Source organism: Mammaliicoccus sp. RAM2, from assembly GCF_045897195.1.
In the GTDB taxonomy this organism is placed as follows: Bacteria; Bacillota; Bacilli; order Staphylococcales; family Staphylococcaceae; genus Mammaliicoccus; species Mammaliicoccus sciuri.
Genome location: NZ_JBJNWI010000003.1, coordinates 230,686 through 346,028 on the forward strand (window position 1 = coordinate 230,686; position 115,343 = coordinate 346,028).

The window sequence follows — 115,343 nt, forward strand, 5'->3', positions numbered from 1 at the left end:
ATCAACCGAGTAGCTATTGAAGAACTAAATACTTTTAAAAAAAGATATTATTTTTATGTCAACCGGTTGACATACTAAAAGTTTAGCTATAGAATCACATTAAGAAAGCCCTTACATCAAGGAGGTTATTTAATTGGAATTCGGAAATTCATTTAAAACATTTAAAAATCAGTCATACTTGCAGTCATCATTTACATTACTGTTATTCTTTGCGTCATGGTCAATTTGGTGGTCTTTCTTCCAAATTTGGTTAACGTCTGAGAAAAATGGTTTAGGCTTAACGGGAAGTGAAGTTGGTACGATTTATTCTGCCAATTCTCTAACTACTTTAATATTGATGTTTTTATATGGCATTATACAAGATAAACTCGCTATTAAAAGAACGTTATTAATTTTTTGTGCCTCATTGTCTACACTAGTTGGTCCATTTTTCATTTGGATCTATGCACCATTAATTCAAAATAATTTTATGGTTGGCATTTTTGTAGGTTCTATCTTTTTATCAGCTGGATTCTTAGCAGCTGCTGGTATTTATGAAGCTGTGTCAGAAAGATTTAGTCGATATTTTGACTTTAAATACGGACAGGCTCGTGCTTGGGGATCATTTGGTTATGCTGTGTCAGCTCTAATAGCAGGATTCTTATTCGTTAAAAATCCTGAATATAATTTTTGGGTTGGTTCAGTGATTGGCTTATTACTATTATTAAATCTTATTTTTATAAAACCTAAAGTTGAAGACAAAGCAAAACATGAAATTACGTATGATGATACAGATGCTTCAATTCCTAGTTTCAAAGAAATGATCGCATTATTAAAATTACCACACCTATGGGTAATTGTTATCTTTATTATGTTTTCATGGTCATTCTACACAATTTATGATCAACAAATGTTTCCAGACTTTTATACTAAATTATTCGAAACACCTGAAGCTGGTCAACAAATGTACGGTACGTTAAATTCCATACAAGTATTTTTTGAAGCATTAATGATGAGTATTATACCTATTGTCATGTATAAACTTGGTGTCAAAAACACTTTAATGTTAGGTATTTGTTTCATGGTAGCAAGAATCGGTCTTAGTGGTTTACTAGAACACCCTATTTCAGTTTCAATGATAAAAATGATGCATGCAATTGAGGTGCCATTATTTATGCTACCTATGTTTAGATATATCACGTTACACTTTAATCCGAAATTATCAGCAACTCTATATATGATAGGCTTCCAAATTGCAGCACAGATTGGACAAGTTATTTTATCAACACCACTTGGAAATTTACGAGATCATATCGGGTATGGTGATACATTCCTAATTATTTCAGGAATTGCACTGCTAGCTGGTATATTTGCGATATTCACATTCAAAAAAGACGATGAAGATGTAAACGGTGATCCTTTCATTCGTCAAAAAGATATAAAAGAAAAAGGAGCATAATATTATGACTAATCATCAAATTGAAGTTACTAATGAACGATATAGACTAGGTTATCACGTAATGGCAAAGTCAGGTTGGATTAATGATCCAAATGGATTTTGTTACTTTAAAGGATATTATCATATTTTCTATCAGCATCATCCATACAGTGCAGACTGGGGACCAATGCATTGGGGGCATGCAAGAAGTAAAGATTTAGTACACTGGGAAGATTTACCTATCGCTTTAACACCTGGCTCAAAAGAAGATAAGGACGGTTGTTTCTCTGGTAGTGCAATCGTTAAAGACGATACTTTATATTTATTCTATACCGGTCACCACTATTATGGTGATAATGATCCAGAACACTTTTGGCAAAATCAAAACATGGCATATAGTATAGATGGTGTAAATTTCACTAAATACGAACATAACCCTGTCATCGCTTCTGAACCTGAAGATAACACGCATCACTTTAGAGACCCTAAAGTTTGGGAGGATAACGGCAAATATTATATGATACTCGGTAGTCAAGAAAAGGATGGTTTAGGAAGAGTTATATTATATCAATCATCAAATTTAAAAGATTGGGATTATATAGGTGCTATAGCTAAGTCGGAATCATTAGAAGATGAAGGTTTTATGTGGGAATGCCCTGACCTATTTTCATTGAACCAAAAAGACGTCCTTCTCTGTTCACCTCAAGGTATAAAAGAAACAGATAAGAAATATTTAAATCTATTTCAGACTGGATATTTTATAGGAAATTTAAATGATGATAAAAATCTTTTCACACGTGACCATTTTAAAGAATTAGATTACGGGCATGATTTTTACGCTGCTCAAACTACTTTGGCACCAGATGGCAGACGTATATTAATCGGTTGGATGGCAATGTGGGAAAGTCCTATGCCTGAGAAAGAAGACGGTTGGGCAGGCGCTTTAACGATACCTAGAGAGCTAACATTAGAAAATAATCACTTATATATGAAACCAATTGAGGAATTAAAAGATTTAAGAACACATTCAATAGATGCTGCAAATATCACTTTGAAAGAACCTGAATTAATTGTCAGCAAGTCATCTCATATAGAAGTGAATATCGAGCATCAATTTGAACATACACAAGAAACAATCACTAAATTCGAATTAAAAGACGCTCATAATAAAATATTATCTCTTGAATATAACGCAAATAATAATGAATTATCATTGTATAGAACAGATAAAGATGACTATAGGTATGCCACAATTCAAAGTCATCAAGACTTAAAACTACAAATATTTATTGATAAAAGTTCTATCGAAATATTTATTAATGATGGTGAAGCAGTATTTACTGAACGTTACTACACTGAAGATGATATACAAGTATGGATTAGTTCTACTGAAGATGTTCCAACAAACTATCAAATTTATCAATTAAATAATCAAGCTATTCAATATTAAAATGACTGAGGGACTGAAATAAACAATTATGTTTCAGCCCCTCTTTTACATTAGTGATAACAAATATTTATTCATACTATCTATGTTTGCTATAATTATTGCTAAGGTTAAATATTGGATTGAGAGGGATTATAAATGAAACCTAAATTAGATGATGTTGCAAAATTGGCAAATGTATCAAAAACAACTGTTTCAAGAGTACTAAACAAGCGTGGCTATTTAAGCCAAGAAACAATCGATAAAGTGTATGACGCAATGGCAAAATTAAATTATCAGCCAAATACTGTAGCTCGCCAACTTTATAACAAGAAAACTCAAATTATAGGTTTGATATTCCCTACTGTCACTAATCCTTTTTTCGGAGAACTCGTTGAAGAATTAGAAAAGAAACTTTATTTGCAAGGTTATAAAGTCATTATCGGGAATTCAATGAACGATCCTGAAAAAGAAACTAATTATTTAAACCAACTTTTATCTAATCAAGTAGATGGTCTTATTGTCGGTACGCACAATCACGACATTGAACAGTATAAAAATGACAACTTACCTATTGTTGCAATTGACCAAATTATGAATGAAGATATTCCGATAATAGAATCTGATAACTATTTGGGCGGACAACTTGCAACAGAAAGATTAATTAATAAAGGTGCAAAAAAAATAATCCATACATCTGGTCCAGATTATCTCAATTCACCAACCCATAGACGTCGATTAGCCTATGAAGATAAGATGAGAGAACATGGTTTAAATCCAATAAGTTATTCAGTGGATTTCAATATACCTTACGAAGATAAAATTCAAATTTTCAATCGTATATTTAAGGAACACCCTGATGTCGAAGGTATCTTTGCATCAAACGACCTAGATGCTGCACTTATTATGAACATAGCAAAAAATTATAATAAAAAAATACCCGAAAATTTATTACTCGTTGGTTACGATGGGACAAAAATCATGCGTACTGTATTCTCAGAACTTACAACGATTATTCAACCAATTGATGAAATATCAACGAAAGCAATAGAAGTATTAAATGACAGAATGGAAAACAAAGACACTTTAAAAGAATATATCTTCCCCGTTACAGTTTGGGAAGGCGGTACATGTTAAGTTTAACCAAGATAATTTATATAATTAAAAAACCAGTATAAATCCATTTTATAATGGATTTATACTGGTTTATTTTGTTATTTTATTATGTTAGATGTGTTTCATTGAGCTGGCTTAATTCGGAAATAATTTTCCTGCTATCTGTATTTAATTGTTTAACAAATACTGTATTGTTTTTATCTTCGAATTTTTTCACCATTGAATCGATTGCATTGACTGCTGAGTCATCCCATAAATGTGCGTGTGTAAAGTCTAATTCAATCTGACTATTCTCAATAGAAAAGTCTAGCTGATTCATCATTGAATCGATTGAAACAAAGAATATTTGTCCGGTGAATAAATATTTATAATAATGATTTTCTATCGTTTGAATAACATGAACATTCGATATTTTAGTAGCAAAGAATAACGAACTAAATATTACGCCGACAATAACGCCTATAGCTAAGTTATGTGTAAACAACACGATTATCACTGTCAAAATCATAACGACAGCATCTGTTCTTGGAGCTTGCTTAACGTACTTAAATGATTTCCAATCAAATGTACTTATTGATACCATCACCATAATACCCGCTAAAATCGGCATAGGAATTTGTACAACTACATCTCCTAATAATAGGATGAGAATGATTAAGAAGACACCCGCCGTAAATGTTGATAATCTACTTGTTGCACCTGATTTTACATTGATGACAGATTGACCAATCATAGCACAGCCACCCATTCCTCCAAATAGCCCAGTGATAATATTGGCAATACCTTGACCTCTAGATTCTTTATTTTTATTACTATGAGAATCTGTTGCTTCATCAACAATTTTAGCAGTTAATAAACTTTCTACTAATCCTACAATTGCCATTGATAAAGCATACGGCAAAATGATGGTTAATGTCTCTAAGTTAAAAGGAACTTGTGGTATTAAGAAATTCGGAAATGCTCTTGTTATCGTACCTAAATCGCCAACTGTTCTTACATTAGAACCTGTTACCATATATAGCGTTGTTAATAAAATAATTGCGATAAGTGGTGCAGGAATGGCTTTGAAATATTTTGGTACAATATAAATAATAAGTAATGTAACAACTATATAAATATATGTACTTATTGAAATACCGAATATATGCTCAAGTTGAGACATAAAAATCATAATCGCTAAGGCATTTACAAATCCAATCATGACTGACCTTGGTATAAACTTCATGAGTCTACCAATTTTGAGAATTCCTAATAATAACTGTATAATACCCATGAGTATCGTTGCTGCAAATAAATAATCGACACCATGTTCTTTTACTAAAGGTGTTACAATAAGCGCAACAGCTCCAGCAGCTCCAGATATCATAGCAGGTCTACCGCCTACTATTGAAGTTGTCGTAGCAATAATAAAAGCAGCGTACAATCCTACCATTGGATCTACACCTGCAATTATAGAAAACGCAATGGCTTCAGGTATAAGTGCTAGCGCTACAACAATACCAGCTAGTAAATTTTTCCCTGGATTAGAAAGCCATTCTTCTATATAAGATTTAAACATTATACATACTCCTATTTTATATATTTTCAATAGTGCTATTATAAACAAAAGAGTTTCATATGTATACATTTATGAAACTATTGAGGTGAAATTTATGAATTATGGTTATATTAGACCAATCGAATTATATGATACAGTCGCTGAACAACATTCAAAGTTAAGCAAATTTTCGTTAACAATTATTGAAGAATCTCATGCACAAACTGACATCAGAAAAGAATTAAATACTTTATTTTATAGTAAATTACAAAGCGGGGATAAATTATACATAACTGATTTATGTATACTTGCAGATACCTCATATCAGTTAGAAGAACTCATTGCAATTGCCCAGGAAATCAATGTGGATATTCACATTATTAATGCTCAAATAATAATTAGCCGACATGAACAAATGAATTTTAATAAATTTTTAAATCTACTTAATCAGTTTCAAAGCGATATGATTAAATTCAGAACTAAGTCTGGTATTGCAAAAGCCAAAACAGAAGGTAAGACTATCGGAAGACCAAAACGAAATGATCTTAATTTAAAAAATGCCATCGAAATGTACCATTCTAAGAAATATACTTTAGAAGAAATTAAAGAAGCGACAAACATTAGCAGAGCAACATTGTATAGACACTTAAATAAATAATAATTAGGGACACAATTCTGGGAAATGTCTCTTAGACATACTGTTGGAGACACAATTCTGCAAAATGTCCCTTAAACATGCTGTTAGAGACACAATTCTGCAAAATGTCCCTTAAACATACTGTTAGAGACACAATTTGGAATTATGTCCCTTAGACACTCTGTTAGGGACACAATTCTGGGAAATGTCTCTTAGACATACTGTTGGAGACACAATTCTGCAAAATGTCCCTTAAACATGCTGTTAGAGACACAATTTGGAATTATGTCCCTTAGACACTCTGTTAGAGACACAATCCGGAATTATGTCCCTTAGACACTCTGTTAGGGACACAATTCGGAGTAATGTCCCTTAGACACTCTGTTAGGGACACAATTTAGAATTATGTCCCTTAGATACTCTGTTAGAGACACAATCCGGAATTATGTCCCTTAGACACTCTGTTAGGGACACAATTCGGAGTAATGTCCCTTAGACATACTGTTAGAGACACAATTCGGAATTATGTCCCTTAGACATGCTGTTAGAGACACAATTCGGAATTATGTACCTTAGACATGCTGTTAGAGACAGAATTCTGGGAAATGTCCCTTAGAAAAACCCTCTCTTATTACCATTATTCAGAATTATGATAGTTAGCGCGTTCTTATTACCACTTTTCGGAATTATGGTAGTTAGCGCGTTCCCATATAACAACTAAAGGCTGAGACAATTTCTGTCTCAGCCTTCTTACTTCTCCTATTATTTCATAACGCCTGCGTCTTTAGGGTGGACGCCATGTTTATAGTAATCTATTTCTTCTGGTTCTAATGGTTTTTTACCACGAATGATGTCTGCTGCTTTTTCTGCTAGCATCAATACTGGTGCGTGGATATTACCATTTGTTGTACGTGGCATTGCTGATGCATCGACTACTCTCAAGTTCTCCATACCGTGTACTTTCATTGTTAATGGGTCAACTACAGCCATTGGATCTGATGCTGGTCCCATTTTTGCACTACATGATGGGTGAAGTGCTGTTTCTGCATCTTTTTTAACCCAATCTAAAATTTCTTCATCTGTTTGTACTGAAGGTCCTGGAGATATTTCACCATCATTATATGGTGCTAAAGCTGGTTGTTTCAAGATGTTTCTTGCAACTCTAATTGCTTCTATCCATTCTTGTTCGTCTTCTTTTGTAGATAAGTAATTAAAGACAAATTTAGGTTTTTCAAATGGATCTTTAGATTTAATCTTCAAGCTACCTCTAGAGTTAGAATACATTGGTCCAATATGTACTTGGAAACCATGTTTCGTATCTGCTTTTTGTCCATCATAACGTACTGCTAATGGTAAGAAGTGGAACATTAAGTTTGGATAATCAACTGTATCATTAGATCTTACAAATCCTCCACCTTCAAAGTGGTTACTTGCTGCTGGTCCTTTTCTACCGAAAATCCATTGTAATCCGATAAATGGCATTTTAAATTTATTTAAACTTGGTTGTTCAGATACTGGTTTAGAAGATGCGTGTTGTACATATACTTCTAAGTGGTCTTCAAAGTTTTCACCTACACCTGGCAAGTGTACACGTGTCTCTATACCTAATGAGTTTAAATGTTCAGAGTCACCAATTCCAGAAAGTTGAAGTAATTGTGGTGTATTGAATGCTCCACCTGATAGAATGACTTCTCCTGCAGCAACTGTATGTGTCTTACCATTTTTCTTGAATGTTACACCAGTTGCTCGTCTACCTTCATAATTGATTTCTGTAACAAAAGCTCTTGTTTGAACAGTTAAATTCTTACGTTTCATAGCTGGTCTTAAATAAGCAAGTGATGCTGAAACGCGTCGACCATTATGAATTTGGCTATCAAATGGTCCAAATCCTTCTTGTCTAAATCCATTTACATCAGGTGTCTTATTGTATCCAGCTTGAACGCCCGCTTCAAAGAAAGCTTGGAATAATGGATTTGTTGCTGGTCCTCTTCTTAATTTAATTGGACCATGGTGACCACGATATTGATCTGATTTATCTGCTCCAAAAGCTTTTTCTAATCGTTTAAAATATGGTAAACAATTCGCAAACTTCCATGTTTCCATACCTTCAGGTTCTCCCCAACCTTCATAGTCCATTGGGTTTCCTCGTTGATAAATCATACCGTTGATTGAACTTGAACCACCGAGTACTTTACCTCTTGTATGTGCTACTTTTCTACCGCCCATGTGAGGTTCGCCATCTGTTTCATATTTCCAGTCATAGAAACGATTACCTGATGGATACATAAGTGCTGCTGGCATTTGAATCAATAAATCCCATGGATAGTCACTTCTACCCGCTTCTAATACTAATACGGTCTTATCTTTATCTTCACTTAAACGATTACCTAATACAGATCCGGCACTTCCGCCTCCAATAATTATATAATCATAAGATTGCTTCATCTCAAAATCCTCCTATATACTCGTTCTTCTTTGTTGTATTTATTTACTAAACCAATTCACCGGCTCAGGTTGAATATTTGTATAAATGTGTTTAGAAATTAAATATTCTTCTAAACCTTCTTTACCTAACTCTCTACCAATACCAGATTGTTTATATCCACCCCATGGTGCTTGTGCAAAGTATGGATGGAAGTCATTAATCCAAACAGTACCCATTTTCAATTTATTGGCTACACGATTTGCTTTAGCGATATCTTGCGTAAATACGCCGCCTGCGAGTCCATAAATAGAATCATTCGCTAATTCAATCGCTTCTTGTTCATTAGAGAATCCTTCAATTGTTACGACAGGTCCAAATACTTCTTCTTGGACAATTCTCATAGATGTATCACAGTTTGTAATAACAGTTGGTTCAAAGAAGAAACCATCTTGTAAGTCTGCCCTGTCTGGTCGTTTACCACCAGCAGCAATTGTCGTACCTTCTTTTTTCGCAACTTCTATATATTTTTCAACTTTATCGCGGTGTTCTCCTGAAATTAATGGTCCCATCTCAGTTGTTTCATCAAAGCCATTACCGATTTTAATTTTATTAACACGTTCGACTAAAGCTGCTTCGAATTTATCTTTAATATCGTTATGTACGATAATTCGTGACCCTGCTGAACAAACTTGACCGGCATGGAAGTAGCCACCATTTAATGCTTGATCAATTGCTAAATCAAAATCTGCATCATCGAATATAATATTCGGATTCTTACCACCTAGTTCTAGTGCAATATTCGTTACATGGTCTGCTGCACGTTTCATAATATGCTTACCTGTTTGAATACCACCTGTAAATGAAACTAGATCGACTTCTTTATGAGATGCTAATACTTCACCAACTTCAGAACCTTTTCCTAGTACAAGGTTGATGACCCCGTTAGGAAATCCAACTTGTTCCATTAATTCAAATACACGAATTGTTGTTAATGGGGTAATTTCACTTGGTTTCATAACTAACGAACAACCTGTTACAAGAGCAGGTGCTATTTTCCATGAAGCTTGAAGTAACGGATAATTCCAAGGCGTAATTTGCGTTACAACGCCTACAGGTTCTTTTACTAATTTACTTTCTGAATGAGGTATTGGAGAATCAATAATTTCACCACCATCATGTCCTGCTAAACCTGCAAAATACATAAATACATTATGAATATCATCCATATCTGCATATGATTCTTCTAATGTCTTACCAGTATCTAATGTTTCAAGTTCTGCTAGTTCTTCTTTATGTTCTTTAATTAAATCTGCAATGGCTCTAACTTTACGACTTCTATTCTCAGTCGTTTCACCTGACCATTCACCAGTTTCAAATGACTGCCTAGCTGCTAAAATTGCTTTTTCAGCATCTTCTCCTGTACCTTCTGCTACTGAAATCACAACTTCTTGATTATATGGATTCACAATGTCGCGAGTCGCTTTATTAGAAGCTTCTACCCACTCACCATTTATAAATTGTCGTCTAGATAAATGCTCTATATATCCCATTCAAAATACCTCCGTTAACTTTGTTAAATTTTTATTTAACGAACTTTACAGATTTTATGTTAGCATAGAATTATGAAAGACGTCAAATTTCCAAAGTTCATTTATGGTTTGTTTTTAATAGGTATTTCAAATAGACAAGTAATGGAAAAGCAACTACAATGTATAAGGATTCATGGTACAATTAAGGTAACTATTGGAGGTGTATGTAGTGGTACGTTCAGATAACTACGAAAAACAATTAGACCAAGCTAAAGACATCGTGATTAACGGTATTGGAGAAACGATGGATTTATATGGTATTAATCGAAGTGTTGGAAATTTATATGGGACGATGGTTTTTGAAGGTAGTATGACACTAGATGAAATGCGCGAACAACTTCAAATGAGCAAACCAAGCATGAGTGCTGGTGTTAAGAAACTACAAGAATTTGATATCGTCAAACAACAATTTACAAGAGGAAGTAGAAAACAACATTTCATCGCTGAAAAAGACTTCTTTATCTTCTTTAATAACTTTTTCTCTAGAAAATGGGATCGAGAAATTTCTATTAATATGGATTCTGTTAAAGACGCAGAAATCTTGCTACAAAAAATCATAGATGCAGATGATGTCGATGAAGAAACTAAAGAAGAAGCAATCACCATTCATACACAATTAGAAGAATCAAAAGTATATTATGAATGGTTAGCAAATATCAGTAATGCTATTAAAACTGGAGAGATATATAAGTATTTCCCAATACCAAGTCATGATGACAAATAAGTAAAAGCGCGAGGTAGCAATGCATACCCCGCGCTTTTGTTATTTTTAGTGATATTAGTATTTGCACCTTTGGCCAGAACTGCTTGTAACGGCTACTTTATTTACAAAACTCGTAAAAATTGTAAATACTGACAGCCTTATGAACACTTCTTGCCAAACTTGTTCATAACGACACCCTTATGAACACTTCTCACTAAACTTGTTCATAAGCACTCCACCACAAATCAAAAAGCTCACAACACTAGCTAGCGTTGTGAGCTTCTTCATTATAAATATTGATTTTCTTTTAAGTATGCAACGATTTTCTCTACAGATTCTTCTACACTTTCGTTTTCTGTATCAATGACTATTTCAGGGTTTGATGGTTCTTCATATGGTGCATTAATGCCAGTGAATTCTTTAATTTCACCGCTTCTTGCTTTCTTATACAGTCCTTTTGGATCTCTTGATTCACACTCGTCTAAACTACATTTAGTGAAGACTTCGATGAATTCACCGTCTTCAAGGATATCTCTAACTGTATTACGGTCTTCTTCATATGGTGAGATGAATGCTGTCATTGTGACAACACCTGCATCTACCATTAATTTACCGACTTCGCCGATACGACGGATATTTTCTTTTCGATCTTCTGGACTGAATCCAAGGTTTTGGTTTAATCCATGACGAATATTATCTCCATCTAAACGATATGAAGTGATATTTTGTTCAAATAATGCTTTTTCTAATGCTACAGATATTGTTGATTTACCTGATCCTGATAAACCAGTAAACCAAATCACAACACTTTTATGACCGTTACGTTCTTGTCTTTGTGCTTTTGTTACTTCAGAATCATGCCATGTAATATTTGTTGACGCGCTCATTATTCCACTCCTAAAGAAATTAATTTTGTCTTAAACCTTTGATTAATACATCTGCTACTTCTGGTCTTGAGAATTCTTTTGGTAATTGTTCACCGTTACGAAGTTTCTCTCTTACTTTTGTTCCACTTAAATGAACATGATTTGATTTGTCATGAGGACATGTCTTTGCTGTTGTCATGTTGTCACAAACTGTACAGAAGAATGCATGTTCAAATTTAAAGATTTGAATGCCAATTTCATTTTCATATTGTGAAATTAATTCTTGGGCGTCATATGTACCATAGTAGTCACCTACACCTGCATGGTCACGACCGACGATAAAGTGCGTACAGCCATAATTCTTACGTACTAATGCATGTAAAATGGCTTCACGTGGACCAGCATATCTCATTGCTGCTGGATAAATAACAAGACGTGTTCTTTCTTTAGGATAATAATGTTTCAAGATAACTTGATAACTTTCCATTCTTATTTCAGCTGAAATATCATCAGACTTCGTTTCACCAACTAAAGGATTTAATAATAATCCATCAACTGATTCAAGTGCTATTTTTTGAATATATTCATGCGCACGATGAACTGGGTTTCTCGTTTGGAAACCTACAACTGTTTTCCATCCTAATTCTTTAAATAATTCACGTGTTTCATTTGGGTCTAAATGGAAATCACTAAATTCATCATGCTTTGGTCGATCAACCAATTGGATTGGACCAGCTAAATAAACATTACCTTTTTCATATACACGTTTCACACCTGGGTGATCCACATCTGTTGTGCCGTATACATTTTGAGCTTCTTTAGCTTTATCATACGTGTATTTCTCTTCAAGTTTTAACACACCATATAAATGATTGTCTTCTCCATATAAAGTGATGTCTGAACCTATTTCATATTTGTTTGCTTCTTCTTCAGTAACGGGTAATGTAATTGGAATACTCCATACAAGTCCGTTTTCTAGACGTAGATTTTCAACGACACTGATATAATCTTTCTCGCTTAAAAATCCTGTCAGTGGACTGAAACCACCAATTGCGATTAATTCTAAATCTGATAGACTCCAAGGATTTAATGTTAATTTAGGATATGATTGTGCCGCTTCAATAAGTTCTGCTCTTTCTTGACCTGTTACTTGGCGATTAATTAATTCTCCACCATGAGCTTCGATTGTTTCTTTAGTCTTTTGAGTTGCTGATACCATCAATATTCACTCCTATTAATTAATTTGATCTACTTCTTTTGATTTTTGATTTTGAATATTAAAAGGAAATTTATTATGTTGGTAAAGTGTGAATAGTACTAGACCTAACCAAGCAAGGATAATAACACCTTTTATAATATTGACTGTTGCTTCACTGCTAATTAAAGTACCTAATAAAACACTACTATTTGTAAATATGATTAGACCACCGACAAGTACTGCTAAAACATACACCGGTAAAGTCTTCACTAGCCATGCTGAGAACGGTGCTGCTACGACGCCACCAAATGCTAACGCAACGACGAGTAAAATATTTATTTGACTCCAACCTAAGAAGATAATAAATCCTAATGAAGTTGAAATTGTCACAAAGAACTCACTCGCTGAAACTGTTCCGATAACATATCTTGGTTCAATTTTATTTCTTGATAGTAATAATGGTGTGTTGACTGGACCCCAACCACCACCACCAATTGCGTCTAAGAATCCTGCAATTGCACCTTGTGGAACAAGTAATAAAGCTGAAAATCTGCCATCTTTCACTTGTTGGTTTTGCTGTTTTTTAAATACAAATTGATAAATAATATAAATTCCCATTGATAATAAGAATAAGGCGATGAATGGTTTAATAAAATCACTGTGCAAGTTGCTCAATACACCCGCACCGATAAACCCAGTTATCGCGCCTGGTAAAGCAAGTTTTAGAATAATAGACTTGTCAACATTTTTAAACTTTAAGTGTGAAAGTCCTGATGCTGCTGTTGTTGCCACTTCTGAAAAATGAATGGTTGCAGATGCGATTGCTGGTGCCACTCCAAAAGTTAATAGTAATGATGAAGAGGTTGCACCAAATCCCATCCCAAGAGAACCGTCTATAAGTTGTGCTAAAAAACCTACTAATGCAAATATCGTTAACTTTCGCATAAGCTACTCCTCTCTGGCTTTCTATTTAAGTTGTCGTTTCAACCAATTGATTAATTTATTTTGCTCATCCGTATCAAAATATTGATGAGACAAAATGTTCTCTAATAATTGATTTTTTTCTGTTTGCTCTATTTCTAGTGATTTAATGATTGTGCGACATTCATATAAAAAATCTACATATTCTGTATAATCTACTGAATATTGTTGTTCTAAATCTTTCAAAATATTACGCACTAACTTTGGGCTTGCACCATTTGATGTGACGCTTATCTGCAACTTACCTCTATTTAATGTCCCAGGAAATATCACATTGCCATCTTGTGCATCACCGACCATGTTGATTAGACAATGTTTAGGGGTGTTATCTTTAATGACATCGGTTATTTCTGGTGAGTTCGTGGCATTTATAATAAAATCAACATGTTCTATATCAGATATTTCAAAGTCCTTTTTGTGCCATTTCAATTTCCCTTCAATTTCATATTGCTTTAAATGGTCTGTAAGTTCTGGTGAAATAACATGAATCAACGCTCCACTATCTATCAGTGCGTTCACTCTACGTTCAGCAATTTTACCGCCACCAATAACTTTGACGATTTTATCTTGTAAATCTAAATTGATTGGAATGTATGCCACAATAAATCATCCTTTAATCTGATATTTAAACTGTTTGAGTCGTCAGTGTTTCTAATACGCGATCTTTCAATGCTTCTTGTATGGATGGATGATGACCTAAATGTTCGCATACAATGATGTCGCTTTTCGTATTATGTTCTGCTGCTGTTTGCTCTATGTGACGCTCCAAGACACCTGTAAACCAAAGATACGGTGCAATGAATACTTGTGAATATTCTTCATGTAATGCATCTTGCAAAGCTTCTTCAAAAGATGGCTCACAGGCAGCTAAGTAACACACTTCTACATTTTTAAATGCTGTCGATTCATATAAAGCTTGACCTATAGCTGTTATATCTATCTTCGTTTGCGGATTGTAACTGCCTCTTCCAACAACAAGTAATTTAGCATCTTCTTGAATCGCAACTTTCGTTTCTTCAATACGTTCTTTAAGAATGGCTGTTAATCTTGATTGAACACCTAAAGGCTCTCCATAAGTGAAAGTTACTTCTGGATATTGTGTCTTAATTTCATCTATCTCTTTCGGTATATCTTTAAAATAGTGACCTGCACTTAGTAATAATACGGGTATAACGGATATTTCGGTTGCACCTTTTGCTATTAACTTTTCGACACCTTGCTGAATATCCGGTTGTGCTAATTCTAAGAAACAAATTTCTTGTAAAGGTATATCAATAGACTGTTTCACTGATTCTATAAAAGAAATTGCCTCATCTGTCGCTTCTTTAATTCTGCTACCGTGACTGACATATAACACGCCTATCATTGTATCCCTCCAGTATTAATAAATAAGTTGTGGAACGTTCTGTTCTGATGCCACTTCTTCAAACCAGCTCATGCGTTCTCTTAGTTTGACGACTTCTCCAATAACAATCATTGCAGGGTTTGTGATTTGTTCTGATTTCTCTACGATGTCTTCTAAAGTCCCTGTCACTGTTACTTGTTTCTGTGTAGTTCCACAATGAATTAATGCTACTGGTGTTTGAATATCTTTACCATGTTTCACTAATAATTTTTGGATGTCAGGCAACTTCTTTACACCCATATAAATACAAAGTGTCTCAGGTCCTAGTGCTAAGTGTTTCCAATATTCATCTTCATCAACACTGTCTTTCATAACACCTGTTATAAAGGCAACAGATGAACTATAATCTCTATGTGTTACTGGAATACCAGCATAAGCTGGTGCTGCAACACCAGCAGTAATACCTGGAACCACTTCGAACGGAATATCATAGCTATTTAATGTTTCTGCTTCCTCGCCACCACGACCAAAGATAAATGGATCGCCACCTTTAAGTCTTGTTACGGTATAACCTTCTAGAGAAAGTTTTACGAGCAATTCATTAATTTCTTCTTGAGTTAAAGAGTGCTTATTTGGACTTTTACCGCAATAAATCATTCTCGTGTCTTCAGTTGCATAATCTAATAATGCTTTATTAACGAGTCGGTCATATAATATGACATTAGACTGTTTAATGGCTTTAATACCTTTAACCGTTATTAAATCTGGATCGCCCGGTCCTGCACCAACCAAAAATACTTTCCCCATTCTTACACCCCATTTTCTGATTAACTGTGGAAGTCTTGTCCTGAATGCACTTCTTTAATAATGCCTTTACGGATAACAAAGTCTCCAAAGTGTTCTCCATCATTTTTTTCTTTACCGTATTGAATCAGAATTGGTTTTAAGCTTTCTAAAATCTCATCTTCACCAATATTTTCTTTAAATAGTTTATTTAAACGATCTCCAGTGAATCCACCGCCAAGATACATATTATATTTACCTGGCGCTTTACCAATAAATGCAATTTCAGCTAATGCTGGTCTTGCACATCCATTTGGACACCCTGTCATACGAATCGTTATTTCTTCTTCATTTAATCCTGCTTCATCTAAAAGTCCTTCTATTTTATTAATAAGTGTTGGTAGATAACGTTCTGATTCAGCCATCGCTAAACCACACGTTGGAAACGCAACACATGCCATTGAATTTCTTCTAAGTCCTGTGTAATGTTCACCATCTGTAATTCCGTATTTATCAATAATTTTTTGAATTTGTTGTTTTTTACTTTTAGCTACATTGGCAATGATTAAGTTCTGGTTTGGTGTTAGACGGAAGTCTCCAGTATGAATTTCAGCAATTTCTCTAAGTGCTGTCTTCAATTTGTAGTCAGATGTATCTTTGACACGTCCATTTTGAATAAATAATGTAAAGTGCCATTTTCCGCTTCCTTCAGTCCAGCCATATCGATCACCATTATGTTTAAATTCAAATGGTTTCGCTTCTTCAATTTCCCAACCTAAACGTTTATTCAATTCTTCACGAATAAAATCAACACCAAGACGGTCAACAGTATATTTAAATCGTGCATTCTTTCTGTTTTCTCTATTACCATGATCACGTTGGATAGTTAAAATTTTCTCACAAACATCTACCGCTTCTTCTTTAGGGAAGTAGCCTAATAAACGTCCTACTTGAGGGTATGTCTTCGTATCACCGTGTGTCATACCCATACCGCCACCGACTGTCACATTAAATCCGACTAATTGCTCATCTTCAATAACTGCAATCAATCCGATATCTTGTGAATAAACATCAATATCATTTGATGGTGGTACGGCGATACCTATTTTGAATTTTCTTGGTAAGTATGTCTTACCGTACATTGGTTCAACTTCTTTTTTTGTATCGATAATTTTTTCATCGTCTAACCAAATCTCGTGATACGCACCAGTTTGAGGTGATAAGTGATCACTTATTTGTGTAGCAAGTGTATCTACTTCTTTGTGCACGCCTGACTGATATGGATTTGGATTACACATGACGTTTCTGTTAACGTCACCACATGCTGCTAATGAATCCATGACTGCATGATGGATACTTTGCATTGAATTTTTTAAATTTCTTTTCAAGATGCCATGGAATTGAAACGCTTGTCTTGTTGTAAGTTTGATTGTGTTATTAGCGTATTCTGTTGAAATATCATCCATCGCAACCCATTGATCAGCAGTAGCCGTACCACCTGGAACTCTAACTCTAATCATGAAACTATATGCTGGTTCTAACTTTTGTTTACGACGCTCATCACGAATATCCCTATCATCTTGCATATAACTACCATGGAATTTAAGTAATTTAGTATCGTCTTCAGCTATTGCGCCAGTTATTTCATCTGCTAAACCTTCTTTAATTGTTCCTCTTAAATAATTACTTCTATTCTTAATGTGTTCCATTTCATCTAATTTGTCGGATAAATTAGTTTGAGTGCTCACAATATTGCCCCCTCTTAATAAATATCTCTTTGATATCTTCTCTCTTTTTTCAATTCAGTTAAAAATTCTTCTGCTTCTTCTTCGTTATAATGTCCTTCTTTTTGAATGACATTTAAAATGGATTGATGCACATCTTTAGCCATATGTTTTTCATCTCCACATACATAGATTGCTGCACCTTCTTGAATCCATTGATAAAATTCTTTACTGTTTTCTTCAATTCTATGTTGTACGTATACTTTTTCTTCTGAATCTCTTGAGAACGCGACACTTAATTTATCAAGTACGCCATCTTTCAACCAACCTTGCCATTCCGTTTGGTATAAGAAGTCTGTCGTAAAGTGTTGTTCACCGAAGAATAACCAAGCTTTATTAGTAAGTTCTAATTCTTCTTTTTCTTGAATATATGATCTAAATGGCGCAACACCTGTACCTGGTCCTATCATAATGACAGGCGTTTCACTTGTTTTAGGGAACTTAAAGTTAGGATTCTTCTTCAAATAAATCGGTACTGTATCACCTGGTTGTAATCGTTCTGCAAATTGTACTGAGCAAACACCTTTTCTATCTCTATCATGAGAGTGATAACGAACTGCTCCTATAGTAAGATGTACTTCATCAGGTGCTGCTTGATGACTACTTGCGATTGAATATTCACGAGCTGGTAATTTTCTCAATATTTGATGCAAAGCATCTGGTTGCAAATCTTCAGGTGGAAAATCATTTAATAAGTCTATTAAATCGCGACCTTCAACGTATCCGTAAATCCATCGATCTTTTTTAACTTTTTCAGATAACACACCATTCCCGAAGATATTCGCAGCCTTTGTGACGATTGGTTTAGTTAATTTTGTAATTTCGAAATGATTAGTTAATGCATCACGTAAACTTAATGTATCGCCTGAATCATTAATTGGCACAATTTCTTCTGGATCCCAAACGAGTGTTTCAATTAACTCTGAGACAATTTCGGGATCATTTTTAGGGAATATGCCGATACAATCGCCTGGTTCAAATGAATCATTGAAACCTTCTAAAGAAAGTTCGATATGTCTAACTTCTTTATTTGAACCTCTACCGTTTAAATTAATATTCTCTAAAATTTCAGCTTCATACGGATTAGAGCGTGAATATGTTTGAGTAGCTGATAAATCTTCAGCATCTAATTTAACGGGTTCCTCTGCCGTTTGACCTGATACTTGTCCGATTGAATTTAAAATGTCTTCCATCCATTTCTCAGCAGGTTCATCAAAGTCTAGATCACAATCTACTCTTGGATGTATTCTCTCTGCACCTAACTCTTCTAATCTCTTATCAAAATCTTTACCAGTCTGACAGAAGAATTCATATGATTCGTCACCAAGTGCTAACACTGAGAATCTAACATCATTCAACTTAGGTGCCTTACGACTATGTAAAAACTCATGGAATGTAATTGCATTATCTGGAGGATCTCCTTCTCCATGAGTCGCTGTGATAATAAATAAATCTTCTACTTTCTTTAAATCTTTAGTCTTAAAATCTTCCATACATGCAAGATTGACATTGAATGATTTTTCTTTTAATTTACTTTCTAACGTTTCAGCTAAACCTTGAGCATTACCTGTTTCAGAACCAAACAATACCGTAATATCTCGCTTCTTAAACTTAGGTTCACTGCTTATTGCTGTAGATTGTTCAACAACAGGTGCACTTGCTTGACCACCTTGCACGACTGACGCCGATAAGTAACCACTCAACCAAATCTTTTGTTCAGTTGTAAGTGTTGCAAATACTTGATTTAACTTTTCTGACTGCTCTTGATTAAAAGGGCTATTTGTTACTGATAATTCCAAAGATGTCACCTCATCCTGTCCAATTATTTAAGTTTTAAATACTATTCTTATGGGAATAGTCTGATTTATGCTAAAAAAAGATTAATAAATCTCTTAATTAGATTACTTAGGTTTATTATTTACTGTATGCAAACCACATTCAGTTTTGTTGAAATTCGTCCATCTTCCTTCACGTGAATCACCTGAAGAAGATACTTGAGCTGTACAAGGAATACATCCAATACTTGGATAATTAAAGTCATGAAGTTCATTGTAGGTTAAATCGTGGCGTTCAATATATGCCCATACATCGTCCCAAGTCCAATAAATTAAAGGACAAACTTTTATAGATTTAAATCTTTCATCTTTATTAATAAAATCGGTATTTTGTCTGCTTGGAGATTGTTCTCTTCTTAATCCTGAGACCCAAGCAGTAGCGCCCGATAATACTTCTTCTAACGGTTTAATCTTTCTGATATAACAACATTGATTCGGGTCACTTGTCCATAGTGCCGGTTCATATTGATCTGCTTGTTGCTCTAGCGTTAAATCTGGCTTTTTAAGTTCAATATTTAATGTTGGATATCTTTCTTTCACACGGTCAATCAAATCGTACGTTTCTTGAAAATGTAAATCAGTATCTAAGAAGACAATTTTGGCATCTGGTTTAACTTTTGATATTAAATCTATCAAAATCATACCCTCTGCCCCAAAACTACAAGAATACACGATAGAATCTCCATAATGTTCATACGCCCATTTAATTATTTGATATGCACCTTTAGTTTCATCGTCAATATCAATATCTTTAAAAGGATCAGTGTCAAAACGTTCATAAGTTAACACTTCGGCCATGATATATAACGTCCTCCTTATACTTATTTCTACAAGCTTTTATGTTTAAAATCAATGTTTTTAGCAGAAATTATTTTAAACAGATAAGTTTACTAAGAAATAATAAATTATGATGATTAGCATACCCGATACATCATATGATGTCAACTATTCTTTTTAAATTTTCAGTCTATTTAATGAAGAAATTATTCACTGAAAATGTTAGGTATTGTGAACACTTCAGTGTTAGTTTGTTTTTAACTGGGGGCTTAGTTACAAAACTCCCTGGAGTTGTTTCTAACAGCACCCTTATTTACAAAACTACTCAAATTTGTAACTACTCCTATCGTTATTCACACTTCTCATCAAAAATGCTTCTAACAAAATTAAGAAATAAAAATTCCAACAAAACTATAAGATTTTGTTGGAATTTTTATTATAAGTTATCGTCTTCTTTTTCTGCCCGTACTTGAACGATTCTTAATGATCGTCGTTCAACTGCTTTTAATTTTTCAGCTCGTTCTTCTAATTTTATTCGATCTCCGCCTAGTGTCCGGATAAATGAAACCATCATCATCACAAATATAACGGTTAGTGGCACACTCGCTAATATGGATGCGGTCTTCAAGACGTCTAACGCGCGTTCTCCACCTACTAACATTAATGAAAATGGCAATAAGCATAATGCAAACGCCCAGAATAATCGATTTGCTTTTAATGGTTCGTCTATGACTTCTTTTTGAGTTGCTGCTGCTAATATATATGACCCTGAATCAAATGTCGTTGCTAAATATAAGAATGCTGAGATTAAGAATAGAACAATCATTACTTTTGGAAATGGTAATTGATGCATCACTTCTATTATAGTGGCTTCAGCGCTATGTTGATTCAAGAATTGAATGACATCAAATTGTCCTGAAATTTGTAAGAACACTGCATAGTTACCAAAGATACCAAAGAATAATACACATCCTAAAGTTCCATAAATAATTGTACCTAATACGACTTCTTTTAACGTACGGCCTTTGGAAATTCTGGCAATAAATAAGCCAATAAATGGCGCATATACTAACCACCAAGACCAATAGAATATCGTCCAATCTTGAGGAAAGTTTGTTTCTTTTCTATCTCCTACACCACCAAATGGTTCTAACCATGTTGCCATTCTAAAGAAATTCTTCAACATATTTCCTAATCCTGACACAGTCGTTTCCATAATAAATATCGTTGGCCCAACAATCAGTACGATTCCTAAAATTAAGAACGTTAGCCAAACGTTAATATCACTTAATTTTTGTATACCCTTTTTCAAGCCAGTATAAGAACTAAATGCAAAGATGACTGTAATGATGAGTAAGATAATGCTTCTCATAACCATATTCTCACCGTCAAGCCCTGTAAGTCGCTCTATCCCAGCAGAAATCATTGGTACACCCAATGCTAATGATGTCGCTGCACCGCCTAATAATCCAAAAATAAATAAAATATCTACAATTTTACCGAGTAATTTATCCGTTTGACCTTTTAAAATTGGTCTACATGCTTGGCTGATTTTATAAATTGGTTTCTTCTTAACAAATACTAAATAACCAATTGGCAAAGCAGGTAACACATAAATCGCCCAAGCTATTGGTCCCCAATGAAACATGCCATACATTGTTGCGTATTCGAGTGCTTCATCCGTCATACTACCTGCCCCATACGGCGGCACTTGATAATAGTATGCCCATTCGATGACACCCCAGTATAGAATATCAGAACCGATACCCGCACAAAACAGCATCGAAATCCAACTAAAATTATTAAATTCAGGTTTATCACTTGCTTTACCTAAAGTGACATTCCCGTATTTCCCAAACGCTATGTATAATACAAATGCAAAAACAATCAATCCAAGTAATAGATACCATGATCCTAATGAGTCTGAAATAACATCATTAATACTTGTGATGACTTCTTGACTAGCTTTAGGGAATACCATCATCGGTATAACAGCGATAAGTAATACTGCAACCGTCCCATAAAATGTCCACCAGTCCATTACTTTATGTTTCTTCACTTCTGAACACTCCTCGTTGTCGATTAATGTACATCGTTAAATAATCATTATTAATGAACACGATGATTTAAATCACAATGAAGACACTATAGAACTTTAAATAAAAATGCAAATTACATACAATGAAAAGCATCATTACTTATGAATAAATATATATAATATACTTTTTATAATCATTATAAATATTGCTACAACGGTTGTGTTAAGTTAAAATTTAACGAACGTAACAAATCTAACGTTCTTTTATTATGAATTTTTATACATATTCAATGAATATAAATTTATATAAAAAAGAAGGAGATATGACATGAATTTTGCCATATCTCCTTCTATATCTCATTAAATATAAGTGGTCATTAAATAAAGTACTGGTAACATAATCGCACTGAGTACAGCTGTTAAAATCATACCAATTGTACTAAATGCACCTGCTTCAATATTGGATTCTAAAGCTTTTGCTGTACCAAAAGCATGTGAAGCATTACCATACGTTAAACCTTTCGCTAAATCACTTTTAAACTTCGCTTTACTAATATAAAAATTACCTAAAATACTACCAATTAAGCCTGTCGCTATAATAAACATAACCGTTATCGTATCTGTTCCACCCATTTGATGAGACACTTCAATGCCTACTGCTGCTGTCATCGATCTAGGTAAAATTGTTACAATCGTTGAACTCGGATATCCCATTATATATAGGACACCATAAATAAGGACAAAGTTAACCATGATACCTGCCAATACACTTGAAATAATAATTTTGAAGTTCGCGACAATCAACTTTCTGTATTTATATAACGGATACGCTAAACTCACAACTGAACAATCTAAAAATTGATGAATCCATGAACCACCTACCATGTAGTCTTTGTAATTCATACCTAAGACTAATAAAATTGCGACAATCATAATTGAAGCAATCAGTGCTGGATTAAGAATAGGATGTTTATATTTAATTTGTAGTTTCTTAGCGATGATAAAACAAGCTAATGTTAAAAGTACCATCAATAAAGACTGTATAATCATGATGCATTCTCCTTATCCGTTTTATTAATATTTAAAAACTTCTCACAAACATAACCAGATGACAGTGCTACTAAACTTGTACTCACAATGAGTAACACGACCATAATGATATAACCTGGTCCAATCTGATCTGCAATATCCATAATACCTACAATTGAAGGCACGAAAAACAAAATCATAACATTAATTAATTTATTAGCACCCACTTCTATCCATCGTTCAGGTAAAATACCTGTTAGAAGTAATAAAAATAATAATGCTAGTCCAACAATACTACCTGCAATTGGTATATGTAATATTTCTTGAAGCCATTTACCAATTTGAGTAATCATATATATGAGAGATACTTGAAATAGTATCTTTATAAACGTTTTAATCATCTAAACTCATCCTTTTAATAAGACCTTATAGACAATATTATAGGACGGTTCAAAGTATTAATAAAATACATATTATCGATTACAACTATTCCACTTTGGAATAGTTCAATTATATTTTTATTGTTCAAAGCAAAAAACAGGCTAGAACATTATGTTCCAGCCTGTTTCTTGATTAATGATTCTTTTAGAAATAATATCCATTCTTTTGTAACGCGATTCACATAGGCACCTTTTTTCCAAATTAATCCGAGATGCCAATATATCTTTTCACCTTCAAGTTCAATCATTGTCACATCATCACTCATTTGTTCAGCAATACTTCGTGGCACAATAGATAGACCAAGTCCTCTTTCTATCATATTGCTAATAAAGGTAAGCTGTGATATTTTAGCAACTGTCTTTGGATAGAAGCCTTCTTTCCGGCAGTTCTCAATAATCATATCTCTTAAATAATAGTCATCGTGAAATAAGACAAATTCTTCATCTTTTAATTCACTGATTGATACTTGATGTCTCTTGGCAAGTTTATGTGACTTATTCACTACTAAAAACAATTCCTCTTTATAAAGTGGCACGCTGTTATATTTAGATGAATCTACAGGTAATGTCGTCACACCAATATCTACTTCATCTTTATTAATATAATGTTCTACCGCCTTACCGCCACCTTCAGTAACTTCGTATGTGACGTTAGAATATTTACCATGAAAATTCTCAAGACTGTCTGTTATAAGATCCACTTTAATCATAGGCGACAACCCTAATCTAATATGTCCACGTTGCACTTCAAAGATATCATTCAATTCGAGCGTCAAATGATCAAATAGCGTTAAGAATTCTACTGCTTTATCGTAAAATACTTCGCCAGTATCTGTTAGTTTAATGTGTTTTTGTGAACGATCAAATAGCGTGACATCAAATTCATTTTCAAGATTTTTTACAGCTTTACTAATTGTAGATTGCGCTACAAATAAATGTTCTGCAGCTTGTGTCATACCACCATTTCTAACAATTTCCACAAAATATTTTAACTGTTTAAACTCCATTTGCTATACCTCATTTCATGGATTTCATGACAGAATTAAAGCGAACATATAAATACGATAAGTATAATAATCGGAATGATATATCTCATTAAGAATTTCCATAATTTAAACCATTTTAAAGAAAGTTGATTCCCCATTTGGAATTCTCTTTTTACAATAGCTTGATCCATTCTAAACGAAATAAATATTGCGATTAGTAAACAGCCAATTGGCAATAATATGTTGCTCACTAAATAATCTGTAGCATCAAATATAGACTTCCCAAAAATCGAAACATCTGCAAGAACACCATATGACAGTGATGATGGAATACAAGCGATAAATGTCAGTAATCCTAATACCCATACTATTTTTGAACGCGATCTTTTGCCTTCTTTTTCAAAAGCTGAAATGATAATTTCAAATTGACTAAATGAAGAAGTCAATGTCGCAAATAAGAATAACAGTAAAAATAACGTTAAGAATACTGAACCAAATGCCATTTGGGCAAATACATTAGGTAATACGATAAATAATAATCCAGGACCTTCAGTAGGTTCTAATGAAAAAGCAAATACAACTGGGAATATCGCCATTCCCGCTAATATAGACACGATAATATTCATAATCGATACCGACATAGCTGACGTTGGTAAACTTTCTTTTTTACTTAAATACGAACTATAAGTAACCATACATGAGAATCCCACAGCTAACGCGAAGAATGACTGACCTAACGCATATAACACGCCTTCAGCTGAGAAGTCTTCAAAGTTGAAACTAAAGAAGAACGATAATCCTTCAGATGCGCCTTCTAAAGTTACTGCTCTCACAACAAGAATAATAAAGAATATAAATAATAAAGGCATTAATACATTATTTGCACGTTCAATACCTTTTTTAATACCGAAGTTTAACACAACAACATTCATTAAAATAAAGACAAACACACCGATTAATACAGTAAATGGCTCTCCTATAATTTGTTCAAAGACTTTACTGTAATTTGTATCATCAGATATAAGATTGCCTGTTAATCCCAATGCTGTATAAATTGTAATCCAACCACCTACAACACTGTAAAAGGATAATAATAAGAAACATCCAATAACACCAAGTCTTCCCGTTATTCTCCATGGTGATTTGGGTGCTAGCGTATCATAGGCAGCAACAGCTTCTTTGTTTGTTGCACGTCCAATGATAAATTCAGAAATCAACATCGGTAATCCGATAAATAATGTAAATATAATAAATAACAATAAGAAGGCGCCACCACCGAATTGACCTGCAACATAAGGAAACTTCCATATTGCGCCAATACCGATTGCAGCACCTGCTGATGCCATAATAAATCCTATCTTAGATGACCATTGATCTCTTTGATTGACCATGTTATCACTCCATTCAGTTCTTCCTTAATTGAAGTATAACGTAAATTAATCATCTACACAGTAAGAATTTTTATGACATTTGTTCTACATCTGTAAATATACTGCCCATTTTTCAGCAGCATTATTTGAAAACATTAAATCTAAATTATCTTGAGATTCTTGTGCGTGCTCTTCAGAAGCTTTGTACATTTCATCTTCGTATGCTGTTATCACATCTTCTAAATTGTCATGATTTTTAAATGCACGTGCTAATAAATACGCATCATATAAAGCTGTATTAACACCTTCACCAGCGAATGGACTCATAACGTGAGCAGCGTCACCTAACAATGTCAAATTCGATTGACGTTCCCATTTAAAACCAATTGGCAATTTATAAATTCTTCTAAACAGAACTTTATCATCGGCATATGAAATGTATTTTAACAGCTCTTTATCCCAATCTTTAAAATCTTGTAATAAACGTGATTTTAGTTGGTCAGGTGACAAAGCTTTATACGTATCTAAATCTTTATATGGCATGCGATAAGTGACATAAACTTTAATCGATCCATCACCGTTTAATTGTCCAAGTATAGCTTGATCCCCGCCAAGCGCCATTATTTTACCATTCTTATTAAAAGCAGCTAAATCTGGAAATTGTTGTTTCACATCAGAAATGTTTAGTTCGACCATTGATATGCCTGTGTAGCTGATTTCTTGCTCTGTAATAAATGGTCTCACTTTAGAAAAGGATCCGTCTGCACCTACTACAACATCAAAGATTTCACTCACATTATGATTAAAAGTAACTTTCACTTTATGATTATCTAACGTTTCGATTGCTTTAAATTCATAATGATAACGGATGTTTTCTGGATTAATTTCGTTAAGAATCATATCGCAAAGTTCGCCACGATCAATCTCTGGTCTTCCGCCTTCACCTTCAGCATCATCTTCAAAATACAATGTGCCATCTGGTCCAAGAATTTTTGTATCTTCGCCTTCAAATCTTGCCATACTTTTAAATGTTTCAATAAGACCAGCTTCTTTAATCGGCAATTGTCCTGATTCTTCGTGAATATCTAATGAACCACCTCTGTTGCCGTTAATATCACGTTCACCTTTTTCAAATATAGTAAATGGAATTCCTTGTTTTTGTAGTAACAAACCGAGCATTAAGCCACCAGGACCGCCACCTATAATTGCGACTTTATTATTTTTATTGCTTTTCAACATTTTTACCTTCTTTTTAATTTTTATATAAGTTTTTTGCTTTTTCTTTTGTTTCATTTATAAATGATTCGAATTTCGCTTTTTTCTCATCATCTTCCACTGCTTCTCTTCCTGCTAACATAATTTCTTTAAATAAATCTCTAAGTTGATTTCGTGCATCTTCCATTGCTTTAATATCAACATTTTGGAATCCTTCTAATCGTTTCGTAAATTCATCTTGATTGATGTTTTCATTTAAAAATACTTCGCCTTCATCTGTAATTGTATAAACTTTTTTACTACCATCTTTAGAAATTGATACAAAATCTCTATCTTCTAACATTTGTAAAATTGGATAAACAGAACCAGGACTTGGTGCATAGAATCCTTTAAATCTTTCTTCTAAATCTTTAATGACTTGATAACCATGTTTCGGTTCTTCTTTTAACATTTTTAAGATAATAAATTGTAAGTTCCCTTTCTTAAAGAAACGATCTTTTCCCGGATGACCGCCAAAACCTTTTCCAAAATCAAAGCCATCACGATTCATCATATGGCCTCTGTGATTGTTAAATCTTCCCTCAAAATTTCTTCTAAACATATAATCACCTTTCTCCTTTTCGATATATCGTTATATTATCCGATATATCGAAAAGAGTCAAGCGATATATCGAAATAAATTTTATCGACATCTTTTCATACAATATTTTTACAATTTTATGTTATTTTCATGGAATTCCCTAATACTGAGAATGCTTCTCATATAATATAATTGAGATATATAGAAGGTAACTATTTTAAAGGAGGTCATTACATGATTACTAAAGAGCGTCATGTTGCTGATGTCGTAACAGATATTCCAAAGTCTGCTGATATTTTCCGTAAATACGGTATCGACTTTTGTTGTGGAGGTGATGTATCCATTGATCAAGCTGTGTCTAATAATAAAAAGGTCGATTTAGAAACATTGTTAAATCAACTCAATAGCATACCTGTCGATCAACAAAATGGTGGAATTGATATTAAATATTTAGATGCTGCTTCACTTATTCAGTACATTCAATCTCGATATCATGAAGCATTGAGAACTGAGTTCCAAAACTTAACACCTTATGTTACAAAGTTGGCTAAAGTTCACGGTCCAAGTCATCCATATTTATTAGAACTAAAGGACTTATATACTAAATTGAAGTCTGCATTATTAGAACATATTGACGAAGAAGATCATCAGTCGTTCCCTAAACTTTTAGATGTATCAGCAGGTAAACAAGTTAATCAATTAAACGAAACCATTAAATCCCTAGTTGATGACCATGACGAAGCAGGACAATTATTGCGAGAGATACGTGCCATCACAAATGATTACCAACCACCTCTAGAAGCATGTGGAACATGGAGACTTGTCTATCAACGTTTAGAACAATTAGAACACGACACACATGAACATGTTCATTTAGAAAACCACGTATTATTCAAGAAATACAAACATCTACTTTAAAAACTTTTTAAAGGAATGATTCATTATGAAAAAAGAAGCTGGACATACATTTTTAGCAAAGTTAGGTAAGAAACGATTAAGACCTGGTGGAAAAATTGCGACAGATTGGCTCATTAAAAAAGGCCATTTTACGAGAGATAAATATGTATTAGAAGTTGGATGCAATATGTGTACGACAGCTATGCAAATTGCGAAAACTTACGGTTGCAGAATTGAAGGTGTCGACTTAAATGCTAAAGCTCTAGAAAAAGGCATTAAAAATGTATCATCTGCAAACTTATCTCATTTAATTAATGTTCAAAAAGCTAATGCGATGAACTTACCATTTGAAGATGAACAATTTGATATCGTATTAAATGAAGCGATGCTTACAATGTTGCCAATCAAAGCGAAAGAACAAGCATTAAAAGAATATTATCGTGTCTTGAAACCTGGCGGCATCGTATTAACACATGATATCGCAATTATTAATGTTAAATCTAAAGATGAAATCATCTATCATTTAAGTGATGCCATTAACGTGAAAGTAACCCCACTACCAACAGCAGAGTGGTACAAACTTTATCAAGATGCTGGTTTCAAACAAATAGAATCGCACATCGGCACATTAACACTTATGACACCTGCTGGCATGATACGAGATGAAGGTGTTCTAGGTACATTTAAAATTATTAAAAATGCCTTAAAGAAAGAAAATCGATCTATGTTCTTTAATATGTTTAAAACAATGAAACGATATAAAAAAGATATGAATTATATTGTTCATGCTGTTAGGAAATAACCGTCTCAACAGATATAATAGTTATAATATAACTATTAACTGAATTGGAGATGTAAACATGAAATTAAATAAAATGGACCATGTAGGTATTATCGTTGAAGATTTAGAATCTGTTAAAGCATTTTTTACTACGTTAGGATTGGAACTGATCGGAGAACAAAATATTAACGGTGAATGGATCGACAATATTTATGGTGTAGATGCTTTAGAAGCAAGTATTGCTATGATGAAAGTTCCTCACGATGAAACAGCTATAGAACTCATACAATTTCGTGACCAATCATCAACGACCAACAAATCTATACATTTCCCAAGAAATGTAGGCGCTAGTCATTTTGCATTTTCAGTTCAAAATATTGAACAAGTTGTAGAACAATTGGCCGCAACATCTTCCAATGTGATTGGAGAAATTACGCAATTCGAAGACATGTATAAATTGTGTTATATCAAGGGTCCAGAAGGCATATATATCGAATTAGCTGAAAAACTCAAATAAGTTATGGTAAAAACATTTTGGAAATCAGGATAAATGGTTTCTAAAATGTTTTTATTTGTATTTTAGTGGAATATTATATATAATAAATGTAAAAAAATAGGAGGTTGATAGATGGAACTCACACGCTATAATAAGGCAATCTTTGGTCGAATAGATGCCAATCAAGACACCCAAGAAATTTATCGACAAATCCAAGGTGAAGAAGGTGAACAAATTGTACAACAAATGTTAGAACAAGAACTTAAGTTAAATTATGTACATAACATTGAATTAAATATAAAGAACAAAATTCAACTCGATTTCCTCATTGTAGATGATGATATGATAATCAATTTAGAAGTCAAACACTATAAAGGCGACTACTATATCATCGATAATCAAATGAAAAATAGTTACGGGAATATATTCCAAACCCCTTTTTTACAAATGAAAAGAGCCGAATATGAACTCGAACTGATTAAATCACATCTCAATATTAAACGAGATATAATATCTTATCTCGTCTTTACAAACCCCACATTTACACTTCACTCTGACATACCTAATCGTAAACAGGTACTGTTACCAACAGAGTTACACAAAATTCCAAAGCTATTTAATAATTTTAAAGTAGACGAAAATAGAGCCATCCTCAATAAAATCAAAACACTTAAACAAGATTTTTCGAAGACCTACCCTAGACATATAATTCCATTCGAACAAATCAAACCAGGCTTAAGATGCCCACATTGCCGTAAAATCAACCAAATACAATTAGAAAAACGGATGAGATTCGGTCATTGCATGTATTGCTCAAGACAGATACAGAGACAGTTACTCTACTTAGAAAATTTAAAAGAATTATACGTATTAAAAAATGGGCCGTTTACATTGAAAGAAGCAGAACTGTGGTGTGGTGCGGATGCGCATGCTATCAGAAGAGTATGTAAACGTCATTTTAAAAAGAAGGGGAAACATAAAAGTTATTTTTATTTATAGAATAGTACCTTCTTAATCAAAGAATTTGGGCTCTTCTTGGCTTTACTCCTACTTTAAGCCAAGACTTAGGCGATCTCTTGGCTTTACTACCTCTTTAAGCCAAGACTTGGGGGATCTCTTGGCTTTACTACCTCCTTAAGCCAAGACTTAGGCAACCTCTTGGCTTTAATCCTGCTTTAATCCAAGACTTAAGCGATCTCTTGGCTTTACTCCTGCTTTAAGCCAAGACTTAGGCAATCTCTTGGCTTTACTACCTCTTTAAGCCAAGACTTAGGCGATCTCTTGGCTTTACTACCTCTTTAAGCCAAGACTTAGGCGATCTCTTGGCTTTACTACCTCTTTAAGCCAAGACTTAGGCGATCTCTTGGCTTTACTACCTCTTTAAGCCAAGACTTAGGCAATCTCTTGGCTTTACTCCTACTTTAAGCCAAGACTTGGGCAATCTCTTGGCTTTACTCCTGCTTTAAGCCAAGACTTGGGGGATCTCTTGGCTTTACTACCTCTTTAAGCCAAGACTTAAGCGATCTCTTGGCTTTACTACCTCTTTAAGCCAAGACTTGAGCCCAAATTTATAAAATGACTATATGTTTTCCTATATTTCTAATTTTGAAAAGTGAATCTACTGATCCCCCATCCCCCATAGATTCACCCCCTCTCAAAAATAAAAACCATGGTATCAGCACCCAAGCTGAAACCATGGTTTTCTTCATGCCCACCATATATTATCTAACGATTCGTTTATATTCACTGTTTGTAAATTATGTGCTGCTTTTTGGAATCCTTCTTCTACTGACATGATTGGGTCTTCATGTTCTATACTCACGACATAATCATATCCATTGATTCTCAATGCACTAATAATATCTCCCCATACTTGTGGGCTATGTCCATAACCGACTGTTCTGAATGTCCAAGCTCTTGATTGAACTGAACTATACGGTTGCATATCTGTTAATCCGTACATATTGACATTTTCTTGGTCGATATAAGTATCTTTTGCATGAAAATGATGAATCGCACCAGCTTTACCTAAAATTTTAATAGCTGCTATCGGATCAATGCCTTGCCACCATAAATGACTTGGATCTAAGTTCGCACCAATAGCATCGTTTGTCGCTTCTCTAAGTTTTAAAAGTGTATGTGGTGTATGTACTGAGAATCCAGCATGTAGTTCAATCCCTATTTTAACGTTGTGGTCCTTAGCAAACTGCGCCGCTTCTTTCCAGTAAGGTATCAACTTCTTCTCCCATTGCCACTCTAATATTTCTGAGTATGCTTTTGGCCATGGTGTTACTGGCCAGTTTGGATGTTTAGCGTCTTCATCTGATCCTGGTATACCTGAAAATGTATTAACAACTGGGACACCTAGGATTGAAGCTAATTTTACCGATTTAATAAATGTCTCATGTGCTTGTTTAGCATGTTCTTCATCTGGTGAAACAGGATTATCATGACAACTGAATGCACTGATTTCTAATCCACGTTTCTTTATAGCGTCCATAAATGCTTGTCTCTTACTTTCATCTTCTAACAATTCATCTACATTACAAAAATGGTTACCCGGATTCCCACCTGTACCGATTTCGACCATTTTCAATCCAGATTCTGCAACATGATCTAACATTTCTTCAAACGTTTTATCTTGAAAAAGTACTGTAAATACACCAATTTTCATATGTAACACCCCTTATTTTATTTTAACACTCGTTACTTGTTCACTACTTTCATAAATTGCATCTATTAATGCACTCACGCGTCTAGCTTCTTCAGGTTTCACGACCAACGACTCTAGTCCTAAACAACTGTTCACAAAGTTTAAAGTCTGACGTTCTGCAGCAATATTTTCATTATGATCAGCATATGCTTGTTCGTTGAAAAATGTACCAAATCGAGGTTGATAAATTTCAAATGGATAAAGGTTAATGCCTCCATCTACACCAGACATACTTAAGTGCATTTTATCTTCTTTAATATTCGCAGACCATGAGCATTCAAACTGCATCGTTGAACCATCTTCAAATGTTATAAATGATGAAACATGGTCATCTACTTCAAATGTTTCATGATCAAATGTTCCCCAATCATTGATTTGATTAGGTGTCTTACTCAAACGGTTGTATGTCTTACCTAATACTTCGACTGGTTTCGCATCTGTTTGTAACCATAAAGCAAGGTCTAATAAATGGCATCCATAATCAATTAGACTGCCTCCACCTTGAAGTTGTTTATTTGTAAACACACCCCAGCCCGGCACTTTTCTTCGACGCAATGCTTGTACTCTCGTTACAAGCGCATCACCTACAACACCTTCATCAATTGCACGACGGGCTGTTATTGCCGCATCTGTAAACCGATAATGATAGCCTATTGCGAGCTCTTTACCGGATTGATTTGCCGCTTCAATCATTGCATCACATTCTTCGCGATTCATAGCCATTGGTTTCTCACAAAATACATGTACACCTGCATTTAACGCTGAAACTGTTATTTCTGCATGAAATTTATTCGGAGTACATATGACGACCGCATCTACACTTTTAAACATCTCCCCATATTCAGAAAAGACATTTGGAATTTGAAATTGTGATGATACTTTTTTAGCGAGCTCTTGATTGATATCTTGTACACCAACAATTTCAACTAAGTGATTTAATTTTTGTAAAGCTGGTATATGTCTGTTTTGTGCGATACCGCCGACACCTATAACACCTAGTTTAAGTTTATCCATAAATATAATCTCCTATTTTATTTCTTGCTAATTTCTTCTAAAGGTTGTGCATTACCATATTGATGTTTTGGTGTGCGATCATTTTTCGCCCACTTAACAGCATTTTTAATAACTTGTTGAATTTCTTCATTATAATAAGTAGGGTAACTTTCGTGTCCCGGTCTAAAATAAAAAATCTTTCCGTTTCCGCGCTTAAATGTCGCACCACTTCTAAACACTTCTCCACCTTCAAACCAACTGATAAATACTGTTTCATCTGGTGCCGGTATATCAAAGTGTTCGCCGTACATTTCTTCTTTTTCTAATTCAATATATTGCCCTAATCCATCTGTAATTGGATGCGTTGGGTCAACTACCCAAAGTCGCTCTCTATCATCTGCTTCGCGCCATTTTAAGTCACATGTCGTACCCATCAAACTTTTGAATATTTTAGAGAAATGTCCAGAATGTAACACGATAAGACCCATACCATCTAGTACACGTGCTTTTACTTTTTCGACGATTTCATCTTTCACTTCATCATGTGCTTTATGACCCCACCATAACAAGACATCAGTCTCAGCTAATACTTCATCCGTTAATCCGTGTTCTGCTTCATCTAATGTTGCTGTTTTAACGTCGTGCTCTTCACCTAAAAATTCAGCAATTACATTGTGAATACCATTAGGATAAACTGCTTTAATTTCTTCACTTTCTACTTCGTGTCTATATTCATTCCATACTGTTATGTTCATTAATAAAACCCCTTTTTAGTCAAAATATACTGCTTTACCAGTCTTAGCTGATTCATAAAGTGCTTCTAATATTTGTGTAATCACAATTGCTTGTTCTGGTTTCACAACAGGCTCTGTATCATTAAGAATACTGTCAATCCAACTACGTGCCTCTACTTCAGCTTCATCTACTTTTTCGCCTTCATAAAAATCAACGCCTTTATTCTCAAGTTCTACTTGCGTTGTATATAAAGAACCAAAGTCTTCTCCGTGGATTCTTAAGCCATCTTTCATATCGGCACCACCTTCAGTACCAGATAATGAACATTTTGCTTCATCTACTTCTAAAGAGTTTAACGCCCAACTTGATTCAAGCATGATTGTCGCACCATTTTTCATCTTAATAAAACCGAAAGCTGAGTCCTCTACTTTGAACTTTTCAGGATCCCATGGTCCCCATGCATTAGCTGCATTTTCTTTCTTACCTAACTTATGGAAAGTTGAACCCATTACTGATTCTGGTTCGTAATTATCCATCATCCATAATGTTAAATCGAGTGCATGTGTCCCTATATCAATTAAAGGACCACCACCTTGTTGTTCTTCGTCTAAGAAGACACCCCAAGTCGGTACTGCTCTTCGACGAATAGCATGCGCTTTTCCAAAATAAATATCGCCTAAGTCGCCACGCTCTGTCGCTTTATGTAAATATTGACTGTCAGGTCTAAATCTATTTTGATAACCAATCGTAAGTTTCTTGCCATTACGTTTAGCCGCTTCAATCATTTCTTGCGCTTCTTCTGTCGTCTTAGCCATAGGTTTTTCACACATAACATGTTTACCTGCATCTAATGACGCAACCGTTAATTCCTTATGAGAACTGTTCGGTGTACATACATGAATGACATCAATAGCATCATCCTTTAAGAGTGATTGGTAATCTTCGTAAACTTTCGCATTATCTGTACCATATTCCTTAGCTGCTACTTGTGCTTTTTCAATATCGATATCACAAAAAGCAACAATGTTCACTTCGTTTATTTTTTGTAAACTCGGTAAATGCTTACCATTCGCAATACCACCACAACCAATAATTCCTACATTCAAACTCATATGTACAACCCCTTTTATGTATTTATGCTCAATTTAATAACATTAAGCAATCGCTTACATTTTTGTTTATATAACTATGTTAAAATAAAAAACAATAAACACCAACGAATAACACTTGCAAAGACACTTATATTTTACATCTGAATATATTTTCATAAGTTAAAAATATTTTCAGTATGATAAATAGAAAAAGCAAGTGAATTATTTGAAATAAAAGACCAAGACCAAAATCGCAAATTATAAAAATACCACCTCATTTATAACTGATTAAATCAGTGAAATGAGGTGGTATTTATTTTTATTTTATTTATATCTTCACTTCAGTTGTTTGTGTGTATGAATGTTCTCCGAGGTTAATCATGGATTCTGATATATTTCGTGAATGGTAACCAATTCTTTCAAGAATTGATATCATGTCGATATATACAAGGCTACCTTCTGGTGAACATTCGCCAGAGCTTAATCTTTTGATATGTTTTTTACGTAAGTCATGCTCTAGTACATATGAATCTTGGCTTCGCTTAACAACTTCGTCTTTTTTAAGATTGTCATAAACATCAAATACTTCAAACGTTTTTTCATATGAAATTTTTACATGATCATATAATCGTTCAATGCTTTCTTCTGCTTTTGATGAAATTTGAATATCAGCTGATTGTTTCTTCTGCAATTCTTCTAAGTATGATTCTGTTAAAGTTGATACTTTCAATATTGTTCTATTAACATCATATAAAACAGATAGCCTTTCAGCATCTTTAGCTGATAGTTTTTTCTCAGATAATTTATTTAAATATTGACGAACATTATCATACATATTATCTACTGCAAGGTGTTTATCTTTATGCTTTTTAATTGCTTTTTCATCAATATTTTCAACATTATTCAACATTGAAACAGTCATTTTACCGATATTTTGAATTTCATCTTGAGCCTCTTGAAGTGCGATACTAGGCGCTCGATTAATTAAATTATTATCAAGATATTTCGGTTTATATTTTTCATTTACATCTTCACCAGGAATGATTTTCGTTACAATCCAAGCTAGTGCGAAGATGAATGGTAACTGTATAATTGTATTTGTTACATTGAATGTTCCGTGTGCAAATGCTATAACCATTTTTGGATTTAAATTCATAGCGTGTTGAATCCATTCCATTGTCATTTCGTAGAATGGTAATATTAATAGAAATACTGCTGCACCGATAACATTAAACATAACATGCGCCATCGCAACACGCTTAGCAGCGATAGAGCCAGCTAAACTTGCTAATACAGCTGTAATCGTCGTTCCAATATTGTCACCTAATAAGATTGGTAATGCACCATGCAATGAAACTAAATCATTGGCATAGAACCCTTGTAAAATACCAATCGTTGCACTTGAACTTTGAACGATTAACGTCACAAATGTACCTGCAAGTACACCTAATATCGGAGTAGAAGACATATCTAACATAATTTGTTTAAAGCCTTCTAAATTAGCAAGTGGTTTCACTGCACCACTCATTAATTCTAGACCATAGAATAGTGATCCAAATCCGAAGAAAATCATACCGATATTTTTAACTTTTCTTTTTTGAATGAAGAAAATTAAAAACGCACCTAATGCTAGTATTGGTAAAGCATACTCACCAATGTTAATCCCAATAATAAACGCTGTGACCGTCGTACCGATATTGGCACCCATGACAACACCTATTGCTTGTCGCATCGTCATAAATCCAGCACTTACGAGTCCAATTGTGATAACCGTTGTTCCTGAACTACTTTGTATTAAAATTGTCACGATCATACCTGCAAGTACACCCATAATAGGATTACTTGTAAATCTATTTAATATACTTCTTAATCTATCGCCTGCTGCTGCTTGTAATCCATCCCCCATTTGTTTAATCCCGTATAGGAAGATACCTAATCCACCGATGAATGTAAAAATCATTTGTAAAGCCGAGAGTTCCATAACACACCTCTTTAAAGTTATTGTAACCATTGTGAATAATAAACTATAATTGTTAAGCTAATGTAAATTTTTAATTAACTTTTATTAAAATTATGATTATTCTTTGCTACTTAATTTTTAAAAGGTTTTCATTATAGATATCTGGCAATTATTTATTAAATTGTTCTTCTATATTATGATGCATTTTAAAAATCATCATACGTTCACCTGTTCGTGAACTTAAATCTGTATGGAAACTTTTGACGTCTTGTTGTGTAATTTCAAATATCATTTGATATAAATGATCCATATCTGATTCTACTAATTTTGAACGTGTACGTTTTATACTCAGTAAACCTTCTTGCGTTTCACAAACGCTATACTCTGCAGGTGTAAGCACACCTTGTAAATCAACAATAATCATATCTCTAATAATATCTGTCTTTACAGATAGAGATCCTCTACCTAAATATTCTTTTTCCCATTGTGTAATGGCTTTACTAATTTTTGATTCACATGCTCCTTTTGTCATTTCCATATTTGTCTCTCCTTAATGCTTATTTTGCTTTATGTTAAATATTCAGCAATTGTTTCAATATTGCTTTGATTAATGGTCATACCGTTTATTGTAATACCAGATGGTATAAGTGGATGATTAGAAACTTGATGAATACTTTGTTTAATACTTTGGTGAATATCACTTTCACCATTTAACCATTCATGAATATTGTCACTACTAAACTCAGGCTTACAGTTATTAAACAAGTAATCGAGTGTTTTAATTTTTTCTGTATGACTTTTAACACTTTCAGGTAATGCGATAACCTGTTTATCGTCTGACTTTCTAATGATATAAATATTCTCTATATCATATTCATAAATCGCGATAATAATAGATCGCATCACATCACCATATGCATGCGAAATTTCTGCTTGATAGCTTTGTATCGACATAACATGATTAGGGTTGAAATTTAAAGATTCAACAAGTTGGCTTTCTAGATGTGTATTTAAATCAGATAGTATGAGTATATTTTTTTCATCATTCATATTATACATCCTCTCGAGTCTAGGACATAAATTGTTGTCCTGCTCATTTATTTACCATTTATTTACCATTTATGCCATTCACCATTTTCATCTATACTTGATAGCAATAACCAATCATTTTTAACTTTTGTGTTAAGCGCGGTATTTTCATTGAGTAATTTACGAATATAATCATTCGGCGCTTGTATTACAACTAATAATCGAATCGGTGCATGATAATATTCTCCATCAGCTTTCATGACTGATTGCCAAGGAAGACCTGTCAGTAAATCACTACCATTTCCTTGCATAACACCAATACCACTCGTCACCGTTTGTGTGATTTTATTGCCGCTTCCGTAATAGTAAGGTGCTACCGTTGAAGCATAATATTGTAAGTTAATCCATTGTGCAACTGTCGCTGGACCACTTAAAATTGTATTTAAAATTTCACCGTCATGATCTTTCATCCAGTCATAATTATGCAGAAATGCACGACCATTTAATTGAGATTGCTCTGTTAATGTTCTCTTACCAATAACAAACGTTGCATTTCTAGCTAATCCCCATTCTGGTCGGATTTCACTCCAGTCACTTGCTAACTGTTCTGCTTTAGTTGTGGATTGTGCATTTGAATGTTCCATGCCCGGAATATCTTCAAGTCTTAAACGATTTGCTTCTTGACTAGCTTTAGGCAAAGCTGATTTTAATTTTTCTAAAGCACGCTCAGCTTGATTCGAGAGTTCGGGTACATAAAGCCATTCTAATTGATCTGTTGTCGTGCTATGTTCAGCAGCAACAAAAACTGTATCTTCCGGAATTATAATGTTATTGCTTTTGAGTCCTTCTCTAACTTCAGGCAAATTACATAAAGTCGCTAATACTTTTCCATTAAAACCACTCGCTGATCCACCACACGCGCCACAATCTAATGAAGCTGCATAAGGGTTGTTTGCACTATGACTACCATGTCCGCAAATGACAACTAATGGCGCAAAATCTTCCGTTAAATCCATTAATTTCAATGCTTCTCGTGCGTAAGTAAGCTGTTCTTGTTTCGTAAACCCAATAGGTAAATCACCAAACCGATTTGACGCATAATCTATAGAAAGTTTCGTTTCCGGTTTATTCATAAGATTTTTATTAAATCGATTGACCAAATCTCCCGTACGTTTAGGCATAAAGCTTCTCGCTATCGTTTGTACACTTAGCCATGAACCTGTTAGTTCTGGAAGCAATAGACTTGGTAATACATTTTGTTTCATTTTTTTAAATGTATAAAATATTGACGAAATACTTTTTTTCTTTTCAACGTAATGATTGGATTGATGTGCATCTTCGTATTCATAAATCTTATGTTGCGGTTTATTCATTACTGGTAAAGCATTGTGTGTATGTTGATGTCCGAGTTCACACTTTTCAATTGGTAGTCCAAAGAATCCTGCAATACCAATCGTTTCGAAAGGACCTTCCATTTCTAATTGTTTTCTAAAAGGTTCCGACCGTGTATCAATACAAAAAGCGAGCTGTGCCTCGACAAATGCTTTATCATCTTCATGATGGAAATGAGATTGAATTTCACTTTGTAATTGTGACCCATACGTATCTTCCCAAGCTTCTAGCAATAATTTATGTTGTGTAATGCGATCAAATTGATGCGCAAATGTTACATAATCTTCTCGTTCACCTTGAGATAATGCGAACCAATTTTCCAACGTTAAGATTCCACTTTCAAACCAAGATAGCACTTGAGACATATCTTCTTCAGTATGTTGTTGCTCTTGAGCATGTTCACTCATCAATGTCCATTCCAAAGCCAATCTTATGGCTAAATAATCCGTCAGCAAGTTTAAACGTTCGTCTTTCCAAAGCATCATACCTGCCCATCCTGGTAAAGCCAACAAGTGTATTTCAAGATATGATTGTACTTGTGCTTCTGATATACCAAGTTTGTCTAAACAACTTTCAATTGTTTCAATAGATGTTGATGGTAGCATTTTTATTTTATGCCTTTCTGCCTTCGATAAAGATGGATCCAAATGAGCTAACCTTTTCCAATTTTTGAAGAAACCTTTACCATCTTTATGGATTGCCCATCCTGATTGATTATCATCAAGATATAATTTACTCCACTTAATCATTTGTGCATCCAACTTATCTAAATATGCCTGTCCAGAATATTGTTCAATACGCGTACTTAAAATAATGTCATCCTCTTTTTGTTTACTCAGTTCAACATTTTCTAATGATGTTCTTAATTGCTTTTGATCTTGTTCAGTAAGATTTACTTTGTGAGTTCTATTAAACAAGATACTTTCAGCGTATTCTCTTAACATCACTTTATTTAATGGCGTATTATCATTCGATAGCCATGCTGATAACCGTTCTTCTATATATTCCTGTTTAATTTCTCCTTTTTCAATTGCAGCAAATAATAAACTTTCATTCGGATACAAATCGACATTCTGTACCTTTTGAAACCATCTCGCGACATTTTCAAAAGTACAATCTTCTAGGCTTGCCCAAGGATGTCTTGCTGCAAATATATTAATAGGAGAAAGTGGTGTTATGACACGACTCGCCTCTTTAATTGAATATGTGATGTCATTTTGTGATTCAATTGTTTGCGTCATGCTGATAACCTCCTTTAAACTCATGATTTTTCAAATAGCGTGGATGTGTTTCAATATTTTGCACTTTCGATTCACCTAAATGCACAATCCATAAATATATAATCGTGACAATTTTAGATGAATGATTTCTTGCAACCCACAAGTTCAGTGCACTTCCTATTAAAAGCAATACAATCATGATAATGACTGCAAATATAGGTGTATGATTCACACTTGTAGCGTATTGATGTAACAAATCATGGAATAAATGATGTACACCAAAGTAAGATAAACCAACAATTAATAGTGCTAATAATCCAATGATTCTACCTAACTTGCCCTCACCATATGCGACAAGTTGCGTCCATGAAACAGACAATGACCAAGCTAATATAAGTGCACTAATGATTTGGTAACTACTTGTTGGATCCATAAGCCAAAAGATAATACCAATCATAATTGATAATAATCGACCAACTAGAACCCATATATAAGACACACTTTCATTTATTCTTGAAGGCATATCAAAAGTTCTTACAGCAGAACCAGAACGTAAAAATAGCGTCGCTTTAAATAATCCATGTAACATAAGATGAACGATAGCTGCTGAATAAACACCTAAAGCACATTGGATAAGCATAAAGCCCATCTGTCCAATCGTTGAACCTACTAACTGCCTTTTGTAATCCACATGTACTAAACTAATGCCCGCTCCCATCAATACTGAAATCGTTGCGATAATGATAAGTAACCCAATTATCCATTCATTTGTAAAAATCGGTGCAAATCTCGTTAAAATAACACCACCTACATTTACAATACCAGCATGCATAATCGCTGAAACAGGAGTTGGTGCCGCTACAGATTCTATTAGCCATCTATGAAATGGCCACTGAGCTGCTGGAATGATGACCGATATCACTAACATCAACTGAATAACCACACCTTGCCACGAATCAAATTGGTCAAGTTGGCTTTCACTAAATATAGTAGACTGTTGCCATTCACCCGTTACATTGTATATCAGTATAATCGCGATTACTAAAGCAACCCAACTAACGATAAAGATCATGCTAGTACTTTTCGCTAAACGTTTCGTAATGTGCCATTGTTTGTTTAAACCGATTAAACGCGTTAAACAAAATAATGTTAACCCCCATAATATCGCCATTAATCTTAAATCATTACTTAACCATGCAATCGAAGCAAACACTGTCATAAAAGTAAATAATGAAAAATATTTACGATACTGTGCATCTCCATCTAAATAACGTACGGAAAACCTTTGAATAATAAGACCAATACTCAAAATAAAGAGTGAGAGCAACCATGACAATTTATCTAAATGCCAAAATCCTATATATGTATTTCCGCTTGTCATACACAAGCCTATTAATGCGATAATCACTGGTATAAATGCGATTACTAAGTGAACATTAATATATGACTTTGCCACTTTTGGCAGTAAATATATGATGCTACTTATAAGCGCTAATCCAATTGAAATAAAAAATAATACTAATAAACCTGTCATGTCGGTCGCTCCTTTTCTGTTAAAAGCAATAAAAAAAGCCGACAATTTAAAACAAACCTCTCGTGCAGATTTGCTTTAATTGTCGGCTTCAATCAAACTAACGCTTACCGTTATTTTAATTGCTTCCTTATTATTTATATGTAATCTTTTTGAAATTTTTAATCGTGAGTCATTGCAACGTTTTTACTTTTTCAATTAGCCAATATCGATTAGCCACTTGCTAAAGTTTAGATGCTATGAAATTTTATATACTTTTATAACATATATTTATTTTCAACAAATGTCAATAGTTTGACTATTTAAAATATTCTATAGTTTCATTTATTCGTATTAATGATTATTCACTGTTAAAATAAAACAATATCTTAAACAAACGAGGAGATTAACATGAATAGATCAGACTTAATAGCACCAGAAACATACAATATTGTTAATGAAATCGAAAGACATGCAGTAGATGAAACGAAAGAAGCCATTATATTCGAAGATGTCGATGGCAACGTAGAAACGATTACGTACGCTAAACTTCTACAAAATTCAAATAAAGTGGGCAACATCTTTAAAGCACAAGGTCTTCAAAAAGGCGACAAAGTACTTATTATGATGCCACGCTCAATAAAAACATATGAAGTATACATTGCTGCACTTAAACTTGGGCTTATTATCATTCCAAGTTCAGAAATGTTAAGAACTAAAGACTTACAACATCGCATTACGCATGGTGAAGTCAATGCAGTCGTAGTAATCGATCAATGTACAGGCGAATTTGAAAATATTCAAGAATATGATCAACTCACTAAATTTATTGTAGGCTCTAAACAACAAGATTGGATTTCTATCGATGAAGCAATACAAACTGCAAGCTTAGAACTTACAGTTGATGAAACAAAACGTGATGATATCGCAATTTTATCATATACATCTGGTACAACTGGATTACCAAAAGCTGTTATACATACACATGGATGGGGATTTGCACACATCCAAACAGCGCCAAAACATTGGTTAAGTATTACAGACAAAGATACTGTATGGGCAACTGCAGCACCAGGTTGGCAAAAATGGATTTGGAGTCCATTTCTATCAATATTAGGTTCTGGCGCCATCGCATTTGTTTATAATGGTAAATTTAATGCAGCTAAATATTTGGACTTACTCGAAAAACATCAAATTAACGCATTATGCTGTACACCTACTGAATACCGATTAATGGCTAAACTGCCAAATCTTTCAGACTATACATTGAAACATTTACACAGTGCAGTATCAGCTGGCGAACCATTAAATAAAGAAGTCATCGAACAATTCAATCATAACTTCAACATTAAAGTAAGAGATGGATATGGCCAAACTGAGAATACATTACTTATCGCATTTTTAAAAGATACAGAAAGCAGACCAGGTGCTATGGGTAAAGCAATACCAGGTAGTTATGTAACCGTAATAGACGAAGATGGCGACCCAATAACTAACGGTGCCACAGGAGACATTGCCGTATCATTAGATTCACCATCATTATTCCAAGGCTATTTTAAAGACGAAGAACGTACCGAAAAATCAAAACGTGGAAACTATTATGTAACTGGAGACCGCGCAAGATTAGACGAAGATGGGTACTTCTGGTTTAAAGGAAGAGAAGATGACATTATCATTAGTTCAGGTTATACAATCGGACCATTCGAAGTAGAAGATTCACTTACTAAACATCCGAAAGTACAAGAATGTGCAGTCGTCGCAAGCCCAGACGAAATCAGAGGCAATATCGTCAAAGCATTTGTCATTTTACAAAATGATATCGTAGGCGACGAAGCACTCGTCAAAGAACTACAAACTTACGTAAAAAGTGACGTCGCCCCATATAAATATCCAAGAGCAATCGAATTTGTATCCGAACTACCAAAAACTAATTCAGGCAAAATACGCCGCGTTGAATTAAGAGAAGCAGAAAAAGAAAAATATAATAAACAATCATAGGAAAAGAAGTATTGAAAAGTAGTGACTGGAGGACGAGACAAAATGTATGTCTCGTCTTTTTTTGTTTGAGATGAGATATGTAGAGATGTCTTGGCTTTACTCATCCATTAAGCCACGACTTCATACATCTCTTGGCTTTATTCACACGTTAAGCCATGACTTCATCCATCTCTTGGCTTTACTCATCCATTAAGCCAAGAATCCCCCACCTCTCCCACCAAATCTCCAACACACCCACCTTATACCATCAAAAAAGCATTCGACCGTATTATCGAATGCTTTATAAATATTATCTAACATATTCAAATATGCCAGCTGCTCCCATTCCGACGCCGATACACATTGTTACCATACCGTATTTGGAGTCTGGGCGTTTACTCATTTCTGACAATAGCTTACCTGTTAACATAGCACCTGTAGCACCGAGTGGGTGTCCGAGTGCTATTGCACCACCGTTAACGTTTGTCTTATTAATATCTAACCCTGCTTCGTTTATAGATGCTACTGTTTGTGAAGCGAATGCTTCATTGAGTTCTACTAAATCGATATCATCTACTGATAAATTTGTTAATTCTAATACTTCTGGTATTGCATAAGCTGGTCCTATGCCCATTAATTTAGGGTCTACACCTACTGCTTTAAATCCTACAAATTTAGCAATTGGTTTAACACCTAATTCTTTTACTTTGTCGCCTGACATCAATACAACAAATCCTGCTCCGTCTGTAAGTGGAGCCGATGTACCTGCTGTAACTGTGCCGTCAGCTTTAAATACTGTTCTTAATTTAGATAATGTTTCTAAATCTGTTTCTGGACGAATGAGTTCATCTTGTTTAAATATTTCTTTCGTCACATTTGGACCATTCTCATCGTATTTAACTTTATGCACTTCAATTGGTATAATTTCATCTTCAAACTTACCTGATTTTTGTGCTTCTGATGCTCTTTTATGACTTTCAACTGCATAAGCATCTTGTTCTTCTCTTGAAACTTTATATTCTTCAGCAACCATTTCTGCCGTTAGTCCCATAGGATAAGAAACACCTGTATCCGCTTCTTGTAACTCCGGATTATTTGTTGGCTCATTACCCCCCATTGGTACGGCACTCATTAATTCAACGCCACCTGCTACAAGCACATCTGCCTGCTTAGACATAATTTCATTTGCTGCTATCGCAATGGTTTGCAAGCCTGAAGAACAATAACGATTAACCGTTTGTCCAGGAACTTCATTTGGTAATCCAGCAAGTAATGCTATTGAACGTGCAATATTTTGACCTTGTAATCCTTCTGGAAAAGAGTTCCCCACGATAACATCTTGAACCATACTTCCATCAAATGTACCACCCACACGATTGAGTACACCTTTTAATACTTGAGCTGCAACTTCATCAGGTCTTTCATGAAATAATGCACCACCTGGTTTAGCTTTACCTGCTGCAGAACGTCCGTATGCTACTATATATGCCTCTTGCATTGATATCCATCCTCTCTTATTCAACACTTCATTAGTTACGTAATGGTTTACCTTTTTCTAACATATGCGTGATACGATCATATGTTTTTTCATTTTTGAGTAGAGATAAAAAGCCTTCTCGTTCAAGCTTTTGAATATATCGTTGATTAATATACGTATTACGAGGTAAATCTCCACCTGCAAGTATATGTGCAACTTTTAAAGTAATTTCGTAATCATAATCACTAATGAAGTGACCAATTCTTTGCGCATCTAGTTCAGCTTGTGCTAAAGCTTTAAAATCTCTGCCTAGCGCTGGATATTGAGCTTTAGGTTTAGGAATATAGTTTGTTTCAGATTCATATCTCGCTTTATTTAAAGCAACTTCAACACGTCTTTCTTTGTTGAAAATGATTGTATCGATATCTCTTAAATAACCATATCTCTTAGCTTCGTATGCATTTGTAGATACTTTAGCTAAACCGACATTCATTAATACTTTCGTAATCGATGCTTGTTTATCATCATTTTTATGATTTGTTCTAAGTACTCTATCTGCAAACTCTGCTAATCCACCACCTGAAGGTAATAGACCTACACCAGTTTCAACTAATCCAATGTATGTTTCACTCGCAGCAACGATAAATGGTGAGTGTAAGACAACTTCACAACCGCCACCTAAAGCTCTACCATGAACTGCAGTTACGATAGGTTTTAGTGAATATTTCATTCTTCCGAAACTTTCATGTAATTTATCAATTGCCGGACCTACTAATTCATCTACTTTCTGACTTTCATGTGCTTGTTTCATTAAGAACAAGTTTGCACCGACACTGAAATTATTGCCATCTGCATATATAACCATGCTTGTATAATCTTCTTGTTCTAATAAATCAATCGATTCTATTAAGTCGTTCGCAAAGCCATCAGATATAATATTATTTTTACTTTGAATTTTAAGTAATAATTGATCTTTATTTGCTACTGATAAATTAGAATCTTCTCTATTCCAAACTTCACGGTCAATAAAAGCTGATGTCGGTGTGACACGTTCGATTGATTCGCCTTCTTTATAGAAGTCACCGCTTTGTTGTTCGATCCATTCAGGTAATTCACCGAGTTCTTGTTTCATTCTATCTTTAACACGGTCAAAGCCCATTAAGTCCCAAAGTTGGAATGGTCCTTTTTTCCAGTTAAATCCCCATACAAGCGCACGGTCTACATCTTTAAAGTCAGTTGCAGCTTTAGGAACATTAATCGCTGAATAATAGAAATTATTCCTTAATGTTTCCCATAAGAATTTACCTGCATCATCTTCAGCATTAAAAATGACATCTAAATTGGATTTTAAGTCTTTACTAAATCTAGTAAGAATTTCGAATTTAGGCGGTTCAGGTTGTACGTACGAATCACTTTCTATATCGTAAACAAGTCTTGTCTTTTTATCTTTTTTATAGAAACCTTGTTTCGTTTTTCTACCTAACGAGCCATTTTTGACAAGTGTATCGGCAACTTTAGTATCTTTGAAATACGGTTGCTCTTCAGGCACTTGTTGGAGTCCTCTCGTAACAGTAACGGCTATATCTAAACCAACTAAGTCAGATAAACCATATGTTCCGGTACTCGGTCTACCAATTGCTCTACCCGTTAAAGCATCTACTTCAATAATTGAAAATCCTTGTTCTTCGCCACGATACATAATGTCATTCATCGTTTGTGTACCGACTCTGTTCGCTACAAATCCAGGCACGTCATTCGCAACGACAACACCTTTACCAAGTACTTCTTCAGCAAATACTTGTGTTCTTTCAACAATCGCATCTGACGTATTACGATTCGGAATGACCTCTACAAGTTTCATAATGCGAGGTGGATTAAAGAAATGTAATCCTAAAAATCTTTCTTTATCTTGATCACTAAATGCTTTAGATATTGCTTCAATTGGAATACCTGAAGTATTCGTCGCAAATATCGCATTATCTTTCGCAACTTGAGTAACTTGTTTCCATACTTGATGTTTAATATCTAATTCTTCTTTAACCGCTTCAATATAAATATCTGCATCATCTTCACCTATTAAATCATCTTGAAAATTACCGTAAGATAAATTAGATGCAAATTCTAAATCGAATAATAAAGGTCTTTTAGCGTCTGTAATTACATCATATGCTTTTTTAGAAATTTTATTCGGGTCTTTTTCATCGATTACTATATCTAATAATTTTACTTTTAAACCTGCATTCACTAATAGTGCAGCAATTTGGCTACCCATTGTACCTGCACCTAGAATGGTCGCTTTACTTATCGTCATAAAAAGTCCTCCAAATTCATATATTCTGAGTGTGTTTCATCTTGCTCAGTTAGCTTAAATAAATGCTGAATCTCCAGTTAATGCACGTCCAATTAACAGTGCATTGATTTCGTGTGTACCTTCGTATGTGTATACTGCTTCTGCATCTGAGAAGAATCTCGCAATATCATATTCAGCTAAAATACCGTTACCGCCTGTGATACCTCGACCCATTGCGACAGATTCTCTTAATCTAAGTGAATTCATCATCTTAGCAGTTGAAGTGGCAACTTCGTCGTATTCACCATTTTCTTGCATTCTAGCAAGTTGAGCACATATAGACATTGAATGTGCTAAATTCCCTTGCATCATTGCTAATTTCTCTTGGATTAATTGATATTTACTAATTTCTTTACCGAACTGTTTACGTTCTGTTACATAATCAAGAGTTGCGCGTAAAGCACCTGCTAAAGCACCCGTTGCCATATATGCAACACCTGCACGTGTAGAATAAAGTACTTTCGCAATATCTTTAAAACCATTTATATTTTGAAGTCTTTGATCTTCTTCAACTTCTACATTGTCTAATTTAATAATTGTATTTGGAATGATTCTTAAAGCAATTTTATTTTCAATCACTTCAATATCCACACCTGCTTGTTCTGGTCTAACAATAAAGCCTTTAGGTTTACCTGTTTCAACATCTACAGCATACACCGGAATAACATCCGCTAAATTTGCACCGCCAATCCATTTCTTTTCACCATTTAAAATCCATTTATCGCCTTCACGTTTTGCAGTTGTTTCTAACCCACCTGCAACATCTGATCCGTGTTCTGGTTCAGTTAACGCAAAGCATGTTCTTAGTTCATGTGATTGTAATTTAGGGATGTAGTATGCAACTTGTTCTTTACTACCACCGAATAAGAATGAATTATGTCCTAATCCTTGATGGACACCTAATAATGTTACTAAAGATACATCGAATCGTGCTACGACATAAGACATGAAAAATTGGAATAATTGACTAGGTGTCTTAGCACCTTCACGCCCTTCAAATAATAATGGATTTTGGAAATAGTTGAGTTTCCCCATATCATCGAAGAAGTCTTCTGGCACTGTCGCATTCACCCAATGTTCGTTGATTGTTGGACGATATTTTTCTTCTAATAAATCATCAAGTTGTTTTAAGAACTTGACTTCACCATCTGTTAATTGTTTCGAAATATTCAATACATCCTCTGGAAATAATGCTTTTAATGTTTCTAATTTTGTTGACATATATATGACCTCCAAACGTTATTAAAGCGCTTACATAATTCTCTAAAAAAATTTAGTATTCATGTTAGCGTCATCTTTGTTTATTGTTGAAACTTTCTCTTCATCATAGCTTTCACTTCTAACTTGTCTGGTTTAGCAGTTGAAGTTAATGGCATTTTCGTAACGGTTAGATAATTTTTAGGCACTTTGTAACTTGCCAAGTTTTCACGCATATAAGCATCTAATTTCTCTACGAAATCTGGATCTTGTTCATTAAGTAACACAGCAGCCGCTACAGTTTCACCAAATTTTTCATTTTCGTAACCTACGACAACACATTGTGCGACGAGTGGATGACCAGCTAGAACGATTTCAACTTCAGATGGTAAGACGTTCTCTCCACCTGTAATAATCAGTTCTTTTCTTCTATCTACAATAAATATATCGCCATCCTCATCTATACGTGCTAAATCACCTGTTAAGAAAAAGCCATCATGGAAAGATTCTTCCGTTTCTTTTGGTTTTTGCCAATAACCTGGTGTAACTTGTTTACCTTTAATCGCTAATTCACCAATTTCACCTACAGGTACGTCATTGAAATCTTCATCAAATAATCTTGATTCTACATACATAACTGGCTTCCCTATACTCATTGGCTTTTCAAGTGAGTTAGTAGGTGTATTAATCATCGCTAATGGTGCTTCTGTTAAGCCATAACCATTAATAATATTTAACCCCATGCTTGCAAATTTTTTCTGAACACCAGGCAATGGTGCTGAACCACCTTGAATAAGAAAATCAATATTGTCAAAGTTCTTCACATCAAAGTTAGGTGCTACTAACATGGCATAATACATTGTTGGAATAAGCGATAAGTAATTCGGTTTATATTTAGCCATTAAATCGTTGAGTTGTTCACCTTCGAAGTAACGATGTAATACGAGTGAACCACCCGCCATCAACAATGGAATCACTAAATCATTAAATCCAAATACATGGAACATCGGTAACGAAATAATAGATGAAAATCCTGAATTCACTTTATAAGTGAGTATCGTATTAATCGCATTTGATGTGAATGAATCATAAGTAAACATGACACCTTTTGGTAATCCTGTTGTTCCACTTGTGTACATTAATGCCGCTAAATCATCACGACCTACATCTACTGTCTTGAATGGTTTATGATTTTTAGGATTTACAAGTTCATCATATTCAGGTGAATCGATATCCATGTGTAAATAGTCATCTGCAATCCCTTGTAAACTACTTAAATGACGATTCGCATAGAATATAAACTTCACACCTGAATCTTCTATGACACTTTCAATTTCGTTCGGTTTGAGTCTCCAGTTCATTGGGAAGTATACTGCGCCAATCTTAAATGAAGCGAATAGTAAGTCAAGAACCGCTACATCATTTGGTGCAAATATCCCAACGACATCTCCCTTTTTAATACCTTGTTCTTCAAGATGGTTGGCTAAGTTCTCAGCACGAATATTTAAATCTTGATAAGTCCATTCTGTTCCTTTTAGTGGATCGGTAACTGCTGCCTTTTCTTCGTCATATTGCGCTCTTGTTTTAATCCAATCGTAATTCATATTAAACTACCCCCTTAATAGTTTGAACCATTGTCTTTAATACATTGTTGCAATCCTCCCCAATTTTCTTGATAAATTTGCTGATCCGTTACTTTAAGTTCTTCATCAATTATCGGTTGAAATGCTATATTGGCTAGAATATCTTTCTCTAAATCTAATCCAGCTGCAATTTCAATCAATTTCACACCTTCATCGGTTAATTGAAATACAGCGCGTTCCGTTACATAATAGATCTCTTGATTTAATGACTTAGCATAAGATGCATTGAAGTCCATATTATGCACTTGTTCAACAAATTTCTTTGCATGACCTTCTGTTTCAATAACTAAACCTTTATCATTCCAAGTAGCCTTACTTCCTACTACCATTGTTCCTGAGAAAATAATTTTTTGGACCGTTTGGCTAATATCTATGAATCCCCCACAACCATTCATTCTATCGCCATATTTTGAAACATTGACATTACCAAACTGATCCACTTCAGCAAAGCTTAAATAAGCTACATCTATGCCTCCGCTATAAATAAAGTCCCATGTCATTTCATGTCGCATCTTCGCATCTAAATTGTAATTTAATCCGAAGTTTTGACCACTTCCAATCATCCCACCAAACACTCCTGTATCTATATTCAGTTGAACTAAGTCTTCAGCTTTTTCCTCAACCAATAAATTCGATAATTCATTGTTAATACCAAACCCTATACTCACAACATTATCTACATTTAAAAATTGGGCAGCACGTCGTAAAATCACTTTACGTGTACTCAATTCATTAATTGGTTCAGGCATACTAAGTACTTTATATTCACCCGAAATAGCTGGGTCATAATAATCTTGAATGGTTTGTCTATGATGTTTTGGGTCATCATTTACACATACATAATCCACAAGCTCTCCAGGAATAAAGACTTCAGTTGGTTTGAAGCTACCATGTTGTACAATTTCTTTAACTTGTACAATAACTTTCCCACCATTTTGATGCGCCGCTAGAGCAGCACCATAGCCTTCTCCTAAGTGTGCTTCATGATGCATATAAATGTTCCCCTCGCTATCAGCGTATGTACCACGAAGCAATGCAATATCAACTTTAGGAAATTTATATTGTAAATATTCCTCATTATTAATTTCTAATAAAGAAACGATATCTTCCTTAGTCACATCATTGACTTTTCCGCCATCAAATCTAGGATCCACGGAAGTGTGTAAACCTATTTTAGAAATCATATCTGGAAATTTGGCTAACGAATTCCGATAATGTGTAGCTAACAATCCTTGCGGTACAAAATATGCTTCTACATCATTATTCTTTATCGCTTCTATCGTTTTAGGTGAACCAATGATAATACTCATAATGAGCCTTTTAACCATACCTCTACTCACAAATGAATCTAAATCATAACCATCACCACGATAATCACTAATATCATTCGCAACCATAAAAGTTAAATCATTAAGATTTCCATATTCATCATGAGCTTTAATCAAATGTTTTAAGACACTCACTGGTAAATTACTCACTGATAAAGCTGCCAGTGAAATAACATCTCCACTTTTTACAATGTCTTTCAAATCTTCGAACGAAATAATTTGCATACGATTATCCCCTATCTTTCATAATTACAATCATTCCATAAAAGACCTCCCCAATAAAATGTAAGCCCTTACATTAGTAAATATAACATAGTGTAAATATGAAAGAAAAGTAAAAAGGTATACGACAATATCTTTTTAATTACAAATTAGAAATAATTACAACTAACACTTAGTACCTCCTCACATACCGTAGTTGTAATATTTTTTAAAATAATTACTGCTCGTTCAGAACATACGTATACCCTGAAAATTATCACAAACATAAAAAACTTCATTATATCAATAAAATATTACGGTCATTAAATTACTCATGCATCGTATAATCAACAACATTGAAATACCAATCACCAAGCGAAAATATCACTTCTCACTCTAAAATAATTTGAAATTTTATTATTTGATAAATGAAACATTAACACACAAGTAAATAATTAGAAGAAATAGGTGGAGTGAACAATTCTAAAAGTAGGATTTCTTAAAAATTGAACGATTCATTTATACGCGCACGATATCTCTCAGTCTTCGTGCGATATGCCCTGATTCTGTACCTCAGCGCACGATATCTCCCAGTCTTCGTGCGTTACACCCTGATTTTATACCTCAGCGCACGATATCTCGAAGTCTTCGTGCGTTTAAACATAAAAAAGTCATTCCGACTTACCGGAATGACTTCTTTTTTCAAAATTATTTATTTAATTCTAAAGCTTCTGCTGTTTGTTTACGTGTTTTCTTCAATAATGCTGAGTCTTCAATTAAAGATTCTCCATACGAAGGGATGATTTCTTTAATTTTAGATTCCCATTTTTCCATATATTGAGGGAAGTTTTTCTCAATTACTTCTAAAGCTACAGATACTGATGTTGATGCTCCTGGTGATTCACCTAATAAAGCAATTACAGTATGGTCTTCTGAATTTACAACTTCTGTACCGAATTGAATAAATCCACGGCCATGTTCTTCTGTATCTTTAATAACTTGTACACGTTTACCAGCGATATGAATATCCCAATCTTCGTCTTTTGCATCTGGTACAAATCGACGCAATTCTTTCATACGATCTTCTTTACGTTGTAATACTTGTTGAATTGAATATTTTACAAGTGATAAGTTTTTAACACCTGAAGATAACATTGTCACAACATTACTTGTATTAATAGATTTAAATAAATCTAAGTTAGATCCATTTTTCAAGAATTTTGGACCGATTGCTGCGAATGGACCAAATAGCAAACTTTCTCTTCCTTGAATATAACGTCTGTCTAAGTGAGGTACAGTCATTGGTGGTGTGCCAGGTGGCTCTTTACCATAAACTTTGGCATTATGCTCACTTACTACTTTAGGGTTGTTACATACTAAGAATGCACCACTAATTGGGAATCCTCCAAGATGTCTACTTTCAGGAATTTTTGTTTTTTGTAGTAATGGAATGGCATGTCCGCCTGCACCGATAAAGATATAATCAGCAACATGCGTTTCTACTTTACCAGTTTCTAAGTTACGAACTTTAACTTCCCATTTACTATTAGAAAGTTGTTTAAAGTCTACTACTTCATGACGGAAATGAACTTGTGCATTTTCGTGTTTTTCGATATTTTTAACTAATTTACGCGTTAATTCACCGAAGTTAACATCTGTACCTTCGTCAATTTTACTTGCTGCAAGTGGTTCGTTTGAATTACGACCTTGCATCATCAAAGGCATCCATTCAGCTAATACTTTATGATCTTCTGTATAAGTTAAGCCTTCAAACATAGGTAGAGATTTTAATGCATCATAACGACGTTTTAAGAAATCTACATTTCGAATACCCATTACGAAACTGATGTGTGGTAATGGTCTAATGAATTCTTGTGGATTCTCGATAGCTTTGCTCTTAACTAAGTATGACCAAAATTGCTTAGAAATTTCGAATTGCTCGTTGATTTCTTTCGCTCTTTCAACATCAATTGAACCGTCCTCTTGCTCAACTGTGTAGTTTAATTCGCATAGCGCAGCATGACCTGTACCAGCATTATTTTTTTCATTTGAACTTTCAATAGCTGGTTGTTCTAATCTTTCGAATAACTTAATATTCCAATCTGGTTCAATATTTTTCAAAAAAGAACCAAATGTCGTACTTAAAATACCAGCACCAATAAGAATAACGTCTTTTGGTTGGTTATTATCCATTTTGATCACCTTTCTAAAATTTAAGATGTATTATATTCATGAATTGGGTATACATAAATATAATAGTCTGAAAGAATTGCAACTTTCTTTAAGAGATATCTTAATTCTTTATATACCAATTCTAAATCAATATTGTGTAAAAGTAAATCATAAGGTGTGCAGGTCATATGATGTGTTGTAAAAATACATTAAAAATTTTATTTGAGCAATCTAGTTGTAATTTCTACCGTGTAATAATACACTGATATTAAATAGATATTTGTCTCTTGCTTTGAATTTTGGATATTCATTATGCGTAATCAAGGAGGTTTTTCAAATGACTGTTGAAGGTAAAAATCTTATAAAAGTGAACCGACAGAATGAACAAAGATCTTCAGAGATTTCAGTTATGATTGAAGAAGGTGGATTAGGCGCTGATAATTACTATCAAATTATTAAGCCAAACGCGAGCCATAGGGAAACAGAAGAAAACATTTTCCAATTCGAAGATGAAGTTAATCAAAAAAGTGATTCTGATTTAATCGACTTACTTATTGTCAATGCACAGGAACATACTGCAGAAAATTACAAAGAAGCACAAAATATTATTAAAGCTGAGTTATTGAAACGAATGTGTTAAGTAGATTTATATTATGAGGCTGGACCATGATTGATTTGGTCCAGTTTTTTTATTTTACCGCCTAACACATCTTGTTTTACTTTTTTTAATGTTACCATTGCCTCTCTTATTGAATTAACCTCCTAATCATCATCCTTTTTTGTAAATATTTTGTAAAACATGATAGAATAGACTTCACCAAAGATTTTATAATATATTGAGGAGTTATTGAGTAATGATTGAACGACAAAGAAAAAGTACGAATTCAAACTCAATTCGTTATTTATATGGTTTAGATGGCTTACGCGCAATTGCTGTTATAGCTATCATCATTTATCACCTTAATCCTAAGTGGTTATCGGGTGGTTTTTTAGGTGTGGATACTTTTTTTGTTATTTCTGGCTATTTAATTACAAGCTTATTAATCTATGAATATCAACATACTGGCACGATTGACCTCTTACACTTTTGGAAGAAACGTATTAAAAGGTTACTCCCAGCAGTCTTATGTTTATTATGTATTGTTTTAATATATACCTTATTATTTGAACCGAGCATTATTAAAAATGTAAAACAAGACACATTTGCAGCTTTATTTTATGTATCTAATTGGTGGTATATTTTTCATCATGTTAGTTATTTTGATAGCTTTAAAGTGATGCCACTTAAACATTTATGGAGTTTAGCGATTGAGGAGCAATTTTATGTATTTTGGCCAATTTTATTAATGATGTTACTTCGCATAAAAAAATTAAAAAGACATTTCTTTTTAATTGTGTTTATAACTTCTCTTATTTCATTATTGTTAATGATCTTAATTGCTGAACCGAACGTTGATAATTCGAGAGTATATTTCGGCACTGACACTAGGTTACAAACTTTGCTATTAGGTGTTTTACTGGCATACATATGGCCGCCTTTTAGATTGAAGCAGCAAATTATAACACCGTTAAAAATAGGTATTGAAACAATAGGTTGTATTTCATTAGCGCTATTAATTTACTTTATGTGGACTGTCTCATCCAATAACAATTGGTTATACTTTGGTGGCATTTATCTTATATCTTTAAGTTCTTTACCTATCATTGCGAGCGCCGTTCACCCTAGTACGTTATTATCAAAAATATTAGGTAATCGATTATTGGTATGGATTGGACAAAGATCATATAGTTTATATTTATGGCATTATCCTGTCATAACATTTATCAATAAACATTTTGTTCAAGGGCAAATACCTATATATATTGTATTAGTTGAAATCATCCTAACGTTATTGCTAGCTGAAAGCTCTTATCGATATGTTGAAGTACCTATTCGAGTAAATGGGTTAGCATACTTCAAGCCTGGAAAATCACAATTAAAATCACTCATTGCTAAGAGTAGCATTACTTTAGTATTAGTTGGTCTTACGTTAACAATACTTTCAGGGCATTTTGATTATTTACAACAAACGCAACATCATCATGCTAAGACGACTTTTAAAGTTTCAAATCACGACCATAAGAATAGTTTGATATTACCTATTCCTAAAATAAATGTTAATAGCGAACAAACCATTAATCATAAAGGAAAGCATCAAGATAAAATGTTATTTATCGGTGATTCCGTCATGGTTGATATCGGGGAAGAAATACATAAGACATATCCAGGTGCAATTATTGATGGAAAAATAGGTCGCAATTTAAATGACGCTATTCCACTCGTTCAAGAAAAATACAATAACTTTAAAAAAGACAATCAAAAAGTAGTGCTCGAGCTTGGTACGAATGGTGATTTTTCATACGATGATTTGACAAAGCTCATTAAAATGTTTGGCAATGCGCATGTATATGTCGTTAATACACACGTACCAAGAGATTGGGAACAAAGTGTAAATGAGAAACTTTCGAAAGCAGCAGATTCACATAAGAATGTTCAATTAATCAATTGGTATCAAAAAGCTAAAGGCAATCCTGGATACTTTGCATATGACGGCGTTCATTTAGAATACAAAGGTGTACAAGCACTCGTGTCCGAAATAAATAAACATGTAAAATCATGATATTTGAAATTAACAAAAAACAGTCTAGAACCCTATTTTGTTCTAGACTGTTTTTTTCGTTTAGCTCGTATTGTTTCTTCTATAATTGAACCGACTATGAGACCGACTGAGATGATGATTTTTCCTATTAATAAAATCATACGAAATCATCCTTTAATATCATATTTGAGTTCTGAAACAAATATTTATATTTGTGCTAATAATCTATAAGATTGCATTCTATCCTCATGCGTTATTGTATTTGTACTTACCATGATTTCATCACATAGATATTCTGCTTGAATCGCTTGAAGTCTTGATTGAACGGTTTCGACATCACCTATGATCATATTGTCTTTCATGTCATAAACCATTTCTTTTTCTCGTTCACTTAACGCATCAAATGTCAGTACTTTTTCTTTTTTATCTTCACCTTGTGCTTTAGTTATTAAACTTTCTATAGCAAGTGCTTCCGCTTCTTCTTTAGTCTCAGCACATATGACAGATACCGTAACAATCACTTTAGGTGTTTCTTGATTTCTTTGCTCAAAATGTTCACGGTAACGATCCACAATTGCACGGCCATCTTGATCACTCATAAAAGCACCGTACACATAAGGCATACCATTTTTAGCTGCAAGTAAAGCACTTTTCTCACTTGTTCCCAATAACCATGGTGTTGGTGATACATCAGGTTGCGGTAACACATTTACTTTATGATATTCGTGTTCTAAAGGGAATTGCCCTTTCAAGAACATTAATAATTCTTCTAACAGTTCTGGTAAAGCCCACACCTGCTTTAAAAACTGCGTCGATAATGCATTAGTAGCTTCCGCTGAGCCACCTGGTGCTCTACCTATACCTAAATCAACTCTATTTGCAAACAAAGTAGCCAATGTATTAAACTGTTCTGCAACTTTATAAGGTCTATAATGTGGTAACAATATGGCACCTGCGCCAATTCTAATATGATTCGTATGTGCACCAATATATGAAAGTAATACTTCTGGCGCTGAACTTGCAAGGTTAGACAAACCGTGATGTTCAGTTAGCCAATACCTTTCATAACCTAAATCCTCTCCTAACTGTGCTAATGCCAACGAATCTTTAAAAGCATCACTGGCTGTTTGACCAGGCACAATCAGTGATTGGTCAAGTATACTCAATTTCATATTGCTCATCCCTTTTGGTCCTCTCGTATTTCTTTAAGCACAAGACGGTACACCGCAACTTGATTGTCTTTATATAAATTTGTTAAAGATGTTGAATAATTATAAATTTCACCTTTAAATTTCTTATCTTTATCCGGAATTTCTACATCAAAACGCCCTCTATATAATAAAACAGCAATATCGTGATACGCTTTACTCGTTACATTAAATTCAATTGTTACTTTATATAAACCATCTACAGTTTCATCTTCAAAATGTGTTAATGGAATTTGCGTTTTATCTAAATATATATTTTCAACCAATTATGTCACCTTCAAAGTTTATATTTATTATCTAACTTCAGTATAATATGTTGAAAGATATAATACATGCATTCTGTTTATAGCGCATGAATACTTGAATGAGTGTCTAATCATTTATTTGTCACCCATTCTTTAAACGCTTACAATATAATATGAATCTAAATGTGGACTTGAAATGTGGTGGGATTATTGTTAAAAAGACATGTGAAATTAATGAGACTATTACTTTTAAATCGTGATAGTTATTTAAACGGGACTGAAATAGCTGACTATTTGAATGTTTCAAATAGAACTGTAAGAAGCGATATTAAATATATTAATAGTGAAATTAAAGATGTCATTATTAGTACTAAAGGGCGTGGTTATCAACTAAATCACGAGTTGTATCAAGCTGAAGAGATAGAGTCTATTCTGAATCAATATACGGAAAAGAATGGTCAGACGCTCATCAAGATGGCTTATCAATTATTAATGTATAAGCAATCTGTTACCCTTGAGCAATTATCTGATGACTTTGCTTTAACGAAGAATGAACTTATCGATCATTTAAACCAAATTCAAGCTTGGTGTGAATCTTATGATGTTGTGATTAATCTTGTTAAAAGAAAAGGTATTACGGTAAGTGGTAATGAAATGGATATTCGCAACGCCATTCTTCATTTAAACCAACTCTCTACAAACAATGTTAAAGTAGAAGACTTTATTATGAATGAAATACCAAAAGCACATAGAGAATTAATGATGCAAATTATGGAACAACATTTAGAACATTACCATATTCAAACTTCAAAAGTGCATATTAAACAGTTGCTCGTACACCTTATTATCATTTTCAAAAGAATCCACGATACGACAGAGCAATGGGATATTAATCAAGAAGCTTTAGTCATTTCCCGAGCAATAATAGAAGACATCAACCGAAAGCTTAAATACACCTTAAGCGATGAAACAGCAAAGCTATTTTCATTTTTTATTAGCTATTATTTTGATAAATATGACCTCGGCTTTAAACAAATATTTATTCAAAGTTATATTGAACGCTTAATTTATCAAATGAACTCGAAAGTCGGTATAGATTTTATGCAAGATGCTGTACTTCGTGAAAATGTTTATTCGCATTTTAGTAGAACATATTTGCGTATCGTTAAGAATGTTTATATTAACAACCCGCTTACAGAGGATATTAAACAGCAATACCCTTTTGTGTTCAACGCATTATATGAAACGGTTCATTTACTTGAAGAAGATGCACAACTCAATTTAAGTGAAGATGAGATAGCCTTTTTAGCATTGCATTTTCAATCATCAATAGATCGTAATGTACAAGATCAATTTAATGTTGTCATTACTTGTTATTATGGACTGGGCATTTCAAGCTTGTTAGAAGCAAAAATTCAAAAGTTAAACCATAAAATTAATATTATCGATACGATTAAACTTGAAGATGTTTCAACATACCCATTCACTAACACAGATATACTTGTTACAACACACGACATTGATATGACACATCTACCTAGTAACGTACAAGTTGTTAAAGTATCGCCGTTATTTTCAGAAGAAGATGCACATAAATTTCAAACCATTTTAAATCAGAAGCAAAACCCTGTTTTAAACAACGACGCATTATTGCCTATCGATTTTCTATCAGTACCGATCGAAACAGACATACATTCTACTGTTGATATATTCCAACATGCAGAACGTTTGCTTAATCAACAACATGCTATATCAAGTGGGTATATTGAAAGTGCATTAGAAAGGGAGAAGTTCTCATCGACTTATATTGGAAACGGCATTGCTATTCCACATGGCGATCCTACTAAAGTCTTTAAGTCACATGTATTAATGTTTAGACTCCGCCAAGATATAGCATGGAAGCAGCATAAAGTTCATTTAGTATTTTTCTTATCTATTGCAGACAAAGATAAACAAGTAATGAAGAAAATCATGCACAGTATTGCTAAATTAACAGAACAAGATGTTACGCATTTACTAAAAATAGAAGATGAACCATTCAAACAATATATCATTGAACGTTTTAAAGAATAATTGCCACTACTAACGGCAATTATTCTTTTTTATGTTTTAGTGAATGCGTTTACAATTGAATTAAGAAGGAGCTGACGTTATGAAAATTTTAGCAATTACATCATGTCCAAACGGGATTGCACACACTTATATGGCTCAAGAAAAATTAGAACAAGCCGCAAAAGAGATGGGCATAGATATTAAAGTAGAAACACAAGGTGGTGTCGGTGCAGAAAATGTTCTGACATCAAAAGAAATTAGAGAAGCGGATGGTATTATTATCACTGCTGACAGACAAGTCGATTTATCAAGATTTGACGGGAAACGATTAATTAACGAAAGTGTTAGAGAAGGTATTCACAACCCTAAATTATTAATCCAACGCATCATCGATCAAGATGCACATATTCATCATGAAAAAGGTGGCAACAAACAAACTCATGATGACGAAGAACAAAAAAGTGGTCTACAAATGGTCTACCAACATTTAATGAATGGTGTTTCATTCATGGTGCCATTTATCGTAGTTGGTGGTTTATTAATGGCCATTGCTTTAACTTTAGGTGGAGATACAACACCAGAAGGTCTTAAAATTCCTGATGATTCATTCTGGAAATCTATTGAAAATATTGGTAGTTTAGCATTTAGCTTTATGGTTCCAATCCTAGCTGGTTACATTGCAGTCAGTATTGCTGATAAACCAGGTTTAGTACCAGGTATGATTGGTGGCGCAATTGCTGCTGATGGTAGCTTTTACGGAAGTGAAGCTGGTGCAGGATTCCTAGGTGGTATTGTCGCTGGTTTCTTAGCAGGTTATATTGCTAAATGGATTAAAAACATTAAAATTCCTAAAGCAATGGCACCTATTATGCCAATTATCATTATTCCTATTATTTCTTCAATTATTGTAGGACTTATTTTCATATTTGTTATCGGTGCGCCGATTGCAAGTATTTTTGAAGGTTTAACAACATGGTTAAAAGGTATGCAAGGTACAAATAGCATTATCTTAGCACTTATTATCGGAGCTATGATTGCATTCGATATGGGTGGCCCAGTTAACAAAGTTGCGTTCTTATTCGGATCAGCTTTAATTGCTGAAGGAAACTATGCCGTTATGGGTATGGTTGCAGTAGCTGTATGTACACCACCAATTGGTTTAGGTCTTGCTACTTTTATCAATAAACGTAAATTTAATAAAGGTGAAATTGAAATGGGTAAAGCATCATTTACGATGGGATTATTCGGTATTACTGAAGGTGCTATTCCATTTGCCGCACAAGACCCATTACGTATTATTCCTGCAAATATGATTGGTGCAATGGTCGCAGCAGCCATCGCAGCTATAGGTGGCGTTGGAGATAGAGTTGCACATGGTGGTCCAATTGTAGCCGTACTTGGTGGTATCGATAAAATACTATGGTTCTTTATTGCTGTCATTATCGGAAGTAGTGTTACAATGCTTGTTACACTTTTATTGAAGAAAAAAGAAGCAACAGTTGCATCACCTGAAATGGAATCATCTAATAGTGGTATGACAACATCATTTATGGGATTAGATGAAGATGATAACGATCAAAAAGAAATATCCACTTCAAATGATGAAACTAAACCAGATTCAGAACAAGTCTTTCATGAAAAAGTCATTATGATAGAAGATGCTGAAATGTCACGAGATGATGCAATAGATAAACTGATTCACAATTTAAAATATCACAACTTTATAGACGATGAAGAAATGTTAAAAGAAGCTGTATTGAAACGCGAATCAGAATCAACAACAGCAATCGGTATGAATGTAGCCATCCCGCATGCTAAATCAAATGTTGTCAAACAGCCTGTCGTAGCTGTTCTGAAAAACAAACATGGTGTTGAATGGGAAAGTTTAGATGAAACACAACCTAAAATCATCTTCTTAATTGCTGTACCAAATGATAGTAGTGATACACACTTGAAGTTATTACAAAGACTGTCACGTACACTTATGGATGATGAAACAAGAGAAAAATTAATCAACGCTGAAAGCACAGAAGCTATTTATCATATTTTGAAAGAAATTTAATTTAAAAAGCCTGGAACGAATTTGTTCCAGGCTTTTCTATGTCTTATAAATCTAACTGCATTGCTCTATTTCGTGATACTTTTCACCTATCTTACGTGCTGCTTCTCTTCCACCCATAATATTTCTAGCGAAAGGTCCCAATTCTAAATCAGCTAATCCACCTGATACGAATAAATTCGGCAGCCATTCCAAATGTTTGCTAATTTCAGGATAACCACATTTATTGAGTGGTGCTTCATACTCATGAATTAAACGATTTAATATCGGTTGTGTTAATAAAGTATTATCAAATCCTGTTGCCAACAATATATGATCATAATCAATATGTTTCCCATCTACTGTTATGATTTGATGATTGTTAATATAGTCTAGTTCATTGAGATGTATCGTTAGTCTGCCCTTTTTCACATATTTCTTTAATCTAATGAACAACTCCTGAGGCATAGAACCTTTATGACGTTCTTTTAAAACAATATCCATCTTTTCTTCTGGATCTATCACTTTTGAAAAGCTTGCCATATTTTTAGGTCCTAACCATCCTGGATCAGCATCAAAATCATGAATTTCTAACGGCTTATTCGTCCATAAATGTACATGTTTTTCATCATCATGATAAATTAATTTTAAAGCTAAATGTGCAGCTGATATCCCACTTCCAACAACATGAGAACTTTCATTAAATTGAATATTTGCATCTTCAAAAATATGTTGTACATCTGGTGCATGCTCATATATTTCTGGAACCTTTGGCTTATGATTACAACCTGATGCGATGATGACATTCTGTGTATATATCATCTCCCCTGATTCCAATACGATACACCAATTATCTCGATATTTCTTTATATCTATTGCAGTATCTTTAACATGACATTCATGTAATCGGTAATATTCAACTTGTTCCGCTGTATGGTCCATAAACATATCTCTTTTCGGCCTTTTATACTTACCATAAATACCACCTGCATAATCCATTTTCTTAAAATATTGTTTTAAATGAAAAGGATTTGGGTGAACATGGTGTACGATTGGAGACCTTAAATAAGGCATACTAATATTCTGTGTTCGATGGTCAAATTGATGACAGAACACATCGTGCGGGTCAATAATTGTTAAGTCTTTATTTTTTAATCCTTTAACTTTTAATTCTAATGCTATCGTTATAGCGTGGATGCCACCACCTACTATCGTCCACTTCATCTTATCACCTTCATTTTATAAATCGTAATCAATACGTTTTATATCATAACCGATTTTACCTATCATTTGCAACTGACATTTAAACAAACTTGACATCGATTATTAAAAACTATACATTGATAGTAATTAAATAGATGCACTAGGGGTGTTTTTTAACTGAGATGAGGATGAACTCGAACCCTTTGAACCTGAACTAGATCGTACTAGCGTAGGAAAGTGTTTGTGAAATGAATTTATAGGGATGACTATGCCCTTTTTATAAATATCTTTGTTTTTACACAACTTTCTTACGAGAAGGTTGTGTATTTTTTTATTTAAAATTCTATATGGGAGTGTTACATATGACAAAGACTATATTAGTAACAGGTAGTAGTAGAGGATTAGGCGCAACAATCGCACGTACATTAGCATCTGAAGGACATCAAGTCATCATTAATTATCATAATAGTAAAGCGTTAGCAGAACAGTTAGTTGCTGAAATTGGAGCAGAACAAGCGATTGCTATTCAAGCGGATGTGACGAATCGCGCTGAAGTTGATCAGTTAATTGATGAAGGTACGAAACATTTTGGAAAAATTGATGTCGTCGTCAACAATGCCTTAGTTAACTTTAAATTTGACCCAGTAAAACAAAAAGCATTCGTCGACCTTGCATGGGAAGACTATCAACAACAAATTGATGGCACATTAAAAGCAGCATTTAATATTGTGCAAAGTGTTGCACCTCAATTCATTGAAAGAAAACAAGGTGCGGTTATTAGCATCGGTACGAATTTATTCCAAAATCCTGTCGTACCTTATCACGAATATACAACTGCGAAAGCTGGTTTAATTGGCTTCACGCGTAATATCGCTGCTGAATTAGGTCAACATGGCATTACAGCCAATGTTGTTTCTGGTGGCCTACTCAAAACGACCGATGCCAGCTCTGTGACAACATCTGAAGTGTTTGACTTAATTGCTCAATCAACACCTCTTAAAAAAGTCACTTCACCACAAGATGTCGCAAATATGGTGAGCTTCCTTGCTTCTGATAAAGCAAGTGGTATAACTGGACAAAATTATACTGTAGATGGCGGCTTAACAATGAACTAGAATTCCAAAAGAGAGATAAGGAGAATAGAAATGCGTAATTTAAGAAGCGATCAACTCAATATTGGTGTCTTATTATATGGATGTGGCCATCATCAAGCAGCATGGCTTATGGAAGACTCCTCTATTGAACAGATTGGTGATATCTCTTATTATCAATCATTAGCACAACTATCAGAAAGAGGTTTATTAGATGCTGTGTTCTTTGCAGATAATCAATCATTCCCAGCAAAATCAGATAGTGAATTACCAGCATTCTGGTTGGATCCAATTGTGAACTTGACTGCTATATCACAAGTTACAAAACATATTGGTTTAGTTTCAACAATATCAAGTTCATTTTCAAACCCTTATACTGCGGCTAGACAAATTTTAACCCTCGATCATGCAACGAATGGTCGTGTCGGTTGGAACTTAGTAACATCCATGACAGATATAGAAGCCCAAAATCATAGTATGAAAGCTTTACCTCAACATGATGATAGATATCATAAAGCACAAGAATTTGCTGAGTTGATGGACAAATTATTTACATCTTGGCATAAAGAAGACTTCGTTCATGACCGTCATAACAATAAAGTGATTAACCATGAGCATGTGCATGCTTTTCATCATTCTGGCAATTATTTCCAAGTAAATGGACCGTTATCCACACCGAGTAGCCCACAAGGCAAACCGGTCGCTATGCAAGCTGGTGCATCCAAACAAGGTATTGCATTAGCCGTCAAACATGCTGATGCTGTTTATTCAGTATCATGGAATTTGAAACAAGCGAAAGCTTATAGAAATAAATTAAATAAGGCCATTAGCGAAAGCGATACACCCGAGAAATATATTAAAGTCTTTCCAGGATTGGTTACTTATGTTGGAGAAACACGTGAAGAAGCACTACTTAAAAAAGAAAAATTAGATAAAGCTTTACCAATTGAAAATGCCATCAAACAATTAAGTACATTTGTTAGGCAAGATTGTTCGAAATGGTCATTGGATGAACCTGTCCCAGAATTGCCACCTGTAGATGCATTCGATGGTCCAGTAGGCAGATATGAAACGATTTTAGAAATTATAGAAGATACCAAACCTACAGTGAGAGAATTATTAGGTTATCTCAATGCAGGTGGTGGGCATCTCACATTAATAGGTACATCTGAAGAAATAGTAGATGAAATGGAACTTTGGTTTAAGTCTGGTGTTGCTGATGGTTTTAATCTAATGCCACCTACTTTACCACATAGTCTCGAAGATTTTGTAACATATATTGTTCCAGAATTACAACGACGCGGACTCTATAGAGAAGCATATTCAAGTCAGACATTTAAAGAACTTTTAAATGTAAATTAAAAAATTAAATAAGATAAATAAATGACAATAACAACAGAAATAGAACTAAACAACGTCGACATGAAGACTAATTCTGCAGCTAAAGCAGGATAATTATCATATTCTTGTGCAATAACTGAGCTGTTCACGGATGTCGGCATCGCTGAAGCAATAAATAATGTTTGAGCGATAATGCCGTCTAAAACCATGCATTTTATAATGACAAATGCGATAGCTGGTCCAACTACTAATCTTATAAAGATATAAATATAAGAAGATGACCATTTAAAATTAAGTTTAATATTAGCAATTTGTGCACCGAGAAGAATTAAAGCAATCGCAATCATAGCATCAGACAAATAACTGACAGTCGTCCACATGAATTCAGGAATTGGAATATGATTATAGTTTAAAATAATAGCAAGAACGAGTGCATAAATAATGGGCATCTTAAAGTAATTGAGTAATGCTTTAAGTTTACCTAATTGAACGGATTGAATTGCGAAGACACCATAAGTAAACGTGAAGACATTTTGTAGCGTTAATACAATAACTTGTGCAGACATTGCAAGTGGATCACTTTTAAATACAATATCATTTAACGGCGCACCGTAGTTACCAGAGTTAAAGAAGAGCACACTATTTGTTAAAGTCGTCTCTTTACCCTTATCTAAATTTTGCATTTTGGCGATAGCAAATGCGACGATATATAATGCAATTATGTATATAACGAAGAATACGATGATTAATAATAATAAATTTACTGCTAACTCAGCTTTGTAAAACTTCGCAAAAATAAATCCAGGCACAAACACATTGATATTTAATTTTGCGAGCGTACGTAAATCAAGTTTCACACGCTTTTGAAGAACATAACCTAACGCTGTCATTAGAAAAATCGGTACAACAACCGTTAGTAAAATATTGAGCATTTCAGACAAAAAGACACCCCCACGATGTATAAGATAAGTTTTTGATAGTAATATCATAACATTCTTAGATAATTGTTGGGGGCGTCTTTTTAGTATTGCAAATAATCGTGTGCTATATGTGAGAAAATACCAAAAAAATTTGTACCGTAATATGGGTTGAGATATGGGAAAGCATGGCGTTTTCTAGAGAGTGTTTATAATACATGAGTCCATATATGGTACCCGCAAATGTATTTAATACCATAATTTTCAAAATTTCTATAACAACATCTTTTTCTATTGTATTAACCAATGTAGGTATATGACCAGCTGCAAATATTAATGATGAAATACAAATCGAAAGAATATACACATACTTAGATTTACTTTTTGTAAGTTTTATCAATAGAAAAACTATAATATTCATAGAGCCAAATCTGATGATAATTTCTTCAATAACTCCACCATAACTAATACCACCTAACAATTGTATAGTTGAAGCTTTTTCATTAAATTCATTATTTCCGATAATAGCAAATAATAAATCTCCAAAAAAAAGTACTACACCAACTATCGCACCACTCATTATGCTCTTCAAGATTGTACTTTTAAAATCACTTTTATGATATAAAATTGACTTTAATCCGGTCTTATATTGCAAAAAATGACCAATCGTCAAACATATTAGACTTAAAACCAATGGATTAATCATTGATAATAATGTTAATTGAAAACTTGTAAAATCAGAACGAATATCAAGTAATTCCACTTGTTGTGCAACCAATTGATTGAACATGGGTATACTTAATAATAAACAAAACAAAATTACTAATAGATAAATAAAATAAGCTTTACCTTTACTCATAACAAACAACCCCTATGTAGATTATGAGTACACTATAGAATATGACGTTACGTAACAATCAAGCATAAAATAGAAAATACTATATTAGAACTTTAACTCACATCTTTTACAATATCGTGAGTTTACTGCCTCTTTAACTCACATCTCACCCAATATTCTCATTCCACTCATCACTCAATTTATAAAATATACATTATGGCTTCATGAACCTCTTTTTCTACACCTCATCATTTACATAAAAAAGAAGAATCTGGGACAAAAATTCATTTGCCCCAGATTCATTCACACTAGTAAATATAATGGTTTCATTATATTTGTATATGCTCGTAATTGAATTATATCATGCCTTCCAATTACTACCAACTACTTGCACTTATTACATTAAAATGCAGAAAAATTTATTATTATACATAATAGAATTTTTAGTAAATTCAGTTTATTTTATTGAAAACCATTTTCATTTGTATTATGATTTTATTTAATATGTTTTTTTTAGACATTATTTTATCCAACAAAGGAGCGTCAATCATGAGTGAAAATAGCAATCTTGTAACTTCTACACAAAATATAATTGAACAAGCTTTATATAAATTAGGATACGACGAAGGTCTTTTTGAATTGATTAAAGAACCTGCTAGATTTTTAAGAGTTCGTATTCCAGTTAAAATGGATGATGGATCTGTAAAAACTTTTACAGGATATCGATCTCAACATAACAGTTCAGTAGGACCTACTAAAGGTGGCGTCCGCTTCCACCCTGATGTAGATGAAAATGAAGTAAAAGCATTATCTATGTGGATGACTTTAAAATGTGGTCTCGTTAACTTACCTTATGGTGGTGGTAAAGGTGCAATTCAATGTGACCCTCATAGCATGAGTCAAAATGAACTAGAAAGATTGTCACGTGGATATGTTAGAGCAATTGCTCAAATCGTCGGACCAACTAAGGATATTCCTGCACCAGATGTATATACAGATGCTCAAATCATGTCTTGGATGATGGATGAATATAGTATTATGCATAAAGTTAACGCGCCAAATTTCATTACAGGTAAACCCATTTCTTTAGGTGGTTCACTTGGTCGTGAACAAGCAACAGCATTAGGTGCTGTGATTACGATTGAAGAAGCGGCTAAACGTAAGCATATTAATATCGAAGGTTCAAAAGTTGTTATACAAGGGTTTGGTAATGCAGGTAGCTTTATCGCTAAAATCCTACATGATAAAGGTGCAAAAATCGTATGTATCTCAGAAAGTCGTGGTGCTATATATGATCCAGAAGGTTTAGATATTGATCATTTATTAGAGCTTCGTAAAGAACACGGTAGAATCACACCTTTATTTGATAACATTATTCCGAACGAAGATATATTTGGAATTGATTGTGACATTTTAGTACCAGCAGCTTTAGCAAACCAAATCACCGCACAAAATGCAGGAGACATAAAAGCGAGTATAGTAGCAGAAGCGGCTAACGGTCCTACAACACAAGAAGCAACTCGCATACTAACAGAAAATGATGTACTTTTAATTCCAGATGTACTTGCCAGTGCCGGTGGTGTAACTGTTTCATACTTTGAATGGGTACAGAACAATCAAGGACTTTATTGGTCAGAAGAAGAAATAATTCAGTTATTAAGAACTAAAATTGTAGAAGCTTTTGACAAAGTATATGACATTTCACAAAAAAGAAAATTAGACATGAGATTATCAGCTTACGTTGTAGGTGTTAGACGTACAGCAGAAGCAACACGTTTCAGAGGATGGGCTTAATAAATAGAAAATTAAAGAAAATAATCTAAGTCGTGGCTTTACTCGGTACTTAAGCCATGACTTGGACGTTCTCTTGGCTTTATTCATCACTTAAGCCACGACTTCGTCTATCTCTTGGCTTAACGTCCCTATTAAGCCTTGAATCTCCTATTCCCCTTATATTTCATCCTGAATAGGTATCAAAAAAGCAGGAACCGCACTTGTGGTTCCTGCTTTTTACTATATTAACTATTCAAAGTAGCGATGTTCTTTAAGAAATTTTTCTGCGATTATAGCTGGCTCTTCTTTTTGACCGTCTGCTCTATAATTCAATTCTTGCATTTTTTTAGTAGATACTTTCCCAACCAATTTTTCTATAGATTTTTTAGCTGTTGGATTATTTTTTAAATAATCATTTGTTGCTAATGGGCTGGCGTCATAAGGTGGGAAGAAGTGACGATCATCTTCTAGTGTCACCAAATCATACGCAGCAATTCTACCATCTGTTGTATATCCAAGTGCTGCATCGATGCTCTTATTCTTCAATGCATCATATACGAGTCCTATTTGCATTGTTCTAATATCCTTAAATTCAAATCCGTATGCTTTTGAAAAAGCTGGATAGCCGTCCCCTTTTCTCTTAATCCATGTAGGATCACTTGCTACTCTTAGTTCATCTTTATGTTTAGCTAGATCCGAAACTTTTTTTAAATTGTACTTTTTAGCTGTTTCTTTAGTGACTGTAAATGCAAAGGTATTTTCAAATCCATATGAGTCAAAAAATGTTTGATCAAATTTCTTTTGGAAACCTGTTTTGACAGCTTTCTCAGCTTTTTTAGTATTTGTAATGGGTTCAGAGTTTAAAGCACCTACTAAATCAGTACCTGTATATCTTGTAGCAGATATTTGCGCATTATCATTTAATATCGCGTTATGTTCAATTACCGCAGAACCAAGATTATTTACAATTATCGGTTTTACTTGCCCTTTTGTATCATGCTCGATTTGCAAGCGAATCATATGCGCCATGATTTGAGACTCGCTTGTAGCAAGCGCCGTAATTTTCACTGTATCAGAAGATGCGCCACCTAAGCCTGGTAAAGTACAACCGCTTAATAATAATGTACAAATTAAAATTAAAGTAAGTTTTTTAAATTTAATAACGATTCTCCTCCATTTTATGTATATTTGTATAGTATTAATATTAGCATAAATTGTTTGATTGATTTTTCAGGTATTGGGAAAAAGATTTTGAAGCGGATTGTATAACAATGTTTAGTTTATATTCAATTATACAACTGCTATAATGTGTATTAAGATAAAATATATCATTAAACATAAAGACGCACGGAGGATAAATGAATGGACGACTCATTAAGAAGCAAAAGGAAGAATGAACATATTCAGCTGGCATTAGATACGTATTCACCAGTTAGTACTGATTTTGATAAAGTACAGCTTATACATCAATCCATTCCTTCTATTAATAAAAATCAAATTGATTTATCAGTAAAGTTTCCGCATTTCACTTTTAAATACCCTATTTATATCAATGCGATGACGGGTGGAAGTGAAAGAGCAGCAACTATTAACAAAGAGTTAGCTCAAATAGCTAAAGCTTGTAACATACCTATGGCAGTTGGATCTACACATTCAGCACTAAAAGACCCTAACGCTGAATCAAGTTTCACAGTAGTACGTGACGAAAATCCTGAAGGTCTAATATTTAGTAATGTTGGAGCAGATATTGAATATGCAAAAGCTAAGAAATCAATAGAACTTTTAAATGCTGATGCCTTACAAATTCACGTCAATGCACCTCAAGAACTTATAATGCCTGAAGGTGATACTGAATTTGAAAATTGGTTAACGAACATTCAAGAAATTCAAGATAATATTGATATACCAGTGATCATCAAAGAAGTTGGTTTCGGTATGAGTTCTGAAACGATTCAAAAAGTTAAAGATATTGGCATTCAATATGTAGATGTCAGTGGTAGAGGCGGTACGAATTTTGCGGACATTGAAAATCAAAGAAGACCATTAAAAGATATGGCATTCTTAAATCAATGGGGACAAAGTACTGTTCAAAGCTTATTAGAAGCACAATTATTAAATGCAGATATTCACATATTAGCTAGTGGTGGCGTTAAAAACCCACTCGATGCCATTAAGTCTCTTGTACTAGGCGCAGAAGCTGTTGGCTTATCTGGATATGTTCTCAAATATTTAGATGCTTATGGCGTAGAAGATACAATTGAACATATGAAACAATTTATAGAACAAATGCATGTCATTGCTAATTTATTGAATGCATCAAACGTATCTGATTTAAAATCAGTCAGCTATGTATTGTCTCCAGAATTACAGACATATCTAGAACAACGCGCGAAATCAATTAAAGCTTAATCATAAAAAACAGCTTTTCTTCTTGTCGAAAAGCTGTTTTTTATATGACTATAATATCTCAAACATCATTCATATTTTTCGCAATTTAATATTCATTTTCATTGTAAGTTAAAAGTGATAATATTAAACATATATATTAAACATATCTTTAAAGTACATGTGTACTTTTCTATATTGTACAACTTAAAGGAGAGATTATCATGTCTGATCAACATATACCATCTTTATATTATACGGAAGCTTCAAAAAGTGCTGTACCGCTACTTGCGCATGAACAGCACTTGCAAACTGTAACAGCTGAACCTTGGATCAAAATTTCTGATGAAGGTCTTCAATTAGAAGGTTTATGCTTTGATAGAAATCATAATCTTTTCTTATGTGAAGTATTTGGCGGAACTATTTTCCGCATAGATTTACCTGAGAAAAAAGTTAATACAGTATTTAAATCTGAGAAAACTAACCCGGCTTCTGTTAAAATACATAAAGACGGACGATTATATATGTCTTATTTAGGTGACTTTAAAAGTTCTGGTGGTATTTTTGCTACTGATGCAGACGGCAGAAATCCACAAAGTATCGTTTCTGATATCGATACAGAATATTGCGTTGATGATTTAGTATTCGATAGTAAAGGTGGATTCTACTTTACTGATTTTAGAGGATATTCTACAAATCCACTTGGTGGCGTATATTATGTCTCACCTGATCATCAAACGATTACACCTATTATTCAAAATATCGCAGTAGCAAATGGTATTGCATTAAGTACTGATGAACGTGTACTATGGGTGACTGAAACAAATGCGAATAGATTACATCGTATTTCATTGGAAGAAGATGGTGTAACAATCGAACCTTTTGGTGCATCTATTCCATATCATTTTACAGGTCATGAAGGTCCAGATTCTTGTTGTATTGATAGTGACGATAATCTGTATGTTGCTATGTATGGTCAAGGTAGAGTACTTGTCTTTAACAAAAGTGGTTACCCTATCGGTCAAATATTAATGCCAGGTCGTGACCAAGGGCATATGTTAAGATCGACACATCCTGCATTTATACCAGGTACAAATCAATTAATTATTTGCGCCAATGATATAGAACGTGGTGGCGATTCTTGGTTATTTATAGCAAAAGGCTTTGCAAAAGGTCATAATAGCTATCAATTTCATTAAAAATTGTAATTATTGCACATTAATTAGTTAAAGTTTTTGAATATATGGTGACAGAGCTTTATAATAATAAAGTGTTTAACAAAAATAAAATAAGAAATACTAAAGGTGATTGAAAATATGGCACAAATAGGATACGGGGAAGCAAATGGGAAAGTTATTTTAATAGGAGAGCATGCTGTTACTTTTGGGCAACCAGCAATAGCGATTCCATTTACAACAGGTAAAGTGAACGTAACTATCCAGTCACTTAACGCTGGTGATACTTCATATATTAATAGTGATGTATTTGAAGGAACGTTACAAACAGCTCCTGAACATATTAAATCTGTTATCTCAAGATTTATCGATAAACATCATATCAAAGAGCCTATAAATGTTAAATTCGAAACAAATCTCCCCCCTTCAAGAGGATTAGGTTCCAGTGCTGCTATGGCTATCGCCTTTGTAAGAGCAAGTTATGATTATATAGGAGAGCCTCTTTCTGACGAATTATTAATAGAAGAAGCAAATTGGGCAGAACAAATCGCGCATGGCAAACCTAGTGGCATCGATACACAAACGATTGTCTCTAATAAACCAGTATGGTTCCACCAAGGAAAAGTAACTACTTTAAAACCATTATCCATAAACGGCTATATGGTGGTGATAGATACAGGTGTTCAAGGTTCTACTAAACAAGCAGTCGAAGATGTCCACCAATTATGTGATCATAACGAACAATATATGCAGTACATAGAGCATATTGGTACGCTCGTATATGATGCTAATGAAGCAATCGAACATCATGATTTCACACAATTAGCACACGTATTTGAACGTGCACAAGAAAATTTACGCAAGTTAACAGTTAGTCATGACAATATTGAAGCATTACTTGAAATAAGTAAATTACAAGGTGCAACTGCGGGCAAGCTTACAGGCGGCGGCCGTGGTGGCAGTATGATTGTACTCGCTCAAAATCTCGACATTGCTGAAAAAATTGCAACAAGTGCTGAAAAATTCGGTGCTCATCATACTTGGATTGAAAATTTAGGAGGTTAACGAGATTGAATATGAGTGGTAAAGTCCGTGCGCACACAAATATTGCTTTAATTAAATATTGGGGAAAAGCCGATGAATCACTTATCATCCCCATGAATAATAGCTTATCCGTTACGCTTGATAAATTTTATACAGAAACAAAAGTAACATTTAGTCCTGAATACACGAAAGATATACTCGTTCTAAATGGTGAAGAAGTAAACGAAGAACAATCGAAGAAAATTTATCAGTTTATGAATCTTGTAAGAGAACGTAGTCATACTTCACACTATGCTTATATTGAAAGTGTCAATTATGTTCCTACAGCAGCAGGTCTTGCTTCATCATCAAGTGCATTTGCAGCCCTTGCTGGAGCTTGTAACGAAGCACTTAACTTAAATATGTCAGATAAAGATTTATCAAGACTAGCTAGAAGAGGTTCTGGCTCAGCTTCTAGAAGTATTTTTGGTGGATTTGCTGAATGGGATAAAGGTCACGACGACGAAACCTCATATGCACACGCAATCGATGCACAAGGTTGGGAAGAAGATTTATCAATGGTATTTGTTGTCATCAATAACCAATCTAAAAAAGTATCTAGTCGTTCAGGCATGTCACATACAAGAGACACATCTCGTTTCTACCAATATTGGTTAGATCATGTTGATGAAGATATTGCATCAGTTAAAGAAGCGATACGTAACAAAAACTTCAAACATTTAGGTGAAGTCATCGAAGAAAATGGCTTACGCATGCACGCTACTAATTTAGGTGCACAGCCACCTTTCACATACTTAGTACCAGAAAGTTATGAAGTTATGGATATTGTACATCAATGTAGAAAAGCTGGATATCCATGCTATTTCACAATGGATGCAGGTCCAAATGTTAAAATATTAGTCGAAAAGAAAAACCAGCAATTTATAATAGACGCTTTACTTAAATCTTTTAATAAAGAACAAGTTATTGCGAGTGATATTACAAACACAGGAATTGAAATTATTGAGTAAGGAAGAGATATAATGATTCAAGTCAAAGCGCCAGGAAAGCTGTATATTGCTGGAGAATATGCAGTAACAGAGCCCGGATATAAATCTGTCTTAATTGCAGTTGATCGATTTGTGACGGCCACAATTGAAGATACGAATTCTTCATCAGGATTTATCCATTCTAAGACTTTACATCATGAGCCGATTACATTTACAAGAGAACAAGACAAAATCATCATTTCTGATAATGATGCTGCAGATCAGCTTAAATATATTACACAAGCTATAGAAGTCTTTGAACAATTTGCTAAAAGTTCCAATGTCACATTAAGACATTATAACTTAACAATTGATAGTAACCTAGATGATGCATCCGGTCATAAATATGGTTTAGGTTCTAGTGCAGCAGTATTAGTATCTGTTATCAAAGCTCTAAATGAATTCTATAACTTACAATTATCAAATTTATTTATTTATAAATTAGCTGTTATCGCTAATATGAAATTACAAAGTTTAAGTTCTTGCGGTGATATCGCAGTAAGTGTTTATACAGGTTGGTTAGTCTATAGTACTTTTGATCACGTTTGGGTAAAACAACAAATAGAAGAAACATCTGTAATGGACGTACTATATAAAAACTGGCCAGGCTTACACATAGAACCACTTCAAGCACCAGAGCATATGGAAGTATTAATCGGTTGGACAGGCTCACCCGCTTCTTCACATCATTTAGTTAGTGAAGTAAAACGTTTAAAAGCAGACCCAACAATATATACACAATTTTTAGATCAATCACAGAAATATGTTGAACAACTAATTAAAGCATTTAAGACAAATAATATACAAGGTGTTCAAGATACAATTAGAAAGAATCGTACCGTTATACAATATTTAGATTCATTCGCTACAATAGATATCGAAACACCACACCTTAAAAAATTATGCGATATCGGAGAATCATACGGTGGCGCAAGTAAAACATCAGGAGCTGGCGGTGGCGACTGCGGTATCACAATTGTAGAAAACGATAGAAATAAACAAAAAATATACAATGAATGGTCGAGCAATGGCATTAAGCCACTTAACTTTAGTATTTATCACGGACAATAATATAAGTAAAGCTAGGACTTTGAACAAGTCCTAGCTTTTTTGTGGAAAAATATATGGTGAATGTTGCTAGTTAGAGCTATCTTGCAATATTCGGTCGCTCTATGTTGCTAGTCAGAGCTATCTTACAATATTCGACGGTTCTATGTTGCTAGTCAGAGTCGTCTTGATAAATACAAAGCTCCTATTTATCTTGTTTCACCTGTCTTGATAAATACAGTACCTCTGAACACATCTCTCATATTTCTTTTATTTATATTTATTCATCATTTCTTGGGAAATGTGACAATAATCGTCTGGGCATTTTTCTAAACGGTCTTGGTGTTCTTCTGCGCTTCGTACATAATTCTCTAAAGGTTTAACCTCAACTGCAATTCGGTCTGCATCACTTCTATTTGCTATAAATTGGTGTGCTGCTTCTAAATGATACTCTTCTTCACTATAGACACCTGTTCGATATTTTAACCCGACGTCTTCACCTTGTTTGTTCACACTATATGGGTCTATGATTTCAAACAAGTATGTCATCAAATCTTCTACTTGAACGATTGCAGGATCAAATACAGTCTTTACACATTCTGCATAACCATCGTATTCACCTTCAAGTGTACAACTACTTCCATTCGCCCTACCCGCTTCTGTCTCAACTACACCGGGTAACGTCTTTACAAAAGCTTGTACGCCCCATAAACAACCACCCGCTAAATATATCGTTTCCATAGCCAACTCCCACTACACTTTTATATTAAGTGTTTTTGATTAATACAATTTTATTATTAAATCGATTTTTAAGAAAGACTATATACTTAAACCATTTCAAATGTCGCCATCTATGTGAATATCTATCAAAATAATTATATTCTTTAACAACTTTCCAATTTCCTGGCAAAATATTTTTTAGTTCCACCACATTATTATAACCAAACTTAAATAATGGTTTACTAGAAAGCTTAGAGACAGACGGATGATGATTTGTATGTTTAGTCATAAACTTTGAACAAAATTCTGAAGCAATTACTAATTGATGCTTGTCAAATGACCGAGCAATTTCTTTATACAAAGCTTCAATTTCTTCTTTCTCAAAATACATTAACACACCTTCAAATATTATTAAAATTTCACTATCTTCTTTAATATGTACATTACGTTTAACTTCATCAATCCAAGTATAATCAAACATAGACTTATTAATCATTTTATAAAAATATGTTTCATTAAAAAATTGTTTTCTAAGATTTATACTTCCGGGCAGATCAATATCAATCCATGGAATATTGGTCAATTTCAATCGACTGAAACGCGTATCTAACCCACATCCAATATTGATAATAAATGGATGATTAGACTGTTTAATAAAGTTTATAACAATTTCGTCTAAAATTTCTGTCCTAATACTAATACCAAGCTGCGATCGCCAGTCCACATATGTATCAAGTACAAGATTATCTATTTCTTTTATTATTTTAACAGATAACGGATCATTGATTATTGGCATATCACTTAAAGTCTCTCTCGCCTTAGCAGCAAGTGGTATTAACATAGATTCAGGTATTCCTTTTAATTCTGACATACCATAGCCCCCCACTAGAATTTTAAATTTATTATTGCACATTGTTAAAAAATGTCAATTTAAACTTTTTATTCTTTTTAAGGAAGGATATTCAAATTATGATAAAATACAATAAACTAAAATCTAAAAAAAAATTGGAGGACTACTATGAAATTAATTGCATATAACGACAATTATTATGATAAAGTGCAGTCATATCAAATGGATGATTCACAACTTCAGTTTACAAAGTCTCCACAAGAAAATATTGAAGTGGCAGCACAAAATAAAAATAGACATTGCATATTAGGATTAACAGAAGATGATAATCTGGCTGTATTCTTCGTCTTGCATGAACATAGCGAGTTTACAAAGTACTTTTCAACACCTGACGAATCCACAATTTTTGTAAGATCATTATCAACAGATAAACGATACTTAAGACAAGGTTACGCAAAACAAAGCTTACAACAACTCAATCATTACTTATCAGAACATATGCCACATATAAATCACATTGCACTCTTAGTTGATATTCCAAATCGAATTGCATATGAGCTATATATTAAATTAGGCTTTGTAGATACCGGCGTAGAAATAAATAATGATGGTGATTTAACAATATTAATGGAGAAGCATTTATGAGAAGTTGATTAGCAACTTTTTCTACTTGAAGAAACTATATCCTCAACATAATTTATAAATTTTTCTTTTTCTTCAAAGAAAGGATAATGATTACTTTCATTAAATATTTCTAATTTTGCATTAGGCATGTTAAGTGACACTTCTTTACTAAACTCATATGGACATTGTGCATCATAAATTCCACAATATATATAAGCTCGAGTTTCTGTATCTCTTAATTGATTAGTAATATTATAGTAAGGTAGTTCTTCACTAAAATAATTCAGTCTATCTGACAATACTTTTCCACTTTGTTTTATATTAATCATTTCATAGTAAGCATCCTTTTGATGTAAAGACATCATAACCCATTCTTTATTTAATGCTCTTTTTTCTTCAATAGTTAATTCTTGGTTTTCTAGCAACTTGAATATTTCCATCAATCGATTATGACTCGGATTACCTTCATTATATATACTTTTTGCATGATTCATATACTCACCAGAAGCTGCGATTCCACCAGCAATAATTTCCTTTAAAGATTTAGGATATAAAATCGCATAATAGAGTGCTAAAAAACCTCCAGTAGAATGACCTGCCATAGTCCATTTCTTAATACCCAACTTTTCTTTGATACTTTCCAAATCTCGAACAGTATCTTCCATACTATATGTGCACTCTTTTGTACTGCCGTCTGAGCTACCAGCACCTCTAAGGTTAATTATATACACTGTATAATACTTACTTAATAATTGTGAAAAGTAATCACCATTTTCATTAAATTGACTATAATGGTGCGTATATATTAATGGTTCTCCATTGCCCTTTTTAAAGACTTCAAACTTACCCCTTTTAGCATCCACATATAATTTTTCAAACATTTTCTTCTCCCCCTTTAGTTATTTCTCCCCTATTTCTTAACTCATTCTTAACTATTATTAAATAACTTTTAACTGCCTATTTTTTTGGAATTTTTATATTATAATCAACTCATCAAATGATTGGAGATGGTTATATATGAAATTCAAAAAATTAATTCCTGTTACTTTATCTGCTGTTATTTTAGGTTTTGGTGCGATTAGTATTACTGATTCTCATCATGCTGATGCTAGAACGTATTCTCAAAATGGATTAACGCTTCATGATGATACGCGCTTACCTTTCCATACTGATCAAGATTTAGCTACTCTATTAAGTAAAGATACTGATGCATTAACTAAAAAGCAACTTATTGATTATTTTAAATTATTAGGCTTTAAAAATGTAGGACAAGTTATTAAAACTGCTGAAAAGCAAAACATTGATGTTTCTGTTTTTTATAAATATAGAAATCATAAAGGCTGGAAATAGGAAATAAAGAGTTGAATGGCATAATTCATGTCATTCAACTCTTTATGTGAATTTACATATTATGATTCACATACATTTAATTGTGCTTAACAACTAAACTTTTTTATACTATTTAAGAAATTTTACTTTTTTTATAATTGAAAGTTTGGTAAAATCTTAATGCATTAATTAATTTAATGGAGGAATACAATATGGAAAATATAGAGAAAGAAGAGTTATTACAAGATTTTAAAACTAAGCTTTTACGATTGAATACTAATTTTAAATTTCTATGTGGACATGTTGCTAATAGTAATGGTTATTCATTAAATTACCTGAACTTATTGTATTTTATTAGTGAAAATGAAGGTATGACTTTAGCTGGACTTGCCGAATCCTTAGACATGGATAAAGGAAATTTAAGTCGATTATTAAATGAACAAATTAGAGAAGGCTATGTAGAAAAGAAAATGGATTGTCAAGATAATAGAAAAATTCATGTCTTTATAACAGAAGTTGGTAGTGAAAAAATTAAAGAATTAAATAAAATATGTATCACAAATCTAGATCACTTGTTAAAAATATTACCTAATGAAGAATTTACGAACTTCATTTCCACTTTAGATAAATTAGACAATCATTTTAGTAATTATGCAAAAGTAATTAAAGACGGGGAACTCCAAGTTTAACTTCATAAAAAATAGTCAATATTACTCCAATTCGACCTCAAACTCACTTTTAAGAAAGATAAAAACGATTTCATATTATTTTACAAAATCAAACAATTGAAAAATGCAACTTTTTTGATACAATATAATGAGGATAAAAATGTGCATTCATATAAAAATTGTTCCATATCAACTAGATACTTTCAAATTGACATATCATATAAATAAAAAAAGAGAATTAGAGGAGATAAGAAAATGGATTATAGAGTACTATTGTTTTATAAATATACAACAATTACTGACCCCGAAACTTTTGCAGCAGAACATTTAGAATTTTGTAAAGAGCTTGATCTTAAAGGACGTATTTTAGTAGCAACTGAAGGTATCAACGGGACACTTTCAGGTACGAAAGCTGACACGGATAAATACATGGAACAAATGAAAGCAGACGAAAGATTTGAAGGTATTACATTCAAAATCGATGAAGCAGAAGGACATACTTTCAAGAAAATGCACGTGCGTCCAAGACCAGAAATCGTAGCATTAGACTTAGAAGATGATGTAGACCCTAGAGAATTAACTGGTAACTACTTATCACCAAAAGAATTTAAAGAAGCTTTATTAGAAGAAGATACAATCGTAATTGATGCAAGAAATGATTACGAATACGACTTAGGACACTTCCGCGGTGCAATTCGTCCAGATATAACAAGATTCAGAGATTTACCAGACTGGATTAAAGAAAATAAAGAACAATTTATGGATAAGAAAATCGTCACTTATTGTACAGGTGGTATCCGTTGTGAAAAATTCTCAGGCTTCTTATTAAAAGAAGGTTTCGAAGACGTAAGCCAATTAGAAGGCGGAATCGCAACATATGGTAAAGATCCAGAAACTAAAGGTGAATTCTGGGACGGTAAAATGTACGTATTCGATGAAAGAATTAGCGTAGACGTAAACCAAGTTGAAAAAACAGTAGTCGGTAAAGAATGGTTCGACGGCACACCATGTGAAAGATACATTAACTGTAGTAACCCAGAATGTAACCGTCAATTCTTAGTTACAGAAGAGAACGAACACAAATATCTTGGTGCATGCTCCCACGAATGTGCATCACACGAAAGAAACCGTTACGTAAAAGCACACAACATTAGCGAAGAAGAAAAAGCAAACCGCTTAGAAAACTTTAAATCATTAGTATAAAAAATATCACTAAATAACCCCCTTACTACGCAACTAGTAAGGGGGTTTGGTGATGCCTATGGAAATTATGTTATGTATTCATTATATGAAATATTCCATAATTTGTAAATGAGTAGTTTTTTAACTTCTATTTATTATTTAAATAAATGCGAGATGACATTACGTTCTTTATCTGATTCTACGTCCATATATTTATCAATGAGTCGTGTATCTATATTTGCGATTTCATTTAAAAATTTTGGACTTACTTTTAAGTCATTTAATAAAAATTCTGGTGTCATAACCTTCTCTTTAAAGTAAAAATCTAATAAACTATTTATTTTAACTGGTTTTGATAACTTGATTTCCTCATCAAGTGGCTCTTTTCGTCTATAACCCTTTTTATTTACAGATTCCCAAAAATATCTATTTTGAGTTTCAGTCAATAATCCTAAATAATAAGCTCTCAATTCTATAGATTGTATCGAAACAAACCACTTTTCTTTTAATATTTTCATATGATCTGGATTAGATTTTTTAGTAAGCTTATTAAAATCTTCTATAAACTCAGCTTCTGGTAATAAAAACTCAGCTGCAAAAATATTAGCTTCATTTTCTAATTGTTTATACTCCGCTTGTGACAAATTATCAAACTGAATGTGTCTGTGTAAAAGTATATGGCATAGTTCATGCGCTATATCAAAATTCCTTCTTACAGCTATGCCTTTGTTATTACCTAATATAATATATGGTATTTCACGATTTGACCAAAAACTAAATGCATCAGCATCATTATCAATATTTTTTTCAAATATCATGATGCCTGATTTTTCTAAATTAAACAATAAATGATTATTACTACAGTTTCCTAATAATTTTTTCCTACTTATACTTGCACATTTTTTTATAATTTTAATGCGATCTAAATCCTCTAAAGATTCTATCAAGTCATCCAACTCATCAATCAAAGCTTTTATTTCCATTAATGGTGATTTAACATATGCTAGTAAATAATTGGTTAAATTCGACACATAATTAGCCTGATAATGTTGTTTGTTTAATAACTTAGTAGATACCTTATAGCTCACAGCTCTGAACGCGATTGTTTGTTTTTCAACAGATTTTTCCTTAAGTATCTTAGGTTGATCACTTATAAAATAACTTGTTTGCACATTAAATAAGTTTGACAATTCATATATCTTATTAATTTCAGGCATCATATTTTTCACTTCATACTGCCATATAGCTTGCTCACTTACACTAACCTTTTCAGCAAGTTCTTTCCGGCTATATCCATTAAGTGTTCTCACACACTCAAGATTGCTACCTATAAACATTCTTTTCACCTATTCCTTAATCTTTATTAGATTCATCTTCATCTTCTTCTGTAAGACTATATCTAAATTCTTTTTCAATATCTACAATTCCTTCTTCTAACTCTCTATCAGATTTAAGCACTTCTAAATCTTTATAATCAATAAAATATTGTTCCTCATTTTTAATTAAATTCAATAAATAGTCAGTTAAATCCTGAAATAATACTGCAGTATTATCTTCCGGATTTGGGATCCATAATTTCACAGAATTTAACTGTCTCGTTATAACATCAATACCATATGTAACAATAGTAAATATATGACCATCACTATTATCTTCATTTCTAATATCATCAAAAAGTACTCTATCAGCATCAAGTTGATAAGGTTCTTCACTTATTGTTTTAATTTTTTCAAAATTTAATCCATAATTGTCATTCATTAAATCTTTTAAATATTTTTTCTCCTTAGTCTCTTTATCATTTAATGCATTCTTACCATAAGTGACATTCTTCTCATCAAAATACCTTTCATTCTTAAAGATAAAACTCACTTTCCTGTTACCCTGATTCTCAATTGTGTTGAATTTTAAAAATTTCCAAGCTGGCCCAGCATTTTGTTTAATAAATCCACAATATTCATCTATATGTCTATATACTTGATTCTCAATATGATTAGACTTTACGTGAGCATAAGCATCACTAATATACATTTCATTTTCTTTCTCTTTTCTAACCTCAATATAATCCTTATATCCTGCAACAATACCTTTTACAATTGAATCCAATAAATTAGAATTAATAGAAATCATATTATCACCTCTTGAAGTTTAAAATAATTATCTTCAATATACACTATAAAAACTGTAAATTCAAAGATTTTTTTAAAGTTATATAAGGTATTTTATTTTAAAATTAAAGTAATTATGTATTGATTCATGTTATTCTAAACAAACACTATTCGTCATTATCGACTTGGTAATCATTGTAACTTTTGATAACTGCTATATCTTGTATCGTCAACTTTCCCCTGTGTTATCCTATTGGAATACCGATACTTTATTCCACTAAAAAAACTCAGAAATCCTATTTATTAGATTTCTGAGTTTAATATATAATGAATCTTTAATTAAAACGAAATAACGCCTATTATTCCAGCAACAAATATCATAAACACTGAGGAACCTATTGCCCACTTCATAACAACTTTTTGGTTTGTACCATAATCTATGCCTAACATACCGACTAATAAATAACCGGCGGCGTAAAGCGGACTTAATACGTGTAATGGTTGTCCGAGTATCGATGCTCTTGCCATTTCAGCTTTTGCTACACCGAATTGTTGGGCAGACTCTGCTAAGATTGGCAATATACCATAATAAAATGGATCATTGGCCATAAAATATGTGAATGGCATACTTAAGATTGCTGTGATGAGTGCAAAGTGATTCCCCATTGATTCAGGAATAACATTTACTAATGCTTTTGCCATCTCATCTACCATTTCTGTACCATTCATAACCCCTGTGAAAATTCCAGAAGCAAACACTAACCCTACAACTGCTAATACATTGCCTGCATGACGTTTAATCAATTCAGATTGCACTTCAAGGCTTGGATAATTGATTAGTAATGCAATTGCAAAACCAATCATGAATAATACTGGAATTGGTAAGAAACTTGTAATCAATGCGATTAATAATAATATTGTTAAAAGTGCATTAACAATCACAATTTTTGGTCTTAATAATGCTTTTTCATCTTCATCTGTACCATTAGAATTATGCATTTCATCAAGTGTTAAACTTAAATGATTTTTAATACCGACTCTTTTTCTTTCTTTAACACCTAATACATAAGCTGAAAATACGGAAAATAGTATACCAGCTATCATTACTGGAATAATCGGTGTGAATACTTCTTCAGTCGTTAACTGTAGCGAAGAAATCGCTCTAGCAGTTGGTCCACCCCATGGTGTCATATTCATAACGCCAATAGATAGTAATGCTAACGTTGATAATATGTATAAGTTCATGCCCATTTTCTTATATAAAGGAAGCATAGCCGTAACGGTAATTATAAATGTTGTCGTGCCATCTCCATCTAACGCAACTAATGATGCTAAAGCAACTGTTCCAATAGTAATCTTAACTGGATCTCCTTTAACAGCTTTCATAATTGCTTCAATAACAGGATTAAATAATCCTGCGTCAATCATAACCCCAAAGTATAAAATTGCGAATACGAGCATAATACCCGTTGGTGCCACTGTTAATAGTCCATCCACCATATATTCGCCTAATTTTGAATAAAATCCTCCAATCAGTCCGAAAACTGTTGGCACTATAATTAATGCTGCTAAAGCTGACATCTTTTTGCTCATAATGAGAATCATAAAAATGATTACCATTATGAATCCAAGTATTGCCAAATTCATGATGTTGTACCCCCTCTATTGTATTTTATTATTGTAAGCGTTTTTATAAATATTCGCAATAGACTATTTTAAAAATTTTCAGAATATTAATTAACATTTTTTAATATAAAAAATACCATCCAAATATAATTTGGACGGTATTATGATTAATTACTTAAAGCTAATTTAATATGTGCTAAATGATGTTCTTCGTGCCATGATAATTTTGCGATTTTAAAGGCTACTGTTGTTTCACCATTATCTTCATGAATGAATGCGCGTTTCAGTTGTTCTTCAGATAAACTTCGTCCAACTGCAACTATCCGTTCATTAATACCTTCTAACATTCTAAGTGAACATTCGATAGGTAATTCATTATCTGGTAATTCAATCCATTTTTCTTGATCAAAACCAACTATTGTCGGCTTTCTATCATCAGTCAAAGCAATCTTCAAACGTTGATACATATTAAGTTGAGAATCAGCTATATGATGGACAAGCTGTCTAACTGTCCAACTACCTTCTCTGTACTTTTTCTTTAATGCTTCGTCGTTTAATCCATCAACAACTTTTCTTAATCGATTTGCGTAATTACCAATCTCATCTAACCACTGATTAATATCATTCATTGTTACTTTTTCAGGTAATTCTAATTCTCCAATTGGAAATCTTACATCCACAATAATCACCCTTTTCATTAGATTAAATTCACCTTTATTATAGGTTATATTTATGATTAATGAAAATTAAACATATCGTGTCGTGCGGTAAATTATTAATTTCCAAAAACAGGAACACCCATTGGCGTTCCTGTTTTTTTATTTATTTTGTAATTTTTACTTTACCGACTGAGTTGTCTTTACTTTTTGCTGATACTTCAAATTTCAAGCCATTATTCGGTAATAATACGCCTGCATCTTTTTGTCCTTGGTTTGAGTAATCTTGACTATCATCGAATACAGGGTTTTTCTTCGTTTTATTATCGTGTAGTTTATAGCCCTCTTCGTTTTTCAATTTTAATTTTGGTTGATGATCTAAACTAAATGCTGCGTCTCTAATTTGGAATTGTGTTGTTGCTGGATCATCAGCTACACCTTTCTTCTTCCAATTCAATGCATTTTGGTCAGCATCTACAACGCTTATGAAACCTTGTCCTTGATGAGAACTTACGTTGTTATCTGAGAAACTCTTATCAACGTACCAAACTGTTAAACCTTTGTTGTAAGACATCGTTCCGCCACCGCGTTTAATGTGTTGTAATCCTTTATCTGGTCCTGTAAAGTTTCTCCATTGTAATAAATAGTAGTTCTCATCATATCTATTACCATCACTTTGTTCGAAGCCTTGTAAATCAAATTTCGCTTTACCTTCTGCATTATCACTGAAGATGTTTTGTCCATCTTCTGAAGTTACTTTAACTTTATCGACAAACCAACCTGGGTTTGTTTCAAATTTATCTGTTACATATAAGAATCTTAATTTTACTTTTTTACCATCATATTTTGATAAATCAAATTTAGCATTAACATATCCTTCAGACTGACCATCAATACCATTACCTTGGTTCTGTCCACTCTCTGATGGGTCATCATTGTTCGTAATATTACCTGCTACGTTTTCCCAATTTTGACCATCGTCAGTAGATACTTGAACATAACCATAGTCAAATCCTTGTTCTATATCATACCAAGTCTTAAATTTTAGCGTACTTGATTTAGCAGAACTTAAATCTAATGCAGTTTCCATAGAATATTGAGAATCATCATCTGCACCACTCCAGTATGCTTTCTTACCTTGAATTGGCTTTTGAATTAAAGTCGATTTGTCAGGGAGCTTAACTTTTATCGCATCATTGTTTGTGCCTTTAGTAGAGGCTTCATCTATAAGTTCTGACGTTTCACCTTTAAATTCAGATGCATTGATTTCATTACCTGTTTGCCAATTACCACCATGTAATTGTTGAAGCATTTCTTTCATGTATGGATCAAATCCAGTCGGTTCAGTACCTGGAACAGTACCTGCCCAACTACCTGATGACATAATAGACCAGAATGAAACGGGTTCACCTTTACCTGAATACTCAGTATCATATTCATCTGGTAATCCTAAGTCGTGTCCAAATTCATGAGAGAACACACCTGCTGCACCATCTTCAGGTTGAACGGTGTAATCAATTGCTGCTAATTTCCCATCAAATTGATCAAGCCCTGAATCAGTACCAGGAATTGTGTAAGGTTCACCTTTATCATCAAAATCAAGTGACCATCTATGTGACCAAATGGCATCTGTTCCTAATTTACCGCCACCCGCTTCTTCACCAGGACCAGAGTGTACAATCATAATGTGATCAATGATACCATCTTTCTCATCATAAACACCATCACCATCAATATCATCACGATCCCATTGGTCATAATCACTTAAATTAATATCTGGATCTTTCGCTGCTTGTTCTAGCGCTTCTTTAATCAATTCTTTCGGTTTACCATCGCTGCCACTTTCGTCTGGCACATTCCCACCATAATAACTTGCAGGATGTTTAGCTTTATACCAACCATGCACTTTTCCATCTATATCATAACTACCACCAGATTGGTTTTTGTAATACTGTTTCATACTCATTAAATTCTCGCCATTTGGACCTTTATAGCCATTTTCTCCAAATACCATATCTTGAAAATGAGAAACTGGGTAATCATCATAGTACATATCCGTTTCATCTTTTGTAATCGAACTATGAGGATAATCTGGAAATTCCATCGCTAATACTAACACTTTATCTTGTCGTACTTTACCTTTATATTTTTCTTCTTCAACATTATCAACACGTTTACCGTTGTTTTTCTTTTTATACATTTCTTTTTGATTCTTATTTAATGGTTCTAAACGCTTACCATTGTTCCCCTTGTTGTATTTCTTATCAAAAAGCCCTTTATTCGGTATGTATTTTTGATGATATTGCTCACCTTTACCATCCATATACTCTCTGATTTTCTTGTTTTTCTGTTCAGGTGTTTCAGTTGATTCAATGACACCTTCTTTTTCTAATGTTTCGAGTAACCTGTCTTCATTTGGTGCGACACTATTTGCAGATGCTTGAGTAGCAAATGCAGGTAGTACAATCAGAGCACTTAATGAAGCAACTGATAACTTTTTCATAAATAAATTCACTTTAAAAAATCCCCCTTATTTATATAATCTATATACATTATATACATATTCCCATAAAATAGTAGTAAGAATTCTAAAAATTCTAATTTTTCTTTTTAATATATCTAAATAATATACCTCCGTATAATTTTACATTAAGCAAATTATACGGAGGTATATTGTTGGTTATTCTACAATAAATTGGTGTTCTTTTAAATCTCTTACAGCATTGTCTAAAATCTTTTCAGTATGTGCAGAAATCGTATGTAAATGAAGGTTATCTGTTAAGTGCGCTAACATTTGTCCTTCAAACTTTTCCATTTCACTAATGAATTTTGATAAATCTTCATACGTTTCAATCATTAAATCTGCTTTAATACTACCATATACAGGATGATCAATTGCAACATCATCAATCATTGCCCCATTATCCAATATAAGCTTTAACTCTTCTTCCATTCTGTCATTATCATGTTGGCAAACAATGACACGTTTATATCTTTTACCACATTGTACATTATTAACAACATAACCACGACTTGTTGAATCAATATTATAATTTTGTGATTTCAATATAGAAATATCTTTCACAATAATTTGTCTCGAAACATCAAATTGTTGACTCAATTGTTTACCGCTGATTGGTTCATCTGAAGATTCGAGTAATTGTAAAATTTGCTCTCTTCTTTTAAAAGGGTTATTCATTTCACTAATCTCCTCTTATAGCTGTTTTTAAATGGTGCAAACAAGTATCTATGTCATTTCTAGTCGTAAATTTCCCAATAGACAAACGTATATATTGGTCATACGTTTTCTCAGGTATTGAATCTATTTTAACTTGTAGACCACTACTTAACAATGCGCCATGACCACATGCAGTGCCTGTCGAAACACATATATTTCTATTCGACAAATATTGCATAATATATTGCCCTTCATATATCGGTGTTAATACTGCAATAATATGTGGTGCTTGCGCTTTGTAAACAATAGGTGTAAATGACAAGTCACTTAATTGTTCGATGAAGTATTGTTGTAAATTTTGCATATGTTCAATACTTGGTGATATTGATAATGCTTTTGTCATCGCGATAATACTTGGTGAATCTATTGTACCATTTTGTGTATACATTTCATGAAAGTAATGTTGATTTAAAGGCTTTACATACTCATGATTAATCATTAACACACCTGAACCTTTAGTACCGTGAAACTTATGACCTGAAAATGCATATGAACTGAACCATTTTACATTAATATCCTTTAATTTATGAACTGCTTGTACGCCATCAACATGCATTGAAATATTGTTATCCTGTGCCATTTGACTCAATTCTTCAACAGGTAATATATATCCAGTCTCAGAATTAACATGTTGAGCAATGATGAGCACAACATCATCCGTCATTAAGTCAGTCGTCTGTTCTAAATCTATTTCGCCATTGTTGTCTAAAGGCAACATAATGATATCAAAATCATCTTGATAAATTTCTAAAGCAGCATGTATAGAGGGGTGTTCATAAGGTGAAACGAGTACTTTACCGCCCTCCTTCTCTTTCAAAAAACTATGTATCGCAATTTCATTTGCATGAGAACCACTTCTTGTATAAATCACTTCTTTATCTGTTGAGAAGTAATCCTTTATAAATTGTTTACACTCATTCAACAACTGTCTAGTATGTACACCACCTATATGTAAACTTTCGCTATTGTAATATGCTTCACGCTGTATATCTTGATAGACATCCATCACTTGGCCATCAACCATTGTAGTTGATGCGTTATCTAAATAAATCAATTATAATCCCCCTCTTGTTATTTACGTTTCTTTGTGTCAATATATTGTATATAAAATGATAACATATATGTAAAGTAAGGTGTAAACTTTGAGAAAAGTCATTGTAGTAGGTTCTGGCATCGCTGCATTAGCAGCTATACAATCATTTAATGAGCAAACTGAAATTCATTGCATTACGAAAGATAAACTAAATAAACATAATAGTTCACTAGCTCAAGGCGGAATTTGTTGTTCTCAATACGAACATGACAATGGTCATGCGCATATTGTAGATACGTATAAAGCTGGCAATGAACTTGGAGATATTGATGTCATACAATCCATCATCCAACATAGTCATCTTTACATTGAGCAACTCATTCAAAATGGATTGAATTTTGATACGATTACAAATCAACATGATTTGGATTTTGCGATGGAAGGTGCGCACACTCGCCCTCGGATTTTACATATTGGTGGTGATCAAACGGGTAAATATTTAACGCACCATTTGATGAATGAATTATCATCCAAGCATATTAAGATTTATGAAGAAACTGAAGTAATCGATTTGTTGAAAGATACAGAACATGCTGTTTGTGGTGTACGTGCACTTAATAAACATGGACAACAACTTGATATCATAGCCCATGATGTCATTTTGGCTACAGGTGGTTACAGCAATTTATTCCCTACTCATTCAGGCGCATCCAGTTCAATAAGTTCAGGGCATGTTATCGCGCATCATCACGGCATTCCATTAAGGCATATGGAAATGATTCAATTTCATCCGACTTTACTCGGTAAGCCTGGACAAACATACGGTTTAGTTTCTGAAGCAGTAAGGGGGCATGGTGGTATTTTAGTCAGTAGCCTTGGGGATCACTTTATGGAAGATAAACATCCTTTAGGCAGTCTCGCTCCTAGAGATGTGACAAGTAGAGCCATCTTTCAGCAACAGCAACTTGGTCATCAATGCTTTATTAATATCGAACAAGTTGAAGCATTTTCTAATAGATTTCCAACGATTTATCAAAACGTCATTGAACATTTTCCAGATGAATATGCGAACCATCTCATTCCTATTACACCTGGTGCACACTATACAATGGGTGGCGTAAAAACAGATATTTATGGTCGAACGAACTTGAGCCACTTTTACGTTATAGGGGAAGCGAGTAATACAAATTTTCATGGTGCAAATCGTTTAGCAAGTAATTCCTTACTTGAAGCACTTGTTATGGGACATCTTTGTGGGGAAGCTATTTATCAATCTGAAATAAGAGATATTCATATTAGCGAATCTGAGCAACGACATATTCCTAAAATAATTGATGAAGACATACAATATTTTCGTCAACAAACTTTTAAAGTGTTAGGTATAGAGCGTAATGGTACAGACATTACAGCTTACTTAAATTCAATAAAAGATTGTCTTAGCAATGCGATGACTTTAGCTGAATGGACTCAATCAGATTGGCAGAAATATATAGAAGTAAAGACTTTAGAAATGATCTCTATATCAGCTTTAAGTCGTTTAGAATCACGCGGTGTCCACTATAGATTAGATTATCCGAATACTGAATCAACACTACAACATACTGATATCGAAATACTAATGGAGGATTCAATTCATGCTAAACAAGTTATACGTCCAAGAAAAACTCAAACAATTTTACCTTGAAGATAACCATTATGGTGATTTGTCTTCAAGCTTATTCGACGCCACTCAACAAGGTACATTAACAATTTTAAGTAAATCAGAAGGCATATTTTGTGGTGAAATGATCATTCAAGAAAGTTTTAAACTGCTTGATGATGCTATTACGACCACTTTGTTCGTTCAAGACGGTACGTTCTTAGAGAAAGGTCAGAAGCTCGCTGTTATTAAAGGTAGCATTTCGACACTCTTGACGATGGAACGCATCACTTTAAATTTAATTCAAAGAATGTCAGGTATCGCTACAGCTACACATGAAATCGTCCAAAAGGTTCAGCATACAAACGTCAAAATTGTAGATACGAGAAAGACAACGCCAGGATTAGGTATGTTTGAGAAACATTCAGTATTTATTGGTGGTGGCTATAATCACCGTCGAACGCTGAATGATGGATTAATGTTAAAGGACAACCATATCAGTTTCAGTCCATCGATTCGTGAACTTGTTTCTAAAGCTAAGCAACATATCGGACCAATGGATAAAATCGAAATAGAAATTGAAGATGAACATACTTTAGATGAAGCCATTTTATCCAATGTGAATATCATCATGTTTGATAATTGCAAACCAGATTGGATTAAAGCACATATCACGAAAGTGCCTGAACATATACAAACTGAAGCATCGGGTAACATCAATATTAATAATGTTGTTGATTACGCTGAAACGGGTGTCGATTATATTTCTATAGGTTCGTTATTTTATGAGCAACATGCATTAGATATCTCTGCAAAGGTGGTTATATAAATGTTTAATCTCACAATTGAGAATGCGCAATCTATCCCTGAAAAGTACATAAAAATGTCTCATAAAGAACTGGAAGACAAAATTAAATCTATTAAAGCTTCACTAGGTGATCGTTTGTTTATGCCAACGCATCACTATCAAAAAAATGAAGTTGCGCAATTTGCTGACATTATGGGTGACTCTCTTGAACTCGCACGTATTTGTAAAGAGAATACAAAGGCTCAATATTTCGTCTTTAATGGTGTTCATTTTATGGCTGAAACTGCTGACATCTTGACTGACGATAATCAAGATATTTACTTACCTGATTTATCTGCTGGTTGCTCTATGGCAGATATGGCAAATATCGAACAAGCACTTCATGGTTATGACATATTAACGAATCGTTTAGGTGATAATATTCTACCGCTTACTTATGTGAATTCGACTGCTGCAATCAAGAAATTCGTCGGAGCAAATGGTGGTTCTTGTGTAACAAGTGGTAATGCTGACAGTGTGATTCAATGGGCTTTAGATCAAGATAAACGTATATTATTTTTGCCTGATCAACATTTAGGTCGTAATACCGCTTATAAATTAGGTATCAAACTTGAGGAAATGGCTGTCTGGGATCCAATACAAAAGAAACTAGACTTCGATGGTCGTGATGAAGATATTAGAATCATCTTATGGAAGGGACATTGCTCTGTTCATGAAAAGTTCTATCCCATTCATATAGATCAAGCGAGAAAAAAAGACCCAGACGTGAATGTTATTGTACATCCAGAATGCCAATTTGATATCGTACAAATGGCAGACTATGCAGGTTCAACTAAATATATTATCGACACAATAAAAAATGCGCCAAAAGGTTCTCATTGGGTGATTGGTACTGAGATGAACCTCGTACAACGTTTAAAGGAGACCTATACGGATATTACGATTGAATCACTTAATCCACTTATGTGTTCTTGCTTAACAATGAATAGAATTGACTTACCTCATCTCGCATGGTGTTTAGATAAAATTATTGCCGGAGAGCGATCAAACATTATTAAAGTAGATAAAGAAACATCTCATTTCGCGAAACAATCATTAGAACGTATGTTAAGTATCGTATAAAAAATAACCTTTCACCTTCAATACAATCGAGGTGAAAGGTTATTTAATATTAAAATGGATTTCGATTTAACCACTGACCGCCATCCATTGTGATACAATCGCCATTGATATAAGCCGCTTCATCCGAGAATAAAAATCTTGCTAATCCTGCAATTTCTTCAGGTTGGCCCATTCTACCTACAGGAACACTATCTAACGTTTGTTGTCTGGCATCTTCAGATAACGTTAACTTCTTAGCACCACCTGTATTATCAATCGGTCCAGGTGCAATGGCATTAACTGTAATACCGTATTTACTTCCCCATTCAACTGCTAATGTTCTCGTCATAGCAAGCACACCTGCTTTGGCACTTGCTGAATGTATAACTCCTGCACCAGCTGTCCATGAATATGTTGCTACAATATTCAATATACGACCTTTATGACCACCCTTAATCCATTCTTTACCTACTGCTTGCGAACAATAAAAAGTCCCATTTAATACAATATCAATAACTGAATTCCAACCGTTATAAGATAAATCTTCAGCTGCACAAATAAAATTTCCTGCTGCATTATTGACTAATCCGTCTATTTTACCAAATGTTTTAATCGTTTCATCTACTGTATACTGAACGCGTTCTGGATCACGTACGTCCATATCAATACATAATACTTGTCCTTCTTCTTGTTCTATATCCTTTTTCGCTTCTTCAAGCCTTTCAAGTGAGCGTCCAGTTATGACAACTTTTGCACCATCTGCTGCAAATCTCGTTGCCATCGCTTTACCCATACCACTGCTACCACCCGTTACAATGATCACTTTATCCTTCATATATATTCTCCTCATATTTACTATATTAAAATACTTGTATTTAGTAAGCGCTTACATATAGTCTACAATAAGTTGCAATAAAGGACAATTAAACAGAAGTTACACATCACATAAAGCTTTAAAAAAATATTTATTAGTATAATAAAAAGACCTTTGAACGTTACGCTCAAAGGTCTTTCAATATATTAATATCCTGATCCGACTTCTTCTCCATCTTCATCATACTCAGTCACTTTACCGTCATCGTCTATAATATAAGAACCTGCTAAATTGCCATCTTTATCTTCAAATGAGAAGCCCCACTTACCTTCATCTGTCTTCTCAGGTTCTTTAAACGTATATTTATCTGTATCTAACGTTTCATCTTCATACGATTCTACTTTATCAATAACATTCTCTCGTGTTACTTTTTCAGAATTACTATCATCATCTGAATCAGCACCATCATCTATAGAAGACGTGCCATCAAACATTTTCACAGTTCTTGCTATTTGTTCGTCAGACGCATCATAAAGCTTAATGACTTTCGGATTGTTTAAAATCTTTTCAGATTCTTGTTGAGAGTACTCATCATCTTCAGTCCATCTTTCATCATGAAAATGTGAAGGCACATTATAAATAGAAATCGTACCATCTCCATTATTTTTATACACAACATGTCCAGCAGCAGTAGGAGAACCTGCTAAACGATACACACCTTTAGGATATTTCACCGTATTAGCTTTGTTGTATGGATTTAAATACTCACCCTCAAGATTATTAAATTCAAGCTCTGCATTCATTTCACTTTCATCCATATTTCGATAACTCGGTAAAGCCGTTAACCATACCTTTGCATAGTATTCATCACTATTTACATTCTCGTTAGAAGTCTTATTATCATCTGAATCATCATTAGAAGGTAATGGATCTACATACTCAATCTTACTTGCTACATTAGAAACTTTGCGATTATCTTTATATTTCTTATATAAATCAGCAATGTTCAAACGATCTACTGTTCCATCATCTATTACATCATTAAAATCTTGAACAGCACTTTGAGTTTTAATATATACAACTTCATCCTTATTTACACCGACTATTGTCGCATAGCTACCTTTAGTAGCATTCAAACTATAGAACTTCATACCATTTGGTTTGTTTTTCATCTTATTTAGTTCCGGACTTTCAGCAAGTTCTAACGTATCAATATTACGTTCTTTCTTCTCTCCAGCTCCAAAAGTTTGCGTATATTTTCCAGATAATAATTCATCACCTGTTACAATATCATCTTCAACACTAGGATCTAACATAGCCATCGCAATACTCTGTTGTTCAGTGATATTCGATTCATCTTTAATGCCACTTTCATTACTATTATCCTCATTGTTTGATGATTCATTAGACTGATTATCTTGTGATTCACCCTTTTGAGCATTTTCAGATGACTTGCCATCATTCGAATCTCCACCAATACTAAAACTACAACCACTTAATGCCACTACAGACATAAGTACAAGGCCAGAGAACAGCTGCTTCTTCAAAAGAATCACCCCTTATAAATTTATAATATATTCGCTAAATAATTTTAAATAAGTTATATACATGTTTTTACTATTGTAACAAATACAATGTAAATTGAAATGTATTCAAAGATATTTCACTGATACTTTTAATATAAAAGTATCACATCATCTCACTTCAACTTTTCACCCTTTAATATTCTTTTATTCCAAACTATTCAATTTCCTTCACATTCCCTAAGTGATGGATTTTTGTGCATATTTGTACGTTGTTTTTTAACTCATTGGCAGTTATGTATGATTTTTGGCTTTATAGGGAATTTTTAACATAAATGGGTTAAGTTTATTTATACTTAATGTATCTTAAAAGGAAAGAGGTTTTGCAAATGGATATCGCTGGTGTTATTACAAGCATTATTGATTTAATCAAGACTTGCATTCAAACTTTCGGTTAATTTCAGTTTTATTGCATTAAAAAGGCAGAGGAAATATTCAATCTTTTGATTGTTTCCTCTGCTTTTTTAAATATATAGTTGTAAAATACAAATGATTTTAAGTTTAATGTTTTAATTTATAAGGTATCGTTGATATGACGATATTCTTTCTATAGAATAAATGGACTTTTAACATAAAGCTTGTTTGATTGTGTAATAAATTATGCCATCTTCTATTTGTAATAAATTGCGGTATGATGACAGTTATTAAATAATCTTCTGCTGTTGCTTTATGATTAATTTTATCTATAAAACGCGTGATAGGTTTAATGACGTCTCTGTACTCTGAATGCAATATGACAAGTCGTATATCTGGGTACAATGACTTCCATTTCGCTTGTAATTTCTTCTCATTTGTTTCACCTACTGCTACGTGTACAACGATGATATCGTCAGATGTTAATTTTGCATATGCGATAGATTTATCTACTGCATTTGTGATACCGCTTATTGGAATAATGGCTAAGTTCTTACTTTTTGTTGTAGTGCTTTTGTGTGATTCTGAAACGTGTAATTCTTTCGCGATATTTATATAGTGTTTATGAATTCGAACAAACATCAATACGACGATCGGTAAAAAGATTAAGATTGGCCACACGTGTGGCATTTTTGTTATGAGTAAAATCATAAATATTGTAAATGTTATAACAGTACCTAATGTATTGATTGCTAATTTCTTTTTCCAATGTTTCGGTTTTTCTTTGATCCATTTTATCATCATACCGAGTTGTGCTAACGTAAACGGAATGAACACCCCCACTGCATAAAGTGGAACTAAGTTTTCAGTTTTGCCGTTAAAGCCTATTATTAAAAATATTGCTAAAACACCTAATATAATAATAGAGTTCGAATAACCTAATCTATCACCACGAACTGTAAACATATGTGGCATGTACTTATCTTTAGCCATATTTGCTGCGAGTAGTGGAAATGCTGTAAATCCAGTATTAGCCGCTAATATCAGAATGAGTACTGTTGCACCTTGAATAAAGTAGAATATCACATTCTCTCCAAAGACTTGTTTCGCAAGTTGAGATAATACAGTCGTTTCTCTTTGTGGCATAATGCCATAGAAATAAGTTAAATAGACCATACCTACAAGCATAAATCCTAAAATACTTCCCATTGCGATTAAAGTCTTAACAGCATTTTTGGGTGCGGGATCTTTGAAACTTTTAACTGAGTTCGATATCGCTTCAACACCTGTTAAAGATGATGCACCAGATGAAAATGCTTTTAGTAATAGAAAGAACGTTACACCCGGTACTGAGCTACCGACAACGGATGTTGTTTGTGGTTCAGCTTGGCCAGTTGCTACTTTCCATACACCTACGACGATCAGCATAATCAAACCAAATATAAATAAATATACGGGATACGACAACACCGTTGCAGATTCTGTTAAACCTCTTAAGTTCAAAATTAATATCAAAATTACTAAAATACATGCTATTAAAATTCGTTTTTCATATAAAGATGGAAATGCGGCTACAAATGCATCAGTACCTGATGAAATACTAACAGCGACTGTTAATATATAGTCTACAAGTAACGACCCACCTGCGAGTAGCGACCATTTTTCTCCTAAGTTATGTTTTGAAACGGTATAAGCACCACCACCATGAGGATAAGCGTAAATAACTTGTCTATATGACAGCACTAATGTGATTAATAAAATCAATATAAATGCCGTAATCGGTAGTGTATACCAAGCTGCTATAGCACCTAACACAGAGAGCACAATTAATATCTGCTCTGGCCCGTATGCTACAGAGGACAATGCATCTGATGAAAGTATGGCTAAAGCTTTTGTATTACTAATCTTTTCATTTTGTAACTCTTTGTTTTTCTTTGGTTTACCTATTAGTAATCTTTTAGCTTGAGAAAATATCATATCTAATCTCCTAATCATATTTAATAAATTGAACAAAACGTTAACGATTGATGACATCAAAAGCATATATATATTTATACGCTCATCAAATTTAAAAGTATATATAAGCAACCATCTTTTAAGTGTATTATTTCTCTTTATTAATAAAATAACTCTTAATTAAAGTGTATAATTACTCCATTAATAAACTTTCTCAATAAGAGTAAATTGATTATTTATGTTATATTTGTATTCACAACTTGAATAACTAAAACACTCATTCTTAGTCCTAATTCTGGGAGGATTCTTATGAAAAAATTAATCATCGCCATCGTTATTGTAATCATCGCTGTTGGTTCAAGCGTATTCTTTTATGCATCTAAAGATAAGAAAATAAACGAAACAATTGATGCCATTGAAGATAAAAACGTTAAGCAAGTCTTTAAAAATAGTACTTACCAATCTAAAAACGATAATGGTGAAGTAGAAATGACAGACCGCCCTATTAAGATTTATGACAGTCTCGGCGTCAAAGATATCAACATTAAAGATCGTGATATCAAAAAGGTTTCAAAAAACAAAAAACAAGTCACAGCAAAGTATGAACTTCAAACGAATTACGGCAAAATTAATCGTGACGTTAAATTAAACTTTATTAAAGAAGATAAAGATTGGAAATTGAATTGGAATCAAAGTGCCATTATTCCAGGCATGAAGAAAAATCAATCCATCAATATTGAACCATTGAAATCAGAACGAGGTAAGATTTTAGACAGGAACAATGTAGAGTTAGCCACTACAGGAACAGCACATGAAGTTGGTATTGTTCCTAATAATGTTTCCACAAGTGATTACAAAGCAATCGCTGAAAAGTTAGACCTTTCAGAATCGTATATTAAACAACAAACAGAACAGGATTGGGTTAAAGATGATACATTCGTCCCTCTCAAGACTGTTCAAGATATGAATCAAGATTTAAAGAATTTTGTTGAAAAGTATCATCTCACATCACAGGAAACAGAAAGTCGACAGTATCCGCTTGAAGAAGCAACAACGCACTTACTTGGATATGTTGGCCCTATTAATTCAGAAGAATTGAAGCAAAAAGCATTTAAAGGTTATAAAAAGGATGCCATCGTTGGTAAAAAAGGTATCGAAAAACTATACGATAAAGACCTTCAAAATAAAGACGGATACCGTGTCACAATAATTGATGATAATAATAAAGTTATTGATACATTAATAAAGAAAAAGAAAATAGACGGCAAAGATATTAAATTAACCATCGATGCTAGAGTCCAAAAAAGTATTTATAACAACATGAAAGATGACTACGGTTCGGGGACTGCTATTCATCCACAAACTGGTGAACTCTTAGCACTTGTCAGCACGCCATCTTATGATGTTTATCCATTTATGAATGGAATGAGCGATGAGGATTATAAGAAATTAACTGAAGATGATAAAGAGCCACTCCTTAATAAGTTCCAAATTACGACATCACCAGGTTCGACTCAAAAAATATTAACATCCATGATTGGCTTAAACAATAAGACATTAGACGGCAAAACAAGTTATAAAATTAATGGAAAAGGTTGGCAAAAAGATAAATCTTGGGGTGACTACAACGTTACAAGATACGAAGTTGTGAATGGCGATATCGACTTAAAACAAGCTATTGAATCATCAGATAATATCTTCTTTGCGAGAGTTGCACTTGAATTAGGCAGCAAAAAATTCGAAGAAGGAATGAAACGCCTTGGTGTTGGTGAAGATATCCCGAGTGATTATCCATTCTACAATGCACAAATTTCAAATAAGAACTTAGATAATGAAATATTGTTAGCTGACTCAGGTTATGGCCAAGGTGAAATATTAATCAATCCTGTTCAAATTCTTTCAATATACAGCGCATTAGAGAACAAAGGTAATGTGAATGCTCCACATGTACTCAAAGATACGAAAAATAAAGTCTGGAAGAAGAACATCATTTCCCAGGAAAATATTAAATTGTTAACAGACGGTATGCAACAAGTCGTGAACAAAACACATAGAGAAGATATTTATAGATCATATGCTAACTTAGTTGGTAAATCAGGTACAGCTGAACTCAAGATGAAACAAGGTGAGACGGGACAACAAATAGGTTGGTTCATTTCATATGATAAAGATAATCCAAATATAATGATGGCTATTAATGTGAAAGATGTACAAGATAAAGGCATGGCAAGTTACAATGCCAAAATATCTGGAAAAGTGTATGACGATTTATATGATAACGGTAAGAAAACGTATCGTATTGATAAATAAACAAACAGAGCAACATCCGCGTTTGGATGCTGCTCTGTTTTTATGTCTTTAAAAAATATTCATAACAATTCTAGAAATATATAGCAACGCAATGATTAAACTGCATAGAAATACCATGCTCATATATTTTTTCTTTTTAGGCTTTGCTGCTTCAATTTCGTCTTTATTCTCTAGATATTCTAGCAATTCTTTCTCTATTTCCTCGTTAATATCTTTGTCATGATTTTCACTCACAACCATCCCTCCACGACTACATGTTCATCTTTAAATTTATATTATTACAATTTCTGTAAAAGGACAATCTTTACTTTATATTAATTACAAGTTATCAATTCTAGTACCTTTTTTCAATTTGTGAGCACCACATTTGATTAGTCGCGCACGATAGTTTAATATATAATCAATCGCACACGATAGAAAGGAGTATTTAATGGATTACAATATGAAACTAGCCAATCAAGTATGTTTCTCAGCATATAATGTAAGTCGATTATTTGCCCAATTTTATGAAAAAGAGCTTAAGTCATTTGGTTTAACTTACTCACAATATTTAGTCTTACTTTCATTATGGGAGGAAAATCCTCAAACATTACATTCAATTGGTCATAAATTGGACCTTTCAAGCAACACGCTTACCCCACTACTTAAAAGATTAGAACAATCAGGATGGGTCACTCGACAAAAATCAGACCAAGATAAAAGACAATTAGTTGTTTCGTTAACACAAAAAGGGAAAGAACAAAAACAACCTATTTACGATGCTATCTCTAAATGTGTATCAGAAGAAATGGATTTAGAATTATACAAACAAACGAAAGACATTATGAATCAATTAGAAACAACTTTAAGAAAGCAATTAAATAAATAACATATAAGGATGATAAACTATGAAAAAATTTGATGTTGTATTTATAGGAAGTGGCCATGCTGCATGGCACGCTGCGTTAACGTTAAAACATGCAGGCAAATCTGTAGCCATTATAGAAAAAGACACGATAGCTGGTACATGTACAAATTACGGTTGTAATGCCAAAATCTTACTTGAAGGACCTTATGAAGTATTAGAAGAAGCTAGTCATTATCCTCAAATTATTGAATCTGATCAATTACACGTAAACTGGAAGAACTTGATGCAATATAAGAAAGCTGTCATAAATCCCCTTTCCAATACACTTAAATCTATGTTTGAACAACAAGGTATTGAAGTTATAATGGGTGCCGGTAAATTAGTAGATGCTCATACAGTTGATGTTGAAGGTACGCCTATTCAAGCTGAAAACATCGTCATTGCAACAGGACAACATAGTAATAAATTAGATATAGAAGGTAGCGCATTAACACATGATAGTCGTGACTTCTTATCTTTAGATAAAATGCCAAATAGCATCACATTTATTGGTGCTGGTATTATTAGTATCGAATTCGCTTCAATCGCAATTAAATCAGGTGCTGAAGTTCATGTCATCCACCATACAGATAAACCATTAGATGGATTTAATGAAAAGCACATCGCGAAATTAATTCATAAACTTGAATCAGAAGGCGTACAATTCCATTTAAATGAAAATGTTCAATCTGTACAACAAACTGGTAGCAGTTATCACGTAACAACAGAATCAGGACTTAGCGTTGATACTGACTATGTTCTAGATGCTACTGGACGTAAACCAAATGTACAAAATATAGGACTAGACGAATTAGGCATCGAATATAGTGAAAAAGGTATTCAAGTCGATGATCATTTAAGAACAAACATACACAACATATATGCAAGCGGAGATGTATTAGATAAAACAATCCCTAAATTAACACCAACAGCAACATTTGAATCTAACTACATCGCGACTCATATATTAGGTATCAATCCAAACCCAATCCAATATCCAGCAATACCATCAGTATTATACTCATTACCAAGACTTTCACAAATAGGTGTTACAGTTAAAGATGCAGAGCAAAGCGAAGCATATACAATAAAAGACATTCCATTCGGTAAACAAATGGTGTTTGAATATAAAAATGAAACAGAAGCGGAAATGACAATTGTATTAAACGCAGACAAACAACTCGTAGGCGCAGAAATTTACGCAGACGATGCAGCAAACTTAATTAACCTACTCACATTTATCGTTAACCAAAAACTAACAGCCAAAGACCTCAACCAACTCATCTTTGCATTCCCAGGATCATCAAGCGGCGTGCTAGATTTATTAAAAGTAGCAATGATGTAGAATATATTGCCACCACTTTTCTAACAACGAAAAGTGGTGGTTTTTTATATAGTAAAAAGCTGATAAACTAAAAGCCTTTAAAACATAGTAAATTTCTCAACTTTGTATTGACATTTAGTGGTATTGCGCGTAATGTTTTTATATAATTCTGAATATTTAAAAAGAAAATCGGGAGGATTATTATGGGAAATTTTTTAGTATTACAATCTGATTTTGGATTGGAGGATGGTGCAGTAAGTGCTATGTATGGTGTTGCTCATACGGTAAGCAATGATATTGAAATTAGTGACTTAACGCACAATATCCCACCATATGATATATGGGTAGCATCATATCGTTTATATCAAACTGTTAAATATTGGCCAAAAGGCACGGTGTTTGTTTCAGTGGTAGATCCGGGAGTTGGAAGTGATAGAAGAAGTATTGCATGCTTAACTAAATCTGGACATTATATTATTACACCAGATAACGGGTCATTAAGTCATATTCAATATTACGAAGGTATTGAAAAAGTAATCGCAATTGATGAAGTTAAAAGCCGCTTACCTCACTCTGAGGAAAGTCATACATTTCACGGGAGAGATGTATATGCTTATAATGGCGCAAGACTCGCTTCAAAACAAATTACTTTCAATGAACTTGGCCAACCTATTGAGCTTGATTCCATTAAACAATTAGAAATTATTGAAGCTAAAAATGAGAATGATATTTTAAGTGGTAGTATTGATGTATTAGATATAAGATTTGGTTCTTTATGGACAAATATTCCTTTAGACTATCTAAAAGAAGCAAATTATTCACACGGAGATCAAATTATGGTGTCTATTTTCCATAATGAGAATAAAGTGTATCAAAATATTATTAAATTTGTACGTTCATTTGCTGATGTAAATATTGGAGAACCACTTGTCTATGTTAATTCACTTGTTAACATCGGTATTGCCGTTAACCAAGATTCATTTTCAAAACTATATCATATCGGAACAGGTAAAGAATGGACAATCCAATTATCGAAAGTATCATTCAATTTATAATGAAAGGAAGAATATATCATGAATAAACAAGGTATATCAGTTAAAACTATCGTAGCTATAGGTATTGGTGCAGCAGTATTTGTTATTTTGGGTAGGTTTGTTGTAATTCCAACTGGCTTCCCAAACACTAACTTAGAAACATCTTATGCATTTTTAGCTTTAATTTCTGCTATATTTGGTCCTTTTGCTGGATTTATGATTGGCCTTATTGGTCACGCTGTTAAGGACTTCACGACTTATGGTAGTGCTTGGTGGAGTTGGGTAATATGTTCAGGAATTATTGGCTTTTATTACGGATGGATTGGGCAAAAAATCAATTTAGCTACTGGACAATTTAGCAAAAAAAGCATTTTATATTTTATAGTCGCTATTATTATTGGAAATATTGTATGTTGGGGTTTAATCGCACCAATTTTAGATATTTTAATCTATAGTGAACCGGCTAATAAAGTATTTACACAAGGTGTCATTTCTACAATATTAAATATTGTATCAGTAGGAATTATTGGTACACTACTTATAAAAGCTTATGCATCAACTCAAGTACAAAAAGGCAGCTTGAGAAAGGATTAGATTAACAATGGCTAAACCGATTATTACCTTTAAAAATGTTAATTTCAAATATTATAGCCAATCTGAACCAACACTTCACAATATAAATATTAATATTTATCCTGGCGAAAAAGTGCTTATAGTTGGTGCTTCAGGTAGTGGTAAATCGACTTTTGTAAACTGTATAAATGGACTTATTCCCTTTAAGTATGAAGGTGACTTAACTGGCCAAATAATTATTAATGGGGAAGATGCTAAAGAATGCACTTTTCATGAACGGTCAAATATAGTAGGAACGGTTCTTCAAGATACAGATGGTCAGTTTATTGGATTAACAGCTGCTGAAGATATGGCGTTTATGTTAGAAAACAATAATGTTCATAAAGAAACCATGCATAAAGACGTCCACCACTGGTCTAAGGTTGTCAATATTGATGAACATTTAAATAAGCGTCCACAAGATTTGTCAGGTGGTCAAAAACAACGTGTTTCATTAGGTGGCGTACTCATACATCAGCCTCCTATTTTAGTACTTGATGAACCTCTAGCAAATCTAGATCCTCATTCTGGCTACCAAACAATGAAACTTTTAGAAGAGTTACATCAATATACAGATTCAACTATGATTATGGTAGAACACCGCTTAGAAGAAGCGCTTGATGACACTTTTGATCGCGTCATCTTATTTAAAGATGGAGAGATTTATGCAGATTTAACACCTAATGAGCTATTACGTAGCAACTATTTAAATGAATGTGGTATTAGAGAACCTTTATACGCATCAGCTGTGAAATACACTCAAATACCTATTCAAGAAAAAATAAATTTCGCTAATGTTAATGAAGTATCCACAAATAGTGAAATTAAACATGCTATCAAAAATTGGCAATCTGAACAAATTGTCCCTCAAAATCAATACAATCAATATAAACCTTTATTAACTTTAGAGGATATTAATTATCAATATAATCGCACGAGTGGAAAAATATTAAATCATATAAATCTCAATATATATCCTGGAGAAATGTTAAGTATTGTGGGACATAACGGAGCAGGCAAATCTACATTAGCAAAAGCAATTTGTGGTTTTATACATACTAAAGGAAAAATGTTTTGGAACAACGAATCATTCCACAAACTTTCAATCAGCGAACGTTCTGAACATGTTGGCTATGTCATGCAAAATCCAAATCATATGATATCAGAAAAGATGATTTTTGATGAGGTTGCTTTAGGTTTAAAACTCCGAAACATAGATGAGGCTGAGATTAAATCACGCGTTTTTAATATTTTAAAAACATGTGGTTTATACTCTTTCAGAAATTGGCCAATTTCTGCATTGAGTTATGGACAGAAAAAACGTGTAACAATCGCATCTATACTTGTACTAAATCCAGAAATCATCATTTTAGACGAACCAACAGCAGGACAAGATTATTATCATTACACGGAAATGATGACTTTCTTAAAATCCTTAAACGAGGATGGACAAACAATTATCATGATAACGCATGATATGCATTTACTAGCTGAATATACGGACCGTACTATTGTTATTTCTGATGGTAAGATTATTGCTGACACTACTCCAATAAAATTACTAGCAGATCAAAAGCTATGTGAGCAAGCGGCTCTGAGACAAACATCATTATATAAACTTGCGCAACGTGCTCAAATTACATCTCCTCAAAATTTCGTGAGAACATTCATAGAATTTGATAAAGAGGTGAAAAAATCATGAATGAGTTTAATACACTAGGCTATCATCCAGGAAATAGCCCTATACATTATATAAACGCAACAGCAAAACTCATTTTCTTTTTATTACTATCAATTTCTGCAATGATGACTTATGATACACGTTATTTGATTATAGTAAGTATTTGTTCTCTGATTCTTTTTAAAGTTTCTCAACTTAAATGGTATCAAGTTAGTTTTGTTGTTAAATTTATCGCTTTTTTCACAGTAATCAATGTTATCGCCGTTTACTTATTTGACCCTGAATACGGCGTCCGCCTTTATGGTGTTAGAACAGAATTATGGTCAGGTGTTGGAAGATTTACTTTAACAACTCAAGAATTATTTTATTTGTTTAATCTATTATTAAAATATGTATGTACCATTCCTTTAACACTTGTATTTTTATTAACAACAAACCCTAGCCACTTTGCAGCAAGCTTAAATCGTATAGGTGTTAATTATAAAATCAGTTATGCCGTAGCATTAACATTAAGATACATTCCTGATATCCAAGAAACATATCTAGAAATATCACAAGCACAACAGGCTAGAGGCTATGAAATGTCTAAAAAAGCAAGTATCATTAAACGTCTTAAAGGCGTATCACAAATTGTAATGCCTCTAATATTTTCAAGTATTGAACGCATTGATACTGTCAGTACAGCAATGGAACTTAGACAGTTTGGTAAACATAAAAAAAGAACATGGTATGTAAGCGAACCATATCAATTCAAAGATTATATGACCATTGTTATTGTAATATGCTTTGTCGCAGTAGCGATTGCATTATTCTTTATCAATGGCAGTAGGTTTTATAATCCATGGCATTAATAAAACAGAGGTAAGACTACCGTCTCTAATACGGAAGACTTACCTCTGTTTTTATTTTGGAAAATCTAGTGTAAGAAACTATTTAGTCTCTCCTACTCAGACAAATGCACCATTTTATCTGCGCTATCTGTAAATATCCCATCAACACCCCAGTTTGCAAGTTGGTTTGCGCGTGTTGGTTTGTTTACGGTCCAAACGTTTAATTCATAACCCGCTTCTTTGACCATTCTCACTTTTGCTTTTGTGAGTTTGGCATCTTCTGTATTCACTATCTTTGCATCGCAATAGTCTAACAATGTTCTCCAGTCTTCTTTGAATGATGTCGTATGGAAGATGACAGCTCTTTTATATTCTGGCATGATTTCTTCTGCTAGTTTAACGAGTACGAGGTTAAAGCTTGATATGAGTACTTCTTGATTTTGATTTAAGTTTGCTAATTTTTCTTTAACTTGCTTTACCATACTTTTAGATAGAGCGAGTCCATTCGCGCCAGTGACGCCTTTCAACTCTACATTTAAGTTCATGTTATATTCATTTGCTATTTCTATCACATCATCGAATGTTGGTAAGCGTTCATCTTTAAATTTCGCACCATACCATGATCCTGCTGATGCTTCTTTTAATTCTTCATAGTTTAATGCTGTTATTTCCCCGGACATACTTGTTGTACGGTCTAAATAGTCATCATGAATGATGATTAATTGTTCATCTTTTGTAATGGCAACATCTAACTCTAGCCATTTTACACCTTCTATTTCTGAAGCTGCTTTAAAAGATGCTATTGTATTTTCTGGAGCTTTACTTGGTAATCCTCTATGTCCATATATTGTTAGCATATTACCTCTCCTTGCGCTTTTTATTTTTAAATTGTTAATTTTTTGATTCTTAGGGTATATATTTACAACAAACATCCGTAGAATCAGCATACCTGTATTATCACATTATTGGTCTGTTTATTGCCAACAAAATGTGTATAGATTTTTTAAGGAGGGTATGGTTATGGCTAGTGAAACAATTACAATACATACGAAACAGGATATTATCGATTATGTGAACGAACGTAAGACGACAAAGCGTACGTCACTATTATTAATTATCGTATTAGGCACAATATTTTTAGATGCTTATGATTTAACAATTTTAGGGACAGCGACTGATCAACTTACTCAAGAATTCAAACTTTCTCCGACTTACTTATCATTCATTATGACAGCAATGCCATTCGGTGCATTATTTGGTGCTGCAATTGGTGGATTTTACGCCGATAAATTAGGTCGTAAATTAATTCTATCTGTCTCATTGATTTCTTTAATCATTGGGGCAATTGGGGCTGCGTTATCACCTGCACCAGCTATTTTATTATGTTTCAGATTATTGATGGGATTTGCAATTGGTATGGATAGCCCAGTTGCTTTTACTTTTATAGCAGAAATCAGTAATAAAAAAGATAAAGGCCGTAACGTCAACTATTGGCAAGTCGTTTGGTATATCGCCGTTGTATCTTCGGCTCTTATCGTTATTTTGTTATATTCTCTTGGTACAGGTGCTTGGTTATGGCGTTATTCCGTAGCACTCGGCGCAGTGTTCGCAACGATTATACTCGTTTTAAGATTATTTTATTTAAGCGAAAGCCCATCATGGTCAATGAAAAATAAAACCTTAACAGAAGCGAGTAAAGAACTCGAGAAGAACTACAACATCAATGTGAATATCGAACCTAATAAAGGTGAAGATGAATCATTTAGTAAAACAGAAGTTAAAAATCCTTTACGTACATTGTTTAATAAACGCTATCGTAAAAGAACAATATTAGCGACTTCCATTGCAACATTACAAGGTATGCAGTACTATGCAATCGGTCTATATATTCCTTTAATCGCAATTTATATAATCGGAGAAAACAAAATCGAATCCTTATCAGGTACTGCACTCATTAATATCGCGGGTATCATTGGTGGTTTAACTGGTGCATTACTCACAACAAAATACGGCGCACGTAAATTAACAATTGTTGGGTTTAGCATTGTAGGGACAGCCATGATTATTATAGGTTTATTTTATGGACATACCTATACTTGGTTGATTGCGTTAATGGTGGCATTCTTCCTATTTGGACATTCAGGTGGACCAGGAACTCAAGGTAAAGCAATTGCCGCCCTTTCATACCCTACAATTCTACGAGGTAAAGGAACAGGCTTTGTAGAATCCGTGAGTAGATTCGGTAGTATGTTTGGTACATTTATTTTCCCAATTATATTAGCTAACTTAGGATTAAATAAGACAATGCTGCTATTAGCATTAGTGCCTATAGTTGGGCTAATCATTACTACTTATATTAAATGGGAACCAGTCGGTAAAGATGTCGAACACGAAGATCAATATATTGAAAAAGTTTAATACAAAAAGCAAAAGCCTAGGACGTCTTAAGTGATGTCCTAGGCTTCATTTATTACTCTTCTGTTTTATATGTTCTAATGTGATCTGCGATACTGTGTAAGTATACTTTTGAATATGGATCTTGTCTGAGTTCACGTTCGAAGTCAAATTCTTGATTATCAAATCTATTAAAGAAAGTTTCGTATTCTTCTACAGATAATTGTTCTCTTGATGCAAGCATGTCTAAGTGTTTTTCTTTATCTAGCGCTTTATCATAACCATCTACGATTGAACCACTAAATATTTCAGCTACTGCACCTGAACCATAACTAAATAGACATACTTCTTGTCCTGCTTGGAATGTATGGTTTTGTAATAAAGAAATTAAACTTAAATACAATGAACCTGTATAAATATTTCCTACGTCTCTATTCCATAGTACAGAATCTTGATATGCATCCATTAATCTGTTTTTAATTGAATCTTCTACGTTTTCGTTTAAAATAGTCTTGAAGGCTTTTTCACCCATTTTAGTAAATGGAACGTGGAAACAGAATGATTCAAAATCATTTACTTCATGACCTGTACGTTTAGCGTATTCATTCCAAACTGTGTTGAATGATTCAATGTATGCATCTTTAGATAAAGCACCATCTACGACAGGATATTTTTCAGATGTTGGTCTCCAGAAATCATATACATTATTTGTATATGCAACGCTATCGTCATTTAATTCTAAAATTCTAGGATTATGACTCAATAGTAAAGCGACTGCTCCTGCACCTTGTGTAGGTTCTCCACCTGAATTTAATCCGTAACGTGCGATATCAGTTGCGATTACAAGTACTTTTTTACTCGGATTGTTAGATAAGAAGTCTTTAGCAAGTTGGATAGCTGCTGTAGCTGAGTAACACGCTTCTTTCATTTCAATACAACGTGCAAATGGTTGAATATTTAATTGGTCATGAATCTCTATTGATGCTGCTTTAGAGTGGTCGATTCCCGATTCAGTCGCTACAATCACCATGTCGATATTTTTTTTATCTTGTTCAGATAAAATATCTTGAGCTGCGTTAATACCCATTGATATAATATCTTGGCTTACTGGATTAACGGCCATTTTATTTTGACCGATACCTATTTTAAATTTATTTGGATCTACTCCACGAGCATTTGCCAAATCGTCCATACTTACATAAAAACTTGGGATGTAAAAATCTAATTTATCAATACCTATTGCCATAATAATTTCCTCTCAATATGTTATTTTATATATTGAATGATATCAAACTACATCAAATATTGACAATTATTAATAAATAAATTTTTAAGGAGAACATAAAATATGAATAAAGTTGTAATCGTAAGTGCTCAAAGAACCCCTGTAGGAAAATTCAGAGGAAGGTTGAGTAACTACTCTGCAGTAGAATTAGGGACTGCTGCTTTAAAATCTGCAATTAATAAAATCCAACTAGATCCTAAAGATATCGAAAATGTTATTTTCGGTAACGTTGTTCAAGCTGGTACGGGACAAAATGCTGCTCGACAAATTGCTGTAAATGCCGGTTTACCATATGAAACACCTGGTATGACTGTAAACGAAGTTTGTGGATCAGGACTTAAATCTATCATTTTAGGCAAACAACTTATTCAACTTGGAGAAGCAAATGTTGTTGCTGTAGGCGGCATCGAAAGTATGACGAACACACCAGACCTTATTCTTAAAAAAGGCGACACACCTGTTAAAAGTTTCATGCATGATGGTTTAACTGACGTCTTTCATAATATGGCGATGGGCTTAACTGCAGAAGCAATTGCAACTAAATATGAAGTTACCCGTGAAGAACAAGATACGTTTGCATTAAATTCACATTTAAAATCTGATAAAGCAACAAAAGCTGGTAAATTCAATGAAGAAATTGTTCCATTAGAAGATGTTAATGGTGAAACAATAACTTCAGATGAATTAATCAGACCTGAAAGTACAATAGAAGATCTTGCAACATTAAAGACAATTTTCAAAGAAGACGGTACAGTTACTGCGGGTAACGCTTCAGCTTTAAGCGACGGTGGTTCTGCTTTAATTTTAATGAGTGAATCATACGCGAAAGAACACGGCTACACAATCTTAGCAACTGTCGGACAACACGCTGAAATCGGCTGTGATCCATTATATATGGGTTATGCACCATTCTATGCCGTAGAGTCACTATTAAACAAGACTGGAAAAACAATTCAAGATATCGATTTAGTTGAGATGACAGAAGCATTCTCAGCACAAAGCATTCCTGTTAAAAAAAACCTTAACATTCCAGATGAGAAATTTAACATTTATGGTGGCGCGATTGCTTTAGGTCACCCACTAGGATCAACAGGCTCAAGATTGGTTACAACACTTGCACATGCCTTAAAACAAGAAGATAAGCAAACGGGTATTGCAACTGCATGTATCGGTGGTGGCTTAGGTATAGCATTAATGATAGAAAAAGGAGTAGGACTTTAATGAAACCTTTAACGAAAGACTTCAGACATTTATCACGACCTGAGAAAATCAAACAATTAAAAGATCATGGTTGGATTAAAGAAGAATCTGAGCAAATATTACTTAACAATTCAGAAATAGATAAAGAACTTTTAGAGAATTTAATCGAAAATGTCATTGGTCAAGGTACGCTACCAGTAGGTGTCTTACCTGAAATTATAGTAGAAGATAAAACGTATGCTGTACCTATGATGGTTGAAGAACCATCAGTTGTTGCAGCAGCAAGTTTCGGTTCTAAACTTTTCAACAAATCTGGTGGTCTTAAAGTCGTTCAAAGTGACAATATTAAATTAGGTCAAATCGTATTTGATAATGTTACAGATACTGCTCAACTATCTAAAGATATTTTAAATTTAGAATCAGATATCCGCCAAGTAGCCGATCAAGTCTACCCTTCTATCCTTAAAAGAGGTGGCGGTTACCGCAAAATCGAAACGGATGAATTTCCTGAAGAAGGTATGCTTTCTTTAAAAGTTCATATCGATACACGTGATGCAATGGGTGCTAATATTATCAATACCATTCTTGAAGGAATTGCGCACTATTTAGAAACTCAATTAAGCGATACAAACATACTAATGAGTATTCTTTCAAACTATTCAACAACATCTGTTATTCGCATTGAAGGTAAAATCGCCATTTCAGACTTAGAAAAAGATGAAGTAAGCGGTGCAGAAGTCGCACACCGTATGGAACGAGCATCTGTATTAGCTCACATCGACCCATACAGAGCAGTCACACATAACAAAGGTGTTATGAACGGGATTAGCTCAGTCGTATTAGCTTCAGGAAACGATACGAGAAGCGTTGAAGCAGGTGCGCATGCTTATGCAAGTAAAGACGGACAATATAGAAGTTTAACAACTTGGAAATATGATAGTGATAACCAATTTTTAGTAGGTACAATAGAATTACCATTAACACTCGGCATTATTGGCGGAAGCATAGACCTCTTACCAATATCTAAAGTTACACTAGACTTACTAGGTGTTAAAACAGCACAAGAATTAGCACACATTGTAGCTGCAGTCGGACTCGCACAGAACTTTTCAGCATGTCGTGCACTCGTATCAGAAGGTATACAGCAAGGTCATATGAACCTTCACTATAAATCCTTAGCAATTAAAATCGGTGCAAAAGGTAGTGAAATCCAACTTATAACAGAAGCACTTAAAAGTATGGATAAGCCAAACCTAGAAGCTGCACAAGGATTACTTTATGAGATGAGAAATAATTAGAAATTTGGTGCGCTAACGATCTTGTTTCACTTTCTTGAACGTTAGAATTTCTAACGATCTTGTTTTCGTTTCTTGATCGATAGCACCACAATAAAAGTATAAAAGAGCCTAGAACAACAATGTATATCGTTGTTCTAGGCTCTTTTTATGTATATCCTCAATATCAATTTGACATCTTCTTACAAAACACATTAAGATAGTGAAGTTGATTAAAAAAATAGGAGAAATTTATCATCATGAAAAATAAACTTACTTTTAAAGAAAATATATATATCGGATCATTACTTTTTGGCTTGTTTTTTGGAGCGGGAAATTTAATCTTCCCTATTCATTTAGGTCAATTGGCAGGATCAAATGTTTTAACGGCCAATATTGGTTTCTTAATTACTGCGATTGGTTTACCATTCTTAGGAATTATCGCAATTGGTATTTCTAAGACGAATGGTATTTTTGAAGTAACGACACGTGTAAATCGCAAATATGCTTATATATTCACGATTTTACTTTATCTTGTAATTGGTCCTTTTTATGCTTTACCTAGGCTTGCAACGACATCGTTTGAAATTGCATTTACACCGTTTATTTCAGATTCATCTGTCACATTATATTTATCGATATTTAGTATTTTATTCTTCTTAGTTGCTTGGTTTTTCTCAAAAAAACCTTCAAAAATTCTAGAATATATCGGTAAATTTTTAAATCCTGTATTTTTAGTCCTTTTAGGCTTATTGATTTTATTAGCGTTTATTAATCCAATTGGACAAGTATCAAATGCTAATATTAGTCCTGATTATGAAAACAGCGCGTTACTAAAAGGTTTCATTGATGGTTATAATACGCTAGATGCTTTAGCTGCACTTGCATTCGGTATTATTATCGTATCAACTATTAAAAAGTTAGGTATTACAAACCCAAATCATATTGCGAAAGAAACATTCAA

95 protein-coding genes, 2 pseudogenes and 1 riboswitch (1 of these 98 running past the window's edge) are annotated in these 115,343 nt (G+C 33.6%); of the genes and pseudogenes, 41 read left to right on the forward strand and 56 right to left on the reverse strand.

Annotated features, from left to right (window positions below; genetic code table 11):
* The first annotated feature begins 133 nt into the window (after positions 1-133).
* The 3 genes from ACJTHF_RS06255 to ACJTHF_RS06265 all read left to right on the forward strand — a co-directional run bounded on the left by ACJTHF_RS06255 (position 134) and on the right by ACJTHF_RS06265 (position 3,980).
* Positions 134-1,438 carry an MFS transporter gene (locus ACJTHF_RS06255; protein ID WP_107609105.1) on the forward strand — a complete coding sequence of 435 codons (1,305 nt, stop codon included), beginning with the start codon at positions 134-136 and terminating at the stop codon, positions 1,436-1,438.
* A 4-nt stretch (positions 1,439-1,442) separates the two neighbouring features.
* Positions 1,443-2,867: a glycoside hydrolase family 32 protein gene (locus tag ACJTHF_RS06260; protein WP_058592147.1), complete on the forward strand. Its 1,425-nt coding sequence runs from the start codon at positions 1,443-1,445 to the stop codon at positions 2,865-2,867.
* A gap of 135 nt (positions 2,868-3,002) precedes the next feature.
* The gene (locus ACJTHF_RS06265) at positions 3,003-3,980 is read left to right on the forward strand and encodes a LacI family DNA-binding transcriptional regulator (RefSeq protein WP_232156902.1); all 978 of its coding nucleotides are present in this window, start codon (positions 3,003-3,005) and stop codon (positions 3,978-3,980) included.
* Between the two features lie 85 nt (positions 3,981-4,065).
* On the opposite strand, the gene ACJTHF_RS06270 is transcribed toward ACJTHF_RS06265, so the two are convergent.
* Complete coding sequence (locus ACJTHF_RS06270; protein ID WP_232156903.1) at positions 4,066-5,517, reverse strand: SulP family inorganic anion transporter; 1,452 nt, start codon at positions 5,515-5,517, stop codon at positions 4,066-4,068.
* Positions 5,518-5,611: 94 nt separating this feature from the next.
* On the opposite strand from ACJTHF_RS06270, the gene ACJTHF_RS06275 reads away from it, so the two are divergent.
* Positions 5,612-6,154, forward strand: coding sequence for a recombinase family protein (locus tag ACJTHF_RS06275; protein WP_058592144.1), 543 nt, complete (start codon positions 5,612-5,614; stop codon positions 6,152-6,154).
* 741 nt (positions 6,155-6,895) lie between these two features.
* On the opposite strand, the gene betA is transcribed toward ACJTHF_RS06275, so the two are convergent.
* Entirely contained in the window at positions 6,896-8,578 is a 1,683-nt protein-coding gene (gene betA, locus ACJTHF_RS06280) for a choline dehydrogenase (RefSeq protein ID WP_058592143.1), read from the reverse strand.
* Between the two features lie 39 nt (positions 8,579-8,617).
* Positions 8,618-10,108, reverse strand: a complete 1,491-nt coding sequence (gene betB / locus ACJTHF_RS06285) for a betaine-aldehyde dehydrogenase (RefSeq protein ID WP_107609103.1) — start codon at positions 10,106-10,108, stop codon at positions 8,618-8,620.
* Positions 10,109-10,316: 208 nt separating this feature from the next.
* Here betB and cudC point away from each other — a divergent pair, with 208 nt between their 5' ends.
* Complete coding sequence (gene cudC, locus ACJTHF_RS06290) at positions 10,317-10,871, forward strand: choline uptake/conversion transcriptional regulator CudC (protein WP_048540526.1); 555 nt, start codon at positions 10,317-10,319, stop codon at positions 10,869-10,871.
* Positions 10,872-11,137: 266 nt separating this feature from the next.
* On the opposite strand, the gene cysC is transcribed toward cudC, so the two are convergent.
* The 16 genes from cysC to ACJTHF_RS06370 form a co-directional block, all read right to left on the reverse strand.
* The gene (gene cysC / locus ACJTHF_RS06295; protein ID WP_048540525.1) at positions 11,138-11,737 is read right to left on the reverse strand and encodes an adenylyl-sulfate kinase; all 600 of its coding nucleotides are present in this window, start codon (positions 11,735-11,737) and stop codon (positions 11,138-11,140) included.
* A gap of 19 nt (positions 11,738-11,756) precedes the next feature.
* On the reverse strand, positions 11,757-12,935 hold the full coding sequence (gene sat / locus ACJTHF_RS06300) for a sulfate adenylyltransferase (protein ID WP_232156905.1): 1,179 nt from the start codon (positions 12,933-12,935) through the stop codon (positions 11,757-11,759).
* Positions 12,936-12,950: 15 nt separating this feature from the next.
* On the reverse strand, positions 12,951-13,859 hold the full coding sequence (locus ACJTHF_RS06305; RefSeq protein ID WP_025907279.1) for a sulfite exporter TauE/SafE family protein: 909 nt from the start codon (positions 13,857-13,859) through the stop codon (positions 12,951-12,953).
* Positions 13,860-13,880: 21 nt separating this feature from the next.
* Positions 13,881-14,495, reverse strand: a complete 615-nt coding sequence (locus tag ACJTHF_RS06310) for an NAD(P)-binding protein (RefSeq protein WP_078355270.1) — start codon at positions 14,493-14,495, stop codon at positions 13,881-13,883.
* Between the two features lie 25 nt (positions 14,496-14,520).
* Positions 14,521-15,261 (reverse strand): sirohydrochlorin chelatase, encoded by a 741-nt coding sequence (locus tag ACJTHF_RS06315; RefSeq protein WP_058592138.1) that lies wholly within the window; start codon positions 15,259-15,261, stop codon positions 14,521-14,523.
* 15 nt (positions 15,262-15,276) lie between these two features.
* A complete protein-coding gene (gene cobA, locus ACJTHF_RS06320; protein WP_107609102.1) occupies positions 15,277-16,047 on the reverse strand; it encodes a uroporphyrinogen-III C-methyltransferase in 771 nt (256 codons plus the stop codon).
* 20 nt (positions 16,048-16,067) lie between these two features.
* Positions 16,068-17,771, reverse strand: coding sequence for an NADPH-dependent assimilatory sulfite reductase hemoprotein subunit (locus tag ACJTHF_RS06325; RefSeq protein ID WP_407812600.1), 1,704 nt, complete (start codon positions 17,769-17,771; stop codon positions 16,068-16,070).
* A 14-nt stretch (positions 17,772-17,785) separates the two neighbouring features.
* Positions 17,786-19,606 (reverse strand): assimilatory sulfite reductase (NADPH) flavoprotein subunit, encoded by a 1,821-nt coding sequence (locus ACJTHF_RS06330; protein ID WP_107609101.1) that lies wholly within the window; start codon positions 19,604-19,606, stop codon positions 17,786-17,788.
* 102 nt (positions 19,607-19,708) lie between these two features.
* Positions 19,709-20,440: a phosphoadenylyl-sulfate reductase gene (locus ACJTHF_RS06335; RefSeq protein ID WP_048540518.1), complete on the reverse strand. Its 732-nt coding sequence runs from the start codon at positions 20,438-20,440 to the stop codon at positions 19,709-19,711.
* Positions 20,441-20,855: 415 nt separating this feature from the next.
* A complete protein-coding gene (locus ACJTHF_RS06340; RefSeq protein ID WP_048540517.1) occupies positions 20,856-22,478 on the reverse strand; it encodes a BCCT family transporter in 1,623 nt (540 codons plus the stop codon).
* A 339-nt stretch (positions 22,479-22,817) separates the two neighbouring features.
* Entirely contained in the window at positions 22,818-23,507 is a 690-nt protein-coding gene (locus ACJTHF_RS06345; RefSeq protein ID WP_048540516.1) for an LrgB family protein, read from the reverse strand.
* Complete coding sequence (locus tag ACJTHF_RS06350) at positions 23,504-23,887, reverse strand: CidA/LrgA family protein (RefSeq protein WP_058612111.1); 384 nt, start codon at positions 23,885-23,887, stop codon at positions 23,504-23,506. The genes ACJTHF_RS06345 and ACJTHF_RS06350 overlap by 4 nt, the downstream gene beginning before the upstream one ends.
* A 149-nt stretch (positions 23,888-24,036) precedes the next feature.
* The gene (cidR, locus tag ACJTHF_RS06355) at positions 24,037-24,933 is read right to left on the reverse strand and encodes a cidABC operon transcriptional activator CidR (protein ID WP_058592132.1); all 897 of its coding nucleotides are present in this window, start codon (positions 24,931-24,933) and stop codon (positions 24,037-24,039) included.
* A 35-nt stretch (positions 24,934-24,968) separates the two neighbouring features.
* Positions 24,969-26,303, reverse strand: a complete 1,335-nt coding sequence (locus ACJTHF_RS06360) for a sodium-dependent transporter (protein WP_078355275.1) — start codon at positions 26,301-26,303, stop codon at positions 24,969-24,971.
* A gap of 84 nt (positions 26,304-26,387) precedes the next feature.
* A complete protein-coding gene (locus ACJTHF_RS06365; protein WP_232156907.1) occupies positions 26,388-27,521 on the reverse strand; it encodes an FAD-dependent oxidoreductase in 1,134 nt (377 codons plus the stop codon).
* Positions 27,522-27,534: 13 nt separating this feature from the next.
* A complete protein-coding gene (locus ACJTHF_RS06370; protein WP_107609250.1) occupies positions 27,535-28,098 on the reverse strand; it encodes a PadR family transcriptional regulator in 564 nt (187 codons plus the stop codon).
* 213 nt (positions 28,099-28,311) lie between these two features.
* On the opposite strand from ACJTHF_RS06370, the gene scdA reads away from it, so the two are divergent.
* The 4 genes from scdA (at position 28,312) to ACJTHF_RS06390 (ending at position 31,250) form a co-directional block, all read left to right on the forward strand.
* A complete protein-coding gene (gene scdA, locus ACJTHF_RS06375) occupies positions 28,312-28,995 on the forward strand; it encodes an iron-sulfur cluster repair di-iron protein ScdA (protein WP_078355277.1) in 684 nt (227 codons plus the stop codon).
* A gap of 25 nt (positions 28,996-29,020) precedes the next feature.
* Positions 29,021-29,776 (forward strand): class I SAM-dependent methyltransferase, encoded by a 756-nt coding sequence (locus ACJTHF_RS06380; protein WP_088592117.1) that lies wholly within the window; start codon positions 29,021-29,023, stop codon positions 29,774-29,776.
* 58 nt (positions 29,777-29,834) lie between these two features.
* A complete protein-coding gene (locus tag ACJTHF_RS06385) occupies positions 29,835-30,272 on the forward strand; it encodes a VOC family protein (RefSeq protein WP_078355279.1) in 438 nt (145 codons plus the stop codon).
* Positions 30,273-30,383: 111 nt separating this feature from the next.
* Positions 30,384-31,250 carry a nuclease-related domain-containing protein gene (locus tag ACJTHF_RS06390; protein ID WP_048540508.1) on the forward strand — a complete coding sequence of 289 codons (867 nt, stop codon included), beginning with the start codon at positions 30,384-30,386 and terminating at the stop codon, positions 31,248-31,250.
* Between the two features lie 706 nt (positions 31,251-31,956).
* Here ACJTHF_RS06390 and ACJTHF_RS06395 read toward each other — a convergent pair.
* The 9 genes from ACJTHF_RS06395 to ACJTHF_RS06435 form a co-directional block, all read right to left on the reverse strand.
* A complete protein-coding gene (locus tag ACJTHF_RS06395; RefSeq protein ID WP_119469336.1) occupies positions 31,957-32,925 on the reverse strand; it encodes a sugar phosphate isomerase/epimerase family protein in 969 nt (322 codons plus the stop codon).
* Between the two features lie 12 nt (positions 32,926-32,937).
* Positions 32,938-33,978, reverse strand: coding sequence for a Gfo/Idh/MocA family protein (locus tag ACJTHF_RS06400; RefSeq protein WP_232156911.1), 1,041 nt, complete (start codon positions 33,976-33,978; stop codon positions 32,938-32,940).
* Positions 33,979-33,995: 17 nt separating this feature from the next.
* Entirely contained in the window at positions 33,996-34,712 is a 717-nt protein-coding gene (locus ACJTHF_RS06405; RefSeq protein WP_025907242.1) for a ThuA domain-containing protein, read from the reverse strand.
* A 15-nt stretch (positions 34,713-34,727) separates the two neighbouring features.
* Positions 34,728-35,804 carry a Gfo/Idh/MocA family protein gene (locus ACJTHF_RS06410; RefSeq protein WP_084756035.1) on the reverse strand — a complete coding sequence of 359 codons (1,077 nt, stop codon included), beginning with the start codon at positions 35,802-35,804 and terminating at the stop codon, positions 34,728-34,730.
* Positions 35,805-36,111: 307 nt separating this feature from the next.
* Positions 36,112-37,764, reverse strand: coding sequence for a Na/Pi cotransporter family protein (locus ACJTHF_RS06415; RefSeq protein ID WP_078355284.1), 1,653 nt, complete (start codon positions 37,762-37,764; stop codon positions 36,112-36,114).
* Between the two features lie 148 nt (positions 37,765-37,912).
* A complete protein-coding gene (locus ACJTHF_RS06420; RefSeq protein WP_048540502.1) occupies positions 37,913-38,281 on the reverse strand; it encodes a DUF2294 domain-containing protein in 369 nt (122 codons plus the stop codon).
* A 29-nt stretch (positions 38,282-38,310) separates the two neighbouring features.
* Entirely contained in the window at positions 38,311-38,793 is a 483-nt protein-coding gene (locus tag ACJTHF_RS06425) for a hypothetical protein (RefSeq protein ID WP_048540501.1), read from the reverse strand.
* A 62-nt stretch (positions 38,794-38,855) separates the two neighbouring features.
* Positions 38,856-41,405, reverse strand: a complete 2,550-nt coding sequence (locus tag ACJTHF_RS06430; protein WP_078355286.1) for a DUF2309 domain-containing protein — start codon at positions 41,403-41,405, stop codon at positions 38,856-38,858.
* On the reverse strand, positions 41,389-42,918 hold the full coding sequence (locus ACJTHF_RS06435) for an NADH dehydrogenase subunit 5 (protein WP_232156913.1): 1,530 nt from the start codon (positions 42,916-42,918) through the stop codon (positions 41,389-41,391). Before ACJTHF_RS06435 ends, ACJTHF_RS06430 begins: the two co-directional genes overlap by 17 nt.
* Positions 42,919-43,305: 387 nt before the next feature.
* Here ACJTHF_RS06435 and mbcS point away from each other — a divergent pair, with 387 nt between their 5' ends.
* The gene (gene mbcS / locus ACJTHF_RS06440; RefSeq protein WP_106417379.1) at positions 43,306-44,892 is read left to right on the forward strand and encodes an acyl-CoA synthetase MbcS; all 1,587 of its coding nucleotides are present in this window, start codon (positions 43,306-43,308) and stop codon (positions 44,890-44,892) included.
* A gap of 289 nt (positions 44,893-45,181) precedes the next feature.
* On the opposite strand, the gene ACJTHF_RS06445 is transcribed toward mbcS, so the two are convergent.
* From ACJTHF_RS06445 to mqo, 6 genes are all read right to left on the reverse strand, one after another.
* Complete coding sequence (locus tag ACJTHF_RS06445; protein WP_058592116.1) at positions 45,182-46,369, reverse strand: thiolase family protein; 1,188 nt, start codon at positions 46,367-46,369, stop codon at positions 45,182-45,184.
* A 31-nt stretch (positions 46,370-46,400) separates the two neighbouring features.
* Complete coding sequence (locus tag ACJTHF_RS06450) at positions 46,401-48,659, reverse strand: 3-hydroxyacyl-CoA dehydrogenase/enoyl-CoA hydratase family protein (RefSeq protein WP_078355289.1); 2,259 nt, start codon at positions 48,657-48,659, stop codon at positions 46,401-46,403.
* A gap of 54 nt (positions 48,660-48,713) precedes the next feature.
* Complete coding sequence (locus ACJTHF_RS06455) at positions 48,714-49,919, reverse strand: acyl-CoA dehydrogenase family protein (protein ID WP_025907634.1); 1,206 nt, start codon at positions 49,917-49,919, stop codon at positions 48,714-48,716.
* 80 nt (positions 49,920-49,999) lie between these two features.
* A complete protein-coding gene (locus ACJTHF_RS06460) occupies positions 50,000-51,499 on the reverse strand; it encodes a class I adenylate-forming enzyme family protein (protein ID WP_058592114.1) in 1,500 nt (499 codons plus the stop codon).
* Positions 51,500-51,513: 14 nt separating this feature from the next.
* Positions 51,514-53,091 (reverse strand): CoA-transferase, encoded by a 1,578-nt coding sequence (locus tag ACJTHF_RS06465; RefSeq protein ID WP_106417381.1) that lies wholly within the window; start codon positions 53,089-53,091, stop codon positions 51,514-51,516.
* 684 nt (positions 53,092-53,775) lie between these two features.
* The gene (mqo, locus tag ACJTHF_RS06470; RefSeq protein WP_106417382.1) at positions 53,776-55,260 is read right to left on the reverse strand and encodes a malate dehydrogenase (quinone); all 1,485 of its coding nucleotides are present in this window, start codon (positions 55,258-55,260) and stop codon (positions 53,776-53,778) included.
* Positions 55,261-55,576: 316 nt separating this feature from the next.
* On the opposite strand from mqo, the gene ACJTHF_RS06475 reads away from it, so the two are divergent.
* Entirely contained in the window at positions 55,577-55,879 is a 303-nt protein-coding gene (locus tag ACJTHF_RS06475) for a hypothetical protein (RefSeq protein ID WP_048540492.1), read from the forward strand.
* Between the two features lie 214 nt (positions 55,880-56,093).
* Positions 56,094-57,899: an acyltransferase family protein gene (locus ACJTHF_RS06480; RefSeq protein ID WP_084756056.1), complete on the forward strand. Its 1,806-nt coding sequence runs from the start codon at positions 56,094-56,096 to the stop codon at positions 57,897-57,899.
* Positions 57,900-58,084: 185 nt separating this feature from the next.
* Here ACJTHF_RS06480 and ACJTHF_RS06485 read toward each other — a convergent pair whose 3' ends face one another.
* Both ACJTHF_RS06485 and ACJTHF_RS06490 read right to left on the reverse strand, forming a co-directional pair.
* Positions 58,085-59,050, reverse strand: a complete 966-nt coding sequence (locus tag ACJTHF_RS06485; protein WP_232156915.1) for an LLM class flavin-dependent oxidoreductase — start codon at positions 59,048-59,050, stop codon at positions 58,085-58,087.
* 5 nt (positions 59,051-59,055) lie between these two features.
* A complete protein-coding gene (locus ACJTHF_RS06490) occupies positions 59,056-59,352 on the reverse strand; it encodes a DUF3219 family protein (RefSeq protein ID WP_232156917.1) in 297 nt (98 codons plus the stop codon).
* A 180-nt stretch (positions 59,353-59,532) separates the two neighbouring features.
* Between ACJTHF_RS06490 and ACJTHF_RS06495 the strand changes: the two genes are divergently transcribed.
* The 3 genes and pseudogenes from ACJTHF_RS06495 to ACJTHF_RS06505 all read left to right on the forward strand — a co-directional run.
* Complete coding sequence (locus tag ACJTHF_RS06495) at positions 59,533-61,404, forward strand: BglG family transcription antiterminator (protein WP_232156919.1); 1,872 nt, start codon at positions 59,533-59,535, stop codon at positions 61,402-61,404.
* Between the two features lie 79 nt (positions 61,405-61,483).
* Positions 61,484-62,870 (forward strand): annotated as a pseudogene (locus ACJTHF_RS06500) (PTS fructose transporter subunit IIC); the annotation flags it as partial.
* Between the two features lie 140 nt (positions 62,871-63,010).
* A pseudogene (locus ACJTHF_RS06505) lies at positions 63,011-63,445 on the forward strand (PTS sugar transporter subunit IIA); the annotation flags it as partial.
* 51 nt (positions 63,446-63,496) lie between these two features.
* On the opposite strand, the gene ACJTHF_RS06510 reads toward ACJTHF_RS06505, so the two are convergent.
* On the reverse strand, positions 63,497-64,645 hold the full coding sequence (locus ACJTHF_RS06510) for an NAD(P)-binding domain-containing protein (RefSeq protein ID WP_078355294.1): 1,149 nt from the start codon (positions 64,643-64,645) through the stop codon (positions 63,497-63,499).
* A gap of 131 nt (positions 64,646-64,776) precedes the next feature.
* Positions 64,777-64,877, forward strand: a riboswitch (TPP riboswitch).
* A gap of 109 nt (positions 64,878-64,986) precedes the next feature.
* Here ACJTHF_RS06510 and ACJTHF_RS06515 point away from each other — a divergent pair.
* A complete protein-coding gene (locus tag ACJTHF_RS06515; protein WP_058592102.1) occupies positions 64,987-65,739 on the forward strand; it encodes a 3-oxoacyl-ACP reductase in 753 nt (250 codons plus the stop codon).
* 30 nt (positions 65,740-65,769) lie between these two features.
* The gene (locus tag ACJTHF_RS06520; protein ID WP_084756064.1) at positions 65,770-67,077 is read left to right on the forward strand and encodes an NtaA/DmoA family FMN-dependent monooxygenase; all 1,308 of its coding nucleotides are present in this window, start codon (positions 65,770-65,772) and stop codon (positions 67,075-67,077) included.
* Here the strand turns inward: ACJTHF_RS06520 and ACJTHF_RS06525 are convergent.
* Both ACJTHF_RS06525 and ACJTHF_RS06530 read right to left on the reverse strand, forming a co-directional pair.
* On the reverse strand, positions 67,074-67,997 hold the full coding sequence (locus ACJTHF_RS06525) for an AEC family transporter (RefSeq protein WP_232156923.1): 924 nt from the start codon (positions 67,995-67,997) through the stop codon (positions 67,074-67,076). The two genes, ACJTHF_RS06520 and ACJTHF_RS06525, sit on opposite strands and share 4 nt — an antisense overlap.
* 103 nt (positions 67,998-68,100) lie before the next feature.
* Entirely contained in the window at positions 68,101-68,832 is a 732-nt protein-coding gene (locus tag ACJTHF_RS06530; protein ID WP_232156932.1) for a type II CAAX prenyl endopeptidase Rce1 family protein, read from the reverse strand.
* A gap of 528 nt (positions 68,833-69,360) precedes the next feature.
* Between ACJTHF_RS06530 and ACJTHF_RS06535 the strand changes: the two genes are divergently transcribed.
* Positions 69,361-70,605: a Glu/Leu/Phe/Val family dehydrogenase gene (locus ACJTHF_RS06535; protein WP_088592106.1), complete on the forward strand. Its 1,245-nt coding sequence runs from the start codon at positions 69,361-69,363 to the stop codon at positions 70,603-70,605.
* Between the two features lie 228 nt (positions 70,606-70,833).
* On the opposite strand, the gene ACJTHF_RS06540 is transcribed toward ACJTHF_RS06535, so the two are convergent.
* On the reverse strand, positions 70,834-71,745 hold the full coding sequence (locus tag ACJTHF_RS06540) for an osmoprotectant ABC transporter substrate-binding protein (protein WP_058591896.1): 912 nt from the start codon (positions 71,743-71,745) through the stop codon (positions 70,834-70,836).
* A 201-nt stretch (positions 71,746-71,946) separates the two neighbouring features.
* Between ACJTHF_RS06540 and fni the strand changes: the two genes are divergently transcribed.
* The 5 genes from fni to ACJTHF_RS06565 all read left to right on the forward strand — a co-directional run bounded on the left by fni (position 71,947) and on the right by ACJTHF_RS06565 (position 77,287).
* Positions 71,947-72,993 (forward strand): type 2 isopentenyl-diphosphate Delta-isomerase, encoded by a 1,047-nt coding sequence (gene fni / locus ACJTHF_RS06545; protein WP_232156934.1) that lies wholly within the window; start codon positions 71,947-71,949, stop codon positions 72,991-72,993.
* 200 nt (positions 72,994-73,193) lie between these two features.
* On the forward strand, positions 73,194-74,168 hold the full coding sequence (locus tag ACJTHF_RS06550; protein ID WP_058591898.1) for an SMP-30/gluconolactonase/LRE family protein: 975 nt from the start codon (positions 73,194-73,196) through the stop codon (positions 74,166-74,168).
* Positions 74,169-74,285: 117 nt separating this feature from the next.
* Entirely contained in the window at positions 74,286-75,209 is a 924-nt protein-coding gene (mvk, locus tag ACJTHF_RS06555) for a mevalonate kinase (RefSeq protein ID WP_048540479.1), read from the forward strand.
* A 5-nt stretch (positions 75,210-75,214) separates the two neighbouring features.
* On the forward strand, positions 75,215-76,198 hold the full coding sequence (mvaD, locus tag ACJTHF_RS06560; protein ID WP_232156936.1) for a diphosphomevalonate decarboxylase: 984 nt from the start codon (positions 75,215-75,217) through the stop codon (positions 76,196-76,198).
* 12 nt (positions 76,199-76,210) lie between these two features.
* On the forward strand, positions 76,211-77,287 hold the full coding sequence (locus ACJTHF_RS06565; protein ID WP_037589206.1) for a phosphomevalonate kinase: 1,077 nt from the start codon (positions 76,211-76,213) through the stop codon (positions 77,285-77,287).
* Between the two features lie 246 nt (positions 77,288-77,533).
* Here the strand turns inward: ACJTHF_RS06565 and ACJTHF_RS06570 are convergent, their stop codons facing one another.
* Positions 77,534-78,004, reverse strand: coding sequence for a peptide-methionine (S)-S-oxide reductase (locus tag ACJTHF_RS06570; protein WP_232156938.1), 471 nt, complete (start codon positions 78,002-78,004; stop codon positions 77,534-77,536).
* Between the two features lie 25 nt (positions 78,005-78,029).
* Positions 78,030-78,854, reverse strand: coding sequence for a class I SAM-dependent methyltransferase (locus tag ACJTHF_RS06575; RefSeq protein WP_232156940.1), 825 nt, complete (start codon positions 78,852-78,854; stop codon positions 78,030-78,032).
* 147 nt (positions 78,855-79,001) lie between these two features.
* Between ACJTHF_RS06575 and ACJTHF_RS06580 the strand changes: the two genes are divergently transcribed.
* The gene (locus tag ACJTHF_RS06580) at positions 79,002-79,478 is read left to right on the forward strand and encodes a GNAT family N-acetyltransferase (protein ID WP_107609097.1); all 477 of its coding nucleotides are present in this window, start codon (positions 79,002-79,004) and stop codon (positions 79,476-79,478) included.
* An 8-nt stretch (positions 79,479-79,486) separates the two neighbouring features.
* Here the strand turns inward: ACJTHF_RS06580 and ACJTHF_RS06585 are convergent, their stop codons facing one another.
* Positions 79,487-80,338 carry an alpha/beta fold hydrolase gene (locus tag ACJTHF_RS06585; RefSeq protein ID WP_232156942.1) on the reverse strand — a complete coding sequence of 284 codons (852 nt, stop codon included), beginning with the start codon at positions 80,336-80,338 and terminating at the stop codon, positions 79,487-79,489.
* Positions 80,339-80,474: 136 nt separating this feature from the next.
* Between ACJTHF_RS06585 and spn the strand changes: the two genes are divergently transcribed.
* From spn to ACJTHF_RS06600, 3 genes are all read left to right on the forward strand, one after another.
* Entirely contained in the window at positions 80,475-80,807 is a 333-nt protein-coding gene (gene spn, locus ACJTHF_RS06590; RefSeq protein WP_078355301.1) for an SPIN family peroxidase inhibitor, read from the forward strand.
* Between the two features lie 191 nt (positions 80,808-80,998).
* Positions 80,999-81,475: a MarR family winged helix-turn-helix transcriptional regulator gene (locus ACJTHF_RS06595; protein ID WP_208182566.1), complete on the forward strand. Its 477-nt coding sequence runs from the start codon at positions 80,999-81,001 to the stop codon at positions 81,473-81,475.
* Positions 81,476-81,709: 234 nt separating this feature from the next.
* Positions 81,710-82,657, forward strand: coding sequence for a rhodanese-related sulfurtransferase (locus ACJTHF_RS06600; protein ID WP_084756090.1), 948 nt, complete (start codon positions 81,710-81,712; stop codon positions 82,655-82,657).
* 134 nt (positions 82,658-82,791) lie between these two features.
* Here the strand turns inward: ACJTHF_RS06600 and ACJTHF_RS06605 are convergent, their stop codons facing one another.
* The 7 genes from ACJTHF_RS06605 to ACJTHF_RS06635 all read right to left on the reverse strand — a co-directional run bounded on the left by ACJTHF_RS06605 (position 82,792) and on the right by ACJTHF_RS06635 (position 91,315).
* Positions 82,792-83,973 carry a helix-turn-helix domain-containing protein gene (locus ACJTHF_RS06605; RefSeq protein WP_058591905.1) on the reverse strand — a complete coding sequence of 394 codons (1,182 nt, stop codon included), beginning with the start codon at positions 83,971-83,973 and terminating at the stop codon, positions 82,792-82,794.
* Between the two features lie 16 nt (positions 83,974-83,989).
* Positions 83,990-84,763, reverse strand: coding sequence for a hypothetical protein (locus ACJTHF_RS06610; RefSeq protein ID WP_181294792.1), 774 nt, complete (start codon positions 84,761-84,763; stop codon positions 83,990-83,992).
* Between the two features lie 317 nt (positions 84,764-85,080).
* On the reverse strand, positions 85,081-86,388 hold the full coding sequence (locus ACJTHF_RS06615) for a CitMHS family transporter (protein WP_107609099.1): 1,308 nt from the start codon (positions 86,386-86,388) through the stop codon (positions 85,081-85,083).
* Positions 86,389-86,534: 146 nt separating this feature from the next.
* Complete coding sequence (locus tag ACJTHF_RS06620; protein WP_058591960.1) at positions 86,535-87,047, reverse strand: YfiT family bacillithiol transferase; 513 nt, start codon at positions 87,045-87,047, stop codon at positions 86,535-86,537.
* Positions 87,048-87,189: 142 nt separating this feature from the next.
* Positions 87,190-89,526 (reverse strand): immune inhibitor A domain-containing protein, encoded by a 2,337-nt coding sequence (locus ACJTHF_RS06625; RefSeq protein WP_107609159.1) that lies wholly within the window; start codon positions 89,524-89,526, stop codon positions 87,190-87,192.
* A gap of 177 nt (positions 89,527-89,703) precedes the next feature.
* Entirely contained in the window at positions 89,704-90,222 is a 519-nt protein-coding gene (locus ACJTHF_RS06630; RefSeq protein ID WP_025907553.1) for a transcription repressor NadR, read from the reverse strand.
* A gap of 4 nt (positions 90,223-90,226) precedes the next feature.
* The gene (locus ACJTHF_RS06635; RefSeq protein WP_232156943.1) at positions 90,227-91,315 is read right to left on the reverse strand and encodes a cysteine desulfurase family protein; all 1,089 of its coding nucleotides are present in this window, start codon (positions 91,313-91,315) and stop codon (positions 90,227-90,229) included.
* 88 nt (positions 91,316-91,403) lie between these two features.
* Between ACJTHF_RS06635 and ACJTHF_RS06640 the strand changes: the two genes are divergently transcribed.
* From ACJTHF_RS06640 to nadA, 3 genes are read left to right on the forward strand one after another with little or no spacing between them, the layout of a single operon-like run.
* Positions 91,404-92,978 (forward strand): L-aspartate oxidase, encoded by a 1,575-nt coding sequence (locus tag ACJTHF_RS06640; protein WP_107609157.1) that lies wholly within the window; start codon positions 91,404-91,406, stop codon positions 92,976-92,978.
* Positions 92,929-93,762 (forward strand): carboxylating nicotinate-nucleotide diphosphorylase, encoded by an 834-nt coding sequence (gene nadC, locus ACJTHF_RS06645; protein WP_107609156.1) that lies wholly within the window; start codon positions 92,929-92,931, stop codon positions 93,760-93,762. The genes ACJTHF_RS06640 and nadC overlap by 50 nt, the downstream gene beginning before the upstream one ends.
* On the forward strand, positions 93,763-94,863 hold the full coding sequence (nadA, locus tag ACJTHF_RS06650) for a quinolinate synthase NadA (protein WP_084756095.1): 1,101 nt from the start codon (positions 93,763-93,765) through the stop codon (positions 94,861-94,863).
* A 49-nt stretch (positions 94,864-94,912) separates the two neighbouring features.
* On the opposite strand, the gene fadH is transcribed toward nadA, so the two are convergent.
* The 3 genes from fadH to ACJTHF_RS06665 all read right to left on the reverse strand — a co-directional run bounded on the left by fadH (position 94,913) and on the right by ACJTHF_RS06665 (position 99,567).
* A complete protein-coding gene (gene fadH / locus ACJTHF_RS06655; RefSeq protein WP_107603321.1) occupies positions 94,913-95,677 on the reverse strand; it encodes a 2,4-dienoyl-CoA reductase in 765 nt (254 codons plus the stop codon).
* A 185-nt stretch (positions 95,678-95,862) separates the two neighbouring features.
* On the reverse strand, positions 95,863-97,203 hold the full coding sequence (locus tag ACJTHF_RS06660; protein WP_324289439.1) for a hypothetical protein: 1,341 nt from the start codon (positions 97,201-97,203) through the stop codon (positions 95,863-95,865).
* Positions 97,204-97,740: 537 nt separating this feature from the next.
* Positions 97,741-99,567: an APC family permease gene (locus tag ACJTHF_RS06665; protein WP_058591962.1), complete on the reverse strand. Its 1,827-nt coding sequence runs from the start codon at positions 99,565-99,567 to the stop codon at positions 97,741-97,743.
* 291 nt (positions 99,568-99,858) lie between these two features.
* On the opposite strand from ACJTHF_RS06665, the gene mecA1 reads away from it, so the two are divergent.
* Entirely contained in the window at positions 99,859-101,859 is a 2,001-nt protein-coding gene (mecA1, locus tag ACJTHF_RS06670) for a PBP2a family beta-lactam-resistant peptidoglycan transpeptidase MecA1 (protein WP_088592725.1), read from the forward strand.
* Between the two features lie 48 nt (positions 101,860-101,907).
* Here mecA1 and ACJTHF_RS06675 read toward each other — a convergent pair whose 3' ends face one another.
* Positions 101,908-102,093, reverse strand: a complete 186-nt coding sequence (locus ACJTHF_RS06675; RefSeq protein ID WP_025907530.1) for a hypothetical protein — start codon at positions 102,091-102,093, stop codon at positions 101,908-101,910.
* Between the two features lie 196 nt (positions 102,094-102,289).
* Between ACJTHF_RS06675 and ACJTHF_RS06680 the strand changes: the two genes are divergently transcribed.
* From ACJTHF_RS06680 to ACJTHF_RS06705, 6 genes are all read left to right on the forward strand, one after another.
* Positions 102,290-102,727: a MarR family transcriptional regulator gene (locus ACJTHF_RS06680; RefSeq protein WP_058591914.1), complete on the forward strand. Its 438-nt coding sequence runs from the start codon at positions 102,290-102,292 to the stop codon at positions 102,725-102,727.
* A 19-nt stretch (positions 102,728-102,746) separates the two neighbouring features.
* Positions 102,747-104,090, forward strand: coding sequence for a dihydrolipoyl dehydrogenase family protein (locus ACJTHF_RS06685; RefSeq protein ID WP_084756106.1), 1,344 nt, complete (start codon positions 102,747-102,749; stop codon positions 104,088-104,090).
* Positions 104,091-104,272: 182 nt separating this feature from the next.
* Entirely contained in the window at positions 104,273-105,124 is an 852-nt protein-coding gene (locus tag ACJTHF_RS06690) for an S-adenosyl-l-methionine hydroxide adenosyltransferase family protein (protein ID WP_119469338.1), read from the forward strand.
* An 18-nt stretch (positions 105,125-105,142) separates the two neighbouring features.
* Entirely contained in the window at positions 105,143-105,697 is a 555-nt protein-coding gene (locus ACJTHF_RS06695) for an ECF-type riboflavin transporter substrate-binding protein (RefSeq protein ID WP_058591917.1), read from the forward strand.
* Positions 105,698-105,704: 7 nt separating this feature from the next.
* Positions 105,705-107,417 carry an ABC transporter ATP-binding protein gene (locus tag ACJTHF_RS06700; protein ID WP_119469339.1) on the forward strand — a complete coding sequence of 571 codons (1,713 nt, stop codon included), beginning with the start codon at positions 105,705-105,707 and terminating at the stop codon, positions 107,415-107,417.
* Complete coding sequence (locus ACJTHF_RS06705; RefSeq protein ID WP_048540458.1) at positions 107,414-108,247, forward strand: energy-coupling factor transporter transmembrane component T family protein; 834 nt, start codon at positions 107,414-107,416, stop codon at positions 108,245-108,247. Before ACJTHF_RS06700 ends, ACJTHF_RS06705 begins: the two co-directional genes overlap by 4 nt.
* A gap of 92 nt (positions 108,248-108,339) precedes the next feature.
* Here ACJTHF_RS06705 and ACJTHF_RS06710 read toward each other — a convergent pair whose 3' ends face one another.
* On the reverse strand, positions 108,340-109,083 hold the full coding sequence (locus ACJTHF_RS06710) for a glycerophosphoryl diester phosphodiesterase (protein ID WP_119469340.1): 744 nt from the start codon (positions 109,081-109,083) through the stop codon (positions 108,340-108,342).
* 163 nt (positions 109,084-109,246) lie between these two features.
* Between ACJTHF_RS06710 and ACJTHF_RS06715 the strand changes: the two genes are divergently transcribed.
* Entirely contained in the window at positions 109,247-110,644 is a 1,398-nt protein-coding gene (locus tag ACJTHF_RS06715; RefSeq protein WP_088592724.1) for an MFS transporter, read from the forward strand.
* Positions 110,645-110,696: 52 nt separating this feature from the next.
* Here ACJTHF_RS06715 and ACJTHF_RS06720 read toward each other — a convergent pair whose 3' ends face one another.
* On the reverse strand, positions 110,697-111,866 hold the full coding sequence (locus ACJTHF_RS06720; protein WP_107603402.1) for a hydroxymethylglutaryl-CoA synthase: 1,170 nt from the start codon (positions 111,864-111,866) through the stop codon (positions 110,697-110,699).
* Positions 111,867-111,968: 102 nt separating this feature from the next.
* Here ACJTHF_RS06720 and ACJTHF_RS06725 point away from each other — a divergent pair, with 102 nt between their 5' ends.
* From ACJTHF_RS06725 to brnQ, 3 genes are all read left to right on the forward strand, one after another.
* Positions 111,969-113,126, forward strand: a complete 1,158-nt coding sequence (locus ACJTHF_RS06725; protein WP_078355317.1) for a thiolase family protein — start codon at positions 111,969-111,971, stop codon at positions 113,124-113,126.
* A complete protein-coding gene (locus tag ACJTHF_RS06730; RefSeq protein WP_107603401.1) occupies positions 113,126-114,403 on the forward strand; it encodes a hydroxymethylglutaryl-CoA reductase, degradative in 1,278 nt (425 codons plus the stop codon). Before ACJTHF_RS06725 ends, ACJTHF_RS06730 begins: the two co-directional genes overlap by 1 nt.
* A gap of 233 nt (positions 114,404-114,636) precedes the next feature.
* Positions 114,637-115,343: the 5' portion of a branched-chain amino acid transport system II carrier protein gene (brnQ, locus tag ACJTHF_RS06735; RefSeq protein WP_078355319.1), read on the forward strand. The gene runs 652 nt beyond the window's last position; only the first 707 of its 1,359 coding nucleotides appear in the window; it begins with the start codon at positions 114,637-114,639; the stop codon falls past the right edge of the window.

Excerpts from the sequence above, each read along its gene's own strand:
- ACJTHF_RS06260 (WP_058592147.1), top strand. The coding sequence starts at position 1,443 with ATGACTAATCATCAAATTGAAGTTACTAATGAACGATATAGACTAGGT.
- ACJTHF_RS06265 (WP_232156902.1), top strand. The coding sequence starts at position 3,003 with ATGAAACCTAAATTAGATGATGTTGCAAAATTGGCAAATGTATCAAAA.
- ACJTHF_RS06270 (WP_232156903.1), bottom strand. The coding sequence starts at position 5,517 with ATGTTTAAATCTTATATAGAAGAATGGCTTTCTAATCCAGGGAAAAAT.
- ACJTHF_RS06275 (WP_058592144.1), top strand. The coding sequence starts at position 5,612 with ATGAATTATGGTTATATTAGACCAATCGAATTATATGATACAGTCGCT.
- betA (WP_058592143.1), bottom strand. The coding sequence starts at position 8,578 with ATGAAGCAATCTTATGATTATATAATTATTGGAGGCGGAAGTGCCGGA.
- betB (WP_107609103.1), bottom strand. The coding sequence starts at position 10,108 with ATGGGATATATAGAGCATTTATCTAGACGACAATTTATAAATGGTGAG.
- cysC (WP_048540525.1), bottom strand. The coding sequence starts at position 11,737 with ATGAGCGCGTCAACAAATATTACATGGCATGATTCTGAAGTAACAAAA.
- sat (WP_232156905.1), bottom strand. The coding sequence starts at position 12,935 with ATGGTATCAGCAACTCAAAAGACTAAAGAAACAATCGAAGCTCATGGT.
- ACJTHF_RS06305 (WP_025907279.1), bottom strand. The coding sequence starts at position 13,859 with ATGCGAAAGTTAACGATATTTGCATTAGTAGGTTTTTTAGCACAACTT.
- ACJTHF_RS06315 (WP_058592138.1), bottom strand. The coding sequence starts at position 15,261 with ATGATAGGCGTGTTATATGTCAGTCACGGTAGCAGAATTAAAGAAGCG.
- cobA (WP_107609102.1), bottom strand. The coding sequence starts at position 16,047 with ATGGGGAAAGTATTTTTGGTTGGTGCAGGACCGGGCGATCCAGATTTA.
- ACJTHF_RS06335 (WP_048540518.1), bottom strand. The coding sequence starts at position 20,440 with ATGGCCGAAGTGTTAACTTATGAACGTTTTGACACTGATCCTTTTAAA.
- ACJTHF_RS06345 (WP_048540516.1), bottom strand. The coding sequence starts at position 23,507 with ATGATTATACAGTCTTTATTGATGGTACTTTTAACATTAGCTTGTTTT.
- ACJTHF_RS06350 (WP_058612111.1), bottom strand. The coding sequence starts at position 23,887 with ATGATTAAAACGTTTATAAAGATACTATTTCAAGTATCTCTCATATAT.
- cidR (WP_058592132.1), bottom strand. The coding sequence starts at position 24,933 with ATGGAGTTTAAACAGTTAAAATATTTTGTGGAAATTGTTAGAAATGGT.
- ACJTHF_RS06360 (WP_078355275.1), bottom strand. The coding sequence starts at position 26,303 with ATGGTCAATCAAAGAGATCAATGGTCATCTAAGATAGGATTTATTATG.
- ACJTHF_RS06365 (WP_232156907.1), bottom strand. The coding sequence starts at position 27,521 with ATGTTGAAAAGCAATAAAAATAATAAAGTCGCAATTATAGGTGGCGGT.
- ACJTHF_RS06370 (WP_107609250.1), bottom strand. The coding sequence starts at position 28,098 with ATGTTTAGAAGAAATTTTGAGGGAAGATTTAACAATCACAGAGGCCAT.
- scdA (WP_078355277.1), top strand. The coding sequence starts at position 28,312 with ATGATTACTAAAGAGCGTCATGTTGCTGATGTCGTAACAGATATTCCA.
- ACJTHF_RS06380 (WP_088592117.1), top strand. The coding sequence starts at position 29,021 with ATGAAAAAAGAAGCTGGACATACATTTTTAGCAAAGTTAGGTAAGAAA.
- ACJTHF_RS06385 (WP_078355279.1), top strand. The coding sequence starts at position 29,835 with ATGAAATTAAATAAAATGGACCATGTAGGTATTATCGTTGAAGATTTA.
- ACJTHF_RS06390 (WP_048540508.1), top strand. The coding sequence starts at position 30,384 with ATGGAACTCACACGCTATAATAAGGCAATCTTTGGTCGAATAGATGCC.
- ACJTHF_RS06395 (WP_119469336.1), bottom strand. The coding sequence starts at position 32,925 with ATGAAAATTGGTGTATTTACAGTACTTTTTCAAGATAAAACGTTTGAA.
- ACJTHF_RS06400 (WP_232156911.1), bottom strand. The coding sequence starts at position 33,978 with ATGGATAAACTTAAACTAGGTGTTATAGGTGTCGGCGGTATCGCACAA.
- ACJTHF_RS06405 (WP_025907242.1), bottom strand. The coding sequence starts at position 34,712 with ATGAACATAACAGTATGGAATGAATATAGACACGAAGTAGAAAGTGAA.
- ACJTHF_RS06410 (WP_084756035.1), bottom strand. The coding sequence starts at position 35,804 with ATGAGTTTGAATGTAGGAATTATTGGTTGTGGTGGTATTGCGAATGGT.
- ACJTHF_RS06415 (WP_078355284.1), bottom strand. The coding sequence starts at position 37,764 with ATGGAACTCTCGGCTTTACAAATGATTTTTACATTCATCGGTGGATTA.
- ACJTHF_RS06420 (WP_048540502.1), bottom strand. The coding sequence starts at position 38,281 with ATGGAAATGACAAAAGGAGCATGTGAATCAAAAATTAGTAAAGCCATT.
- ACJTHF_RS06425 (WP_048540501.1), bottom strand. The coding sequence starts at position 38,793 with ATGAATGATGAAAAAAATATACTCATACTATCTGATTTAAATACACAT.
- ACJTHF_RS06430 (WP_078355286.1), bottom strand. The coding sequence starts at position 41,405 with ATGACGCAAACAATTGAATCACAAAATGACATCACATATTCAATTAAA.
- ACJTHF_RS06435 (WP_232156913.1), bottom strand. The coding sequence starts at position 42,918 with ATGACAGGTTTATTAGTATTATTTTTTATTTCAATTGGATTAGCGCTT.
- mbcS (WP_106417379.1), top strand. The coding sequence starts at position 43,306 with ATGAATAGATCAGACTTAATAGCACCAGAAACATACAATATTGTTAAT.
- ACJTHF_RS06445 (WP_058592116.1), bottom strand. The coding sequence starts at position 46,369 with ATGCAAGAGGCATATATAGTAGCATACGGACGTTCTGCAGCAGGTAAA.
- ACJTHF_RS06450 (WP_078355289.1), bottom strand. The coding sequence starts at position 48,659 with ATGACGATAAGTAAAGCGACCATTCTAGGTGCAGGTACAATGGGTAGC.
- ACJTHF_RS06455 (WP_025907634.1), bottom strand. The coding sequence starts at position 49,919 with ATGTCAACAAAATTAGAAACATTAAAAGCATTATTTCCAGAGGATGTA.
- ACJTHF_RS06460 (WP_058592114.1), bottom strand. The coding sequence starts at position 51,499 with ATGAATTACGATTGGATTAAAACAAGAGCGCAATATGACGAAGAAAAG.
- ACJTHF_RS06465 (WP_106417381.1), bottom strand. The coding sequence starts at position 53,091 with ATGCAAATTATTTCGTTCGAAGATTTGAAAGACATTGTAAAAAGTGGA.
- mqo (WP_106417382.1), bottom strand. The coding sequence starts at position 55,260 with ATGGATAATAACCAACCAAAAGACGTTATTCTTATTGGTGCTGGTATT.
- ACJTHF_RS06475 (WP_048540492.1), top strand. The coding sequence starts at position 55,577 with ATGACTGTTGAAGGTAAAAATCTTATAAAAGTGAACCGACAGAATGAA.
- ACJTHF_RS06480 (WP_084756056.1), top strand. The coding sequence starts at position 56,094 with ATGATTGAACGACAAAGAAAAAGTACGAATTCAAACTCAATTCGTTAT.
- ACJTHF_RS06485 (WP_232156915.1), bottom strand. The coding sequence starts at position 59,050 with ATGAAATTGAGTATACTTGACCAATCACTGATTGTGCCTGGTCAAACA.
- ACJTHF_RS06510 (WP_078355294.1), bottom strand. The coding sequence starts at position 64,645 with ATGAAGTGGACGATAGTAGGTGGTGGCATCCACGCTATAACGATAGCA.
- ACJTHF_RS06515 (WP_058592102.1), top strand. The coding sequence starts at position 64,987 with ATGACAAAGACTATATTAGTAACAGGTAGTAGTAGAGGATTAGGCGCA.
- ACJTHF_RS06520 (WP_084756064.1), top strand. The coding sequence starts at position 65,770 with ATGCGTAATTTAAGAAGCGATCAACTCAATATTGGTGTCTTATTATAT.
- ACJTHF_RS06530 (WP_232156932.1), bottom strand. The coding sequence starts at position 68,832 with ATGAGTAAAGGTAAAGCTTATTTTATTTATCTATTAGTAATTTTGTTT.
- ACJTHF_RS06535 (WP_088592106.1), top strand. The coding sequence starts at position 69,361 with ATGAGTGAAAATAGCAATCTTGTAACTTCTACACAAAATATAATTGAA.
- fni (WP_232156934.1), top strand. The coding sequence starts at position 71,947 with ATGGACGACTCATTAAGAAGCAAAAGGAAGAATGAACATATTCAGCTG.
- ACJTHF_RS06550 (WP_058591898.1), top strand. The coding sequence starts at position 73,194 with ATGTCTGATCAACATATACCATCTTTATATTATACGGAAGCTTCAAAA.
- mvk (WP_048540479.1), top strand. The coding sequence starts at position 74,286 with ATGGCACAAATAGGATACGGGGAAGCAAATGGGAAAGTTATTTTAATA.
- ACJTHF_RS06565 (WP_037589206.1), top strand. The coding sequence starts at position 76,211 with ATGATTCAAGTCAAAGCGCCAGGAAAGCTGTATATTGCTGGAGAATAT.
- ACJTHF_RS06570 (WP_232156938.1), bottom strand. The coding sequence starts at position 78,004 with ATGGAAACGATATATTTAGCGGGTGGTTGTTTATGGGGCGTACAAGCT.
- ACJTHF_RS06575 (WP_232156940.1), bottom strand. The coding sequence starts at position 78,854 with ATGTCAGAATTAAAAGGAATACCTGAATCTATGTTAATACCACTTGCT.
- ACJTHF_RS06580 (WP_107609097.1), top strand. The coding sequence starts at position 79,002 with ATGAAATTAATTGCATATAACGACAATTATTATGATAAAGTGCAGTCA.
- ACJTHF_RS06585 (WP_232156942.1), bottom strand. The coding sequence starts at position 80,338 with ATGTTTGAAAAATTATATGTGGATGCTAAAAGGGGTAAGTTTGAAGTC.
- spn (WP_078355301.1), top strand. The coding sequence starts at position 80,475 with ATGAAATTCAAAAAATTAATTCCTGTTACTTTATCTGCTGTTATTTTA.
- ACJTHF_RS06595 (WP_208182566.1), top strand. The coding sequence starts at position 80,999 with ATGGAAAATATAGAGAAAGAAGAGTTATTACAAGATTTTAAAACTAAG.
- ACJTHF_RS06600 (WP_084756090.1), top strand. The coding sequence starts at position 81,710 with ATGGATTATAGAGTACTATTGTTTTATAAATATACAACAATTACTGAC.
- ACJTHF_RS06605 (WP_058591905.1), bottom strand. The coding sequence starts at position 83,973 with ATGTTTATAGGTAGCAATCTTGAGTGTGTGAGAACACTTAATGGATAT.
- ACJTHF_RS06610 (WP_181294792.1), bottom strand. The coding sequence starts at position 84,763 with ATGATTTCTATTAATTCTAATTTATTGGATTCAATTGTAAAAGGTATT.
- ACJTHF_RS06615 (WP_107609099.1), bottom strand. The coding sequence starts at position 86,388 with ATGAATTTGGCAATACTTGGATTCATAATGGTAATCATTTTTATGATT.
- ACJTHF_RS06625 (WP_107609159.1), bottom strand. The coding sequence starts at position 89,526 with ATGAAAAAGTTATCAGTTGCTTCATTAAGTGCTCTGATTGTACTACCT.
- ACJTHF_RS06630 (WP_025907553.1), bottom strand. The coding sequence starts at position 90,222 with ATGAATAACCCTTTTAAAAGAAGAGAGCAAATTTTACAATTACTCGAA.
- nadC (WP_107609156.1), top strand. The coding sequence starts at position 92,929 with ATGCTAAACAAGTTATACGTCCAAGAAAAACTCAAACAATTTTACCTT.
- nadA (WP_084756095.1), top strand. The coding sequence starts at position 93,763 with ATGTTTAATCTCACAATTGAGAATGCGCAATCTATCCCTGAAAAGTAC.
- fadH (WP_107603321.1), bottom strand. The coding sequence starts at position 95,677 with ATGAAGGATAAAGTGATCATTGTAACGGGTGGTAGCAGTGGTATGGGT.
- mecA1 (WP_088592725.1), top strand. The coding sequence starts at position 99,859 with ATGAAAAAATTAATCATCGCCATCGTTATTGTAATCATCGCTGTTGGT.
- ACJTHF_RS06680 (WP_058591914.1), top strand. The coding sequence starts at position 102,290 with ATGGATTACAATATGAAACTAGCCAATCAAGTATGTTTCTCAGCATAT.
- ACJTHF_RS06685 (WP_084756106.1), top strand. The coding sequence starts at position 102,747 with ATGAAAAAATTTGATGTTGTATTTATAGGAAGTGGCCATGCTGCATGG.
- ACJTHF_RS06690 (WP_119469338.1), top strand. The coding sequence starts at position 104,273 with ATGGGAAATTTTTTAGTATTACAATCTGATTTTGGATTGGAGGATGGT.
- ACJTHF_RS06695 (WP_058591917.1), top strand. The coding sequence starts at position 105,143 with ATGAATAAACAAGGTATATCAGTTAAAACTATCGTAGCTATAGGTATT.
- ACJTHF_RS06700 (WP_119469339.1), top strand. The coding sequence starts at position 105,705 with ATGGCTAAACCGATTATTACCTTTAAAAATGTTAATTTCAAATATTAT.
- ACJTHF_RS06705 (WP_048540458.1), top strand. The coding sequence starts at position 107,414 with ATGAATGAGTTTAATACACTAGGCTATCATCCAGGAAATAGCCCTATA.
- ACJTHF_RS06710 (WP_119469340.1), bottom strand. The coding sequence starts at position 109,083 with ATGCTAACAATATATGGACATAGAGGATTACCAAGTAAAGCTCCAGAA.
- ACJTHF_RS06715 (WP_088592724.1), top strand. The coding sequence starts at position 109,247 with ATGGCTAGTGAAACAATTACAATACATACGAAACAGGATATTATCGAT.
- ACJTHF_RS06720 (WP_107603402.1), bottom strand. The coding sequence starts at position 111,866 with ATGGCAATAGGTATTGATAAATTAGATTTTTACATCCCAAGTTTTTAT.
- ACJTHF_RS06725 (WP_078355317.1), top strand. The coding sequence starts at position 111,969 with ATGAATAAAGTTGTAATCGTAAGTGCTCAAAGAACCCCTGTAGGAAAA.
- ACJTHF_RS06730 (WP_107603401.1), top strand. The coding sequence starts at position 113,126 with ATGAAACCTTTAACGAAAGACTTCAGACATTTATCACGACCTGAGAAA.